This window comes from Terrabacter sp. 2YAF2 (genome assembly GCF_052114705.1).
GTDB lineage: Bacteria > Actinomycetota > Actinomycetes > Actinomycetales > Dermatophilaceae > Terrabacter.
This window is the reverse complement of record NZ_JBFRFG010000010.1, coordinates 56,034-138,338: the sequence shown is the minus strand read 5'-3', so window position 1 is coordinate 138,338 and position 82,305 is coordinate 56,034. Positions and strand designations below refer to the sequence as shown.

The 82,305-nt window shown below is 69.6% G+C and carries 86 protein-coding genes and 1 tRNA gene (1 of these 87 cut by a window edge); 13 read left to right on the top strand and 74 right to left on the bottom strand.

What is annotated here, in order from left to right:
* A partial coding sequence (locus tag AB4030_RS13430; protein ID WP_442279706.1) for an integrase core domain-containing protein occupies positions 1 to 133 on the top strand: 133 nt, incomplete at its 5' end.
* A gap of 10 nt (positions 134 to 143) precedes the next feature.
* On the opposite strand, the gene AB4030_RS13425 is transcribed toward AB4030_RS13430, so the two are convergent.
* From AB4030_RS13425 to AB4030_RS13415, 3 genes are all read right to left on the bottom strand, one after another.
* On the bottom strand, positions 144 to 1,085 hold the full coding sequence (locus AB4030_RS13425) for an aldo/keto reductase (RefSeq protein WP_442279705.1): 942 nt from the start codon (positions 1,083 to 1,085) through the stop codon (positions 144 to 146).
* Between the two features lie 185 nt (positions 1,086 to 1,270).
* A complete protein-coding gene (gene pulA / locus AB4030_RS13420) occupies positions 1,271 to 7,090 on the bottom strand; it encodes a pullulanase-type alpha-1,6-glucosidase (RefSeq protein ID WP_442279703.1) in 5,820 nt (1,939 codons plus the stop codon).
* 153 nt (positions 7,091 to 7,243) lie between these two features.
* Positions 7,244 to 8,230 (bottom strand): MerR family transcriptional regulator, encoded by a 987-nt coding sequence (locus AB4030_RS13415; protein WP_442279702.1) that lies wholly within the window; start codon positions 8,228 to 8,230, stop codon positions 7,244 to 7,246.
* 170 nt (positions 8,231 to 8,400) lie between these two features.
* Between AB4030_RS13415 and AB4030_RS13410 the strand changes: the two genes are divergently transcribed.
* On the top strand, positions 8,401 to 8,682 hold the full coding sequence (locus AB4030_RS13410; protein ID WP_442279701.1) for a WhiB family transcriptional regulator: 282 nt from the start codon (positions 8,401 to 8,403) through the stop codon (positions 8,680 to 8,682).
* 12 nt (positions 8,683 to 8,694) lie between these two features.
* Here the strand turns inward: AB4030_RS13410 and AB4030_RS13405 are convergent, their stop codons facing one another.
* The 4 genes from AB4030_RS13405 to truA all read right to left on the bottom strand — a co-directional run bounded on the left by AB4030_RS13405 (position 8,695) and on the right by truA (position 13,051).
* Complete coding sequence (locus AB4030_RS13405; RefSeq protein WP_442279700.1) at positions 8,695 to 9,225, bottom strand: YbaK/EbsC family protein; 531 nt, start codon at positions 9,223 to 9,225, stop codon at positions 8,695 to 8,697.
* A gap of 67 nt (positions 9,226 to 9,292) precedes the next feature.
* Positions 9,293 to 10,342, bottom strand: coding sequence for a nitronate monooxygenase (locus AB4030_RS13400; RefSeq protein ID WP_442279699.1), 1,050 nt, complete (start codon positions 10,340 to 10,342; stop codon positions 9,293 to 9,295).
* Positions 10,343 to 10,404: 62 nt separating this feature from the next.
* Complete coding sequence (locus tag AB4030_RS13395; protein ID WP_442279698.1) at positions 10,405 to 12,087, bottom strand: ABC-F family ATP-binding cassette domain-containing protein; 1,683 nt, start codon at positions 12,085 to 12,087, stop codon at positions 10,405 to 10,407.
* Between the two features lie 64 nt (positions 12,088 to 12,151).
* Entirely contained in the window at positions 12,152 to 13,051 is a 900-nt protein-coding gene (truA, locus tag AB4030_RS13390; protein WP_442279697.1) for a tRNA pseudouridine(38-40) synthase TruA, read from the bottom strand.
* 139 nt (positions 13,052 to 13,190) lie between these two features.
* Between truA and AB4030_RS13385 the strand changes: the two genes are divergently transcribed.
* Positions 13,191 to 13,745, top strand: coding sequence for an AMIN-like domain-containing (lipo)protein (locus AB4030_RS13385; RefSeq protein WP_442279696.1), 555 nt, complete (start codon positions 13,191 to 13,193; stop codon positions 13,743 to 13,745).
* An 87-nt stretch (positions 13,746 to 13,832) separates the two neighbouring features.
* Here the strand turns inward: AB4030_RS13385 and rplQ are convergent, their stop codons facing one another.
* The 8 genes from rplQ to AB4030_RS13345 form a co-directional block, all read right to left on the bottom strand.
* Entirely contained in the window at positions 13,833 to 14,534 is a 702-nt protein-coding gene (rplQ, locus tag AB4030_RS13380) for a 50S ribosomal protein L17, sunset domain variant (RefSeq protein WP_442279695.1), read from the bottom strand.
* 72 nt (positions 14,535 to 14,606) lie between these two features.
* Positions 14,607 to 15,641, bottom strand: a complete 1,035-nt coding sequence (locus AB4030_RS13375; protein WP_442279694.1) for a DNA-directed RNA polymerase subunit alpha — start codon at positions 15,639 to 15,641, stop codon at positions 14,607 to 14,609.
* Positions 15,642 to 15,884: 243 nt separating this feature from the next.
* Complete coding sequence (gene rpsD, locus AB4030_RS13370) at positions 15,885 to 16,493, bottom strand: 30S ribosomal protein S4 (RefSeq protein ID WP_045191881.1); 609 nt, start codon at positions 16,491 to 16,493, stop codon at positions 15,885 to 15,887.
* 32 nt (positions 16,494 to 16,525) lie between these two features.
* Entirely contained in the window at positions 16,526 to 16,921 is a 396-nt protein-coding gene (gene rpsK, locus AB4030_RS13365) for a 30S ribosomal protein S11 (RefSeq protein WP_020143208.1), read from the bottom strand.
* 57 nt (positions 16,922 to 16,978) lie between these two features.
* On the bottom strand, positions 16,979 to 17,353 hold the full coding sequence (rpsM, locus tag AB4030_RS13360) for a 30S ribosomal protein S13 (protein WP_030194267.1): 375 nt from the start codon (positions 17,351 to 17,353) through the stop codon (positions 16,979 to 16,981).
* A 224-nt stretch (positions 17,354 to 17,577) separates the two neighbouring features.
* Complete coding sequence (gene rpmJ, locus AB4030_RS13355) at positions 17,578 to 17,691, bottom strand: 50S ribosomal protein L36 (protein ID WP_006592630.1); 114 nt, start codon at positions 17,689 to 17,691, stop codon at positions 17,578 to 17,580.
* Between the two features lie 154 nt (positions 17,692 to 17,845).
* The gene (gene infA, locus AB4030_RS13350) at positions 17,846 to 18,067 is read right to left on the bottom strand and encodes a translation initiation factor IF-1 (protein WP_013493543.1); all 222 of its coding nucleotides are present in this window, start codon (positions 18,065 to 18,067) and stop codon (positions 17,846 to 17,848) included.
* Between the two features lie 201 nt (positions 18,068 to 18,268).
* The gene (locus AB4030_RS13345) at positions 18,269 to 18,613 is read right to left on the bottom strand and encodes an iron chaperone (RefSeq protein WP_442279693.1); all 345 of its coding nucleotides are present in this window, start codon (positions 18,611 to 18,613) and stop codon (positions 18,269 to 18,271) included.
* Between the two features lie 117 nt (positions 18,614 to 18,730).
* Here AB4030_RS13345 and AB4030_RS13340 point away from each other — a divergent pair, with 117 nt between their 5' ends.
* The gene (locus tag AB4030_RS13340) at positions 18,731 to 19,441 is read left to right on the top strand and encodes a hypothetical protein (protein ID WP_442279692.1); all 711 of its coding nucleotides are present in this window, start codon (positions 18,731 to 18,733) and stop codon (positions 19,439 to 19,441) included.
* Positions 19,442 to 19,498: 57 nt separating this feature from the next.
* Here AB4030_RS13340 and AB4030_RS13335 read toward each other — a convergent pair whose 3' ends face one another.
* The 29 genes from AB4030_RS13335 to AB4030_RS13195 form a co-directional block, all read right to left on the bottom strand.
* Positions 19,499 to 21,043: a DHA2 family efflux MFS transporter permease subunit gene (locus AB4030_RS13335; RefSeq protein ID WP_442279691.1), complete on the bottom strand. Its 1,545-nt coding sequence runs from the start codon at positions 21,041 to 21,043 to the stop codon at positions 19,499 to 19,501.
* Positions 21,044 to 21,142: 99 nt separating this feature from the next.
* Positions 21,143 to 22,582: a serine hydrolase domain-containing protein gene (locus AB4030_RS13330; RefSeq protein ID WP_442279690.1), complete on the bottom strand. Its 1,440-nt coding sequence runs from the start codon at positions 22,580 to 22,582 to the stop codon at positions 21,143 to 21,145.
* Positions 22,583 to 22,626: 44 nt separating this feature from the next.
* Entirely contained in the window at positions 22,627 to 23,481 is an 855-nt protein-coding gene (gene map, locus AB4030_RS13325; RefSeq protein WP_442279689.1) for a type I methionyl aminopeptidase, read from the bottom strand.
* A gap of 41 nt (positions 23,482 to 23,522) precedes the next feature.
* The gene (locus AB4030_RS13320; protein WP_442279688.1) at positions 23,523 to 24,092 is read right to left on the bottom strand and encodes an adenylate kinase; all 570 of its coding nucleotides are present in this window, start codon (positions 24,090 to 24,092) and stop codon (positions 23,523 to 23,525) included.
* 52 nt (positions 24,093 to 24,144) lie between these two features.
* The gene (secY, locus tag AB4030_RS13315) at positions 24,145 to 25,467 is read right to left on the bottom strand and encodes a preprotein translocase subunit SecY (protein ID WP_442279687.1); all 1,323 of its coding nucleotides are present in this window, start codon (positions 25,465 to 25,467) and stop codon (positions 24,145 to 24,147) included.
* Between the two features lie 191 nt (positions 25,468 to 25,658).
* Positions 25,659 to 26,135, bottom strand: coding sequence for a 50S ribosomal protein L15 (rplO, locus tag AB4030_RS13310; protein ID WP_442279686.1), 477 nt, complete (start codon positions 26,133 to 26,135; stop codon positions 25,659 to 25,661).
* Between the two features lie 2 nt (positions 26,136 to 26,137).
* Entirely contained in the window at positions 26,138 to 26,320 is a 183-nt protein-coding gene (rpmD, locus tag AB4030_RS13305) for a 50S ribosomal protein L30 (RefSeq protein ID WP_020143226.1), read from the bottom strand.
* Positions 26,320 to 26,976 (bottom strand): 30S ribosomal protein S5, encoded by a 657-nt coding sequence (gene rpsE / locus AB4030_RS13300; RefSeq protein WP_442279685.1) that lies wholly within the window; start codon positions 26,974 to 26,976, stop codon positions 26,320 to 26,322. Before rpsE ends, rpmD begins: the two co-directional genes overlap by 1 nt.
* A gap of 40 nt (positions 26,977 to 27,016) precedes the next feature.
* Positions 27,017 to 27,391: a 50S ribosomal protein L18 gene (gene rplR, locus AB4030_RS13295; RefSeq protein WP_142176974.1), complete on the bottom strand. Its 375-nt coding sequence runs from the start codon at positions 27,389 to 27,391 to the stop codon at positions 27,017 to 27,019.
* Positions 27,392 to 27,394: 3 nt separating this feature from the next.
* Positions 27,395 to 27,931, bottom strand: coding sequence for a 50S ribosomal protein L6 (rplF, locus tag AB4030_RS13290; protein ID WP_442279684.1), 537 nt, complete (start codon positions 27,929 to 27,931; stop codon positions 27,395 to 27,397).
* A gap of 12 nt (positions 27,932 to 27,943) precedes the next feature.
* On the bottom strand, positions 27,944 to 28,342 hold the full coding sequence (gene rpsH / locus AB4030_RS13285; protein WP_020143230.1) for a 30S ribosomal protein S8: 399 nt from the start codon (positions 28,340 to 28,342) through the stop codon (positions 27,944 to 27,946).
* A gap of 173 nt (positions 28,343 to 28,515) precedes the next feature.
* The gene (locus AB4030_RS13280) at positions 28,516 to 28,701 is read right to left on the bottom strand and encodes a type Z 30S ribosomal protein S14 (RefSeq protein WP_442279683.1); all 186 of its coding nucleotides are present in this window, start codon (positions 28,699 to 28,701) and stop codon (positions 28,516 to 28,518) included.
* Position 28,702: 1 nt separating this feature from the next.
* Complete coding sequence (gene rplE, locus AB4030_RS13275; RefSeq protein ID WP_056752812.1) at positions 28,703 to 29,263, bottom strand: 50S ribosomal protein L5; 561 nt, start codon at positions 29,261 to 29,263, stop codon at positions 28,703 to 28,705.
* Between the two features lie 2 nt (positions 29,264 to 29,265).
* Positions 29,266 to 29,637, bottom strand: a complete 372-nt coding sequence (gene rplX, locus AB4030_RS13270; protein ID WP_442279682.1) for a 50S ribosomal protein L24 — start codon at positions 29,635 to 29,637, stop codon at positions 29,266 to 29,268.
* Positions 29,638 to 29,639: 2 nt separating this feature from the next.
* Entirely contained in the window at positions 29,640 to 30,008 is a 369-nt protein-coding gene (rplN, locus tag AB4030_RS13265) for a 50S ribosomal protein L14 (RefSeq protein ID WP_020143234.1), read from the bottom strand.
* Positions 30,009 to 30,146: 138 nt separating this feature from the next.
* Entirely contained in the window at positions 30,147 to 30,437 is a 291-nt protein-coding gene (gene rpsQ / locus AB4030_RS13260) for a 30S ribosomal protein S17 (protein ID WP_147066118.1), read from the bottom strand.
* Positions 30,434 to 30,793 (bottom strand): 50S ribosomal protein L29, encoded by a 360-nt coding sequence (rpmC, locus tag AB4030_RS13255; RefSeq protein WP_442279681.1) that lies wholly within the window; start codon positions 30,791 to 30,793, stop codon positions 30,434 to 30,436. Before rpmC ends, rpsQ begins: the two co-directional genes overlap by 4 nt.
* Positions 30,793 to 31,212, bottom strand: a complete 420-nt coding sequence (rplP, locus tag AB4030_RS13250; protein WP_020143237.1) for a 50S ribosomal protein L16 — start codon at positions 31,210 to 31,212, stop codon at positions 30,793 to 30,795. Before rplP ends, rpmC begins: the two co-directional genes overlap by 1 nt.
* A gap of 2 nt (positions 31,213 to 31,214) precedes the next feature.
* The gene (gene rpsC, locus AB4030_RS13245; protein ID WP_020143238.1) at positions 31,215 to 32,039 is read right to left on the bottom strand and encodes a 30S ribosomal protein S3; all 825 of its coding nucleotides are present in this window, start codon (positions 32,037 to 32,039) and stop codon (positions 31,215 to 31,217) included.
* Positions 32,039 to 32,407: a 50S ribosomal protein L22 gene (rplV, locus tag AB4030_RS13240; protein WP_442279680.1), complete on the bottom strand. Its 369-nt coding sequence runs from the start codon at positions 32,405 to 32,407 to the stop codon at positions 32,039 to 32,041. The genes rpsC and rplV overlap by 1 nt, the downstream gene beginning before the upstream one ends.
* Positions 32,408 to 32,433: 26 nt before the next feature.
* A complete protein-coding gene (gene rpsS / locus AB4030_RS13235; protein ID WP_141823434.1) occupies positions 32,434 to 32,715 on the bottom strand; it encodes a 30S ribosomal protein S19 in 282 nt (93 codons plus the stop codon).
* 15 nt (positions 32,716 to 32,730) lie between these two features.
* A complete protein-coding gene (rplB, locus tag AB4030_RS13230) occupies positions 32,731 to 33,567 on the bottom strand; it encodes a 50S ribosomal protein L2 (protein WP_442279679.1) in 837 nt (278 codons plus the stop codon).
* A gap of 28 nt (positions 33,568 to 33,595) precedes the next feature.
* On the bottom strand, positions 33,596 to 33,895 hold the full coding sequence (rplW, locus tag AB4030_RS13225) for a 50S ribosomal protein L23 (protein WP_142176968.1): 300 nt from the start codon (positions 33,893 to 33,895) through the stop codon (positions 33,596 to 33,598).
* Positions 33,892 to 34,527, bottom strand: a complete 636-nt coding sequence (gene rplD / locus AB4030_RS13220) for a 50S ribosomal protein L4 (protein WP_442279678.1) — start codon at positions 34,525 to 34,527, stop codon at positions 33,892 to 33,894. Before rplD ends, rplW begins: the two co-directional genes overlap by 4 nt.
* Positions 34,524 to 35,177, bottom strand: coding sequence for a 50S ribosomal protein L3 (gene rplC / locus AB4030_RS13215; protein WP_026864145.1), 654 nt, complete (start codon positions 35,175 to 35,177; stop codon positions 34,524 to 34,526). The genes rplD and rplC overlap by 4 nt, the downstream gene beginning before the upstream one ends.
* Positions 35,178 to 35,188: 11 nt before the next feature.
* Positions 35,189 to 35,497 (bottom strand): 30S ribosomal protein S10, encoded by a 309-nt coding sequence (rpsJ, locus tag AB4030_RS13210; RefSeq protein WP_009775966.1) that lies wholly within the window; start codon positions 35,495 to 35,497, stop codon positions 35,189 to 35,191.
* A gap of 332 nt (positions 35,498 to 35,829) precedes the next feature.
* Positions 35,830 to 36,228 carry a thiol-disulfide oxidoreductase DCC family protein gene (locus AB4030_RS13205; RefSeq protein WP_442279677.1) on the bottom strand — a complete coding sequence of 133 codons (399 nt, stop codon included), beginning with the start codon at positions 36,226 to 36,228 and terminating at the stop codon, positions 35,830 to 35,832.
* Between the two features lie 70 nt (positions 36,229 to 36,298).
* Positions 36,299 to 37,603, bottom strand: a complete 1,305-nt coding sequence (locus AB4030_RS13200; protein ID WP_442279676.1) for a M18 family aminopeptidase — start codon at positions 37,601 to 37,603, stop codon at positions 36,299 to 36,301.
* 23 nt (positions 37,604 to 37,626) lie between these two features.
* Positions 37,627 to 38,406 (bottom strand): hypothetical protein, encoded by a 780-nt coding sequence (locus AB4030_RS13195; protein ID WP_442279675.1) that lies wholly within the window; start codon positions 38,404 to 38,406, stop codon positions 37,627 to 37,629.
* 63 nt (positions 38,407 to 38,469) lie between these two features.
* Between AB4030_RS13195 and AB4030_RS13190 the strand changes: the two genes are divergently transcribed.
* Positions 38,470 to 39,222, top strand: coding sequence for a DUF2785 domain-containing protein (locus AB4030_RS13190; RefSeq protein WP_442279674.1), 753 nt, complete (start codon positions 38,470 to 38,472; stop codon positions 39,220 to 39,222).
* 259 nt (positions 39,223 to 39,481) lie between these two features.
* Here the strand turns inward: AB4030_RS13190 and tuf are convergent, their stop codons facing one another.
* The 7 genes from tuf to rpoB all read right to left on the bottom strand — a co-directional run bounded on the left by tuf (position 39,482) and on the right by rpoB (position 52,495).
* On the bottom strand, positions 39,482 to 40,678 hold the full coding sequence (gene tuf / locus AB4030_RS13185) for an elongation factor Tu (protein ID WP_020143252.1): 1,197 nt from the start codon (positions 40,676 to 40,678) through the stop codon (positions 39,482 to 39,484).
* A gap of 103 nt (positions 40,679 to 40,781) precedes the next feature.
* The gene (gene fusA, locus AB4030_RS13180; protein WP_442279673.1) at positions 40,782 to 42,899 is read right to left on the bottom strand and encodes an elongation factor G; all 2,118 of its coding nucleotides are present in this window, start codon (positions 42,897 to 42,899) and stop codon (positions 40,782 to 40,784) included.
* A gap of 132 nt (positions 42,900 to 43,031) precedes the next feature.
* Positions 43,032 to 43,502 carry a 30S ribosomal protein S7 gene (gene rpsG / locus AB4030_RS13175; protein WP_030194180.1) on the bottom strand — a complete coding sequence of 157 codons (471 nt, stop codon included), beginning with the start codon at positions 43,500 to 43,502 and terminating at the stop codon, positions 43,032 to 43,034.
* Positions 43,502 to 43,876, bottom strand: coding sequence for a 30S ribosomal protein S12 (rpsL, locus tag AB4030_RS13170; RefSeq protein WP_020143255.1), 375 nt, complete (start codon positions 43,874 to 43,876; stop codon positions 43,502 to 43,504). Before rpsL ends, rpsG begins: the two co-directional genes overlap by 1 nt.
* Positions 43,877 to 44,248: 372 nt before the next feature.
* Positions 44,249 to 44,884 (bottom strand): hypothetical protein, encoded by a 636-nt coding sequence (locus AB4030_RS13165; protein WP_442279672.1) that lies wholly within the window; start codon positions 44,882 to 44,884, stop codon positions 44,249 to 44,251.
* A gap of 95 nt (positions 44,885 to 44,979) precedes the next feature.
* Positions 44,980 to 48,876: a DNA-directed RNA polymerase subunit beta' gene (locus AB4030_RS13160; protein WP_442279671.1), complete on the bottom strand. Its 3,897-nt coding sequence runs from the start codon at positions 48,874 to 48,876 to the stop codon at positions 44,980 to 44,982.
* A 136-nt stretch (positions 48,877 to 49,012) separates the two neighbouring features.
* Positions 49,013 to 52,495 carry a DNA-directed RNA polymerase subunit beta gene (rpoB, locus tag AB4030_RS13155; protein ID WP_442279670.1) on the bottom strand — a complete coding sequence of 1,161 codons (3,483 nt, stop codon included), beginning with the start codon at positions 52,493 to 52,495 and terminating at the stop codon, positions 49,013 to 49,015.
* A 500-nt stretch (positions 52,496 to 52,995) separates the two neighbouring features.
* Between rpoB and AB4030_RS13150 the strand changes: the two genes are divergently transcribed.
* Positions 52,996 to 53,478 (top strand): DUF4282 domain-containing protein, encoded by a 483-nt coding sequence (locus AB4030_RS13150; RefSeq protein ID WP_442279669.1) that lies wholly within the window; start codon positions 52,996 to 52,998, stop codon positions 53,476 to 53,478.
* Positions 53,479 to 53,551: 73 nt separating this feature from the next.
* On the opposite strand, the gene AB4030_RS13145 is transcribed toward AB4030_RS13150, so the two are convergent.
* The 14 genes from AB4030_RS13145 to AB4030_RS13080 form a co-directional block, all read right to left on the bottom strand.
* Positions 53,552 to 54,562 carry an agmatine deiminase family protein gene (locus tag AB4030_RS13145; RefSeq protein ID WP_442279704.1) on the bottom strand — a complete coding sequence of 337 codons (1,011 nt, stop codon included), beginning with the start codon at positions 54,560 to 54,562 and terminating at the stop codon, positions 53,552 to 53,554.
* A 50-nt stretch (positions 54,563 to 54,612) separates the two neighbouring features.
* Positions 54,613 to 55,575, bottom strand: a complete 963-nt coding sequence (locus tag AB4030_RS13140; RefSeq protein ID WP_442279668.1) for a nitrilase-related carbon-nitrogen hydrolase — start codon at positions 55,573 to 55,575, stop codon at positions 54,613 to 54,615.
* A gap of 247 nt (positions 55,576 to 55,822) precedes the next feature.
* Complete coding sequence (locus tag AB4030_RS13135; protein WP_442279667.1) at positions 55,823 to 56,536, bottom strand: hypothetical protein; 714 nt, start codon at positions 56,534 to 56,536, stop codon at positions 55,823 to 55,825.
* Entirely contained in the window at positions 56,520 to 57,125 is a 606-nt protein-coding gene (locus AB4030_RS13130) for a hypothetical protein (protein WP_442279666.1), read from the bottom strand. The genes AB4030_RS13135 and AB4030_RS13130 overlap by 17 nt, the downstream gene beginning before the upstream one ends.
* Positions 57,126 to 57,150: 25 nt before the next feature.
* Positions 57,151 to 58,449, bottom strand: coding sequence for an MCE family protein (locus AB4030_RS13125; protein WP_442279665.1), 1,299 nt, complete (start codon positions 58,447 to 58,449; stop codon positions 57,151 to 57,153).
* Complete coding sequence (locus tag AB4030_RS13120) at positions 58,446 to 59,654, bottom strand: MCE family protein (RefSeq protein ID WP_442279664.1); 1,209 nt, start codon at positions 59,652 to 59,654, stop codon at positions 58,446 to 58,448. The genes AB4030_RS13125 and AB4030_RS13120 overlap by 4 nt, the downstream gene beginning before the upstream one ends.
* A gap of 56 nt (positions 59,655 to 59,710) precedes the next feature.
* Positions 59,711 to 60,925, bottom strand: coding sequence for an MCE family protein (locus AB4030_RS13115; RefSeq protein WP_442279663.1), 1,215 nt, complete (start codon positions 60,923 to 60,925; stop codon positions 59,711 to 59,713).
* Complete coding sequence (locus AB4030_RS13110; protein WP_442279662.1) at positions 60,925 to 61,956, bottom strand: MCE family protein; 1,032 nt, start codon at positions 61,954 to 61,956, stop codon at positions 60,925 to 60,927. The genes AB4030_RS13115 and AB4030_RS13110 overlap by 1 nt, the downstream gene beginning before the upstream one ends.
* Entirely contained in the window at positions 61,953 to 62,984 is a 1,032-nt protein-coding gene (locus tag AB4030_RS13105; RefSeq protein ID WP_442279661.1) for an MCE family protein, read from the bottom strand. Before AB4030_RS13105 ends, AB4030_RS13110 begins: the two co-directional genes overlap by 4 nt.
* On the bottom strand, positions 62,981 to 64,348 hold the full coding sequence (locus tag AB4030_RS13100; RefSeq protein ID WP_442279660.1) for an MCE family protein: 1,368 nt from the start codon (positions 64,346 to 64,348) through the stop codon (positions 62,981 to 62,983). Before AB4030_RS13100 ends, AB4030_RS13105 begins: the two co-directional genes overlap by 4 nt.
* A complete protein-coding gene (locus AB4030_RS13095) occupies positions 64,345 to 65,211 on the bottom strand; it encodes an MlaE family ABC transporter permease (RefSeq protein ID WP_442279659.1) in 867 nt (288 codons plus the stop codon). Before AB4030_RS13095 ends, AB4030_RS13100 begins: the two co-directional genes overlap by 4 nt.
* Positions 65,212 to 65,220: 9 nt before the next feature.
* Positions 65,221 to 65,991, bottom strand: a complete 771-nt coding sequence (locus tag AB4030_RS13090; RefSeq protein WP_442279658.1) for an MlaE family ABC transporter permease — start codon at positions 65,989 to 65,991, stop codon at positions 65,221 to 65,223.
* 1 nt (position 65,992) lies between these two features.
* The gene (locus tag AB4030_RS13085; protein WP_442279657.1) at positions 65,993 to 67,021 is read right to left on the bottom strand and encodes an ABC transporter ATP-binding protein; all 1,029 of its coding nucleotides are present in this window, start codon (positions 67,019 to 67,021) and stop codon (positions 65,993 to 65,995) included.
* 144 nt (positions 67,022 to 67,165) lie between these two features.
* The gene (locus AB4030_RS13080; protein WP_442279656.1) at positions 67,166 to 68,059 is read right to left on the bottom strand and encodes a hypothetical protein; all 894 of its coding nucleotides are present in this window, start codon (positions 68,057 to 68,059) and stop codon (positions 67,166 to 67,168) included.
* Positions 68,060 to 68,207: 148 nt separating this feature from the next.
* On the opposite strand from AB4030_RS13080, the gene AB4030_RS13075 reads away from it, so the two are divergent.
* A complete protein-coding gene (locus AB4030_RS13075) occupies positions 68,208 to 69,599 on the top strand; it encodes an FAD-binding oxidoreductase (RefSeq protein ID WP_442279655.1) in 1,392 nt (463 codons plus the stop codon).
* Positions 69,599 to 70,723, top strand: a complete 1,125-nt coding sequence (locus AB4030_RS13070) for a pyridoxal-phosphate-dependent aminotransferase family protein (protein ID WP_442279654.1) — start codon at positions 69,599 to 69,601, stop codon at positions 70,721 to 70,723. Before AB4030_RS13075 ends, AB4030_RS13070 begins: the two co-directional genes overlap by 1 nt.
* A gap of 241 nt (positions 70,724 to 70,964) precedes the next feature.
* On the opposite strand, the gene rplL is transcribed toward AB4030_RS13070, so the two are convergent.
* Both rplL and rplJ read right to left on the bottom strand, forming a co-directional pair.
* A complete protein-coding gene (gene rplL / locus AB4030_RS13065; RefSeq protein ID WP_442279653.1) occupies positions 70,965 to 71,351 on the bottom strand; it encodes a 50S ribosomal protein L7/L12 in 387 nt (128 codons plus the stop codon).
* A 66-nt stretch (positions 71,352 to 71,417) separates the two neighbouring features.
* On the bottom strand, positions 71,418 to 72,002 hold the full coding sequence (gene rplJ, locus AB4030_RS13060; RefSeq protein WP_442279652.1) for a 50S ribosomal protein L10: 585 nt from the start codon (positions 72,000 to 72,002) through the stop codon (positions 71,418 to 71,420).
* Positions 72,003 to 72,320: 318 nt separating this feature from the next.
* On the opposite strand from rplJ, the gene AB4030_RS13055 reads away from it, so the two are divergent.
* Positions 72,321 to 73,208, top strand: coding sequence for a DUF3152 domain-containing protein (locus AB4030_RS13055; protein WP_442279651.1), 888 nt, complete (start codon positions 72,321 to 72,323; stop codon positions 73,206 to 73,208).
* A gap of 98 nt (positions 73,209 to 73,306) precedes the next feature.
* Here the strand turns inward: AB4030_RS13055 and ggt are convergent, their stop codons facing one another.
* From ggt to AB4030_RS13025, 6 genes are all read right to left on the bottom strand, one after another.
* The gene (gene ggt / locus AB4030_RS13050) at positions 73,307 to 75,187 is read right to left on the bottom strand and encodes a gamma-glutamyltransferase (protein ID WP_442279650.1); all 1,881 of its coding nucleotides are present in this window, start codon (positions 75,185 to 75,187) and stop codon (positions 73,307 to 73,309) included.
* 134 nt (positions 75,188 to 75,321) lie between these two features.
* Entirely contained in the window at positions 75,322 to 76,038 is a 717-nt protein-coding gene (gene rplA, locus AB4030_RS13045; protein ID WP_442279649.1) for a 50S ribosomal protein L1, read from the bottom strand.
* 122 nt (positions 76,039 to 76,160) lie between these two features.
* The gene (gene rplK, locus AB4030_RS13040) at positions 76,161 to 76,592 is read right to left on the bottom strand and encodes a 50S ribosomal protein L11 (RefSeq protein WP_188032349.1); all 432 of its coding nucleotides are present in this window, start codon (positions 76,590 to 76,592) and stop codon (positions 76,161 to 76,163) included.
* A 95-nt stretch (positions 76,593 to 76,687) separates the two neighbouring features.
* Complete coding sequence (gene nusG, locus AB4030_RS13035) at positions 76,688 to 77,539, bottom strand: transcription termination/antitermination protein NusG (RefSeq protein WP_442279648.1); 852 nt, start codon at positions 77,537 to 77,539, stop codon at positions 76,688 to 76,690.
* An 82-nt stretch (positions 77,540 to 77,621) separates the two neighbouring features.
* The gene (gene secE, locus AB4030_RS13030; RefSeq protein WP_442279647.1) at positions 77,622 to 77,891 is read right to left on the bottom strand and encodes a preprotein translocase subunit SecE; all 270 of its coding nucleotides are present in this window, start codon (positions 77,889 to 77,891) and stop codon (positions 77,622 to 77,624) included.
* Between the two features lie 114 nt (positions 77,892 to 78,005).
* A tRNA-Trp gene (locus AB4030_RS13025) sits at positions 78,006 to 78,078 on the bottom strand.
* A 211-nt stretch (positions 78,079 to 78,289) separates the two neighbouring features.
* Between AB4030_RS13025 and AB4030_RS13020 the strand changes: the two genes are divergently transcribed.
* The 4 genes from AB4030_RS13020 to AB4030_RS13005 all read left to right on the top strand — a co-directional run bounded on the left by AB4030_RS13020 (position 78,290) and on the right by AB4030_RS13005 (position 82,088).
* Positions 78,290 to 79,663 carry an aminotransferase gene (locus AB4030_RS13020; protein WP_442279646.1) on the top strand — a complete coding sequence of 458 codons (1,374 nt, stop codon included), beginning with the start codon at positions 78,290 to 78,292 and terminating at the stop codon, positions 79,661 to 79,663.
* Positions 79,660 to 80,181 carry a DUF5709 domain-containing protein gene (locus AB4030_RS13015; RefSeq protein ID WP_442279645.1) on the top strand — a complete coding sequence of 174 codons (522 nt, stop codon included), beginning with the start codon at positions 79,660 to 79,662 and terminating at the stop codon, positions 80,179 to 80,181. Before AB4030_RS13020 ends, AB4030_RS13015 begins: the two co-directional genes overlap by 4 nt.
* Positions 80,182 to 80,227: 46 nt before the next feature.
* The gene (locus tag AB4030_RS13010) at positions 80,228 to 81,256 is read left to right on the top strand and encodes an adenosine deaminase (protein ID WP_442279644.1); all 1,029 of its coding nucleotides are present in this window, start codon (positions 80,228 to 80,230) and stop codon (positions 81,254 to 81,256) included.
* Positions 81,257 to 81,380: 124 nt separating this feature from the next.
* Complete coding sequence (locus AB4030_RS13005; protein ID WP_442279643.1) at positions 81,381 to 82,088, top strand: hypothetical protein; 708 nt, start codon at positions 81,381 to 81,383, stop codon at positions 82,086 to 82,088.
* 52 nt (positions 82,089 to 82,140) lie between these two features.
* On the opposite strand, the gene AB4030_RS13000 is transcribed toward AB4030_RS13005, so the two are convergent.
* Positions 82,141 to 82,305, bottom strand: the 3' portion of a protein-coding gene (locus AB4030_RS13000) for a UDP-N-acetylmuramate dehydrogenase (RefSeq protein ID WP_442279642.1). The gene runs 909 nt beyond the window's last position; only the last 165 of its 1,074 coding nucleotides appear in the window; its start codon lies beyond the right edge, outside the window; its stop codon occupies positions 82,141 to 82,143.

The following is an 82,305-nucleotide window of genomic DNA, read 5'->3' as shown; positions in this document are numbered from 1 at the left end:
CCGCCAGGTCTTCACCAGCAACGACGAGCGAGCCTCCGCCCTTGCACCCTGGCTGCATGAGTACAACACTCGACGACGCCACACCGCCCTGAAAGGCCTCCCCCCGATCAGCCGTCTGTCACCAACGTCGTGACCGGGTACAGCTAGGACGCCGGGATCGTGATCTCGTCGAGGGCGGCGAGGTCGGAGACGGTCGGCTGCCACGACCCGGCCCGCACGTTGTCGTGCACCTGCTCGGGACGGGTCGCCCCGGCGATGACCGAGGCCACCGCAGGCTGGGCAGCGAGGCCGCCGATGGCCACGTCGATGAGCCGCAGACCGCGCTCCGCGGCATACCCCTCGAGACGCTCGATCGTGTCCCAGTCCGCCGAGTCGAGGCGCTCACCCATCGATGCGAGGCGGGTCCCTTGCGGCGCCGCCTCGCCGCGCCGGTACTTACCGGTCAGCAGGCCCGATGCGAGGGGGAAGAACGGCAGCAGCCCGACCCCGACGTGCTCGCAGGCCGGCACCAGCTCCTCCTCGACGTCGCGCTCGAGCAGGGAGTACTCGTTCTGCGCCGAGACGAAGCGTTCGGTGCCGGCCGAACGAGCGGTCCAGTCGGCGTCCACGACCTGCCACCCGGTGAGGTTGCTGCTGCCGATGTAGCGCACCTTCCCCTCACGCACGAGCTCGTCGAGGGCGGCGAGGGTCTCGCCGATCGGCGTGTGCGGGTCGGGACGGTGCAGCTGGTAGAGGTCGATCCAGTCCGTGCCGAGACGTCGGAGGCTGGCCTCCACCGCGGTTCGCACGTAGCGCCGTGAGCCCCGCACCCCCCAGTCGGGTCCGTTGGCACCCTGCATGTCCATGCCGAACTTCGTTGCCACCACGACGTTCTCCCGCTGCTTGCCCAGTGCCGCACCGAGCAGCTCTTCGCTCGCACCGAGGCCGTAGATGTCGGCGGTGTCGAAGAGCGTCACGCCTGCGTCGATCGCGGCGTTCACGACGGCGGTGGTGCCCTCCTGGTCGAGGCGTCGTCCGAAGTTGTTGCAGCCCAGGCCAACCGTCGAGACGGTCAGTCCGCTGTCGCCGAGCTGGCGGTAGGTCATGTCGTTGGTCTCACGTGTCGTCACCGGACCAACGTATGCCGCGGGGCGGGCTCGCAACAGGTGGGGGCTCCGCGCGCAGGACAGAGGTCGGCAGCCTCGCCCACAGGCCTGTGGCACACGGCAGGAGCCCTCGGCGTCCCGGAGACCGGGACACCGAGGGCTCGTGGACAGCCCGCTGCCGGACGTCAGTTCGGCTGGACGAACACCGCGACCGTGCGGGCGGGCACCGAGAAGGAGCCGCTGCCCGAGTCGTAGGCCGCCTGCCGGACGACGCTGTCAGCGCCGTTCGCCTGGACCGGGCTCAGCCGGACCGGGCCGGTGAGGCCGGGCACCTTCTGGCTCACGGCCTCGGGCGTCGCGTTGAAGACGACGACCGCGCCGCGCAGGGCGGGGTCGACGTCCGCACCCTTCGTGTCGTCGATCCGCATGACGATGACGCCCTGCTTCGCGTCGGCCGTGCCGGAGACCGGGAAGGTCACCTTGGCGTTGATGGCGGCAGCGTTGCCGAGCCGGAACAGCTTGGTGCTGAAGCGAAGTCGCAGCAGGTCCTGCGCCATCGCGTCGGCGCTGCGCACGTCGGCCGCCGTCGGTTTGAGCGACGGGTTGGCGAGCAGCGGCTTCATGAAGGGCCACTTCGCGGAGTTCTGCTCCTGCGGGGGCAGGCCGTGACCGAAGCCGTTGTCGGCGCCCGTCCAGTCGAGGCGGTTGAACCAGTCACCACTGTCGTAGGAGTCACGGTTGAGCGACTTGCTGCGCAGCAGGTCGGCTCCGGCGTGCCAGAACGACGGCGTCTGCGCGAGGGCGGTCGTCGCGAGCGACAGGGTGTTCATCCGCACCCGGTCCTGCATCGAGGTGGCCACGGGCAGCTTGTACGTCAGCGAGTCGAAGAGTGTCTCGTTGTCGTGGGCGTCGACGTAGCTGACGACCTCGTCAGGCTGGTCGGCGTAGCCGGCCGGGGCTCCGTTGTAGTCGACCTGCGTGCCGTTGACGACGGCTCCCGTCTTCTGGCTCCGGAACGTGAACGTCTTGAGGTTGCCGGCCAGCCCGAGCTGGACGAGGTCGGTGTCGCTCCCGAGCCGGGTGGCCGCGTCGGCGTTGATCGGCGCCCCGTTGGGGTCGGTGGCCTCGCCGGAACCGAAGCCCTGACGACGCGGGTCCTCGTCGAACGGGCCGCCGCCGCGCACTCCGTCGCGCAGACGGTCGGAGAAGGTGCCGATACCCGTCCCGCCGAGCTGTCCCTGCGTCGCCTGGACGAAGAGCTTGTTGTTCGCCACCTCGCCGAAGTTCCAGCCCTCGCCGTAGAGGTAGATGGACTTGCCGTCCACGCCGTCCTTCTCGAGCGTCAGGGCATCGAGCGCCGAGCGCACCGCGAGCATGTTGGCCCGGCTGTGGTGTCCCATGAGGTCGAAGCGGAAGCCGTCGACGTGGTAGTTCCGGGCCCACGACACGACCGAGTCCACCATGAGCTTCTCGCCCATCGCGTGCTCCGTCGCGACGTTCTGGCAGCACGTCGAGGTCTCGACGGCACCGGTCGCATTGAGCCGCTGGTAGTAGCCGGGCACGATCTTGTCGAGCACGGACTTGTCGCCCTGGCCCGACTGGGCCGTGTGGTTGAAGACCTGGTCGAGCACGACGCGCAGCCCGTCCTGGTGCAGCGCCCCGACCATGGTGCGGAACTCGGCCACGCGCGATCCGCCGTCGGCCGCCTTGGCACTGGAGGCGTACGACCCGTCCGGCACGCTGTAGTGGTAGGGGTCATAGCCCCAGTTGAAGGCGTCCTTGGATGCGACGGCGCCGACGCACTTCTGCTGCTCCTCGCTGTCCGGAGCGTACGAGGCGAGGTCGCACTTCGGCGTCTCCTGCTTCGCCGGGTCCTCCTCGATGGAGGCGATGTCGAAGCTCGGCAGCAGGTGGACGGTGTTGAGTCCGGCCTTGGCCAGCGCCTTGAGGTGCGCCCGGCCGTCGCCGTCTGCCGCGAAGGCGAGGTAGCTCCCGCGCTCGGTCGCGGGGACCTTCGCGTCGGACATCGAGTAGTCGCGGATGTGCAGCTCGTAGATCGTCGAGTCGACGTCCTGCGCCAGCTTCGGCGACGGCGTGCTGCGCCACGTCGACGGCATGAACGCCGGGTCGCGCAGGTCGACCGCGACGGACCGTGTCGAGTTCAGCGTCAGCGCGACCGAGCTCGGGTCGGTGACGACGTTGGTCTCGACCTTCCCGGTCGTGGGCGCCCACACCTTCACCTCGTAGAGGTAGCGGGCGTTGCGGGCCGAGGCGCCGAGGGCTGTGGTCCAGGCCCCCGACCCGTCCCGGGTCATGGCGGTCCGGTGGGCGGTGGCGACCGGCTGGTCGGCGCTGCCCGCGGGCCAGGTCAGCAGGGTGACCTGCTGGGCGGTGGGTGCCCACAGCGAGAAGCCGACCCGGCCCGAGCCCGAGAAGCTGACGCCGTAGGAGCGCGTCCGGGCGGACGCGGCATACAACGCGTCGAGCGCGATGGCCGTCTGGGCGCCCGTGGCGTCGAGGAGCGACCCGTTCGAGTCGTACATCGCCACGGCGACCTGACCCTTGAGGATCTCCGGCAGCTTGCGGGCCGTCGCCTTGTCGAGACGCAGGGCCACGGCCCCGGCGAGCTCGGGGTGGGCGGCGAGCAACGAGGCAGGCAGGCCGGCAGGGTCACGGGTCAGGGTCGCGACCGAACCGCCCGTCACCGCCTCGGCGTCGACGCCGAGGCCACCGTCGGCCGACCAGTGCAGGCGCCAGTTCAGCGTCGCCGGGTCGGTGCCGGCAGGCAGGGCCGAGGCGGGCCAGGCGACGAGGTCGGGACCGACGACGTACGCCTTGGACTTCGTCAGGTCCGGGGCGGCCCCGGGCCGGGACGTCTTGACCGAGATCGCGTGCGTCGACAGGACGTACGTGATGGTCGTCAGGACGCCGTCAGAGGGCACCGAGAAGGCGATGTTGGCGCCGCCCGGCGCACCACCGGCGCCGTAGTTCTCGTCCCAGCCCAGACCGTGGGCGACCTTGAACTCGTAGTTGCCGGCCGGGATCTGGTCGGTGGTGAAGGTGTAGGTGCCGTCACCGTCGGGGTCCTGCAGCCACGAACGCATGCAGTCCGGTGCCCAGTCACCGGGGCAGCCGAGCTTGCTCTGGAAGCTGCCGGCCGCCGTGATGATCGGGTTCTGGGCGTCGCTCGTGACCCAGTGCGTGCGGTGGTCGTAGTAGAAGTTGACGGGCTTGCCGCCGGGCGCGGTGTAGGCGATGTTGCCCGCGCCCTTGACGCCGCCCACGCCGTAGTTCTCGTCCCACGACTTGTTGATGGCGGCCTTGTACTCGTAGTCGCCGGCGGGGATCGAGTCGGACCGGCCCTTCCAGATGTCGTCCTTGGGGTCGAGGGCCAGCTGCGCCTGAGCGCAGTCCGGCTGCCAGTCGCCGGGGCATCCCATCTCGGAGTTGTGGCTGCCCGGGACGCTGACGTTGTCGGGCTGGGTGACCGGGCCGACGCCGCCACTCCCGCTGCTCCCGGCGGTCGTCGGCTCGCCGACGATGCCGTAGGTGGACGTCGCCGACACGTGTCCGGCGAGGTCCTTCGCGACCATTCGGTACTCGACCAACGTCCCCTTGGCGAGTCCGGACACGTCGTGGAAGACGCGGTACGGGGCGTTGTCGTCGGTGCCGATCGGCGTCCAGGCGGACGTGCCGACCGGGCGCTGGAGGAAGGTCACCTCGGCGAACGTGTTGCCGGGCAGGGCCGCGCCGATCTCCGCACGGCCACCCACGACGCCACCCGCGCTCGGCGACGTCGGGTAGATCGCCGGGGCCGACTTCGGCTGTGCCATCGTCCCGTTCGCGCGGTAGACCGCCACCGACAGCGGCGGGACGGTCACGGTCACGCGGCCGTCACGTGCCGCCCGGAGGTCGGCCGTGCCCCCGAGGAGGGGCACGAACTTCGAGCCCGCCGAGTAGGTGGAGAAGGTCGCGGTCTTGGCGGTCGTCGCGTTGTTGGCGACGACGACGTACTCGCGCCTGGCTGCCTTGTCGATACGGCTGACCGCGTAGATGCCGGCCGCGTCCGAGGCGTACCGGTGCACCTGGGCGCCGTCGGCGAGCGCCGGGTTCGCCGCCCGCAGCGCGGAGAGCGCCTTGATCTCGCGGTAGAGCGGGGCGGACGTGTCGTAGTGAGCGGCCGTCCCGGCCGGCTTGCTGCTGCCGACGACGACGTCGTCCTGGTAGATCGGCGTCTTCGTGGCGAACATGTCCTGGCGGGCACGCTTGTCGCCGAAGTCGCTCGTCGGCCCGGTGAAGCCCTGCTCGTCGCCGTAGTAGACGACCGGTTGGCCGCGGGTCAGGAACATCAGCGACGTCGCGAGCCGGTCCCGGGCGAGCAGGTCGTCACCCGTGGCGCCCCCGGCGAGGAGCATCGCACCGACTCGGCCCATGTCGTGGTTGCCGAGGAACGTCGGCAGCTCGTAGGCGTTCGAGTCGGTGTCGGTGTAGTAGTCGTCCCCCGCGAAGAGGTCGCGGATGCCGGTGGTCGCCTTGCCCTGCGCGAAGCCGAGCGCCGCACCCTGGAAGCCGAAGTCGAGCGTCGCAGGCAGCTTGCCCTTCGTCGTGAACTGGCTCGTGTAGGCCGGGTTGCCGTCGTAGACCTCGCCGAACATGAAGAAGTTGTTCTTGCCGGTCGCCTTCGCGTGGTCGAGGATCGCGGGCGAGAAGGACTGCCAGAACGGCATGTCGACGTGCTTGACGGTGTCGATGCGGAAGCCGTCGACCCCGAAGTCGACCCACGACTTGTAGATGTCCTCCATGCCCGAGACGACCTTGGGGTTCTCCGTGAAGAGGTCGTCGAGGCCTGAGAAGTCGCCGTACGTGGCGGACTCGCCGGCATACGTCGAGTCACCGCGGTTGTGGTAGAGAGTCGTGTCGTTGAGCCAGGCGGGGACCTTGACGTCCTTGTCGGCGTCGGCGACCTTCGGCACGTAGGGGAACGACGTGGCCGGGGACATCGCCGGGAAGCAGTCGGGCGCCGTGGCGCCGCCCGTGCAGGCCGGCTTGCCGGCAACCGCGGCGTCGTCGAACGCGTTGCCCTGGACGTCCTTGTACGGCTTGGTGGCCTTGTTGACGTAGGTGTACGAGCCGCCGTCGTAGGAGATGACGTCGGCCGTGTGGTTGGTGATGATGTCGAAGTAGACCTTCATCCCCTTGGCATGGGCGGCGGAGATGAGCGTCTTCATGTCGGCGTTCGTGCCGAGGTGGGGGTCGACCTGCGTGAAGTCGGTGATCCAGTAGCCGTGGTAGCCGGCGCTCGCATCGGAACCACTCCCCTGGACGGCGCGGTTCTTGAACGACGGGGTGAGCCAGATGGCGGTCGTGCCGAGACCCTTGATGTAGTCGAGCTTGCCCGCCAGGCCCTTGAGGTCACCACCGTGGTAGAAGCCCTCGTTGGTCGGGTCGAAGCCCGTCGCGAGAGGGCCGCCCGTCAGACCGCCCTGGTCGTTGGCGGTGTCGCCGTTGGCGAAGCGGTCGGCCATGACGAAGTAGAAGCGTTCCTTCGTCGCGAGATTGCGCAGCGACGGGGTCGCGAGCTTCGAGTCGGCCTTCGTCGCAGCGCCGGGAAGGTCCGTGGGTGCTACGCCGACGGCGTGCGTCGTGTCGTCGTAGGTGAAGCGCAGCGTGGCCGGAGCCGTGAGCACGAGTGGCACGTTGCCGCTGCCCTGGCCGTAGCTCTCACCCCACGAGTGGTTGATCGCGACCTTGAGCTCGTAGCTGCCCGCGGGCACCCGGAACTCGGCGGCATACGAGCTCGTGCCGGGCACGAGCGCGAGGTCGGTCTTGGTGCAGTCGGGCTGCCAGTCGCTGCTGCAGCCGAGCTCGTCCTGCAGGCTGCCGACGAGGGTGGCCGTGCGCGGGGCGTCGGCTCGGGCTGTCGGCGCCCCCGCCAGCGGGACGGCGAGTCCGGCCAGAACGAGGGCCGAGATGCTGGCGACGGACAGGGCCGGGCGACGGCGCATGCGCACTCCTTTGTGGGCGGGGTCGCTCACACGCCCGTGTCTGGACGCTCGACCACCGGGGAGAACCTAGCGCCCATATCGGACATCGCGCCAGACTTGGACTGCAAAATCTTGCATCCGTCTTCAAGAAGTTGCGATTCCTCGCACCCCGCCTCAGGCTGCGGGCGGCGGGGCGAGCGCGTGCACCGCAGAGCCGAAGTCCTCGACGCGCCTGACGACCACGGGCCCCTCGGGCGCCGCGAGCCCACCAGCCCACCCCGGGCCGCCGATGACGACCTCGAGCGGCCAGTCGACGACCTCGAGCTGACGCCAGAACGGTTCGTCCCGTGGGCGCGGCAGCGAGGCCCAGAGGAACACCGCACGCGGCCGGGACTGACGCAGCGCCGAGATGAGGGCGTCCGCCGGCACGCGCGGTCCGAGGAAGAGGCTGGCCACGCCGTTGCGTGCGAGCTCGGCCTCGAGGGCGACGAGGGGCAGGTGGTGCAGCTCGTCGTCTGCACCTGCGAGGACGACCGGCAGACCCGCCACCCGGAGCCGGTGGTCCCGGACGACCGCGCGGAGCTCGGACTGGATCAGCTCACTCGTCAGGTGCTCGGCCTGCACGCCCACCCGCCCCTCCTGCCAGAGGTCACCCACCTTCCGCAGGGCCGGCGCGAAGACCTCGACCCAGGCCTGGCCGGCGTCCCGACGACGAAGGACCCTCCGGAGGAGCAGCGACAGGGTGCCGGCGTCGAGGGCACTCGCAGCGCCGACGAGAGCGTCCACCAGGTCGGTGGCGTCATGCTCGGACGGGCTCGCATCTGCGGGCTCCTGTCCGAGCCCGTCGACACCCATGGCGAGCACCGAGTCGGCGGCGCTCTGCGCCGGCACGCCCTGGGCCGTGAGCCGGGACATCAGCTCGACGCGCCGGATGTCGAGCTCGGTGTAGCGGCGATGGTTCCCGCTGGTGCGAACGCTCGGCCCGACCCCGTGACGCCTGTCCCAGGAGCGCAACGTCGGTGCCGCGATCCCGAGACGCTCGGCCACGACGCCGACCGGCCAGCCCAGCTCGGCCGCACGCTCCCCCAGGTCAGGGTCGACGGGGCCTGGCGCGCCGGACCCCGTCGAGCCTGCCGGGTGCGCGTTCATCTCGATCCTCACCGTCACGTTGGTCGCCCGCCACGGGCGGAGCGGTCCGAGATTCCCGTCATGGTCCGCTCCGATGCCGGTCGGGCCCAGTGATCATAAACTTATGCAAGTCTCTTGTGCAATGCATAAGTTCTGCGTAGGTTCTGCATCAGATCGAAGAACCGGACCCGACGGAGGAAGCCATGACGATCACCCGCCTTCCGCGCCCCACCTACTCCTCGTACGAGTGGCAGGAGCAGGGCCGATGCCGCACCAAGGCCGTCGAGCAGTTCTTCGCCGACGACCAGGAGCTCGACCAGCGTGAGCGCCGCGAGCAGACCGAGGCTGCCCGCAGGGTGTGCGGAGCCTGCCCCGTCCAGCAACGGTGTCTCGACCACGCCCTGAGGGTCCCCGAGACCTTCGGCATCTGGGGTGGCACCACACCGACCGAGCGGGCGCAGATGCTCTGGGACGTCGCCGGCTGACCCTCCGTCGCGTCAGCGCACGGCCAGGGCGATGACCTGAGCCGTGGGCAGGGCAGCGAGGGCGGCACCGTCGAGCAGCAGCTTGGCCCCCCGCACGCCTGCTCCCACGACGACCGGGCCGGCCGCGACGACGGCCTCGTCCACGAGCACCGGCCACTCCAGCGGCAGCCCGACAGGCGTGATCCCACCCTGCTGCATCCCCGTCAGCTCCTGCGCCTTCACCTGGTCGGCGAACGAGATCTTGCGGGCGCCGAGGTGCTTGCGCACGACACGGTTGATGTCGGCCCGGTCGGTGGCGAGCACCATGACGGCGGCCAGCGTCGTCTCCTCGCCCCGGCGGGCCTCGACGACGACGCAGTTGGCCGACGCCTCCGGCGCCACGTCGTAGAACTCGCAGAACGCGGCAGTGTCGGCGAGCGTCGCGTCGATGGGCGCCACGCGCGCCCCCGGCACGTGCCCGAGCGCCGCGGCGACGGCCGGCGCGAGCAGGTCGGGTCGCTCGTCAGCAGCCACCCACGTCAGGTTTCCTTCGGCACTGGGCATGCCCCGAGCGTATGCCGCCCGCCCGGCACCGCGCCCACGAGCCACCCCGCGAGGGCCGCCGGCTCGGTCAGTGCGCGAACTCGGCCACGACCGTGGCGGCCGGGACCGATCGCGCCGATCGCCAGCCCGTTCCGGCCCACAGCGCGAGCAGGTCGGCTCGCTCCGCCCGGGCGGACGCCCGTCGCAGCGGGACCGTGACGTGGTGCACCTCGGGATAGGCGGCGGGGGCGCGGCCGTCGAGCCGCCGCATGAAGTCGGTCTCGAGGCCGCGGGCGAGGCGGCCGGAGTAGACCCGCGTCACCGCAGTGCGCTCGTACGCGGGATCCGCGAGCGCCCGCCGGTAGGCCAGGCCGGTCCCCGCCTCGGGGGTCAGCAACAGGGCGGTCCCGATCTGGACGGCATCGGCCCCGGCCGCGCGCACCTGCGCGGCCCGCTCGGGGGTGGAGATGCCGCCCGCGGCGACGATCGGCACGTCCGTGTGCGACCTGACGACGGTGACGAGGTCGAGCAGGTCGGCGCCCGAGGGCTCCTTGACCGGGTCGAGGGTGCCGCGGTGCCCTCCGCCGTCGGGACCTTGGAGACAGAGGCCGTCGACTCCGGCGGCGAGTGCGGCGGCTGCCTCGTCGACGTCGGTGACCGTCACCACCGTCTCGATGCCGGCCCGGCGGAGCTCGCCCAGGACGGCACCACTCGGAAGCCCGAACGTGAACGACACGAGGGGCACCCGTTCACGAACGACGAGGTCGAGCTTGCGCTCCCAGTCGTCGTCGTCGCCGGGCCTCGCCTCACCCGGCTGCACGCCCAGCCCCTCCGCATCGTCCACCAGCGCCGCGCGGTAGGCCGCGACCGCGTCTGCCCGCTCCGAGCCGGTCAGCTCACCCGACCCCACGGCATACGCGTTCGCCTGGGCCGGCACGAAGAGGTTCACCCCGAACGGGCGGGACGACGCGTCCCACACCTCCGCGATGGCCGCCGCCAGCTGCGGAGCGGTGAGGTAGCCCCCCGCGAGGAGGCCGAGCCCGCCGGCCTCACCGACGGTGGCAACGAGCTCGGGCGTCGTGGGGCCCCCGGCCATCGGGGCTCCGACCACACCCGTGTCGAGCGATCGCAGCAGCATGGCCCGACGCTACTCCGCTCCCCACCGCCCGGCACAGGTGCCGGGCGGCAGCGTGGGGAGGGTCACCGGGGTCGGACGACGCGCCCCTCGTCCCACACCGGCTCGGTCGACTCGTAGACGCGACCGTCGGCGCCGAAGACGAGGAAGCGGTCGAAGCCGCGGGCGAACCACCGGTCGTGGGTCACGGCGACGACGGTGCCCTCGAAGCGGTCGAGCCCCTCCTCGAGCGCCTCGGCCGACTGGAGGTCGAGGTTGTCGGTGGGCTCGTCGAGCAGCAGCATGGTCGCGCCCGACAGCTCGAGCAGCAGGATCTGGAAGCGCGCCTGCTGACCGCCCGACAGCGACTCGAACTTCTGCTCGCCCGACCGGGCCAGCTCGTAGCGGTCGAGCGCGCGGGCCGCCTGCTCGCGGGGCCGACCCTCCCGGTGCTCGTCCCCGCGGTGGAGGATCTCGAGGAGGGTGCGACCCATGAGCGACGGGTGCTCGTGCGTCTGGGCGAACCACCCGGGCCGCACGCGTGACCCGAGCCGCACGACGCCGTCGTGCGGGACGGGCACCGGCCGCACGTCCCCGACGGGTTGGTGCTCGCGTTCGGGGTCGGTCCCGCCACATGCCAGCAGCCGGAGGAAGTGCGACTTGCCCGAGCCGTTGCTGCCGAGGATCGCGACGCGCTCGCCGTACCAGACCTCGAGGTCGAAGGGCTTCATCAGGCCGGTCAGCTCGAGGCCGGTCGCGACGATGGCGCGCTTGGCCGTGCGGCCGCCGGTGAGGCGCATCTTGACCGACTGCGTCATCGGCGTCTCCTCGGGCGGTCCCGCCTGCTCGAACTTCGCCAGACGGGTCTGGGCGGCCTGGTAGCGCGAGGCCATGCCGTCGTTGAACTTGGCCTTGACCTTGAGGGTCTGCACGAGCGTCTTGAGCTTGACGTGCTCCTCGTCCCAGCGCCGACGCAGCTCCTCGAGGCGGTCGTTGCGGTCCGCGCGGGCCTGGGCATACGTCGCGAAGCGGCCCGGGTGCACCCAGAGCGTCGCACCGGCCGCGCCCGGCTCGAGCGTCGCGACGCGCGATGCGACGCGGTCGAGCAGCTCACGGTCGTGGCTGATGAACAGCACCGTCTTGGGAGAGGCGACGAGAGCCTCCTCGAGCCACCGCTTGGTCGGCACGTCGAGGTAGTTGTCCGGCTCGTCGAGGAGTAGCACCTCCTCCGGCCCGCGGAGCAGGGCCTCGAGCACGAGCCGCTTCTGCTCCCCACCCGACAACGTCGTGACCTTGCGCCACTGGGCCTGGTCGTAGGGGATGCCGAGCGCCGCCATCGTGCACTGGTCCCAGAGCGTCTCCTGCTCGTAGCCGCCGGCCTCGCCCCACTCGACGAGGGCGTGGGCGTAGGCCATCTGGTCGGCCTCGGAGTCGCGCTCCATCATGAGCAGCTCGGTGCGGTCGATCTCCTCGGCCGCCGAGCGGATCCGGTCGGGCGCGACCGAGACGAGCAGGTCGCGCACCGTCGTGTCGTCGCGGACCTTGCCGATGAACTGGCGCATGACGCCGAGGCCGCCCGAGCGGGTCACCGCACCCTCGTGCGCGGCGATGTCGCCGGCGATGATCCGCGTCAGCGTCGTCTTGCCCGTCCCGTTGGGGCCGATGAGGGCGACCTTGGCGCCCTCCCCCACCCGCACCGAGACGTCGTTGAGCAACGGCCTGCCGTCCGGCAGGCTGAAGGAGACGGAGTTGACGTCGACGTGGCCCACGAGGGTCAAGCCTGTCGTATGCCGTGTGGCCGCGTCACGCGGTTAACCCCACGCCCGCACAGGCTCATCCGGCCACGGGCGCGCGACGGGCCCGGGTGGCGAGCGCCCGCGCCGCCAGCTCGGAGTCGTCCGGGTAGACGACCTCCTCGAGACTGAGCCCGTGGGGCGGCATGACGTGGATGCCGGCAGCCCGCTCGGCACGGTCCTGCAGCGCCCGTGGCCAGTCCGGCCCCCGCCGCCCCTCCCCCACCGGGACGACGGCCCCGACGAGGGAGCGCACCATGGAGTGGCAGAACGCGTCGGCGCGCACGGTGGCGGCCAGCACACCGTCGGCCAGGCGGATCCACGAGAAGTCGAGCAGGGTGCGCACGGTCGTGGCACCCTCGCGCTGCCTGCAGAACGCCGCGAAGTCACGCAGACCGACAAGTGACCGGGCCGCCTCGTCCATCGCGTCGACGTCGAGCGGCTTGCGCCACCAGACCGTGTCGTGGCGACGCAGGGGGTCACGGACCGCGCCGGTGTCGGCGATGCGGTAGAGGTAGCGCCGCTCGACCGCGGAGAAGCGAGCGTCGAAGCCGTCAGGCGCCAGGCGCGCCTCACGCACCACGACGTCAGCCGGCAGGACGCCGCCCAGACGGCTGACGAGGGCGACACCCGGGTCCCGGTCGGAGCGGCCGGGCAGCGATGCCCAGGCCGCAGGGTCGACGTCGACGTGGGCGACCTGCCCGCGCGCGTGCACGCCGGCGTCCGTGCGTCCGGCCACGGTCACGCGTACGGGGTCGGGGCTGCGCAGGACGGTGGTCAGGGCCGCCGACAGGTCCCCCTGGACCGTCCGCAGGCTCGGCTGGGCGGCCCAGCCCGAGAAGGCCGTCCCGTCATAGGCGAGGTCGAGCCGGACGCGCAGCAGGGGCCGGCTCGCCTCGCCCGACCCGCTCGGCGCACTCGACCCGTTCGACCCACTCATGGCGACCGAGCCTAGTCGTCGCGCCGGGAGGCCCCGGCACCGCATGGTCGGCATCCGGTCAACCGGCGGCCGCTGAGGAGCATCCTAGAAGTGGACGTCGGGCAGCGGGCCCGGCCTCCGGGGAGAGGGGGCTTTTCCTATGCACACCACCACACGACGCCGCCTGGCGGCCGTCGGCATCGTCGCGGCACTGACGACGCCCGTCGCCGCCACCGTCGCCTCCACCTCCGCCGCGGCGGCCACCAGCGCAGCGCCCTTCTGCGGGATCACGTGGGGTTCGCTGCCCAAGGCCACCAGCCCCAGCCAGCTGTGGACCGGCAACGTCATCGGGGCACGCACCGGCCAGCACGAGTGCTACGACCGCCTCGTCTTCGACATCGCCCGGGGAAGCGGCCGGCTCGGCTACGACGTCCGCTACGTGGGCGAGCTGACCGGACCCGGCAGCGGACTCCCGATACCCATCAGCGGCGGGGCGAAGATCCAGATCACCATCAACGCCCCGTCCACTCTCAGCACGGGCACGAGGACCTTCTCCGGGTGGCGCACCTTCCGTCAGCTGAAGAACCTCGGCAGCTTCGAGGGCTACACCGACTACGGGCTCGGGGTGCGGGCCCGCCTGCCGATGCGGGTGTTCGTGCTCACCAACGCCGACGGTGGCCGCCGTCTCGTCATCGACGTCGCCCACCGCTGGTAGATCGACAGAGCAGTTCGTCGGCCCCGGAAAGCGAAAGAGCAGCTCGTCCCCAGCGGGACGAGCTGCTCTCTCGATGGTGTCTGAGGCTCAGGAACCGGAGCCGGCCTTCTTGAAGCCGGCCTTCTCGGCGTCCTCGGCCGTCTTGAACCAGACCTCGGCGACCGTCTGGTCGTACCACTGGCCGTCGGGCTCGTGGTAGAGGTTCGAGTCGGCGTTGCCCTTGACGGTGTAGCCCTCGGGTGCCGAGCCGTCCTCGTTCGCGGCGACAGCGCCCTCGGGCAGCTCGGCCGCAGCGGCCTCGTCCGTCGTGTCGCCTGAGTCGGCGTCCTCGGCGGCCTTCGTCTCGGCAGCAGCGGCCTTGGCCTCCTCCTGCTTGGCGGCGCGACGGGTCGCGCCCTCGGCCTCCTTGACCGTCGCCTTCTTGGCCGACAGCGGCTCGCGGACGAGCTCGATGACGACCATGGGGGCGTTGTCACCCTTGCGGGCGCCGATCTTCGTGATGCGGGTGTAGCCACCCTCGCGAGCCGCCATGTCGGGGGCGATCTCGGCGAAGAGGCGGTGGACGACACCCTTGTCGCGCACGACCGTGAGGACACGGCGGCGAGCGTGGAGGTCGCCGCGCTTGGCGAACGTGATGAGGCGCTCGGCGAGCGGGCGCAGGCGCTTGGCCTTCGCCTCGGTCGTCGTGATCTTGTCGTGCTCGAAGAGCGACGTCGCGAGGTTGGCCAGGATCAGCCGCTCATGGGCGGGGCCGCCACCGACGCGGGGACCCTTGGTGGGGGTGGGCATTTCATTTCTCCTAGAAGTCCGACCAGGCCGTTCTCGAGCAGTGTGCCGAGGGCTCGGTCAAGAAGCGGTTGGTCAGAGACGCTCGTCCTCGACGAAGGACTGGTCGTCGTCCTCGTCGTTGTAGTCGTCATCGCCGTAGCCGTCGACGAGGGCCGACGGGTCGAACCCGGGCGGGCTGTCCTTGAGGGCCAGACCCATGCCGACGAGCTTGGCCTTGACCTCGTCGATCGACTTCGCACCGAAGTTGCGGATGTCGAGCAGGTCGGCCTCGCTGCGGCCCACGAGCTCACCCACGGTGTGGATGCCCTCGCGCTTGAGGCAGTTGTAGGAACGAACGGTGAGGTCCAGGTCCTCGATCGGCAGGGCGAGGTCCGCGGCGAGCGCGGCGTCCGTCGGCGACGGGCCCATGTCGATGCCCTCGGCCTCGACGTTCAGCTCGCGAGCCAGACCGAACAGCTCGACCAGCGTCTTGCCGGCCGAGGCCATCGCGTCACGCGGGGTCATCGAGTTCTTCGTCTCGACATCGACGATGAGCTTGTCGAAGTCGGTGCGCTGCTCGACACGGGTCGCCTCGACCTTGTAGGTCACGGTGAGCACCGGGCTGTAGATCGAGTCGACCGGGATGCGGCCGATCTCCTGGTCACCGGACTTGTTCTGCTGCGCCGAGACGTAGCCACGGCCACGCTCGACGGTCAGCTCCATCTCGAGCTTGCCCTTGTCGTTCAGCGTCGCGATGTGCAGGTCGGGGTTGTGCACCTCGACACCCGCCGGCGGCGTGATGTCGGCGGCGGTGACCGCGCCCGGGCCCTGCTTGCGCAGGTACATGACGACCGGCTCGTCGTGCTCCGAGGAGACGACGAGGCCCTTGATGTTGAGGATCATCTCGGTGACGTCCTCCTTCACGCCCGGCACGGTCGTGAACTCGTGGAGCACGCCGTCGATGCGGATGGAGGTGACCGCCGCGCCCGGGATGCTCGAGAGCAGGGTGCGACGGAGGGAGTTGCCGAGCGTGTAGCCGAAGCCGGGCTCGAGCGGCTCGATGGTGAAGCGGCTGCGGTTCTCGACCACGACCTCTTCGGAGAGCACGGGACGCTGTGCGATGAGCACTGTTCATTTCCTTCCCACGGGCGACCGCCATATGACGCCTCGTGAAACTGCCCGGTCGTGATCCGGGCGGGCCGGCTCGCCTCTGTCTGCGAGCCGACCCCAAGGACAAGGGATCCCGTATGCCGTGAAGCGGGCTTCACGGCATACGGCGGGATCCGGACCCGAAAGACCAACGAAACCACGCGGGTCGTTCGGGGGCACTCGGGGGCGCAGGCCGCCAGCGGCCGTGAGCCCCCGAGGGCGTTAGTTCTTCGAGTAGAGCTCGACGATGAGCTGCTCGGTGAGCTGCGAGTCGATCTGCGCGCGCACCGGGAGCTGGTGGATGAGGATCTGCAGCGAGCCGTCGACGACCTGCATCCAGGCCGGGACGGGACGCTCGCCGAACGTCTGGCGAGCCAGCTCGAACGGGAAGCTCTCGACGGACTGCTTGCGGACCGTGATGATGTCGTACTGCTCGACGCGGTAGCTCGGGACGTCGACGCGCACGCCGTTGACCTCGAAGTGACCGTGCGTGACGAGCTGACGCGCGTGGCGACGCGTGCGGGCCAGGCCCGCGCGGTAGACCACGTTGTCGAGACGCGACTCGAGGATCTGGAGAAGGTTCTCACCGGTCTTGCCGGGGCGCTTCGCCGCTTCCTTGTAGTAGCGGACGAACTGCTTCTCCATGACGCCGTACTGGAAGCGAGCGCGCTGCTTCTCCTGCAGCTGCGTCAGGTACTCCTTCTCCTGGATCCGGCGACGGCCGTGCTGGCCGGGCGGGAACGGGCGGAGCTCGAAGTTCTTGTCGCCGCCGACGAGGTCCATCTTCAGGCGGCGGGACTTCTTGGTGATCGGGCCGGTGTAACGAGCCATGTTCCTAGTTCTCTCTCTCGCTCAGTGCCGGATCAGACGCGACGGCGCTTGGGCGGGCGGACACCGTTGTGCGGCGTGGGCGTGACGTCGCTGATCGCGCCGACCTCCAGGCCGGTGGCGGTGAGCGAACGGATCGCCGTCTCGCGACCCGAGCCCGGGCCCTTCACGAAGACGTCGACCTTGCGCATGCCGTGCTCCATGGCGCGGCGGGCAGCAGCCTCGGCAGCCATCTGGGCAGCGAACGGGGTGGACTTGCGCGAGCCCTTGAAGCCGACCTGGCCGGCAGAGGCCCAGGCGATCACGGCGCCGGTGGGGTCCGTGATCGAGATGATCGTGTTGTTGAACGTGCTCTTGATGTGAGCGTGCCCGTGGGCGACGTTCTTCTTCTCCTTGCGACGAACCTTCGTCACGCGAGCCTTGGGAGGCATTTTTCTCCTACGTCAGAACTGAATGTCGGTGAGACGCGATCGCGGAAGCGATCAGCGTCAGCGGGCCTTCTTCTTGCCGGCCACGGTGCGCTTCGGACCCTTGCGGGTGCGCGCGTTGGTCTTGGTGCGCTGACCGCGCACGGGCAGACCACGACGGTGACGCAGACCTTCGTAGGAACCGATCTCGACCTTGCGGCGGATGTCGGCCTGCACCTCGCGGCGAAGGTCACCCTCGAGGCGGTAGTTGCCCTCGAGGAAGTCACGAAGCGCAACGAGCTCGGTCTCACCGAGGTCCTTGACGCGGGTGTTGGGGTCGACGCCGGTGGCAACCAGCGCCTGCTTGGAACGGGTGCGACCGACACCGAAGATGTAGGTCAGTGCGACCTCGACGCGCTTCTCGCGCGGAAGGTCGACTCCAACAAGACGAGCCATGTTGGGTTGTCTCCTGATTTCTGTTTCGCGGAGGTCTGGAGCAGGTCACCGATCCGGGGTCACGGTCCGCCACTCAGAAGGACGGGCCACCGGTCCCCGGCCTCCGTGCCGGGGGTGACGTCCTGCGCCGACACGACGGTCGGTCATCAGGGGCCGGGTGCTGCTTTCATTCACTTGTCTTGCGTGCTGTCGAAAGTCTGTCGACGGCGAGGTGGTGCTTCTGCTCAGCCCTGGCGCTGCTTGTGGCGCAGGTTCTCGCAGATCACCATGACCCGACCGTTACGGCGGATCACCTTGCACTTGTCGCAGATCTTCTTGACGCTCGGCTGAACCTTCATCTGCCTGCTGTCTTCAGATCGCGCACCTGACATCGCGGGCCCCGGAGGGCACGTGAGGGCCAGGCGCTTGGTTGTGTAATCGGGAGTTGGTGCCTCGCACTCGTCCCGGCCGGACACCCCGCTCGCGCGGCGTGGTCGCGGCCGACCCTGGTGCTCAGCGGTAGCGGAAGACGATCCGACCGCGGGTCAGGTCATAGGGCGAGAGCTCCACCACGACACGGTCCTCAGGGAGGATCCGGATGTAGTGCTGTCGCATCTTGCCCGAGATGTGTGCGAGCACCTTGTGACCGTTGGAGAGCTCCACCCGGAACATCGCGTTCGGGAGAGCCTCGACGATCGTGCCCTCGATCTCGATGACACCGTCCTTCTTGGCCATATCCTCCGTCTATCTGTAGCTGGCCGACTCGGACTGAGGCGGCCTTGGGGCGTGCCTTGGTGCCGCGCTCGAGATCGTTCCCGAAGCACAGGCGTGACTCAGGCGCCGAGACACACGACACCCAACGCACAAGAATACGCCAGACGCCGCCGTTCCTGAAATCGGTCCAGCGGCCTCCGGCCCGTCGGGCCAGGGCCGGCCTCAGGACCCGAGCTCGGCACGGCGCAGTCGCACGACCCGCTCGAGGACGTCGTCCGGTATCGGGCGGTCGACCGTGAAGCGGATCGTGCCCTTGCCGAGCGAGAAGCCCTCGAGGTCCGCGGCGACCGCCTCGACGACGGCCGGGCTGAACGGGAAGACCGACAGGTGCTGGGCCGATGCCGTGACGCCGATGAGCGGGCGTCCGCCAACGCGCAGGGCCGGCATGCCGTAGCTCGTGCCCTCCTCCGCGTCAGGCGCGACCCGCGTCGCGACGTCGACGACCCGCTGCAGGGCCTCGCGCTGATCCGGCGCGAGGCCGGCGAGGTAGTCACCCATCGTCCCCATCACCCCACGGTCCCACGCTCGCCACGTCCGGAGGCGACTGTGGCGTATGCCGTGTGCGCGACCGCCGGAGCACGCTCCGCGCCGCGCCGGGTACTGGCCGCGCGGCATACTGACGGGGTGACCGAGACCGGCGACGACGCCACTCCCCCGCCCGCACCCGACGACGAGACCGACCTCGTGAGCGCTCCCCCGAGCGAGGCGGAGTCCGTCGACGACTACTACGCGCGCATCGTTGCCGCGGCGGGCGAGGACGGCCGGCTGCCGGTCGCGGTCGAGGAGATGCCCGGCTGGGACATCTACCCGTACGAGCTCGACGGCCTGCGCCTCAAGCCGGTGCGGCCACCGGCCGACGAGGAGCCCGCGCGACGAGGCGAGCAGGCGTCGGACTGCCACTGCGCCCACGGCTTCGACGATGCCGACGAGTGCCTGGTCTGGACCAACCCGCGCTGGCGGCTGACGCTCTCGCGTGACACCGGGCTGCCCGTCATGCTCACGCTCATGCCGGTCGAGCACCATGACCTGCCCTCGCTGCCCGGCGACCTCGCAGCCGAGATGGGCCAGCTCATCGTCGCGGTCTCGGACGCGGTCGAGCACGTTCCCTCGGTCGGCCGCGTGCAGCTCGTGAAGTACGGCGACGGCGGGGCGCACCTGCACCTCTTCTTCCTCGGCCGCCCCGCCCGGATGCTCCAGTTCCGCGGGTCCCCCCTCATCGACTGGGAGGAGAACCTCCCCCGCGTGCCGCTGGACGTGCTGCAGGCCAACGCCCGGGTGGTCGCCGAGCGGATGGTCGTCCACCTCGGCGGCCGCCCGGGCGGGCTCGGACGGTAGGACCCCTGCGAGCGACAGATTCGGTTCCATCCGTGGCGGACGACCGCCGGCCGGTCGTCAGTGCGGGTGGCTGGCCGGACGCTCGAAGAAGAGGACCGCGACGACGCCCACGACGAGCACCGCGGCCGGGAGCAGCATGGACTCCGACATCGCCGAGGCGAACCCGTCGGCCACCTGCGCCGGCATGGAGGCGCCCGAGGACTGCATGCCACCGAGGTCTCCCGGGATGCCGGGCAGGTCCGCGCTCAGCCGTGCCTGGATGACGGCGGCGATGGCTGCGCTGCCGAGGACCGCCCCGACCTGGCGGGTGGTGTTGTAGACGCCGGAGCCGGCCCCGGCCGACGACAGCGGCAGGTTGCGGGTGGCGGTGGCCCCGAGCGGGCCCCACATGAAGGCGTTGCCCACCCCCATGAGCGCCATCGGGAGCAGGAGCAGCCACGTCTGCGTCGCCGGATGCATGACGAGGGCGAGCCACAGCAGGGAGGCCGAGGTGAGGCCGATCCCGACGGCGGTGATGCCGCGGGGGTGCACCCGGTCCGACATCCGGCCGGCCACCGGCGCCAGGCCCCCGGAGATGACCGCCATCGGGGCGAGGAGCAGGGCCGAGGAGGTGGGCGAGAGCCCCCGGACAGCCTGGGCGTAGAGCATGAACGGGAACGCCATCGCGGTGATCGAGAAACCGATCGTCGTGATCGCGATGTTGGCCAGCGAGAAGTTGCGGTCGCCGAAGAGCCGCAACGGCAGCAGCGGCTCGCGCGTGTTGTGCGCCTGCCACCACACGAAGGCCCCGAGCACGAGCAGCCCGGTGGCGATGAGCAGCGGCACCGAGATGAACCCGGTGATGGTGCCCCAGTCGTAGGTCTCGCCCTCCTGCACGCCGAAGACGAGCAGGAACATGCCCACCGCCGAGAGCGCGACCCCCACCCAGTCGAAGGTGTGGCTGTGGGTCTCGAGCCGCGGCACGAGCCGGGAGGCGAGCACGAAGGCGACGACGCCCACGGGGACGTTGATGAAGAAGATCCACTCCCACCCGGGACCGTCGACGAGCAGACCGCCGACCACCGGTCCGACGAGGATCGCGACGCCGGCGGTCGCACCCCACAGGGCCATGGCCTGGCCGCGCGAGGCTGCAGGGAACGTCCGCGTGATGACCGCCATCGTCTGCGGGGTCAGCATGGCGGCCCCGAGGCCCTGGACGACCCGGGCGAGGATGAGGCCGGTGATCGTGCCGGTCAGGCCGCACCACAGCGACGCGAGCGTGAAGACCGTCAGGCCGACGAGGTAGAGGTTCTTCGGGCCGTAGCGGTCACCGAGCCGCCCGGTGATGAGCAGGGGCGTGGCATAGGCGAGCAGGTAGGCGCTGGTCACCCAGATGACGCTGTTGACGTCGGTGTGCAGCCCCCGCAGGATCGCGGGTGTCGCGACCGACACGATCGTCGAGTCGACGAGGATCATGAAGAAGCCGATGACCATCGCCCAGAGCGCCGGCCACGGGTTGTGCCCTGCCGGCACCCCTCCAAGGGGTGGGGCGGGCGTGGGCCGAGCGGCGCTCCCCCGCCCTTCCTGCTCGGTCACGCCGGTGGTGCGGTCGTCGCCTGCCATGGTGCTCCCCTCGCGCTGCCTCGCGCAGCACCCACGATTGTCCACCCGACCACCGACAGCCGTCACCGCCCCGTCGGGAGCGAGACCCCCGCGAACCGGTCAGGCGTCCGACCAGCGCGTCGCGAGCCACAGGGGGTCGTGGCCGGTGAGCGGGACCATCCGCCACGTCAGGTCGGCATCCGAGCCGCGCAGGCGCGCCTCGATGCGGAAGCGGTGCGGCGACTCGATGGCGATGACCTCGGCGTGGAAGGTGTCGTCATCGACCCAGCCGCCGCTGGAGACGACCGGCAACGTCGCTCCCCCGGCGACCATCTCGCCCTCGCGCCACAGCCCCCGGCCGACGGGCACCCGCAGCCACTCGCCGCGCCGTTTCAGCCCGAGCATGTGCTCCGGCCCGTCCCGGGTCACCGAGACCGCCGTGTAGTCGGCCGCGAGGTCCGAGGCGTCCGAGCGGGTGAACTCGGCGTGCTCCGGCCCCAGCGCGTCACCCGACAAGGCCGGGATCTCGAGATCGGCGAGTCGCTCGGCCAGCTGGTGGTCGGCCGCCTGCGACCCGCCCCCGCCGAGAGCGGGCACGAGGTGCGCCCAGAGCCCGTCGAGCGTCGACTGCATGCGCCACTGCTCCGCCGTGATCGCCACGACGGTGTCGTGGTCGGGAAGGACGACGAGGAACTGGCCGTAGGCGCCGTCCCCCCGGTAGCCGAAGCGCTGCATCCAGAACGAGTACCCGTAGCCCCGGCGCCAGTCCTCGTCGGCGTTCGGGTCCTCGTTGAGTGGACCGAACGCCCGGGTGGCCTCCTCGACCCAGGCCTCGGACAGCAGCTGCCGTCCATCCCACCGGCCGCCGTCGAGGTAGAGCCGGGCCAGGGACGCGATGGCCTCCGTCGTCAGGTGGGAGCCGGTGAAGCCCAGCTCGCGACCCAGCGGGTCGCGGTGCCACGGGATGTCGGGCAGCCCCATCGGCGCGAGCAGCCGCGATCGCAGCATCTCGGCGACGCCGACCCCGGCGAGCCGCCGCACGATGACGGACAGCAGGTAGGTCGCCACCTGGTTGTAGGCGAAGACCGTGCCCGGCGGCCGGGTGGGCTTCGTCGCGAAGACGCGCGGCACCCAGTCGCTGGGGTCGGCGGCGTCGGCGGCGCTCCCGCTCATCCGGTCGAAGACCTGCGGCCAGGCGTCCTCCTCGTGCCCGACCGTCATGGAGAGGCAGTGCCTGACCTGCACCTCGTCCCAGCCGGCGGCGACGACACTTCGGTCCAGCTCCGGGAAGTGGTCGAGCACGCGGTCGTCGAGCGACAGGCGCCCCTCCTGCACGAGGAAGCCCACGGCCGTGGCCGTCACCGTCTTGGAGAGCGAGTACGCGAGATGGGCGCGGCCGGCGGCATACGGCCTCCACCAGCCCTCGGCCACGACGTGCCCGTGGCGCACGACCATGAGGCTGTGCAGTCCGAGGTCGTCGCGCTCGGCGGCGTCGACGAACGCGAGGATGCCGGTCGCATCGACGCCTTGCGCCGACGGGGTGCTGCGAGGAAGGGTCACGAGCGCGAGGCTACGCGCCCGGAGCCCTCAGGTGCGCGAGCGGGTCAGGCGCTCGCGTCGAGGGGCGCGTATGCCGCCCCGACAGCCTCGAGGGCAGCCTTGCCTCCGTCGACGGCCGTGAGGATCCACAGGCCGTCCTCACGCACGGCGACCGAGTGCTCCCAGTGCGCGGCTCGCGTGCCGTCGAGGGTCACCACGGTCCAGTCGTCGGCCAGGACCTTGGTGTCGGTGGAGCCGAGCGTCACCATCGGCTCGATGGCGCCGGTGAAGCCGTCGACGAGCTTGGGCCCGGTCTCGCGCACGGAGTAGTTCGGGATCTGGGGGTCCATGTGCATCTGCGTGCCGATGCCGTGGCCGACGTACTCGTCGATGACGCCGTAGCCCCGGCCGTCGCGCTCGGCCGCTGCCTCGATGCTGGCCTCGACGGCATCACCGACCGCATACAACCGACCGCCGACCTGCATGGCGGCGATGCCGGCGTAGAGGCTCGCCTCGGTCGCGTCGATGAGCGCGACGTCCTCGGGACGACCGGCCTGGCGGCCACCGACGACCGCCGTGAACGCGGCGTCGCCGTTCCAGCCCTTGACCTCGGCGCCGCAGTCGATCGACACGATGTCGCCGGCCTCGAGCACCCGCGGGCCCGGGATGCCGTGGACGACCTCGTCGTTGACGCTGGTGCACAGGGTGTGGCTGTAGCCCGGCACCAGCTGGAAGTTCGGGATGCCGCCGTTGCTGCGGATGAACTCCTCGGCGAGACGGTCGAGCTCGAGCGTCGTCGTGCCGGGCCGCACCTCCCCGGCGAGAAGCTCGAGGGTGCGCCCGACGAGCAGCCCCGCCTCACGCATGAGGACGAGCTGCTCGTCGGTGCGACCCTGGAGCCGGTTGCGGCGTCCGAACATCGGTGGTCCTTCTCGGTGGCTGCGCTGTGGTGCAGCTGTGCTCAGGCGTGCTGCGGCAGCGCCGCGATGACACGGTCGGTGACCTCGTCGACGGCACCCATGCCGTCGACCTTGACGAGGAGACCGACGAGCTCGTAGTGCTGCGCGAGCGGCGCCGTCTCCTTACGGTAGATCGCCTGGCGCTCGCGGATGACGGCCTCGGTGTCGTCGGCGCGACCCTCGGTCTCGGCGCGCTTCAGGAGGCGCTCGACGATGGCGTCCTCGTCGACCTCGAGCTCCAGCACGGCGTCGAGCGCGTGACCGTGACGCGACAGCATGGCGTCGAGAGCCTCGACCTGCCCGGCGGTGCGCGGGTAGCCGTCGAGGAGGAAGCCGTCTTCGGCGTCGTCCCAGGAGAGACGGTCCTCGACGATCTCGTTGGTGATGTCGTCGGAGACGTAGCCGCCGGACTTGATGATCTCGTCGACCTTGACCCCGAGCGGGGTCTGGTCCTTGATGTTGGCGCGGAAGATGTCGCCGGTCGAGATGGCCGGGATGCCGAGGCGCTCGGCGATCCGGGCCGCCTGGGTGCCCTTACCGGCGCCGGGCGGGCCGAGGATGATCAGTCGCATGTCGGGGCCCCCGGGAAGTCGGGAGCGCAGCGAGTGACTTTCTGGGGTGACATTAACGGAGGAACCCTTCGTAGTGACGCTGCTGCAGCTGCGCCTCGATCTGCTTCACGGTCTCCAGACCCACACCGACGACGATGAGGATCGAGGTGCCACCGAACGGGAAGTTCTGGTTGGCACCGACGAGGACGAGAGCCACGAGCGGGATGAGCGAGACGATGGCGAGGTAGATGGCACCCGGCACGGTGATTCGGGTCAGGACGTAGTTGAGGTACTCGGCCGTGGGTCGCCCGGCCCGGATACCCGGGATGAATCCGCCGTACTTCTTCATGTTGTCCGCGACCTCGGTCGGGTTGAACGTGATCGAGACGTAGAAGAACGTGAAGAAGAGGATGAGGGCGACATACGTCGCCATGTAGAACGGGTGGTCACCCTTGACGAGGTTCTCCTGCACCCACGAGACCCAGGCGGGGTTGTCGCCGTTGGCGTGCGTGTTGAACTGCGCCACGAGGCCCGGGAGGGCGAGCAGCGAGCTCGCGAAGATGACGGGGATGACGCCGGCCATGTTGACCTTGAGCGGGATGTAGGTCGACGTGCCGCCGTACATCCGTCGGCCGACCATCCGCTTGGCGTACTGCACCGGGATGCGGCGCTGGGACTGCTCGACGAAGACGACCGCCGCGATGACGAAGACGCCGAGGATCAGGATGCCGAGGAAGGTGCCCCAGCCCTTGTTCTCCTTGATGCTCCAGAGCGAGGCCGGGAAGCCGGCCGCGATCGAGGTGAAGATCATCAGGGACATGCCGTTGCCGACGCCCTTGTCGGTGATGAGCTCGCCGAACCACATGATGAGGCCGGTGCCGGCCGTCATGGTCAGGACCATGATGAGGATCGTGACCATGGACTGGTCCGTCATGATCGTGTCGCACGAGCCGCCGAAGAGACTGGACGGGTTGCGCGCGAAGGTGACGAGCGTCGCCGACTGGAGGATCGCGAGACCGATCGTCAGGTAGCGGGTGTACTGCGTCAGCTTGCTCTGCCCCGACTGGCCCTCCTCCTTGAGCGCCTCGAAACGCGGGATGACCACCGTGAGCAGCTGGATGATGATGCTCGCCGTGATGTACGGCATGATCCCGAGCGCGAACACCGACAGCTGGAGCAGCGCACCGCCGCTGAAGAGGTTGGCGAGGTTGAGGAACCCGCTCTGGTCGCCGGACTTGCCCTTGCTGGCCTCGAGACAGTTCTGCACCAGGCTGTAGCTGATGCCGGGCGTCGGCACGTGCGATCCGAGCCGGAACAGCACGATGATGCCGAGCGTGAAGAGCAGCTTCTTGCGCAGGTCCGGGGTTCGGAACGCGCGTACGAAAGCGGCGAGCACTGGGTCCTCCTGGGGGGCCGCGCGGGTGGCGCGGCGTCATTCATGCGATCCGTGGAAGGTTAACGCAAAAGCACAGCGCCCCGGTCACCGTCCGCGGTGTCCGACGTCACGTCGGACCGCGGATCGGCGTCCGGGGCGCTGCTCACACGAGTGGTGTGGTGGTCACGCGAGCGAGGCTCGGGACCGGTCGATCAGCCCGCGAGGGCCGTGACCGAGCCGCCGGCGGCCTCGATCTTCTCCTTGGCGGAGGCCGAGAACTTGTGCGCCTCGACCTCGACCTTGACGGAGATCTCGCCCGTGCCGAGCACCTTCACCGGGAAGCCGTCGCGGACGGCACCCTTCGCGACGAGGTCGGCGACGGACACCTGACCACCCTCCGGGAAGAGCAGCTGCAGGCGGTCCAGGTTGACGACCTGGTACTCCGTGCGGAACGGGTTCTTGAAGCCACGGAGCTTCGGAAGGCGCATGTGCATCGGCATCGAGCCGCCCTCGAAACGCTCCGGGACCTGGTAGCGAGCGCTGGTGCCCTTGGTACCACGACCAGCGGTCTTGCCCTTGGAGCCCTCACCACGACCGACGCGGGTCTTGGCGGTCTTGGCTCCGGGGGCCGGACGCAGGTGGTGGACCTTGAGGGCGGACTCGCCCGACTTCTTGGCGTTGTCGGTCATGGTCAGTCAACCTCCTCGACGGACACGAGGTGCGTGACCGTCTTGACCATCCCGCGGATCTCGGGACGGTCCTCCTTGACGACGACGTCGCCAATGCGCTTCAGACCGAGGCTGCGCAGCGTGTCACGCTGGTTCTGCTTGCCACCGATCTCGGAACGGGTCTGGGTCACCTTGAGACGAGCCATCACGCACCAGCCTTCGCGGCCTGCGCCTCGGCCAGGCCGGCGGCACGGGCCCTGAGCATGGCCGCCGGAGCGACCTCCTCGAGGGTCTTGCCACGACGGGCAGCGACCGACTCGGGGCGCTCGAGCTCGCGCAGGGCCTGGGCCGTGGCGTGCACGACGTTGATGGCGTTGTCGGAGCCCAGCGACTTGCTGAGGACGTCGTGGATGCCGGCGCACTCGAGCACCGCACGCACCGCGCCACCGGCGATGACACCGGTACCGGGGGCTGCGGGACGGAGCATGACGACACCGGCAGCCGCCTCACCCTGGACGGGGTGCGGGATGGTGCCCTGGATGCGGGGAACCTTGAAGAAGTTCTTCTTGGCCTCCTCGACACCCTTGGCGATGGCCGCGGGAACTTCCTTGGCCTTGCCGTAGCCGACACCCACCGTGCCGTCACCGTCACCGACGACGACGAGGGCGGTGAAGCTGAAGCGACGACCACCCTTGACGACCTTGGCGACACGGTTGATGGTCACGACGCGCTCGACGTACTGGTTCTTGTCGTCACGGCTGTCGCGGTTGTCGCGGCCGCCGCGGTTGTCACGGCGGTCTCCGCGCTCGGTGCGCTCGCCGCCACCGGCGGGGCCGGTGCCTCGACGCTGCTGTCCGGGCATCAGATGTTCCTCATCTCAACAATTGCGTTCACGAAGTTGCTCACAGGGACAGACCGCCTTCGCGGGCGCCCTCGGCGATCGCCGCGACCCGGCCGTGGTACTTGTTGCCACCACGGTCGAACACGACGGCCTCGATACCGGCGTCCTTGGCACGGGCGGCCACGAGCTCGCCGACCTTCTTGGCCTTAGCCGTCTTGTCACCGTCGAAGGAGCGCAGGTCGGCCTCCATCGTCGAGGCCGAGGCCACGGTCTTGCCGACGGTGTCGTCGACGACCTGGACGAAGAGGTGACGGGTGGAGCGCGACACGACGAGGCGGGGACGGACCGCGGTGCCGGCGATCTTCTTGCGACCGCGCACCTGGCGACGGATGCGGGCGGCAGCCTTGGACTTGCCGCGCTTGATGATCATTGCCATGGCTTACTTACCGGCCTTTCCAACCTTGCGACGGATCTGCTCGCCCGCGTAGCGAACACCCTTGCCCTTGTACGGGTCGGGCTTGCGCAGCTTGCGGATGTTCGCCGCGACCTCGCCGACGAGCTGCTTGTCGATGCCCTGCACCGAGAAGCGGGTCGGGTTCTCGACGGCGAAGTTGATGCCGGCGGGAGCCTGGATGAGGATCGGGTGCGAGTATCCGAGCGAGAACTCGAGGTCCGAGCCCTTCGCGGCGACACGGTAACCCGTGCCGTGGATCTCCATCTTCTTCTCGTAGCCCTCGGTGACACCGAGGACCATGTTGTTGATGAGCGAGCGGGTCAGGCCGTGGCGCGAGCGCGAGTCGCGCTCGTCGTCGGGGCGCTTGACCTCGAGGTTGCCCTCGCCCAGCTCGACCGTGATCGGCTGGACGACGGTCAGGGAGAGCTCACCCTTGGGGCCCTTGACGAAGACGTCCTGGCCCTGGACCTTGACGTCCACACCCGAGGGGATGGAGACCGGAAGTCGTCCGATTCGCGACATGTCAGTGTCTCCTTACCAGACGTAGGCGAGGACTTCCCCACCCACGCCCTTCTCGTGTGCCTGGCGGTCGGTCAGCAGACCGTTCGACGTCGACAGGATCGCGACGCCGAGGCCACCGAGAACCTTGGGCAGGTTCGTCGACTTGGCGTAGACGCGCAGGCCGGGCTTGCTCACGCGACGCACGCCGGCGATGGAGCGCTCGCGGTTCGGGCCGTACTTGAGGTCGATGGTCAGCGTCTGGCCGACCTCCGCCTCCTCGATCTTCCACGAGGCGATGTAGCCCTCGCTCTGGAGGATCTCGGCGATGTTCTTCTTCAGCTTCGAGTACGGCATGGAGACGACGTCGTGGTGCGCCGAGTTGGCGTTCCGGACGCGGGTCAGCATGTCCGCAATCGGGTCAGTCATGGTCATGTGGGCTCTCCGCCCTTCCTCACCGGGGTTTCGACCTTTGGCAGTGATGCCGTTCGGCGTATGCCGTGGGGCCGACCTACGGTGTCAGAGGTTTTTGGTTGGTCTGAGTGTGCGTCCCCCGCCACGCGGGCGTTTCGGGGGCACTCGGGGGGCGGAGCCCCCCGAGCGTGTGGTTACCAGGAGCTCTTGGTCACGCCCGGCAGCTCGCCCGCGTGCGCCATCTCGCGAAGGCAGATGCGGCAGAGGCCGAACTTGCGGTACACCGAGTGCGGGCGACCGCACTTCTGGCAGCGGGTGTACGCGCGGACCTTGAACTTCGGCTTCCGGTTCGCCTTGTTAACGAGCGCGATCTTGGCCATGTCAGTTCTCCTTGAAGGGGAAGCCGAGCTGCTTGAGCAGCGCGCGACCCTCGTCATCGTTGGTCGCCGTGGTGACCACGGTGATGTCCATGCCCCGCACGCGGTCGATCCGGTCCTGGTCGATCTCGTGGAACATCGACTGCTCGGTCAGACCGAACGTGTAGTTGCCGTTGCCGTCGAACTGCTTCGGCGACAGGCCACGGAAGTCACGGATACGCGGGAGGGCGATCGTCACGAGACGGTCGAGGAACTCCCACATCCGGTCGCCGCGCAGCGTCGTGTGGGCGCCGATCGGCATACCCTCACGCAGCTTGAACTGGGCGATCGACTTGCGAGCCTTGGTCACGACCGGCTTCTGGCCGGTGATGGCGGTGAGGTCGCGGACGGCACCCTCGATGAGCTTGCTGTCCTTGGCTGCGTCGCCCACACCCATGTTGACGACGACCTTGACGACGCCGGGAACCTGCATGACGTTCGCGTAGCCGAACTGCTCGAGCATCGAGCTCTTGATCTCGTCCTGGTAGCGCTGCTGAAGGCGCGGCTTGGTGCTGGTGTCAGTCATTCTCAGAGGTCCTTGTCCGACGTGACCGCGACACGGACGCGGGACGCCTTCTGACGGCCGTTGCGCTCGACGGTCTCGACACGCGTCTTCACACGGGTCGGCTTCTTCGACTCGGGGTCGACGATCGCGACGTTGCTCACGTGGATCGCGGCCTCGGTGTGCGTCAGGCCACCGGTGCGGGTGCCACGGGCGGTCGCGCCGGCCTTGACGTGCTTGGTGACGCGGTTGATGCCCTCGACGAGCACGCGCGAGGTCTCCGGGTAGACCGCGATGACCTTGCCCTGCTTGCCCCGGTCGCCGCCGTTCTTCTGGCTGCGGCCGGAGATGACCTGGACGAGGTCACCCTTCTTGATCTTCATCTTCGCCTTGGCCATGTTCACAGCACCTCCGGCGCGAGAGAAATGATCTTCATGAACTTCTTCTCGCGCAGCTCACGACCCACCGGGCCGAAGATGCGGGTACCACGAGGGTCACCGTCGGCCTTGAGGATCACCGCAGCGTTCTCGTCGAACTTGATGTAGGAACCGTCGGCGCGGCGACGCTCCTTGACGGTGCGGACGATGACGGCCTTGACGACGTCACCCTTCTTCACGTTGCCGCCAGGGATCGCGTCCTTGACGGTGGCGACGATGGTGTCGCCGATGCCGGCGTACCGACGGCCCGAGCCACCGAGAACACGGATGCAAAGGATTTCCTTGGCACCGGTGTTGTCGGCGACGCGAAGCCGCGACTCCTGCTGAATCACTGTCTAACTCCTGTCGTCGTGCTGGTTCTTCGCACGTGGCGAAGCCTTGCCGAACTGGACTGTGGTCTGTGTCCTCCGGGGCCCGCGGCTGGCGGGCCTCCGGAGGGCAGCCGGGGGGCGACAGCCCCCCGGCGGTGCTTACTTGGCCTTCTCGAGGATCTCGACGATGCGCCAGTGCTTCGTCGCGGAGAGCGGACGCGTCTCCATGATGAGCACGCGGTCACCGACGCCGGCGGCGTTCTGCTCGTCGTGCACCTTGACCTTGCTGGTGCGACGGATGACCTTGCTGTAGAGCGCGTGCTTGACGCGGTCCTCGACCTCGACGACGACGGTCTTGTCCATCTTGTCGCTCACCACGTAACCCTGGCGGGTCTTGCGGTAGTTGCGCTCACTCGCCTGGTCGCTCACGACCTTCTCCTGCTCGCTCATGCGTCAGCCTCCTGCGCCTTGTCAGCCTTCTTGGCCTTCTTCTCGGCCTTGTCAGCCTTCTCGGCCTTGTCGGCCTTCTTGTCGGCCTTGGCCGACTTCTTCTCGGCCTTCTCCTCCACCTGCGGGGCGGCGGGGGCCGAGCCGATGCCGAGCTCGCGCTCACGCATCTCGGTGTAGATCCGCGCGATGTCCTTCTTGACGGCGCGCAGACGGCCGTGGTTGTCCAGCTGGCCGGTGGCCGACTGGAAACGCAGGTTGAACAGTTCTTCCTTGGCCTTCTTCAGCTCGTCCGCCAGCTTGGTGTCATCGAGACCACGCAGCTGCTCGGGAGCCAGGTCCTTGGTTCCGACTGCCATCAGATGTCACCACCCTCACGCTGGACGAAGCGGCACTTCATGGGGAGCTTGTGCATCGCGAGACGCATGGCCTCACGTGCCACCGGCTCGGCCACGCCCGAGATCTCGAACATGACGCGACCCGGCTTGACGTTGGCGATCCACCACTCCGGCGAACCCTTACCGGAACCCATGCGGGTCTCGGCGGGCTTCTTGGTGAGCGGACGGTCGGGGTAGATGTTGATCCACACCTTTCCGCCACGCTTCATGTAGCGGGTCATCGCGATACGAGCGGACTCGATCTGACGGTTGGTCACGTAGGCCGGCTCGAGAGCCTGGATGCCGTAGTCACCGAAGGCGATCGTCGTGCCACCCTTGGCCGCACCGTGGCGGTTCGGGTGGTGCTGCTTGCGGTGCTTGACTCGACGGGGAATCAACATGGTCAGGCCTGCTCATTCTCGGTGCTGGCCGCGGCGGGGGCCTCGGCAGCAGCGGTCTCGTTCACTGCCGGAGCAGCGGCGGTCTCGTTGCGGTCACCACGACGGGCGCGGTTCGGACGGTCACCGCCGTCACGGCGCGGACCACGCGACGGGCGCGGGGCGGCGGCCTGCTGGGCCGCGAGCTCCTTGGCCGTCATGTCGCCCTTGTAGATCCACACCTTGACGCCGATGCGACCGAACGTGGTGCGGGCCTCGTAGAAGCCGTAGTCGATCTGCGCACGCAGGGTGTGCAGCGGGACGCGACCCTCGCGGTAGAACTCCGTGCGGCTCATCTCGGCGCCGTTGAGACGGCCGGAGACCTGCACGCGGATGCCCTTGGCGCCGGCGCGCTGGGCGGACTGCATGCCCTTGCGCATGGCGCGGCGGAACGCCACGCGGGCCGAGAGCTGCTCGGCGATGCCCTGGGCGACCAGCTGGGAGACGATCTCGGGGTTCTTGACCTCGAGGATGTTCAGCTGGACCTGCTTGCCCGTGAGCTTCTCGAGCTCGCCACGGATGCGGTCGGCCTCGGCGCCGCGGCGACCGATGACGATGCCGGGGCGGGCCGTGTGGATGTCGACGCGGACGCGGTCACGGGTGCGCTCGATCTCGACCGAGGCGATGCCGGCGCGCTCCATGCCCTTCTCCATCAGGCGACGGATCGAGACATCTTCCTTGACGTAGTCGCGGTAACGCTGACCCGACTTGGTCGAGTCGGCGAACCAGCGGCTCTTGTGGTCCGTCGTGATGCCCAGACGGAAGCCATGGGGGTTGACCTTCTGACCCATCAGCGGGCTCCCTTCGTGTTCTCGGGCTGGGCGACGACCACCGTGATGTGGCTCGTGCGCTTGTTGATGCGGCCGGCGCGGCCCTGGGCGCGCGGACGGAACCGCTTCATCGTCGGGCCCTCGTCCACGAACGCGGCCGTGATGACCAGGTTGCGCTCGTCGAAGGCGACCGACTCACGGTCGGCCTTGACGCGGGCGTTGGCGATGGCGCTCTCGAGCACCTTCTGCACCGGCTCCGAGGCAGCCTGCGGCGCGAACTGCAGCGTCGTGACGGCGTCGGTGGCGACCTTGCCGCGGATCAGGTCCACGACACGGCGAGCCTTCTGCGGGCTGACACGGACGTGCCGCGCCGAAGCCTTGGCTTCCATGACTTCTTCCTTGGATTCGATGGCCATCAGCGACGACGACCCTTCTTGTCGTCCTTCACGTGACCCTTGAACGTGCGGGTCGGCGCGAACTCGCCGAGCTTGTGGCCGACCATCGACTCGGTGACGAACACCGGGACGTGCTTGCGGCCATCGTGGACGGCGAAGGTGTGGCCGAGCATGTCCGGGCTGATGACCGAACGGCGCGACCAGGTCTTGATGACGGTCTTGGTGCCCGCTTCGTTCTGGGCGTCCACCTTCTTCTGAAGGTGGTCGTCGATGAAGGGGCCCTTCTTCAGGCTACGAGGCATTCCAAAGGCTCCTTATCAGCGCTTCTTGCCAGTACGGCGGCGACGCACAATGAGCTTGTCGCTTTCCTTGTGTCCCTTGCGGGTCCGGCCCTCGGCCTGACCCCACGGGCTGACGGGGTGACGTCCACCGGACGTCTTGCCCTCACCACCACCGTGCGGGTGGTCCACCGGGTTCATGGCGACACCACGGACGGTCGGGCGCTTGCCCTTCCACCGCATGCGGCCGGCCTTGCCCCAGTTGATGTTGCTCTGCTCGGCGTTGCCCACCTCGCCGACGGTCGCGCGGCAGCGCGCGTCGACGTTGCGGATCTCACCGGACGGCATACGCAGCTGGGCGTAGGGGCCGTCCTTGGCGACGAGCTGCACGCGAGCACCCGCGGAGCGGGCGATCTTGGCGCCACCACCGGGCTTGAGCTCGATCGCGTGAACGACCGTACCCACGGGGATGTTGCGCAGCGGAAGCGAGTTGCCCGGCTTGATGTCGGCCGCGGGGCCGTTCTCGATCGGGTCGCCCTGCTTCATCTTGTTCGGGGCCAGGATGTAGCGCTTCTCGCCGTCGGCGTACTGGACGAGCGCGATGCGCGCGGTGCGGTTCGGGTCGTACTCGATGTGAGCGACCTTGGCCGGCACGCCGTCCTTGTCATGGCGACGGAAGTCGATGACGCGGTAGGCGCGCTTGTGACCGCCACCGATGTGGCGCGTCGTGATGCGACCGGCGTTGTTGCGGCCACCCGTCTTCGACAGGGGGCGCACCAGCGACTTCTCGGGGGTGGAACGCGTGATCTCGACGAAGTCGGCGACCGACGAGCCACGACGGCCCGGCGTGGTCGGCTTGTACTTACGGATACCCATGTTCGTGTGTCCTTATCCTTCGTCGATCTCAGGCGCCCGCACCGAAGATGTCGATCGAGCCCTCGCGGAGGGAGACGATCGCACGCTTGGTGTCCTTGCGCTTGCCGAGGCCGAATCGCGTGCGACGGGTCTTGCCCTGGCGGTTCAGGGTGTGGACCTTGTCGACCTTGACGTTGAAGATCGCCTCGATGGCGATCTTGATCTCCGTCTTGTTCGCACGGGGGTCGACGATGAAGGTGTACTTACCCTCGTCGAGCAGACCGTAGGACTTCTCGGAGACGACCGGCGCGATGAGGATGTCGCGGGGGTCCTTGGTGTGGATGCTCACTTGGTGGCCTCCTTGTCGGCCTTGTCGGCCTTCACGGGACCGGCGACGAACGCGTCGAGGGCGGCCTGGGTGAAGACGATGTCGTCGGCGCACAGGACGTCGTACGTGTTGAGCTGGTCGGCGACCAGCACGTGGACGTTCTGCAGGTTGCGGACCGACTTGAACGCCACCTCGTCGCCGCGCTCGAGCACGACGAGCAGGTTGGGACGCTCGGTCAGACCGGCGAGCAGCGCGGCGGCGTCCTTCGCCGAGGGCAGGTCGCCCGAGACGATGGAGTCGACGACGTGGATGCGGTCGAAGCGGGCCCGGTCGGAGAGGGCACCGCGCAGGGCGGCCGCCTTCATCTTCTTGGGGGTGCGCTGCGAGTAGTCACGCGGCTGCGGGCCGTGGACGACGCCACCGCCGGCGAACTGCGGTGCGCGGGTCGAGCCCTGACGGGCGCGGCCGGTGCCCTTCTGGCGGTACGGCTTGCGCCCACCGCCGCGGACCTCGCCGCGGGTCTTGGTCGAGTGCGTGCCCTGACGAGCAGCCGCGAGCTGGGCCACCACGACCTGGTGGATCAGCGGGACGTTGGTCTGGACGTCGAAGATCTCGGCGGGGAGGTTCTGCGTCTTGGTTGCCATGTCGTTCATGCACCCTTCGCAGCCGTGCGGATCAGGACGATGCCACCGCGGGGGCCGGGAACGGCACCCTTGATGAGCAGCAGGCCCTTCTCGGCGTCAACGGCGTGGATCTGGAGGTTCTGGGTCGTCTGGCGAACGCCACCCATGCGACCAGCCATGCGCATGCCCTTGAAGACACGGCCCGGGGTCGAGCAGCCGCCGATGGAGCCCGGCTTGCGGTGGTTGCGGTGGGCGCCGTGCGAGGAGCTGACACCGTGGAAGCCGTGACGCTTCATGACACCGGCGAAGCCCTTGCCCTTGGTCGTGCCCGTCGCGTCGACGCGCTGGCCGGCCTCGAAGGACTCGGCCGTGATCTCCTGGCCGAGCTCGTAGTCGGCGGCGTCGGCCGTGCGGAGCTCGACGAGGTGACGGCGCGGCGTGACGCCGGCCTTCTCGAAGTGGCCGCTCATGGGCTTGTTCACCTTGCGGGGGTCGATCGCACCGAAGGCGATCTGGACCGCGGAGTAGCCGTCGGTCGCGTCGGCGCGCACCTGCGTCACGACGCAGGGGCCGGCCTTGACCACGGTCACGGGGACGAGCTTGTTGTCTGCGTCCCACACCTGGGTCATGCCGAGCTTCTCGCCGAGCACGCCCTTCACGTTCTTCTGAGCAACAGTCATCGCGGGCCGCCTCAGAGCTTGATCTCGATGTTGACGTCCGCCGGCAGGTCGAGACGCATCAGCGAGTCGACGGCCTTGGGCGTCGGGTCGATGATGTCGATGAGGCGCTTGTGCGTGCGCATCTCGAAGTGCTCGCGGCTGTCCTTGTACTTGTGCGGCGACCGGATGACGACGAAGACGTTCTTCTCCGTCGGCAGCGGGACGGGGCCCACCACGGTCGCGCCGGCGCGCGTCACTGTGTCAACGATCTTCCGCGCCGAGTTGTCGATGACCTCGTGGTCGTACGACTTCAGCCGGATGCGGATCTTCTGTCCCGCCATCTGATGAACGTCTCTCTCTCGCTTCTGACTACCGGTTCCCTTGGCCATCCGACCCCCGAGGTCGGGCGTGTCGCGCCCGCTTCGCGGTGAAAGGTGCGCACCTGAGTGCCACTTCTCGTGTGGATTGCCCGGCCGAACCGGGTAACTTGCGCTTCCCTCGGGCCTCCGAGAGGAGTCCGGGCGAGTCCCCGTCAGGAGGCTCTCAAGGGGCGGCGCCACCGACATGGGTCAGCGACGCGCGTCAAGCAACCTGAACAGTGTGCCAGAGCGCGCACCGCACTATCAAATCGAGGCGAGGTGGACGCGCAGGGTCGGCGAGGTGGCGCGTCGCGTCAGGCGAGTGGGCGGGCGCAGGCCGCGGTGCCGCCCGGCAGCTGGTGGCGGTGGGCGGCGATCCAGCGGTACGCGCGCCCCGCCAGCCACGAGATCCCGGGCGCCTCGAGGAGGCGGCCGAGCGGCCGCCAGGCCGGGGCCCCGTGCGTCACGGCACTGGCGATGGCCCGGTGGCCAGCCCGGATCGAGCCGTCCGCGGTGATGAACTGGGCCGCCTCGTCGCAGTCCTGCTCCGTCAGCCCCACGGCCGCGAGGTCGAGCTCCTGCCACGGCCGCACGTCGTAGCGGCCGCGCCGGTCGACCCAGCGCCCGATCAGCTGGACGCTGCGCGTGCAGAAGCCGCAGTCGGCGTCGTAGACGAGAGTGGGCCGGGTCGGGACGAAGAGCGTGGTCTCCACGACCCCATCCTCGCACCCGTCGTGCGCCCGGCTGCGTCGACCTGCTGGCGTATGCCGTGGGGCGGGCCCCTCAGGCCGGGGCGAGGAACGCGCTCAGCGCGCCGGCATACATCGCGGGGTCCTCGGCGCCCATGAGCTCGCGCGTGCTGTGCATCGACAGCATGGCCGCCCCGAAGTCGACGGTGGTGGCGCCCGTGAGGGAGGACGTGACCGGGCCGACGGTCGAGCCGCACGGCAGGTCGCTGCGGGTCACGAAGGTCTGCATCGGGACACCGGCCTGCTCGCAGGCCAGCCGGAACGCCGCGGCGCCGACGGAGTCCGTGGCATAGCGCAGGTTGGTGTTGACCTTGAGCACCGGGCCGCCGTTGACGAAGATCTGGTGCAGCGGCTCGTGGCGATCGGCGTAGTTGGGGTGCGTCGCGTGGCCCATGTCACCGGAGGCGATGACGGTCCCCGCGAGGGCGCGCCAGTAGTCGTCGCGGCTGCCCCCGCCCGCGGCGACGATGCGCTCGAGGACCGACGGCAGCAGCGTCGAGGTGGCACCGCGCTCGGACGTGCTGCCGATCTCCTCGTGGTCGAAGAGGACGAGGACGGGGACGTGTGCGGGCTCGGTGGCCACGGCGTCCAGGAGGGCCCGGACACCCGCATACGACGTGGCGAGGTTGTCGAGGCGCGGCGCGGCGATGAGCTCGCGTGCCCGCCCCAGCCTCGTCGACGGCTGGATCGGGTGCGTCATGGCGTCCCAGGACAGGACATCCTCGCGGGCGACGCCGACCTGCTCGGCGAGGTAGCCGACGAAGTCGCCGGGCTCGTCGCCGACGCCCCACAGCGGCTCCATGTGGGCCTGCTTGTTGAGCGTGAGCGCCTCGTTCTGGGTGCGGTCGAGGTGGATCGCGAGCTGGGCGACCCGCAGCAGCGCGTCGTGGCCGTGGAAGGTGCGCGACTCGACGCCGTCCCTCCCCCGAACGGCCACCCGACCGGCGAGGCCGAGGTCACGGTCGAGCCAGGAGCTGAGGATGAGGCCGCCGTAGGGCTCGATCCCGAGCAGCTGCCAGCCGGCCCGCGAGTGGTCGGGATTCGGCTTGACCCGCAGGTTCGGGCTGTCGGTGTGCGCCCCCACGACGCGGAACCCCGCGGCCGGTCCGGCCCCGGCGCCGTGCGCGCCGGTCGTGTCCCAGGCGATGAGCGAGCCGCCGCGCACGAGGTAGCGCCGCCCCGGCTCTGTCGGCCACGGCTCGGTCTCGACGACCTCGGTGAAGCCCTCCGCGGCGAGGCGGGCTGCAGCCTGCTCGCACGCGTGGAACGGGGTGGGAGAGGCGTCGACGTAGTCGATCAGGCCCTGGGCTTCGGTGTCGGTGTCGAACGAGTGCGCCATGGCCCCCGACCCTATCCGTCCGGTCAGACCGGTCTCAGACTGGCCAGCATCTCGCGCAGGAGCGAGTCGGCGGAGGCCTCCGTCGTCGCCGTCACCGTGATGAAGCTGACGTGGCCGGCGTGCTCCACGGCGAGAGAGCGGGTGTGGGTGACGAACGAGCCCATCGGCAGGCGCGACTCTGCGACGATCGCGGGACCGAGCGGCGTCGTCACCCGGTCCACCCGCACGACGTTCGCGCCGACGGACTCGAGCTGCGCGCGCAGCTCGTCTGGGCTCAGCAGCTGCGACACGGGCGTCGGGATGACGGAGATGTTGTCCGCCGTCCCCCGCGGCCCCATGACCATGACCTCCATCGCGCTGCCGACCCGCTGGAGGTACTCGTCGACGGACAGGCCGGACCGCGCCGCCAGGTCCTTGGCCTGGTCGGGCAGGGCCGCGCCTCCCGCGCGCAGCGCCCGGGAGGGGTCGAAGGCCTGCCATCCGGCAGGCACCTCGAACGACAGTCCGGCCTGCACCGCAGTGACCCTGCGCCCGACGAGGAGCGGGACCCCCGCGGTCGCGGGGGTGGTGGGGGCGGTCGACATCCCATCCGCCGACGGTGAGGCCGTCGGCTGGACCGACACGGGACCCGACGAGATCACGCGGGAGGGCGCCGGCGGGCTCGGCGCCGTCCCGGCCAGGGCCGACCCTCCGGCCTTCGAGCACGCCGCGGTCGACAGGAGCAGCAGGACCGAGCAGACGCCGACGGCCAGGCGCAGCGCCCGCCCTCGCGAAGATCCGGCCGGCTCCCCTGTCGACGTCATGCGCAAGTCATACGGCATCGGCCCTGCCAGGGCAACGTCCGCACCGGTGGCAGGATCCCCCCCATGCCCGACACCAGCCTCCGCACTCTCGTCGACGACCTCGCCTCCCCCGATCCCGCGGTCCGGGATGACGGGGCGTATGCCACCCTGACGCGCCTCGTGCGCGACGGTGACCTCCCCCTGGACGACCGGTCCTGGCTCGGGGACGCGATGGTCCAGCGGCTGCGCCACGAACGGGCGGAAGCCCGCTCCTTCGCGCCCCTGGTCCTCGCTTCGCTCGTGGCGGTCGGCGATCTCGACGAGGCGTGGATCCCGGCCGTGACCCGCTGGTTCTGCAACGAGCAGGACCTGCGCGGGCACGATCCTGAGCTGGGGTGGGTCCACACCGTCGCGCACGGCGCCGACTTCTTCGGCGCGTGCGGGGCCGCCGGCGTCGGGGACCCGGCAGCACTGCTGGATGCCCTCGCTCGGCGGATCGTCGTGCCGACCACGTTCGTGTGGCGGGACCAGGAGGACGACCGGGTCGCCCACGCCCTGGCCCTGGTCCTCGCCCGCCCGGACGTCGACGAGCCGACCGCCGTCGACTGGCTCGAGCGCGTCCGCAGCCTCTTCGCGTCGGGCTCCCCCGGGCCCGTCCCACCCGAGGCGAGCAACACGATGCGGACGCTGCGCTCGTTGCACGTCGCCCTCGGCGAGCAGCCGCTCCAACGCGGCGAGCCCGTCACCGTCCAGCACTGCGAGCTCGTGCGCACGCAGGTCGCGGCCGTCCTCCACGAGGTCACCCCGTGGTCCTGGCGCACCCGCGCAGGAAGGTGAGCACTCGACAGGAAGGGAGCGCGCGGCATACGACAGGGGCCGGGGCGCCCGAGGTGGGGAGCGGCATCGGAGGCGGCCGACGGCATACACAAGCAGGGACGCTGGAAGCGGCCGCCGACGCTCTCGCCGCGAGCCGCCTCGGGCGTTCCGCGACGACGCGGAGCGGGACCGCGGCCGCGGGGTGCACGCGGAAGGGCCCGCCCCGCCGAAGCGGAACGGGCCCTACCGATGAAGCTGGTGCTGCAGGTGCAGCGTCAGATCACTTGATGATCTTCGTGACGCGACCGGCGCCGACCGTGCGGCCACCCTCACGGATGGCGAACTTGAGGCCGTCCTCCATGGCGATCGGCTGGATGAGCTCGACCGTCATGTCGGTGTTGTCGCCGGGCATGACCATCTCGGTGCCCTCGGGCAGGTGCACGACACCCGTCACGTCCGTCGTACGGAAGTAGAACTGCGGACGGTAGTTGTCGTAGAACGGCGTGTGACGGCCGCCCTCGTCCTTCGAGAGGATGTAGACCTGAGCCTCGAAGTCCGTGTGCGGGGTGATCGAGCCCGGCTTGCAGATGACCTGCCCGCGCTCGACGTCCTCGCGCTTGGTGCCACGAAGCAGCAGACCGACGTTCTCACCAGCGCGACCCTCGTCGAGGAGCTTGCGGAACATCTCGACGCCCGTGACGGTCGTCTTGGCCGGCGGGCCGGTGTGGATGCCGACGATCTCGATCTCCTCGTTGACCTTGAGGATGCCGCGCTCGATACGACCGGTGACGACGGTGCCACGACCCGTGATCGTGAAGACGTCCTCGACGGGCATGAGGAACGGCTTGTCGACGTCGCGCTCGGGCTCCGGGATGGAGTTGTCGACGGCGTCCATGAGGTCGAGGACCGACTGGCCCCACTTCTCGTCGCCCTCGAGCGCCTTGAGCGCCGAGACCTGCACGACGGGAAGGTCGTCACCCGGGAACTCGTACTGCGACAGGAGCTCACGGACCTCCATCTCGACGAGCTCGAGGATCTCCTCGTCGTCGACCATGTCGGCCTTGTTGAGCGCCACGACGATGTAGGGGACGCCGACCTGGCGGGCCAGGAGGACGTGCTCCTTCGTCTGCGGCATGGGGCCGTCGGTGGCGGCGACCACGAGGATCGCGCCGTCCATCTGAGCCGCACCCGTGATCATGTTCTTCACGTAGTCAGCGTGGCCCGGGCAGTCGACGTGGGCGTAGTGACGACCCTCCGTCTGGTACTCGATGTGCGCGATCGAGATGGTGATACCGCGCTGGCGCTCCTCGGGAGCCTTGTCGATGTCCTCGAACGCGAACTGGGGGTTCAGGTCGGGGTACTTGTCGTGCAGAACCTTGGAAATCGCAGCCGTCAGCGTCGTCTTGCCGTGGTCGATGTGACCGATGGTGCCGATGTTGACGTGCGGCTTGGTCCGCTCGAACTTTGCCTTCGCCACTGTGGTCCTCCTCAGGACTTTCTCGTGTTACGCCGTACGACCAGGGCAGGACGTGGCGCGATGGGGTGGTTTCCGATGGAAGAGACTACGGGATGTCCCGCAGTCACTCCCCGCGGGTCTTCTTGATGATCTCCTCGGCAACGGCCTTGGGGACCTCTGCGTAGGAGTCGAACTCCATGGAGAAGCTCGCGCGACCCTGCGTCTTGGAGCGCAGGTCGCCGACGTAGCCGAACATCTCGGACAGCGGGACGAGGCCCTTGACGACCTTGGCACCGCTGATGTCCTCCATGCCCTGGATCTGGCCACGGCGGGAGTTGATGTCACCGATGACCTCGCCCATGTAGTCCTCGGGCGTACGGACCTCGACGGCCATCATCGGCTCGAGCAGGACCGGGTCCGCCTTCTTGATGGCCTCCTTGAGCACCATCGAGCCGGCGATCTTGAACGCCATCTCCGAGGAGTCGACGTCGTGGTAGGCGCCGTCGTTGAGCGTCGCACGGATACCCACGAGCGGGTAGCCGGCGAGCACGCCGTACTGCATGGCGTCCTGGATACCAGCGTCCACCGACGGGATGTACTCACGCGGGACACGGCCACCGGTGACGCCGTTGACGAACTCGTACATCGAGCCGTCCTCGGTCTCGCCCAGCGGCTCGAAGCTGACCTGGACCTTGGCGAACTGGCCAGAGCCACCGGTCTGCTTCTTGTGCGTGTAGTCGTACTTGAGGACGGGACGACGGATCGTCTCGCGGTAGGCCACCTGCGGCTTGCCGACGTTGGCCTCGACCTTGAACTCGCGCTTCATGCGGTCGACGAGGATGTCGAGGTGCAGCTCGCCCATGCCGGCGATGATCGTCTGGCCGGTGTCCTCGTCGTGGTGGACCTGGAAGGTCGGGTCCTCGGCCGAGAGCTTCTGGATGGCCGTGCCGAGCTTCTCCTGGTCACCCTTGGTCTTGGGCTCGATGGCGACCTGGATCACCGGGTCGGGGAAGGTCATCGACTCGAGCACGATCTGCTCGTTGATGTCCGACAGGGTGTCGCCGGTCGTCGTGTCCTTGAGGCCGATGGCCGCGTAGATGTGGCCGGCCATGGCCTCCTCGACGGGGTTCTCCTTGTTGGCGTGCATCTGGAAGAGCTTCCCGATGCGCTCCTTGCGGCCCTTGGTCGAGTTGATGACGCTCGTGCCCGAGCTGATGTGGCCCGAGTAGACGCGGATGAAGGTCAGCGTGCCGAAGAACGGGTGCGTGGCGACCTTGAAGGCGAGAGCCGAGAACGGCTCGTCCTTGCTGGGTGCACGCGTCAACTCGACGGTCTCGTCGCCGGGCTTGTGGCCGATCATCGGGGGCACGTCGAGCGGCGACGGGAGGTAGTCGACGACGGCGTCGAGCATGGGCTGCACGCCGCGGTTCTTGAAGGCGGAGCCACAGAACACCGGGTAGAGCTCGGAGTTGACCGTGAGCTTGCGGATGCCGCCCTTGATCTCCTCCGGGGTCAGCTCCTCGCCACCGAGGTACTTCTCCATGAGCTCGTCGTCGGACTCGGCGACGCGCTCGACGAGTGCCATGCGGTACTCCTCGGCCTTGGCCTGCAGGTCCGCCGGGATCTCGGCGATCTCGTACTTGGCACCCATGGTCACGTCGCCCTTGGCGTCGCCGGGCCACACGAGGGCACGCATGTAGACGAGGTCGATGACACCGAGGAAGTCGTTCTCGGCACCGATCGGGAGCTGCATGACGAGCGGCTCCGCGCCGAGGCGGTCCTTGATCGTCTGCACGGTGAAGTAGAAGTCCGCGCCGAGCTTGTCCATCTTGTTGACGAAGCAGATGCGCGGCACGTCGTACTTGTCGGCCTGACGCCACACCGTCTCGGACTGGGGCTCGACGCCCTCCTTGCCATCGAACACGGCAACGGCACCGTCGAGGACGCGCAGCGAGCGCTCCACCTCGACCGTGAAGTCGACGTGCCCGGGGGTGTCGATGATGTTGACCTGGGTGCCTTCCCAGAAGGAGGTCACGGCGGCAGACGTGATCGTGATGCCGCGCTCCTTCTCCTGCTCCATCCAGTCGGTCGTCGACGCACCGTCGTGGGTCTCACCGATCTTGTGGTTGACACCGGTGTAGAAGAGGATGCGCTCCGTCACCGTGGTCTTGCCAGCGTCGATGTGCGCCATGATGCCGATGTTGCGGACCTTCTTGAGGTCCGTCAGGACGTCGAGTGCCACGTCAGGTTTCTCGTCTCATTCGTCGTGTAGTGAATCTAGGGGCGCCGGGGGCCGCGTCTCGTGACGGGCGGGCGCGTGCCCGGTCGGTATGCCGTGGAGCGAGCTCCCCGGCATACCGACCGGACCGCTGGGTCACCAGCGGTAGTGCGCGAAGGCCTTGTTGGACTCGGCCATCTTGTGGGTGTCCTCGCGGCGCTTGACAGCGGCACCGAGGCCGTTGCTCGCGTCGAGGATCTCGTTCATGAGGCGCTCGGTCATCGTCTTCTCGCGACGCTGCCGCGAGTAGCCGACGAGCCAGCGCAGGGCGAGCGTGGTCGAGCGGTTGGGCTTGACCTCGATCGGCACCTGGTAGGTCGCGCCACCGACGCGACGGCTCTTGACCTCCATGGCCGGCTTGACGTTGTCGAGCGCACGCTTGAGCGTGGCGACGGGGTCGGTGCCGGTCTTCTGGCGGCAGCCCTCGAGGGCGCCGTAGACGATCGTCTCGGCGATCGACTTCTTGCCGTCGAGGAGGATCTTGTTGACGAGCTGCGTGACGAGCGGGCTGGAGTAGACCGGGTCGACGACGAGCGGGCGCTTCGGAGCGGGTCCCTTACGAGGCATCAGCTCTTCTCCTTCTTCGCGCCGTAACGGCTACGAGCCTGCTTGCGGTTCTTGACACCCTGGGTGTCGAGCGTGCCGCGGACGATCTTGTAACGCACACCCGGGAGGTCCTTCACACGACCACCGCGCACGAGCACGATCGAGTGCTCCTGCAGGTTGTGGCCGACGCCGGGGATGTAGGCCGTGACCTCGATGCCGCTGGAGAGGCGCACGCGGGCGACCTTCCGAAGGGCAGAGTTCGGCTTCTTGGGGGTGGTGGTGTACACGCGGGTGCACACACCGCGGCGCTGGGGCGAACCCTTGAGCGCCGGGGTCTTGGCCTTGCTGGCCTTGTCCTGGCGGCCCTTGCGGACCAGCTGGTTGATGGTAGGCAACCTGGTTACTCCATAACGTTGCTCGTGGTCAGGCGTCCGGCAGGACGCTCCTTGGCTGTTCGGCTCCTCGACCCCCGAGGTCGGGCGTGTCGGAACCGGTTCTTTCCCCTGCACTCCCCTGCTGTGCCGGCTGCCGGAAGGCGGTCGGTCGACAAGGTTGCCCGGCGAAAGGTGTGCTCTGGACCGCAGTGATGTCTCGTCCGCGAGGAGCGGGCGGACAGGGCACCGAGGCCGTCATCGCGCATGCCTGAATGCGTGTCTCAGACACAGTGTTCAAGCGTACCGGGGCGCGGCACGCCGACCAAATCGGTGAGACCGGCCCTGACGGGGCTGATGAGGTATGCCGGGGGCCGTGACCCGCGGCCGGCCCCCTCAGCCGAGCCGCCAGTCCCCGGCATACATGTGCAGCACCGGCACGCCGAGCGTCTCGCGCGCCTTGGAGGCCCAGTCCGTGTGGAAGGTGTCCTCGACCGCGTGGGGCTCGGTGACGACGACGACCTCGGAGGCGCCGAGGCGCGTGACCTCCTCGCGGAGGGTCGGCAGGGGGTCGTCGCCGGTGATCTCCCCCGTTGCCACCACCGCGTGCGCCTCGAGCTCGGCCAGGGTCGTCGCGAGGGCGGTGTGCGCGTCGGCGTGCGCCTCCGTGCGGTCGACCGGCTTCAGCGCGTCGAGCGCCTCGCGCATCTCGAAGAGGCTGAGGTGGTCGAGGAACTCGGAGAGCATGTTGCGGTCGGTGTCGGCGGGGACGAGCACCCGGTACGTCGGGGCCTCGTCCTGGTGCAGGGCGATGATCTTGTCGACGTCGACCGGCTTGAGCGCCTCCTCGGTGAGCACGATGATCGCCGGCGCGGGCCCGCCGTCGACCTGCTCGCCCTGGCCGGACGTGCCGCTCTGGCCGGACGTGCCGCTCTGGCCGCTCTGGTGGGTCGGCTCGCTCGACTCCCTCGGCGCGGCGGTCAGGTCGTCGCGCTCGGGCGCGGTGGGCACGTCGGCCGTGGGCTCGGTCATGTCCCCCACCCTATCGAGGCGCGCAGACGTCCCGGAACGCCGCTGGGCCGGCTCCCCCGAAGGGAAGCCGGCCCAGCGGCATACGGCAGAACCGGTCAGAACTGGTCGAGACCGAGGGCCTCGTCGTCCAGACGGATGGCCTCGCCGGTGCCCGAGCCGAAGCCTGCGTAGTCGTAGGCGTCGTAGCTCGGCAGCGAGTACATCGCGGCCTTGGCCTCCTCGGTGGGCTCGACCTTGACGTTCCGGTAGCGGGGCAGGCCCGTGCCGGCAGGGATGAGCTTTCCGAGGATGACGTTCTCCTTGAGGCCGAGCAGCGGGTCGGACTTGGCCTCCATGGCGGCCTGCGTGAGCACGCGGGTCGTCTCCTGGAAGGACGCGGCCGACAGCCACGACTCGGTCGCGAGCGAGGCCTTGGTGATGCCCATGAGCTCGGGACGACCGGCAGCCGGACGGCCACCCTCGGCCATGACGCGACGGTTCTCGTCCTCGAAGCGACCACGCTCGGCGAGCTCGCCGGGCAGCAGGTCGGCGTCGCCGGCCTCGATGATCGTCACGCGACGCAGCATCTGGCGCACGATGACCTCGATGTGCTTGTCGTGGATCGACACACCCTGCTGGCGGTAGACCCGCTGCACCTCGTCGACGAGGTGCTTCTGGGCCGCGCGCGGGCCGAGGATGCGAAGGACCTGCTTGGGGTCGATCGCGCCCTGGACCAGCTTGGTGCCGACCTCGACGTGGTCACCGTCGGCGACGACGAGGCGCGAGCGCTTGCTCACCGGGTAGGCGTGCTGCTCGGAGCCGTCGTCCGGCGTGAGCAGGATGCGACGCGCCTTGTCGGTGTCCTCGATCTCGACGCGACCGGTGGCCTCGGCGATCGGGGCGACACCCTTGGGGGTGCGCGCCTCGAACAGCTCGACGACACGCGGCAGACCCTGGGTGATGTCGTCGGCCGCAGCCGCACCACCCGTGTGGAAGGTACGCATCGTCAGCTGCGTGCCGGGCTCACCGATCGACTGGGCCGCGATGATGCCGACGGCCTCGCCGATGTCGACGAGCTTGCCCGTGGCGAGCGAACGGCCGTAGCAGGCGGCACAGGTGCCGACCTTGCTGTCGCAGGTGAGGACCGAACGGATCCGCACCTCGTCGACACCGGCCGCGTAGAGCGCGTCGATGACGACGTCACCGAGGTCGATGCCGGCGACGGCGAGGGTCTCGCCGTCGACGACGACGTCCTCGGCCAGCGTGCGGGCGTAGACCGAGGCCTCGACGACCTCGCTCGGCGCACGCGTGCCCGTGGTCTCGTTGACCTGGGCGATCGGCAGCTTGAGGCCACGCTCGGTGCCGCAGTCGTCCTCACGGATGATGACGTCCTGCGACACGTCGACGAGACGACGCGTCAGGTAGCCCGAGTCGGCGGTACGAAGCGCCGTGTCGGCCAGACCCTTACGGGCACCGTGCGTCGAGATGAAGAACTCGAGCACCGTGAGGCCCTCACGGAAGTTCGCCTTGATCGGGCGCGGGATGATCTCGCCCTTCGGGTTGGCCATCAGGCCTCGCATGCCGGCGATCTGACGGATCTGGAACCAGTTACCACCAGCACCCGAGGACACCATCCGGTAGATGGGGTTCGTGCGCGGGAAGTTGGTCTCCATCTCCTTGGCGACCTGGTTGGACGCCTGGGTCCAGATCTCGACGAGCTCCTGACGACGCTCGTCGTCGGTGATGAGACCGCGCTCGTACTGCGTCTGGACCTTGGCGGCCTTGGTCTCGTAGCCCTCGAGGATGTTCGTCTTGTTGTCCGGCGTCGTGACGTCGGAGATCGCGACGGTGCAGCCCGAGCGGGTGGACCAGTGGAAACCGGCCTCCTTCAGGGCGTCGAGGGAGGCAGCGACCTGGACCTTGGAGTAGCGCTCCGCGAGGTCGTTGACGATCGCCGAGAGGCGCTTGCGGTCGACCGGGCGGTTCTCGAACGGGTAGTCGAGCGGCAGCGTGTCGTTGAAGATCGCGCGGCCGAGCGTCGTCTCGAGCGTGATGCTCTTGACGATGCCGTCCTCGGCGGCCTCGACACCCTCGGGCAGCTCGAAGCCGGCCGGGGGCACCGCGTCCGTCAGGCGCAGCTTGATCGCCGAGCCGAGCAGGATCTCGCCACGGTCGAAGGCCATGCGGGCCTCGGACGGGGACGAGAACGCGCGACCTGCACCCGGGCCGCCACCGTCGACGGCGTCGGTCAGGTGGTAGATGCCGGTGATCATGTCCTGGGTCGGCATGGTCACGGGGCGACCGTCCGCCGGCTTGAGGATGTTGTTGCTCGACAGCATGAGGATGCGGGCCTCGGCCTGCGCCTCCGCCGACAGCGGCACGTGGACGGCCATCTGGTCACCGTCGAAGTCGGCGTTGAAGGCCGAGCAGACGAGCGGGTGGATCTGGATGGCCTTGCCCTCGACGAGCTGCGGCTCGAACGCCTGGATGCCGAGACGGTGCAGCGTGGGCGCACGGTTGAGCAGCACCGGGTGCTCCGTGATGACCTCTTCGAGGACGTCCCACACGACCGGGCGGGCACGCTCGACCATGCGCTTGGCCGACTTGATGTTCTGCGCGTGGTCGAGGTCGACCAGGCGCTTCATCACGAACGGCTTGAACAGCTCGAGCGCCATCTGCTTGGGCAGACCGCACTGGTGCAGCTTCAGCTGCGGGCCGACGACGATGACCGAACGGCCGGAGTAGTCGACGCGCTTGCCGAGCAGGTTCTGGCGGAAACGACCCTGCTTGCCCTTGAGCATGTCGGACAGCGACTTGAGCGGACGGTTGCCGGGGCCCGTGACCGGGCGACCGCGACGGCCGTTGTCGAAGAGGCTGTCGACGGCCTCCTGGAGCATGCGCTTCTCGTTGTTGACGATGATCTCGGGGGCACCGAGGTCGAGGAGGCGCTTCAGGCGGTTGTTGCGGTTGATGACGCGACGGTAGAGGTCGTTGAGGTCCGACGTCGCGAAGCGGCCACCGTCGAGCTGCACCATGGGGCGCAGGTCCGGCGGGATGACCGGGATCGCGTCGAGGACCATGCCCGACGGGTGGTTCGTCGTCATCTGGAAGGCGTTGACGACCTTGAGGCGCTTGATGGCGCGGGTCTTCTTCTGGCCCTTGCCGGTGGCGATGATCTCCTGGAGGAGGTCCGCCTCGGCGTCGAGGTCGAAGGACTCGAGGCGCTTCTGGATCGCCGCGGCGCCCATGCCGCCCTCGAAGTACAGACCGAAGCGGTCACGCATCTCGCGGTAGAGGATCTCGTCGCCCTCGAGGTCCTGGACCTTGAGGTTCTTGAACCGGTCCCAGACCTGCTCGAGGCGCTCGACCTGCTGGTCGGCACGCTTGCGGATGTTGTTCATCTCGCGCTCGGCCTGGTCGCGGACCTTGCGCTTCGCGTCGGCCTTGGCACCCTCGGCCTCGAGCTCGGCGACGTTGCGCTCGAGCAGCTGCGCGCGGGACTCGACGTCGGCGTCGCGGCGGTTCTCGATCTCCTTCTTCTCGACCTGGATCTGCGCCTCGAGCGACGGCAGGTCAGCGTGACGCTGGTCCTCGTCGACGGACGTGATCATGTAGGCCGCGAAGTAGATGACCTTCTCGAGGTCCTTCGGGGCAAGGTCGAGCAGGTAGCCGAGGCGGCTCGGCACACCCTTGAAGTACCAGATGTGGGTGACGGGGGCGGCGAGCTCGATGTGGCCCATCCGCTCACGGCGCACCTTGGCGCGCGTGACCTCGACGCCACAGCGCTCACAGATGATGCCCTTGAAGCGGACACGCTTGTACTTGCCGCAGTTGCACTCCCAGTCCCGGGTGGGGCCGAAGATGCGCTCGCAGAACAGGCCCTCCTTCTCGGGCTTGAGCGTGCGGTAGTTGATGGTCTCGGGCTTCTTGACCTCGCCGTGGCTCCACTGGCGGATGGATTCCGCGGTGGCGAGGCCGATGCGCAGCTCGTCGAAGAAGTTGACGTCGAGCACGTGGTTCCTTCTCTCGTAACTCTCGTTAAGTCTTTGGTCTGAGTGGTCTGGGTCCGTATGCCGTGTGCCCGTTACCGGGCAACGCGGGCTTTCCGGGGGGGACCCGGGGGGCGAAGCCCCCCGGGCGTTGGCCTTCTCAGACCTCTTCGACGCTGGACGGCTCACGCCGGCTCAGGTCGATGCCGAGCTCCTCCGCTGCGCGGAAGACCTCTTCGTCGGACTCCTTCATCTCGATCGTCGTGCCGTCGCTGCTCAGGACCTCGACGTTGAGACACAGGGACTGCATCTCCTTGAGGAGGACCTTGAACGACTCCGGGATGCCCGAGTCGGGGATGTTCTCGCCCTTGACGATGGCCTCGTAGACCTTCACGCGGCCGGGAACGTCGTCCGACTTGATCGTCAGCAGCTCCTGGAGCGTGTAGGCGGCGCCGTACGCCTCGAGGGCCCAGACCTCCATCTCACCGAAGCGCTGGCCACCGAACTGGGCCTTACCGCCGAGCGGCTGCTGGGTGATCATCGAGTAGGGGCCCGTCGAGCGAGCGTGGATCTTGTCGTCGACGAGGTGGTGGAGCTTGAGGATGTACATGTAGCCGACCGCGACGGGCTCCGGGAACGGCTCGCCGGAGCGGCCGTCGAAGAGGCGCGTCTTGCCCGAGGCGTCGATGAGGCGAACCCCGTCGCGCGTCTTGAGCGTCGAGTCGAGCAGACCCGTGACGACGTCCTCGGAGGCACCGTCGAAGACCGGCGTCGCCACGCGCGTGCCCGCAGGGGCCTCGTGCGCGTCGGGCGCGATCTCCTTGGCCCACTCCGGGCTGCCCTCGATCTTCCAGCCGCGCGAGGCGGCCCAGCCGAGGTGCAGCTCGAGGATCTGGCCGAGGTTCATACGACGCGGCACACCGTGCGGGTTGAGCACGACGTCGACCGGCGTGCCGTCCTCGAGGAAGGGCATGTCCTCGACCGGGAGGATCTTGGAGATGACGCCCTTGTTGCCGTGGCGGCCGGCGAGCTTGTCACCGTCGGTGATCTTGCGCTTGTTGGCCACGTAGACGCGGACGAGCTGGTTGACACCGGGCGGCAGGTCGTCGCCCATGTCGGCCCGGAACTCCTTGACACCGATGACCGTGCCGGTCTCGCCGTGGGGCACCTTGAGGCTCGTGTCACGGACCTCGCGCGCCTTCTCACCGAAGATGGCGCGCAGCAGGCGCTCCTCCGGCGTCAGCTCGGTCTCACCCTTGGGCGTGACCTTGCCGACGAGCAGGTCGCCGTCGCGGACCTCGGCGCCGACGCGGATGATGCCGCGCTCGTCGAGGTCGGCCAGGACCTCCTCGGAGACGTTCGGGATGTCCCGGGTGATCTCCTCGGGGCCGAGCTTGGTGTCACGGGCGTCGACCTCGTGCTCCTCGATGTGGATCGAGGAGAGGACGTCGTCCTGGACCAGGCGCTGGCTGAGGATGATCGCGTCCTCGTAGTTGTGGCCCTCCCACGACATGAACGCGACGAGCAGGTTGCGTCCGAGCGCCATCTCGCCACCCTCGGTCGCGGGACCGTCGGCGATGACGCCGCCGGCCTCGAGACGGTCGCCCTCGTTGACGACGACGACCTGGTTGTAGCTCGTGCCCTGGTTGGAGCGCGCGAACTTGGCGATGCGGTACGTCTGGTAGGTGCCGTCGTCGTTGGCGACGGTGACGAGGTCAGCCGACACCTCCTGCACGACACCGGCCTTCTCGGCGCGGACGACGTCGCCCGAGTCGAGGGCGGCGCGGAACTCCATGCCGGTGCCGACGATGGGCGCCTCGCTCTTGACGAGCGGGACGGCCTGACGCTGCATGTTCGCGCCCATGAGGGCACGGTTGGCGTCGTCGTGCTCGAGGAACGGGATCATCGCGGTCGCGGCGGACACCATCTGGCGCGGCGAGACGTCCATGTAGTCGACCTCGTCGCCGGGGACGAGCTCGACCTCTCCACCCTTGGTGCGCACGAGCACGCGGTCCTCGGTGAAGTTGTTCTGCTTGTCGAGCGGCGCGTTGGCCTGGGCGACGACGTAGCGGTCCTCCTCGTCGGCGGACAGGTAGTCGATCTCGTCGGTGACGTGACCGTCACGCACCTTGCGGTACGGCGTCTCGATGAAGCCGAACGCGTTGATGCGACCGTAGGACGCGAGCGAGCCGATGAGGCCGATGTTCGGGCCTTCCGGGGTCTCGATCGGGCACATGCGGCCGTAGTGCGACGGGTGGACGTCACGGACCTCCATCTGGGCGCGGTCACGGGAGATACCACCCGGGCCGAGCGCGGACAGACGACGCTTGTGCGTCAGACCCGCGAGCGGGTTGTTCTGGTCCATGAACTGCGAGAGCTGCGACGTGCCGAAGAACTCCTTGATCGAGGCCACCACGGGGCGGATGTTGATCAGGGTCTGCGGCGTGATCGCCTCGACGTCCTGCGTGGTCATGCGCTCGCGGACGACGCGCTCCATGCGGGACAGGCCGGTGCGGACCTGGTTCTGGATGAGCTCGCCGACGGAGCGCAGGCGACGGTTGCCGAAGTGGTCGATGTCGTCGACCTCGACGCGCACGTCGATCTCGTCGCCGTTCTTGACGCCCTTCATCGAGTCCTGGCCGTCGTGCAGCGTGACGATGAACTTGATCGTCTTGACGATGTCGTCGATCGACAGGGTCGAGTCGTTGATCGAGGCGTCGAGACCGAGCTTCTTGTTCACCTTGTAGCGGCCGACCTTGGCGAGGTCGTAGCGCTTGCCGTTGAAGTAGAGGTTGTCGAGCAGCGTCTGCGCGGCCTCCTTGGTCGGCGGCTCGCCCGGGCGCAGCTTGCGGTAGATGTCGAGCAGGGCGTCGTCCTGGCCCTGGGTGTGGTCCTTCTCCAGGGTGAGGCGCATCGACTCGAACTCGCCGAACTCCTCGAGGATCTGGGCCTCGGTCCAGCCGAGGGCCTTGAGGAGCACGGTGACCGACTGCTTGCGCTTGCGGTCGACGCGGACGCCGACCATGTCGCGCTTGTCGATCTCGAACTCGAGCCAGGCACCGCGGCTCGGGATGATCTTGGCGGTGTAGATGTCCTTGTCGGACGTCTTGTCGGGCGTGCGCTCGAAGTACACGCCCGGGCTGCGGACGAGCTGCGAGACGACGACACGCTCGGTGCCGTTGATGATGAAGGTGCCGCGCTCGGTCATGAGCGGGAAGTCGCCCATGAAGACCGTCTGGCTCTTGATCTCGCCCGTCTGGGCGTTCATGAACTCGGCGGTCACGAAGAGCGGCGCGTCGTACGTCTGGTCGCGCTCCTTGCACGACTCGATCGTCTTGCGGGTCTCCTCGAAGCGGTGGTCGCGGAACGACAGCGACATCGAGCCGCTGAAGTCCTCGATCGGGGAGATCTCCTCGAAGATCTCCTCGAGCCCGGACCGGTCCGGGACGTCGGTGCGTCCCTCGGCCTTGGCCGCGGCGACGCGAGCCTGCCAGCGCTCGTTGCCGAGCAGCCAGTCAAAGCTCTCCGTCTGAAGCGCCAGGAGGTCGGGGACCTCGAGTGGTTCGCGAATCTTCGCGAAGGACAGACGCCCCGAAGGGGTCTGTGCGGTGGACATGTTCGTCGCAGTACGCGAGGCAGCCAAGGAGGGTCCTTCCACGGGCCTTTTTCGAATCTTCAGATCCGCGTTGCCGCATGGCTCCGCTCGCGGGTCCCGAGGTCATGCCGAATGCCGTGAGGCAATGGGGAGTGGCCTGACCGAGGTCGCGAAGGATGGGCATGGGCAGCGCAAAGGCCTAGCCTACCCACAAAGGGCAGGAGTGTCCAGCCGGGTCAAGGAGCGGAGGTCGTCCGACGAGGGGCCACCCGGTCTCGAAACGACCGACTGCCCTCGACGTGACCTGCCACGCCCCCTGGACCGGGAGCTCGCGATGCGAACGCGACGAATATGGCCCTCCGCGGGGCTGGCGTCAAGACCCACCCCTGTGCAGGCGCGTCGCCGCGCCCCGGCGCGGCCGGGGTCGGAGCCCGCTGACCTGCAGGAACACGCCCGGTGGACGCGCTGTTCCGGGGGCAGCGGCACGGCGCCGTCCTAGCATGAGGCACGCCAGCGATCCGTTGACGACTCCTTCCGAGAGGGAAGCCATGTCCGATCCCAACCCGCCCGAGCAACCGTCCTTCAACCGCCCGGTCGGTGGCGACCCGACCACCCCGCTGCCGAGCAACCAGCCAATGGCACCCGCTCCCGGTGCAGGCAGCACCCCTCCCCCACCGCCGCGGGTCCCGGTGGCCCCGCCCGCCGGGTCCGGCGGCATGTCGAGCCTGCCCGACCCCGCGAGGGAGGGGGCCGGCTTCTTCGCCGCACTCTTCGACTTCAGCTTCACCAACTTCGTCACGCCGATCCTCGTGCGCTTCGTCTACGTGCTCGCGACGGTCGCCCTCGCTGTGACCTGGCTCATCTTCGTCATCGCCGGCTTCGCGAACAGTCTCGGCGCGGGCCTCGGCGCCCTCATCCTCGGGCCGGTCTTCGTCGTGATCTACCTCGCCGTCATCCGGATGACCCTCGAGTTCTACCTCTCGGTGGTGCGCATGAGCGAGGACATCCACAAGCGCCTCCCCCAGGCCTGACCGGCCACCCCCGTCCCGATCGAAGGAGCAGTTCGTCCGGGCCTTGACGGCTTCGGACGAACTGCTCCTTCGATCAGAGGGCGGGCTGCTGCTGGGTGATGCAGTGGATGCCTCCGCCGCGGTCGAAGAGCGGACGCGCATCGACACCGACCACGCGGCGCCCCGGGTATGCCTCGCCGAGAATGCCCAGGGACGCGTCGTCCTGCTCGTCACCGAACGAGCACGCGATGACGCCGTCGTTGACGACGAGGTGGTTGATGTAGGACCAGTCGACCGGACCCTCTGCGTCGGCGAGGGTCCGCGGCGCCGGGACGCCGACGACCTCGAAGCGCTCGCCCCGAGCGTCGCGGGCGTTCTCGAGGAGCTCACGCAGCTCGCGAGAGACGGCATGGTCGGGGTGCGACGGGTCCCGCTGCTCGTGGAGCAGCACGACGCCGGGGCTCGCGATCGTCGCCACGATGTCGACGTGACCGCGGGTGCCGAACTCGTCGTAGTCGCGGGTCAGACCCCGTGGCAGCCACACGCACGACGTGACGCCGATGGTGCGGGCGAGCTCTGCCTCGACGTCCGCTCGGGTCAGTCCCGGGTTGCGACCCGGGTCGAGCTGCACCGTCTCGGTGAGCAGCACGGTGCCCAGCCCGTCGACGTGGATGCCGCCCCCCTCGTTCACGAGCGACGAGCCGATGACCTCGGCGCCGCTCAGGCCGCCGACGAGGGCGCCGATGCGCGCGTCGTGCTCCCAGGCGGCCCACGACTGGGCGCCCCAACCGTTGAACACCCAGTCGACCGCTCCCAGGCGCGTGCCGTCCGCCGACCGGACGAAGGTCGGGCCGATGTCACGCATCCACGCGTCGTCCAGGGCGGCCGGCACGAGCTCGACGTCCGGGTGCAGGTGCTCCTGGGCGACGGCGACGTCTCCGGGGACGACGACCATGCGGACCGGCTCGAACTGCACGACCGCGTTCGCGACAGCGGCCCAGGTGCGACGAGCGGTGGCCACCTCGTCCGGGGTGTCACCGAGCGTGTAGCCCTGGCTGGGCCACGCCATCCACGTGCACTCGTGGCGATCGGTCTCCGACGGCATACGCCAGCCGGCCGGGCCGGCCGCGTCCCCCGGTGCCGAGACGGCGTCAGTCACTGCCCCGCCTCGTGACGGTGCTCGTCACGCACCGGGGCCGTCAGGGCTGCATACGAGTCCGGCCGGCGGGTCGAGAGGAACGGGAAGAGCTCGAGCCAGTCACGGCGCTGCGCGAGGTCGAGGTCCGCGACGAGGACGGCCGCCTCGTCGCGTGGTGCCTGGACGAGGATCCGGCCGTAGGGGTCGGAGATGAACGAGCTGCCGTAGAAGGTGATGAGGCCCTCGGTGCCGAAGCGGTTGGGCACGACCATGAACAGGCCGTTGGCGATGCCGTTGCCGACGATGACCTGCTGCCACAGCGGCTGGGTGTCGAAGGCGGGATGGTCGGGCTCCGAGCCGATGGCGGTCGGGTAGCAGAGCACCTGGGCGCCGGCCAGGGAGTAGAGCCGGGCCACCTCGGGGAACCACTCGTCCCAGCACGTCGGGAGCCCGAGCCTGAGGGACGGGTCGCCAAGCGCGACAACGGGATACGCGTCATCCGGGGGTCCGGGACGGAAGTACTTGTCCTCGTAGTAGCCGGCGGTGACAGGGATGTGGGTCTTGCGGGTCCGCGCCACGACCTCACCGCTGGGGGCCACGACGACGGCGGTGTTGAAGCCCAGCCCGTCGCCCTGGTCGGCACGTTCGTAGAGGGAGGCATGGACATGGACCCCGAAGTCGCGAGCAGCGGCTCGGGCGAAGCTCACCGTCGGGCCGGTGTCCAGGTCCTCGGCAGTGGCCGACGGGGTGCCCTCGGGCAACGTGTCGGCCGGGTAGCGGGACAGCGTCAGCTCGGGCAGGAAGACGATCGAGGCGCCGGCCTCGGCCGCCGTGCGGATGCCGTCCCGGAGCGTCTCGACGAGGGCGTCGGGATCGTCGACCCACTCGTGCTGGACGAGGCCGACCCGCACGGGGGCCGTGTCGGGCTGCTGGACTCGGGCGAGGGACTCTGGGACGCCATTGGCCTGGAGAAGCTTCACAGCAGGAAGTATGCACCCACGGGAGCTCACGGCCCTGGCGGGCCTGCGCCCCCGTGAACCCCCGAAAACCACCCCACGGGAGCTCACGGCCCTGGCGGGCCTGCGCCCCCGTGAACCCCCGAAAACCACCCCACGGGAGCTCACGGCCCTGGCGGGCCTGCGCCCCCGTGAACCCCCGAAAACCACCCGGGGTCGCGGCTCCGTGGGCCGTGGAACCGCGGCCGACCGAGGGTGGGTCTGGGCCGACTCAGTAGGCGGACAGCTCGCTGACCAGCCAGCGGTCGCCGACCTTGCGCATGGTCGCGATGACCCGGTTCTGGTCGATGGCGGGAGCCTGCTGCGCCTTGGTGGTCGTCGCCTGGTTGACGAATGCCATGACGCGCACCGTCGTGCCCTCGCCGCCGTCACCCGTCGAGTCCATCACGCCGGCGTCGTAGACCTTCGCCTGCACCGTGGCGTCGTTCTTGACGGCCATGGGCTTGATGTCGGTGGCCGCGACCTTGGTGAACTGGTCCTTGAACGGCGAGGCCAGCTGGGGGGTGACCTCCCCGATGTGCTTGTCGAAGGCGGCACCGCTGTAGCTGAGCAGGCTCTCGAGCGTCGTGCGCGCCGAGCCGACGGCGGCGGCGCGGTCGGTGTCGGAGACCGAGGGGCGAAGGGCGTAGACGAGGGATGCCGCGAGCAGGGCGAGCGCGAGGCTGGCACCGATCGCCGGAGCCCACAGGCGCCGTGAGCCGCCGGCACCCACAGTGCGTCGACGGTTCCCGGCGTGCTCGCTCGGCTCGTCGAACTCGCTCGTCGAGGGTTCCGCGTCGACCGGGCGCTCGGGGACCAAGCGGGGCGGCAGCACGAGCGTCGAGGCGGCGGACGCGTCGGCGGAAGGTCGGCGGCGGGCGCCGGCCACCCGCTTGCGAGGGCTGGCTGCGCCGACTGGACGGCGGGGTTCAGCTGACGAAGTCAAGGGTGCTCACCTTCCACGCGTCGCCGATCTTGACGAGGTCGAGCCGGAGCCGATAGGTCTTCTTCTCGGCCTGAGGGGTCGAGGCGTTGGAGGTCGGGGCGACGATCCCGACGATGACCTTCGCCGAGTCGTCGTCACTGGACACGAGCGAGGCCTCGGCCCGCTCCACGGTGGAGACCGTCTTGTTGGCGGTGACGACCGGCTTCAGCTGGGCCAGCGTGGACGCATACTCCTTCTGGAACGCGCCGGTGGACTCATCGAGGACGCGCTTGGTGTCGGCGTCGAAGGACGCGGCGTTCATCGTCACGAAGTTCACCGCGATCTGACGCCCGGCGGCCAGGGCCGCAGCGCGGTTGTCGGCGTCGCGCTGCTGCTGCCAGACCGAGCGGCCGAGGGTCGCCGTGACCGCGACGGCAGCGAGCAGGAGCACGGCAGCCAGGATCCACAGCAGGCGTGGGGTGGGGCGCCACGTGCCTGCGGCGTCCGTCGCATCCGGGGCGGTGGCGGCCGAGCGGTTCGGCTCGCGGTCCGGGGAGCTCTCGGGCGGCTGCGGCCGCTCGGTCTCCGGGTGGGTGTTGACCATCGTCATTGAGGGGGTTTCCTTCCGTCACCGGCTAGCGGAGCGCCTCCTGCATCATCCAGAGCCAGCTCGTGCCGTTGTCGGTCCGTCCGTCGCCACCGGCCGGTGCGACCGGCGACTGCACTGTCAACGAGGAGGGGCTGCCGGAGGTCACGGCCCGGTTTCCCAGTGCCACGGGGGTGGCCCCGAAGGCCATCGGGTAGCTCTGGCCGCTCTGCCCTCCCCGGGTGGGTTTCGGGGCGTTCTGCGCACCGCGGACGTTGACGCCCGAGCCGCGCGAGGCGGCGCAGTGGGCGTCGAGGTTGACCGGCGGCAGCCCCGTCGTGCGGTGCGGGTCGACCTTCGTCGTGCCCTCGTAGCCGGCCTCGCAGGCCTTCGGGTCGTCCACGTTGAGGACGAGACCGAAGTGGGCGGTCCCGTCCCCGGGCACGACCGTGAAGCCACCGGTGACGACGTCGGGGTAGGTGACGAGGAGCTGTTCGATGCCGTCGAGACGGGCGGTCGTCACGTTGCCGATGGTGATGAAGTTGGCGAGGAGCGCGGAGAGGCTCTGCTTGTTCTCCGAGATCAGGGCATCGAGCTGCTGCACCGCCACGGTCCCGCGGTCGAGGACGACGCGCAGGTCGGGGTCGGCCTCGCGCAGGGCATCGGCGACGTTCGCGAAGCCGGACACGCTCGTGCGGATGTCGGCGCCGCTCCGGACCTGGGTGTCGAGGACGATCCGGCCGTCGTCGATGAGGCGCGTGGTCTGCGGAAGCGCCTCGGACGCGGCGGCCGTCAGGGCGTCGCCCGAGTCGATGAGCCGCTGCAGGTCCGTGCCGCCGCCCTTGAACGCCTGGGCCAGCTCGTCCACCGTGGTGACGAGGGCGTCGCGCGGCACCGACGCGACGGTGTCGTCGACGTGCTGGAGCAGCTGGTCGATGCGGATCGGGAAGGCGGTGCGGTCGCGGGGGATGACGTCACCGGAGGCGAGGTAGGGCGCCCGGGAGCTGCGCGGTTGCAGGTCGAGGTACTGCTCCCCCACCGCCGAGCGGTTCTCGACGACGGCCTTGGTGTCCTTCGGGATCTCGGTACCGCGATCGAGCCTGGCGTCGACCGCGACGCCGTCACCTGACAGGCGCAGCGCCTCGACCTTGCCCACCGTGACGCCACGGTAGGTCACCTCGGCGCCCACGAAGATGCCGCCCGACTGCGCGAGGTCGGCTGACACGACGTAGCTGCCGCCGGCGATCTTGTCGGTCAGCCCGACGTAGCTGGCCGAGAGGATGGCGACGAGTGTGACGGACAGCAGGGCGAAGGCGGCGAGCTGGAGCCGCACGGTCCTGGTGATCATCGGGAACCTCCCGTGGGGAAGAGCGTGGACCAGGAGGCGGCATCGGCCGAGCCCGACCCGGACGGACCCGACCCAAGGAGCCCGCCTGGCAAGGTCGGGGCCGGCACGCCGGTGACCGTCGGCAGCGGGACCGTCGGCAGGGGCAGCTTCGGCACCTGCCCCGGAGGCAGGGGGACGGAGGGCAGTTGCACCGAGGGCAGTGCCGCACCCGGTACGTTCGGCAGCTTGCCGACGCCGAGGTTGTCGGCGATGGTGCCGAGGTTGGTGTCGAGGGTCGCCCAGAGGTTGGTGAAGTCACCCTTGATGGTGTTCTGCGCGTTGTTCGGGAAGGGGTAGGTCAGCAGCAGCTGGTAGCTCTTCGGCAGGTCGTCACCTGCCTTGTTGAGCTCGCGCAGGATCGGGCTGATCGCCCGGAGGTTGGCCTCGAGGTCGGCCCGCGACCCGCGGATGACGCGCGTTCCGACCTCGCCGAGGTTCTGCAGGGCGGTGAGCATCGCGGTGAGCTGGCGGCGCTGGTCGGCGAGGATCGTCAGGCCCTTCGGCAGCTCGTCCAGCGCTGCGGCGATCTTGGCCTGGTTCTTCGCGAGCGTCGACGACAGCCGGTCGATGCTGTCGATGGCGCGGACGATCTCGCCCTTCTGTGCGTCGAGTCCGCCGACGAACGTGTTCAGCTGCGTGACGAGGTCCTTGACGTCGCCGGTGCGGCCACGGAGCGCGTTGTCGAGCTCGACCTCGATGGTCTTCAGCTGGGCGACGCCACCACCGTTGAGCAGCAGCGACATCGCCCCGAGGACCTCCTCGACCTCGGGGTTGCGGCTGGTCCGCGTCAGCGGGATGCGGTCCCCCTGCCCGAGACGGCCCTGGGGCGGCGCGTCGGTCGGAGCTGCGAGCGCGACGTACTTCTCGCCGAGCAGCGAGGTCTGCTTGAGCTCGGCGGTGGCGTTGTCCGGCAGCACGACGTTGCCGGGCAGCCGCATCCGCACCGTCGCGGTCCAGCCCGTCACCTGGATGTCCTCGACCGAGCCCACGGTGACCTGGTTGACCTTGACCGACGACTGGGGCACGAGGTCGAGGACGTCGGCGAACTCGGCCGTGACGGTGTAGGAGTTGTCGCCCGTGCCGGCACCGCCGGGGAGTGGCAGGTCGTAGGCGCTGCAGCCGGAGACCCCTACGAGGGTCAGCAGGCTGAGCGCGATGGTCACCACGCGGGTCTTCCTCGGGGGGGTCACGGGGGGCGTGGCCCCCCGTGGGTCGGCATACGTCATCGGGAGCCTCCGAGCAGTCCGCCGAGGGTGGGGTCGGCACCGCGCAGGTTGACCAGGCCGCTCGGCTGCGGGGTGCCTTGCAGCGCAGCGCCGCTCGGCAGCGAGGGGAGGGTGGGCAGCTTCGGCAGGAGTGCGCTCTTGAGCGAGTCGCACAGCTTGGTGTTCCCGGTCTGCGTCGGCCCGGTCAGGATCGAGCACACGAGCAGCAACGGGTCGTCGAGTCCCTTGGCGTTGTTGCGGGTGTCGAGCGTGCCGGTCTGGGGGTGGTAGGCGTTCTGGAGGTTCGACAGCGCGACGGGCGCGTTCTCGAGGACCTGCGCCAGCGCCTGGCGGCTCTTGACGACCGCGTTGGTCACGCTGACCGTCCGGTCGAGGTCGCTCTTGAGCAGGGCCCGGTTGTCGGCGACGAAGCCCGAGACCTCGTCGACGGCGACACCGAGGCTCTCGAGCGTCGCCTTGAGGTTCTCGCGCTCCTCGCTGAGCTGGGTCGCGACCGTGGCGAGGTCGGAGTTGAGCCGACGCACCTGCGTGTTGTTCGTGGCCAGCATCGAGGTGAAGGACTGGAGGTTCTTGACCGTGCCGAAGAGGTCGTCACGACTCCCGGACAAGGTCGACAGCGCGGTCGACAGGTCGTGGACCGTGCCGTTGATCTTGTCGCCGTTGCCGTCCAGGTTGGCCGCGGACGTGCGCAGCAGCTCGTTGAGCGCGCCGTTCTTGTTGGCGCCGTCGGGTCCGAGCGCCACCATGAGGTCGTCGAGGCTCTGGGACACGCGGTCGAGCTCGACGGGAACCGCGGTGCGCTCGAGCGGGATCCTGGTCCCGGCGGCCATCGCGGGCCCGGACTGGTAGACGGGGAGCAGCTGGACGTAACGGTCCGAGACGAGCGACGGTGCGACGATGGCGGCCTTCGCCGAGGCCGGCACGCGGTACTTGTCGTCGTAGCTGAAGGTCACGTGCACGTGGTCACCCTCGGGGGTCACGGTGTCGACCTTGCCGACCTTGACCCCGAGGATGCGCACGTCGGAGCCCGGGTAGAGACCGACCGCCCGGGTGAAGTCGGCACTGACCGCCGTCTGGCCCTGGTGCGGCCAGAAGACGACGGCCGCCGCGACGAGCGCGACGACGACGAGGCCGGTCACCACCTTGCCGAGCACGGTGGCGGGACCGTGGAGGCGGCCGAACGGCATACGTGACACGCGGGACGCGGGCATCAGCGACCACCTCCGGAGGTGCCGGGAAGGAGCAGGTCGGGCAGCTTCGTCCCGGGCAGGGCCAGCCCGGGCGTGCCGACGGGGACGACGAGGTTGGAGACCCACGTGTCGAACCAGCGACCGGTGCCGAGCGTGTTGGCGTAGACGCGCGTGAACGGCGCCATGGCGTCGATCGTCTTCTGCAGGTCGGTCTCGTGCTTCTGGAGCAGGGCCAGGGTCTTGTCGAGCTCGGCGAGGGCCGGCTTCAGCTGGGCCCGGTTGTCCCGGGCCAGCCCGGTGAGCTGCGTCGCGAGCGCCGAGGTGTTGCGGAAGAGCGTGCGGATGTCGTCGCGGCGCTTGACCAGCTCGACCATGAGCAGGTCGGCGTCCTTGATGAGGGTGCTCACCTGGTCGTTGCGGCTGCGCACGAGACCACTGACGCTGTTGGCCCGCTGGAGCAGCGAGCCCAGCTCCGCGTCGCGGCTCGCGACGGTGCGCGAGAGGCGGGACAGGCCGTCGAGGGTGGCCTTGACGTACTTCGGGCTGTCCTTGAACTCCGTGGCGATGACACCGAGGGACGTCGCCAGCTGGCCGGTGTCGATGCGTTCGGTGGTCGTCGTCAGGTCCTGGAAGGCGTTGACGATGTCGTAGGAGCTGACCGTGCGCGCCAGGGGGATCTGCGCGTCCGGGTCGAGCTGGCCCTGGCCCTTGGGGTCGAGCGCGACGTACTTCTCGCCGAGGATCGTCTTCATCCGGATCGAGGCGCCGGTCTGCGGGCCGAAGCTCGCGTCCTCGGTGATCGTGAAGTCGACACGGACGTGGCCGTTCTCGAGGTCGACGCCCGTCACCTTGCCGACCTTGACGCCGGCGATGCGCACGTCGTCGTCGGGCTTGATGCCGCCGGCCTCCGAGAAGGCTGCGCTGTAGGCCGTCCCGCCGCCGATGATCGGCAGGTTGGACGCGTTGAAGGCCAGGTAGAGCAGCACGGCGATGACGAGCAGTCCGACCGCGCCGATGGGGACCGGGTTGCGCTCTCGGAAGGGGATGCTCACGACTTGCACCTCGCAGACGCGACGTCGTAGGTGGGGCTGACGCCGGGCAGGATCGGGCTCCGCGTGTCGAACTTGCAGAGGTAGAAGTTGAACCACGAGCCGTAGGTCGCCGTGCGGGTCAGGGTGGTGATGCGGCCCGGGGCGCCGGTGATGAAGTCCTCGAACTCCTTGACGTTCCCCGGCTTGTTGAGGGTCGTGGCGAGAGTACGCAGCTGGGCGACGTCGTCCTTGATGAGCGGTCGCGTCGAGACGAGCAGGTCGGCGGTCTCTGCCGAGAGCGTGTTGATGCCGGACAGCGAACGTCCGATCGTCTCGCGGTCGGCGGCGAGCCCGCTCGTGAACCGCTGGAGCTGGTCGATGAGTGAGAGCAGCTGCTGGTCATGGGCGTCGACCGTGCCGAGCACGGTGTTGAGGTTGTCGATGGTGCGACCGATGACGGCGTCGCGGTCGGCGATGGCGGACGTGAGGCTGGCCGTCTTGGCGAGCAGGGAGTTCACGTCGCCGCCCTCCCCCTGCAGGGTCTGGATGAGCAGACCCGAGAGCTCGTTGACGTCGCTCGGGGACAGCGCCGCGAAGAGCGGCTTGAAGCCGTTGAAGAGCACGGTGAGGTCGAGCGCCGGGTGGGTGCGCGACAGCGGGATCGTCGAGCCGTCCGCCAGCGGCGCCGGCGCGCCCGCGCCCTGGGACAGCGCGAGGTAGCGCTGGCCGACGAGGTTGCGGTACTTGACGGTCACCTCGGTGCCCTGGGTGAGGACCGAGCTCTTGAGCACCGAGAAGTCGATGTCGGCCGTGGCGCCGTCGGACCTCGCGTCACGGGCGACGCGCACGTCGGTCACCTCGCCGACCCGGACACCGGCGATGCGGACGTCCTGACCGGGGATCACGCCCGTGGCGTCGCTGACGACGGCCGTGTAGGTCGCCTTGGACCCGAACTGGATGTTCGCGATGGTCAGCGCGAGGATGCTCGTCGCGAAGAGCGTGACCGCCGCGAAGATGATGAGCTTGACGAGTGAGCCCTTGACCTTCATCGCGTGCTCACCACCGTGCCGCGCATCATCGGACCGGCGAGCAGGGTCTGGATGCTGCTCGTGTCCTGGTCGACGGGGTGGCCGTCGCGGGCGAGGAGGGCGCCGACGACGCGCTGCTCATCGGCAGTGCCGGAGCTCCCGGAGTCCGCGGCGGACGCGTTGCCGAGCAGCGCCTGCGGCACGGCGGAGAAGGGCTGGGCGTTGCTCGCGGGCTGGGTGCCGTCGTCGAAGTGGTTGCCGGCGAAGGGGTTGGACTGGGAACCGCCCGGTGTCGGCAGGCCGTAGCAGTGGGGCCCGCGCTTGTCGTCCCAGCGCGGCTCCTCCCCCGGCCGGTACGGCTGGCGGGGTGGCACGACCTCCAGGGTGATGTGGAAGGTGCCGCCGGAGAAGGCCGCGTTGGCGCGCGGGAGCCAGTTGACCAGGCCGGAGGCCACGCACGGGTAGATGGGCGAGTACTCCGCGAGCAGCTGCAGGGTCGGCTTGCTCACCTGCCCGACCTGGATGATGCGCTGCTCGTTGTCGTGCAGGAACCCCGCTGCGTCGTTGGCGAAGCCGGCCGTGCCGACGAGGAAGGCCGCGAGCTGCTGGTTCTTCTCGACGATGGTCTTGTTGGTGACCCGGAGCGACTCGGTGAGGCGGAAGAAGTCGGGGGCGACCCCGGCGTAGAGGTCAGCGGTGTCGGCGACCAGCGAGATGTCCTTCTGGATCGTCGGCATGCTGGGGTTGAGCGCCTTGAGGTAGCGGTCGACGAGCACGAGGTTGCGACCGATCTGGTCGCCGCGGCCGTCGAGGGTCGTCGACAGCGCGTTGAGGGTGGTGGCCAGCTTGGCCGGCTGGACCGTGCGCAGCAGCGGGTAGAGGTTGTCGAGGACGGTCTCGAGCTCGATGGACACCCGGCTGCGGTCCTGCGGGATGACGTCGCCGGCCCGGATCGGTCGCGCCGGCTGGGCCGCCGTGACCAGGTCGACGTAGCGCTCGCCGAAGAGGGTCTTGGGCAGCAGGCGCGCGGTGACGTTCGACGGGATCTTCGCGACCTCGTCGGGCTGGAGCGCCAGCTCCAGCCGCGCCCCCGTCGGCGTGGCCTCGACGTGGCGCACCTCGCCGACGAGCAGGCCGCGCAGCTTGACGTCCGAGCTCTCCTGCAGCTGGCTGCCCAGGCGGTCCGTCTCGAGCGTAACCATGACGACGGGCGTGAAGCGCTTCTGGAACGACGCGATCGCGAGGCCGAGGAGCAGCGCCAGCACGAGGAGGAAGACGATTCCGTATGCCTTCTGCCCCAGGCGTTTCCGCGTGTGCTGGGTGATCGGGCCCGGTGTCGCGTCGGTGCTGACGTCCGTGGCGGCATCGGTCGGCGTGACGGTCATCCGGCGATCCTCACGCTCGTCGTGGCACCCCAGATGGCGAGGGAGAGGAAGAAGTCGACGATGTTGATGGCGACGATCGAGGTGCGCACCGCCGTGCCGACCGCGACGCCGACACCGGCCGGACCACCCGAGGCGGTGTAGCCGTAGTAGCAGTGGATGAGGATGATGACGACGGCGAAGACCATGACTTTCGCGAACGACCAGAACACGTCACCGGGCGGCAGGAACAGGTGGAAGTAGTGGTCGTAGGTGCCCTCGGACTGACCGAAGTACGCCGTGGCGATGAACCGCGTGGCGGCATACGAGCTGAGCAGCCCCAGGACGTAGAGCGGGATGACGGCGATGAAGCCCGCGATCATGCGGGTCGTGACGAGGAACGGCAGCGAGGGGATGCCCATGACCTCGAGGGCGTCGACCTCCTCGGAGATGCGCATGGCGCCGAGCTGCGCCGTGAAGCCGCAGCCGACGGTCGCGGCGAGCGCCAGGCCCGCGACGAGCGGGGCGATCTCACGGGTGTTGAGGTAGGCCGAGAAGAAGCCGGTGAAGGCGCCGGTCCCGAGCTGCTCGAGGGACGAGTAACCCTGCAGACCGACCTCGGTCCCGGTGAAGAAGGCGAGGAAGGCGATGACGCCGACCGTGCCGCCGATGACCGAGAGCGCACCGGTGCCGAGCGACACCTCGGCGAGCAGTCGGACGACCTCCTTCTTGTAGCGGCGAAGCGTGCGACCGCTCCACGCGAGCGAGCGCACGTAGAAGCGCATCTGCTCGCCGAGTGAGTCGAGCGCCCGCGAGGGCCTGGACGCGAGGTCGAGCAGCCGCTCCGCGCTCGCGCCACGGGTCGTCTTGTCCGTCTTGGTTGCCATCGTCGCCTCTCAGATCTTCTGCGGGACGACTTGGAAGTACACGGCCGTGATGACGAAGTTGACGACGAAGAGCAGCATGAAGGTGATGACGACGCTCTGGTTCACGGCGTCACCCACGCCCTTCGGACCGCCGCCGGCGTTCAGCCCCTTGAAGGCGGCCACCACCGCGGAGATGGCGCCGAAGATCAGCGCCTTGATCTCGGCGGTCCACAGGTCGGGCAGCTGCGCCAGTGCGGTGAAGCTGGCGATGTAGGCGCCCGGCGTGCCGCCCTGGACGATGACGTTGAAGACGTAGCCACCGACGACCCCGACGACCGAGACGAGGCCGTTGAGCAGGACGGCGACGAGCATCGAGGCGAGGACGCGGGGCACGACGAGGCGCTGGATCGGACTGATGCCGAGCACCTCCATGGCGTCGATCTCCTCGCGGATCTTGCGGGAACCGATGTCGGCGCAGATCGCCGAGCCGCCGGCGCCCGCGATGAGCAGGGCGGTCACGATGGGGCTCGCCTCGCGGAGCACCGCGAGCACGCTCGCCGCTCCGGTGTAGGACTGAGCCCCGAGCTGGCGGGTCAGCGTGCCGAGCTGGAGGGCGATGACGGCGCCGAACGGGATGGACACGAGGGCCGTCGGCAGGATGGTCACGCTGGCGATGAACCACGCCTGCTGGATGAACTCCTTGACCTGGAACGGACGTTTCGGCAGGGCCCTCATGACGTCGAGGGCGAGGGCGAAGAGGGAGCCCGACTGCCTCAGGGCACCGGTGAGGGGCGCGGCCACGTCAGCTCACCTCGCCGACGAGCTCGGGAGACTCCGCCGTGGTGGGCTGGACGGCCGTCGGCGTGGCCGGCGCGGAGCGGACGCCGGGGACGCCCGCCTTGTCGGACAGGAAGGAGCCGGGCGGAGGGGTCACGCCGTTGGCGCGACACCAGTCCCCTGCCGGGCGCTCCGCGCGACGCGGCGACCCGTCGCTCGTGCGCAGCTGGAGGGCGATGGGTGGCAGCGGGGGCAGCTCCTGGCCCTCCTCGGCCGCCAGCTCGTCGGCGTCCTTCTCCTCCGACATGCCGATCGGGCCCACGGTCTGGGCGTTGAGGAACTGGCGCACGACCGGCTCCTCCGAGCTCAGCAGCATCTCGCGCGGGCCGAACATCGCCAAGTGCTTGTGGTAGAGCAGCCCGATGTTGTCGGGCACGGTGCGAGCCGTGTTGATGTCGTGCGTGACGATGAGGAAGGTCGCGTCGATCTGGGCGTTGAGGTCGATGAAGAGCTGGTTGATGTAGGAGGTGCGCACCGGGTCGAGGCCCGAGTCGGGCTCGTCGATGAGGAGGATCTCGGGGTCGAGCACCAGCGCGCGGGCCAGGCCGGCGCGCTTGCGCATGCCGCCGGAGATCTCACCCGGGAGCTTGCTCTCGGCGCCCGAGAGACCGACGAGCTCCATCTTCTCGTTGACGATGCGCTTGATCTCGGCCTCGGACTTCTTCGTGTGCTCGCGCAGCGGGAAGGCGACGTTGTCGTAGAGGGTCATGGACCCGAAGAGGGCGCCGTCCTGGAAGAGGACACCGAACAGCTTGCGCACCTCGTAGAGGTCGGCCTCGCGCAGGCGCGTCAGGTCGCGCCCGTTGATGACGATCGAGCCGGCGTCCGGCTTGAGCAGCCCGACGAGCGTCTTGAGGAAGACGGACTTGCCCGTGCCCGAAGGCCCGAGCATGACCGAGATCTCCCCCGCGGGAAGCGTGAGGGTCACGTCCCGCCAGATCGTCTGCGAACCGAAGGTCTTGGTCAGACCCGTGACCGCGATCTCCACACCCATGTGGCACCTACCTGTGTCTCTCTGGCCGTCTCGACTCGGCTACGGGGGAAACGACAGGACTCAGGGGAAGTTACGGGTGAGTTCTGTGCCGTGGACTCGTGGCGCTCGGCGCCACGAATCACCGACGCCGGCGGCGTGACGACGTCAGCCGTGGGTGCCGGTGACCTCGTGGCCGACCCCGCCGTCGTCGACGCGCAGCGTGACTGACGCGATGCGCTCGCCGCCGTCGAGCTCGGCGAGGCGCCCGAGCACCTCGGCCATGCGGCCGAACGTGTCCGGGGTGGGCACGGGGGCCTGCCCGTCGGCATTGCCCGACAGCCCGGTCAGGCGGTGGTCACCATCGACGGTGATGGCCGCGGTCATCCGGTGGAGGGGCGCACCGCGCAGCTCCTCGATCCCGTGCCGCAGCGTCCAGGCCAGCTCGTCGAGAACGTCCGAGGTCGTATGCCGCGTGGTGGCCGCGGTCTCCGTGTCGTGACCGGGTGCGTGCCCTTCGCTGAGGAAGCCGGTCCCGGCGAACTCGATCTTGGCGAAGTCGACCTCGGCGTCGCGGGCCAGGGAGTTGTCGATGACGTAGGCGAGGTTGACGGCGAGGTCGGTCATGCCCGGGTGCAGCTGCTGGCCGACGAAGCGTGCGCACAGCAGCAGCGCGTGCACCCGGACCATGGTGCGGCCCTTGCGGTCCTGCACCTGCTGCTCCGGCTCGACCCGGTCCAGGTCGAAGCCGTCGCGGGGGTAGAAGTGGACGGGCCGCTCGAGGACGAAGAGTGAGTAGTCCGGACGGTCGGAGCCCGGCACGACCCGGTAGAGCTCACCGTTGAGGGGCAGCTGCCACTCGAGCTCCGGGGGCGCGGTGTCGAAACGGGTCACCGAGACGAGGGGCCCGTAGCGGCCCTGGGGGCTCGACGCTCCTGTCGTCCGTCCGGCTGCAGCAGGCACCGGGACGGACGGCGCCGGCGGTGCGCCGCCGGCGGCGGGCGCCGTTGCCTCGGCAACGTCGCCGGCATCGGGCCTGAAGGTGCGCGACAGCCATCCCATGCGGAAAACCTACCGGGCGGGGTCGACGGATCGACGTGGCGTGCCGGGGTGTCCGCTGGAGCGGGTCGGCCGGTCCCGACCGGGCGGAACGGCATACGCCATCGCGTCGCCGAGCGCACGACCCGACGGTCGTGGTTACGGTGGTCCGGTGACGACAGTGAGCAAGGACGCTCCCGACCTGAGGGCCCTCGAGGGGCTTGCCGAGTCCCTGACGCCGGGCGCCCTGGTGACCGAGCCCGACAGCGTGGCGGCCTACCGCTTCGACTACACCGCTGACGCCGGCGCCGGTGTGCCGCTCGCCGTGGTCCGCGCGTCGAGCGCGGCCGACGTGCAGGCCACCGTGCGCTGGGCCGGCGAGCACGGCATACCCGTCGTGCCTCGAGGAGCGGGCAGCGGGTTGTCGGGCGGCGCGAACGCCATCGACGGCTGCCTCGTGCTGAGTCTCGAGCGGATGCGGGCCGTGGGGATCGACCCGGCGACGCGCACCGCCGTCGTCGAGGCCGGCGCCCTCAACGTCGAGGTCAAGCAGGCCGCGGCCGAGCACGGGCTCTGGTACCCGCCCGACCCGTCGTCGTTCGAGATCTGCTCCATCGGCGGCAACGTCGCGACCAACGCCGGCGGGCTGTGCTGCGTCAAGTACGGCGTGACGACCGACTACGTGCTGGGTCTCGACGTCGTCCTCGCCGACGGCACGCTGGTGCACCTCGGCGGACAGCGGGTCAAGGACACTGCGGGGCTCTCGCTCGTCAAGCTCTTCGTCGGCAGCGAGGGCACCCTCGGCATCGTGACGCGGGCGACCCTGCGGCTCGTTCCGGCCCAGGCGCCGCCTGCGACGCTCGTCGCCACCTTCGACACCGTCGAGGACGCGGCCCGAGTGGTCGTCGCGGTCGGCAACACCCTCCGCGCGTCGATGATGGAGCTGATGGACCAGACCTCCGTCAACGCCGTCGAGGACCACCGCAGCATGGGCCTCGACCGTGACGCCGGGGCGATGCTGCTCGCGCAGTCGGACGCGCCCGGCGCAGCTCGCGGCGAGGAGATCGCCGTCATGCAGCAGCTGTGCGAGGCCGGGGGCGCTCGCGAGTGCTTCACGACGACGGACGCGGTCGAGGGAGAGATGTTCGTGGCAGCTCGCCGCGCCGCCATCCTCGCCATCGAACGGCGTGGCGCGATCATGCTGGAGGACGTCGGGGTGCCGGTGCCGCGCCTGCCGGACCTCCTGGCCGGCATCGCCGAGATCTCTCGTCGCCACGAGGTGGAGATCCCGGTCGTCGCGCACGCCGGAGACGGCAACACCCACCCCGTCATCGTCTACCCCGCCGGTGACGCCGGCGCGAAGGAGCGCGCGACCCTGGCCTTCTCGGAGGTCATGAGCCTCGCGATCGGTCTCGGCGGCACCATCACGGGCGAGCACGGCATCGGCCGCCTCAAGCGCGACGCCCTCCCCGAACAGCTCGGGCCGGACGTCATGGCCCTCACCCATCGCATCAAGAACGCCCTCGACCCGCAGGGCATCCTCAACCCCGGAGCAGGATTCTGATGACCACTCCCCCCGCCACCACCCGCCGCCCGATCGCCGACCGGCACCTCTTCGGCCCTGGCCCGTGCAACCCCTACCCCGAGGCGACCCTCGCCCTGGCGGCGCCGCTGCTCGGCCACCTGGACCCCGACTTCCTGGCGATCATGGACGAGACGTGCGACCTGCTCCGCTACGTCTGGGGCACCGACAACCGCAGGACCCTGCCCCTGTCGGCCACCGGGTCGGCCGGGATGGAGGCGGCGTTCGTCAACACCGTCTCCCCCGGCGACGTCGTCGTCGTCGCGGTCAACGGCCTCTTCGGCGAGCGCATGGTCGACGTCGCGGGACGCCACGGTGCCGAGGTCGTCCGCGTCGAGCACGAGTGGGGCACCCCCGTCGACGCCGAGCGGGTCGCCGCTGCCCACCCGTCACCGAAGATCATCGCCGCCGTCCACGCCGAGACCTCCACGGGTGTCCGCTCCGACATCGCCGCCCTCGGCGCCGTCAAGGGCGACGCGCTGCTCCTCGTCGACGCCGTGACGAGCATCGGCGGCATCGAGCTGCGCGCCGACGACTGGGGCATCGACATCGGCTATGCCGGCACCCAGAAGTGCCTCGGCGTCGCCCCCGGACTCGCCCCCTTCACCATCAGTGACCGCGCCTTCGAGCGTCGCGTCCTCAAGCCCTCGTCGTGGTACCTCGACCTCGGCCTGCTCGGCGGCTACGTCGGCGAGGCCTCCGGGTCCGGCAAGCGCACCTACCACCACACCGCCCCGACGGCGATGGTCGTCAGCCTGCACGCCGGTCTGCAACGCATCGCCGACGAGGGCCTCGAGAAGGTCTGGGACCGCCACGCCGAGGCCGGACGCCTGCTCCAGGACGGTCTCGAGGAGATGGGCCTGACGCTCTTCGCGCAGGAAGGCGCGCGCCTCCCGGAGCTGACGACGGTCCGCGTCCCCGAGGGCGTCGACTCCGCCGCGGTCCGCGCCTACCTGCTCGAGCGGCACGACCTCGAGATCGGCGCCGGGGTGGGCGAGTTCGCCTCGACCGTGTGGCGCATCGGCCTGATGGGCCACAACGCCCGACCCGACCGTGTCGCCCTCGTCCTCGCCGCCCTCAAGGACGCCCTGGCCCACGCCGCCTGACCCCCGTCCCTGACCGGTCGAGGTATTGCGCGACCGTATGCCGTCGCGGATCACCTCGACCCACGCGGGGCGCGGCGGTGGGAGCGGCATCGGAGGCGGGCACGTGCGCTGGGACGGCCGCCGACGCTCCACGCCGCGAGCGCCGCTGCCCCCCGCGACCGGGGGCAGCAGAAGGCGGGTCCGACCAGTGGTCGGACCCGCCTTCGCGGTAGAGCAGTGATCCCGGCTCAGCCGGGTCAGATCACTTGAGCTCGACGGTGGCGCCGGCGCCCTCGAGCTGGTCCTTGGCCTTCTCGGCCGCAGCCTTGTCGACACCCTCGAGAACGGGCTTGGGAGCGCCGTCGACGAGGTCCTTGGCCTCCTTGAGGCCGAGGCTCGTGAGCGCGCGGACCTCCTTGATGACCTGGATCTTCTTCTCACCGGCGGCGACGAGAACGACGTCGAACGAGTCCTTCTCCTCCTCCTCGGCGGGGGCAGCGCCGCCAGCGCCGGCCGCGGGGGCGGCGGCGACGGGGGCAGCAGCGGTGACCTCGAAGGTCTCCTCGAACTGCTTCACGAACTCGGAGAGCTCGATGAGGGTCATTTCCTTGAAAGCGTCAAGGAGCTCGTCGGTGCTGAGCTTCGCCATGGTGGCTTCCTTCCTGTTACTTGCCGTGAGTGGCTGATTGATGAATCGAGCGGACGCCGGTGGGCGTCAGCTCTCGTCGCCACCCTCGGCGACGTCGGTGGTTGCCTCGGCGGCCGGAGCCTCCGTGGCGGTGCCCTCCTCCTCGCGCTTCTGACGCAGAGCCTCGACCACACGGGCCGTCTGCGACAGAGGAGCAACGAAGAGGTAGGCGGCCTTGGTGAGGGAGCCCTTCATGGCGCCCGCAAGCTTGGCCAGCAGAACCTCGCGGGACTCGAGGTCCGCGAGCTTCGTGATCTCCTCGGGGGACAAGGTCTTGCCGTCGAGGACGCCAGCCTTGATCACGAGGAGGGGGTGTGCCTTGGCGAAGTCACGCAGACCCTTGGCCGCCTCGACCGGGTCACCGGTGATGAAGGCGATGGCCGAGGGGCCCTGGAGGTGGCCGTCGAAGGCCGTGATACCGGCCTCCTTGGCGGCGCGCTCCGTGAGCGTGTTCTTGACCACGGCGTAGGTGGCGTGTTCCCGGATCGAGCTGCGCAGCTGCGAGAGCTGGGCCACGGTCAGACCGCGGTACTCGGTGAGAACGGCCGCACCGGACTCACGGAACTTGTCCGTGATCTCGGCAATGGCTGCGCTCTTCTCGGCGTTTGCCATCTGGGCCTCCTTCCCTTGCGTGGTGCCGCCCGTCGAAAGGGCCCGGAGGGCCTGCACGAAAAGAGCCCCGGCGCAGGGCGCTCGGGGCTCGCAGCGACATACACGAGGTATGCCGTGAGGCTGAGTGTCCTGCGCTGGCTGCCCGCATCGTGCGGGGCCTTCGGGAGATCGTGGTTGCCCACGCCCTCCAACCGGCGGTCATTGGTCGTGGACCAGAGTACGGGCTCGATCCGTCCCGACCAAATCGGGTTCGGCGCTCCCCGGCGGGTCCTGTGCCGGTCCCCCGGCCGCAGCGGGTAGGAATTTACCGTGACATCGATGGTGAGTGACAGTCCTGTGCGCCGGCCGACCCCCGCCGAGCGGCGGGCGGTCCGCCGCCGTCGATGGTTGGCGCTGCTGGCCGTCGTGCTCTGCCTCGCGGCCGACGTGTGGACCGTGTCCCGGGCCGGCGCCCGCGAACCGATGTCCGACCGTCCCACTCCGCAGACCTCACCCGCTCCCTCGGCGAGTGGGTCACCCCTTTCGCCGGCGGACCAGGCCGAGCAGGTTCCTGACGCGTCGACCGACTCGCAGGTCGGTGGCAGCTCGCCCACCCCCCGGAGCAGCGCGGCCGGGAAGGCCGCCGGCTCGACCGCCGGGGCCGTCATCGAGGCCGGGTCCGGCAGGTTCACGGTCGTGTCGATGCCGGCCGCGGCGCTTCGCCCGACGCCTGCGGGCGGACGCACGGTCCGCTACACCGTCGAGGTCGAGGACGGCACGGGCATCTCGGGCGTGGACTTCGCCACCACGGTCGGGACGGTCCTGACCGACCCCCGCGGCTGGCAGACCAAGGACGGCGTCCGGTTCGTCGACGTGCCGCCGGCAGAGGCGGCCAAGGGTGCGAAGGTCGACCTTCGCATCACCCTGGCCAGCCCCGACACGACCGACCGGCTGTGCGCGCCGCTGGAGACGCGCGGCCAGGTCAGCTGCCACAACTCCGGACGGGTCGTGCTCAATCTTCGTCGCTGGGTGCTCGGAGCCGCGGCGTACGGCAAGGACGTCGCCACGTACCGCGTCTACCTCGTCAACCACGAGGTCGGCCACGGGATCGGCCACCCGCACGAGTACTGCGGCGGCACGGGCCAGGTGGCTCCGGTGATGATGCAGCAGACGTACGGCCTGCAAGGATGCACCGCTTGGCCGTGGCCCACGCCCAAGCCTGCCTGACGTCGCGTCGCGACGGGCACGGCGCCCGCCCCCCGGGAACGCGTCAGGCCGACCCCGTGCGGGGCCGGCCTGACGCGTCACGTGGTGGGAGGGAGCGGTCAGCGGGGGTGGACCACCATTGCCGAGCCGCCGCCACGACGAGTCGGCTCTGCTGCCGCCTCGAAGATGCCCCGACCCAGGCTGCGGATCGCGGTCACCGCCCCGATCTCGTTGGGTGTGCCCGCGGAGGCGAGCGTGTGGCCCATGGCCGTGAGCGCAGCACCCGTCGGTCCGTCGAGGATGGCCGGCTCGGCCCCTTCGCTCGCTCCGTTGCGCGAGCTGAGGCGCGGAGCCGCGATCGCGTCGACGAGCGAGAGGTGTCGGTCGAGGTAGCCGAGGATCGTCTGGGACACCGACGTGATGATCGTGGCGCCGCCGGGCGACCCGACCGCGAGGAAGGGCTTGCCATCGTCGAGCAGGATGGTCGGGCTCATCGAGGACCGCGGGCGCTTGCCCGAACCAGGCAGGTTCGGGTCCGGGACACCGGGCGTCAGCGGAGTGAAGTTGAAGTCGGTGAGCTCGTTGTTGAGCAGGAAGCCGTAGCCGGGCACCGTGATGCCCGAGCCGCCGGTCTGCTCGATGGTCAGGGTGTAGGAGGCGACGTTGCCCCAGCGGTCGGTCGCCGTCAGGTGTGACGTCGACTGGCCCTCGTACGGCTGGCCCTGTGCGACCGCGCCGGGGGCGCAGGAGGTGTACGAGCCGTCCGGCGAGCCGAACGGGATCGGACGCGGGTGGGCCTTCATGGGGTCGAAGAGGCACGCCCGCTCGGCCGCGAAGGCCGGATCGGTCAGCTCCTTGACCGGAACGCCCCGGACGTCACCGACCCAGCGGTTGCGGTCGGCGAAGGCCGTGGCGGACGCCTCGGAGAACCGGTGCAGGTACTGCACGTCGGAGACCTGCGACGTCGGCGTGCCGGTGCGCCGCTCGTAGGCCTTCATCAGGTTGAGGATCTCGGCGACGGCGATGCCACCGGAGCTCGGCACCGGCATGCCGAACACGTCGAGCCCCTTGTACTGCGAGTGGATCGGCGCCTTGGTCAGCGCCCGGTAGGCGGCGAGGTCGCGCAGGGTCATCTGGCCGCCCATGACGCTGACGCCGGGGGCGGTGTGCGGGGCGTTGGACTCGCGCACGATGGCCTCACCGAGGCGTCCGCGGTAGAGGACGTCGACGCCCTGGGTGCGCAGGGTGCGGTAGGCCTTGGCCATGTCGGGGTTGGTGAAGACCGAGCCCACCGCCGGCGCCTTGCCGTCGCGCAGGAAGACCTTGGCCGTGGCGGGGAAGGCCGAGAACCGCGCGGCATTGGCCACCGTCTGGTCGTGGAAGGTCTGGTCGACGACGAACCCCTGGTCGGCGAGGCGTTCGGCGGGCTTCAGGGCCTCGCCCCACGAGAGCGTGCCGTAGTCGCGCAGGGCCTTGGCCCAGAGCGCCGGGGTGCCCGGGATGCCCACCGACAGACCCGAGTTCACGACGGTGTTGAAGTCCATCGCCTTGCCCGTGGCCGGGTCGGTGAAGGTCTTGTCCGTGAACGACGCCGGCGCCGTCTCGCGGCCGTCGATGGTCGTGACCTTCTTGCTCTTTGCGTCGTAGTAGACGAGGAACCCGCCACCGCCGATGCCGGCGCTGTAGGGCTCGGTGACCCCGAGCGCCGCCGCCGTCGCGACCGCGGCGTCCGCCGCGTTGCCGCCGCGGGCCAGCACGTCGATGCCGACCTGCGAGGCGTCGCGGTCGACGGAGCTGACGGCGCCGCCCGACCCGGTCATCACCGGGACCTTCGGCAACGGCGTCGGACGGCCGTGCCAGCCTCGATCGGTCTGGGGTGCGGGTGCCGTGGTGGGCTGCGCGCCCGCCGTGGCCGGGAGGAGGGAGAGTGGGAGTCCGACGACGAGGGCGCCGAGGACCCATCTGGACCGTGTCGTGGTGCGTGCACTGTGACGAGTCATCCATCGACCGTACTCGCGCACTCCCCCGCGGTCGCGCCGGAGCATCCCGCGGATCCGGGGAGCGAGACACGTGTGACGACGAGAGCCCGCCACCCCAGTGGGGTGACGGGCTCTCGGACTGCTGGGTCAGGCGGTCAGGCCTGGTCGTCCTCGGCGAGGAGGTTGCGCGTCTTGGAGAAGTCGAGCGGGATGCCCGGGCCCATCGTCGTGGAGACGGTGGCCTTCTCGATGTAGCGGCCCTTGGAGCTGGCCGGCTTCAGACGCAGGATCTCCTCGAGCGCCGCGGCGTAGTTCTCGACGAGCTTGGCCTCGTCGAAGGAGACCTTGCCGATGATGAAGTGGAGGTTCGCGTGCTTGTCGACGCGGAACTCGATCTTGCCGCCCTTGATGTCGGCGACGGCCTTGGCGACGTCCATCGTCACGGTGCCGGTCTTCGGGTTGGGCATGAGGCCACGCGGGCCGAGCACCTTGCCGAGACGACCGACCTTGCCCATGAGGTCAGGGGTCGCGACGACGGCGTCGAAGTCGAGCCAGCCACCCTGGACCTTCTCGAGCAGGTCGTCGGAGCCGACGTGGTCGGCGCCGGCCTCGCGCGCGGCCTCGGCCTTGTCGCCGTTGGCGAAGACGAGGACGCGGGCGGTCTTGCCCGTGCCGTGCGGCAGGTTGACCGTGCCGCGGACGGCCTGGTCGGCCTTGCGGGGGTCGACGCCGAGGCGCATGGCGACCTCGACGGTCTCGTCGTACTTGGCCTTGGCGGTCTGCTTGGCAACGCGGACGGCCTCGAGCGGGGCGTAGACCTTGCCGGGCGTGACGAGCTCGGCGGCTGCGCGGTAGTTCTTGCTGCGCTTCATGGAACTGCTCCTTGCGTGGTGGTGGAGTCGTGGTGCGGACCAGCGCTGGTCCTCCCACGTGGCCGACGGCATACGGTCCGTATGCCGTGCGGCCGGGGTGACGCCCGAGTCGTGAGCTGGGCTCAGAGCTCGGTGTCGATGCCCATCGAGCGAGCGGTGCCGGCGATGATGCGTGCCGCCATCTCCTCGTCGTTGGCGTTGAGGTCTTCCATCTTCTGACGGGCGATCTCGAGGACCTGGTCGCGCGAGAGCTTGGCGACCTTGGTCTTGTGCGGCTCGCCGGAACCCTTGGCGACGCCAGCGGCCTTCTTGATGAGCTCGGCGGCCGGCGGGGTCTTCGTCACGAAGGTGAACGAGCGGTCCTCGTAGACCGTGATCTCGACCGGGATGACGTTGCCGCGCTGGGCCTCCGTCGCGGCGTTGTACGCCTTGACGAACTCCATGATGTTGACGCCGTGCTGACCGAGGGCCGGGCCGACGGGCGGGGCGGGGGTGGCCTGACCGGCCTGGATCTGCAGCTTGATGAAGCCGGAGACCTTCTTCTTGGGGGGCATGAGTGCCTACCTTCTTCGTTGTGGACCGACGCCATGGGCGATGACCCGGTTGCATGCCGGTGCGGGATGCCGCACCGAACGTGGTGGGACCTTGCTCAGATCTTGGCGACCTGGGCGAAGGACAGCTCGACCGGGGTCTCCCGGCCGAAGATCGAGACGAGCACCTTGAGCTTCTGGGTGTCGGGGTTGATCTCGGAGATCGTCGCGGGGAGGGTCTCGAAGGGCCCTTCCATCACGGTGACGGACTCGCCGACCTCGAAGTCGACGACGCGGACGTCCTTGGGAGCGCCGGTGCCCGACGCGGCCGCACCCTCGGCGCCGGCAGCGGCCTCGAAGGTCGGCGCGAGCATCGTGAAGACCTCGTCGATCGACAGCGGCACGGGCTGGTGCGCGTTGCCGACGAACCCGGTGACGCCGGGCGTGTGGCGCACGGCGCCCCAGCTCTCGTCGGTGAGGTCCATGCGGACGAGGACGTATCCGGGCATCCGGACGCGGCGGACCTGCTTCTTCTGGCCGTTCTTGATCTCGGTGACCTCCTCCATGGGGACCTCGATCTCGAAGATGAAGTCCTCCATGTTGAGGGTCTGGATGCGGGTCTCGAGGTTCGCCTTCACGCGGTTCTCGTAACCGGCGTAGGAGTGGATGACGAACCAGTCGCCGAAGCGGCTGCGCAGGTCGGCCTTGAAGTCCGCGACCGGGTCACCGCTGCCCTGGGCAACCGGCTCCGCGTCGTCTGACGGCTCGGACTCGTCGGACTGCTCGGACTCGTCGGACTCGGCGCTGACCGCGCCGGCCTCGAGGTCGTCGCTCACGTCGGAGTCGGTGTCCCCAGCACCCGACTCGACGTCGGACGCCGAGAGGTCGTCGGTCTCGACCGCGGGGTCGACGACGTCGCTCTCGGTGCTCTCGCCGTTCGGGGCGCCCTCGTGGGCGAACTGCTCGGACACGCTCTGACCTACTTCCATGTTCGTGGACCAACCGGTGCGGGCTGGCGGTGACATCCGTGACGCGGGCCGCAGGGCTGGTGCGTCAGGTCGGCGAACCCGTGAAGGCCCAGGAGATCAGCCGGCTCAGCACGAAGTCGAGCCCTGAGACGAGCGCCATCATGATCACGACGAACACGACCACGACGGTCGTGTAGCGCACGAGCTCAGGTCCCGTGGGACGCACGACCTTGCGCAGCTCGTCGAGGATCTGGCGCACGAAGAGGCTGATCGCGCCGAAGAGACGCGACACCGGGTTGCCGCCGCGAGCCTTGTCGGCACGGCCGGACCCGCGCTTGGCGCTCGTCTCCGTCACGATTCCTTCTTTCTGCCTGGGTGTCGACCCGCGACAGGAGCCCGGACGCGTGGTGTCCCGCGTCGGGCAGAAGCCGCGTGCCGCCTTGCACGACGACCACATCACTGGGATGCGCAGGGCAAGAGGGACTCGAACCCCCAACCGCTGGTTTTGGAGACCAGTGCTCTACCAATTGAGCTATTGCCCTTCACCGTGGACGTTGGGTGTCCTCGGTGGGACGGCATGCGTCAGCATGGCCAGCGAAGCCGTCCGAGGGACGATCATACGGGACGGACACGTCCCAGCGCGAACCGGCCCGGAACACCCCCGCGACGCCCTGGGCGGACCCTGTCGAGACGGGCCACCCGGCATACGGACTCGGCCGCCCGAGGCGCCTGAGGCAGTGGCAGGATCGAGACGTGACGAACCCGCGCACCCCCCTTGCGTCCCTGTCCGACGACGACCTGGCCGGCTTCCTCGCCGAGCAGAGGTCAGAGTACGCGTCGCTGAAGTCGCGCGGCCTCAAGCTCGACCTGACGCGGGGCAAACCGTCGGCAGCGCAGCTGGACCTCGCCAACGACCTGCTCCACCTGCCGACGTCGACCAAGGACCGCAACGGCGTCGACGTGCGCAACTACGGCGGCCTCGAAGGGCTGGCGGAGCTGCGCGAGATCTTCGCCGAGCTGCTCTGGGTCGAGCCGGCCCAGGTGGTCGCCGGCGGCAACTCGAGCCTGACGATGATGTACAGCACCATCGTCGACTTCCTCCTCTTCGGCGGGGTCGACTCCCCGCGCCCCTGGAGCCAGGAGGAGAAGGTCCGTTTCATCTGCCCGGTCCCCGGCTACGACCGCCACTTCTCGATGCTGGCGTCGTTCGGGATCGAGATGGTCACCGTCGACATGCACCAGGACGGACCGGACATGGCGGCCGTCGAGTCGCTCGTCAGGGACGACCCGAGCATCAAGGGCATCTGGATCGTCCCCACCTATGCCAACCCCTCGGGCGCCGTGGTGTCGCACGAGGTCGCCGCGCGCCTGGCCGCCATGCCGGCCGCGGCCCCCGACTTCACGATCTTCTGGGACAACGCCTACGCCTTCCACCACCTCACCGAGGACGAGGCGAAGAGCGCCGACATCCTCAGCCTCTGCGCCGCCTCGGGACACCCCAACCGACCGATCATGTATGCGTCGACCTCCAAGATCACCTTCGCCGGCGCCGGCGTGGCCGTCCTCGCCGCCAGCGAGGCCAACGTGAAGTGGTACCTCGGGCACCTCGCGATGGGCTCGATCGGACCGGACAAGGTCAACCACCTGCGTCACGTCGAGTTCTTCCGCGACGCCGACGGAGTCCGGGCGCACATGCGGCGGCACCGGGAGATCATCGCGCCGAAGTTCGCTGCCGTCGACGAGGCGCTGACCACCGGCCTCGACGGTCTCGACGTCGCCGAGTGGAGCCACCCGACCGGCGGCTACTTCGTCAACCTCGACGTGCTGGACGGCACCGCCTCACGGGTCGTCGCCCTCGCCAAGGAGGCCGGCATCGCGCTCACGCCCGCCGGCGCCTCCTTCCCGCTGGGCAACGACCCGCGCGACCGCAACATCCGCCTCGCGCCGACCTTCCCGGTGCTCGACGAGGTGCGCACGGCCATGGCCGGTGTGGCCACCTGCGTCGCCCTCGCCGCCGCCGAGAAGCTGACGCACGAGCGCGCTACGCGGGTAGGGGCAGGAGGCGACGGCGCGACAGCGTCGGACCCCGACGCCACGAACCCTGCCACCGAAGGAGTCTCGCGATGAGCGACACCGGTCCCAACGAGAACATCTCCGACGACCTGACGACCTACAGCGTCGACGACGAGGACCAGCTCCAGCCCGAGGACACCCTCGAGGACGGCGACCTCGACGACGTGCTCGACCGTGGATACTCCCCCAACGATCGCCCGCAGGGGGTCAACGCCCACGGCACGACCGCCTACGAGGAGTCCGTCGACGAGACGATCGACGAGCGCATCCGCCAGGAGGTGCCCGACCCCAACTCGGCCTACGGCGCTCCCGACAACGAGAGCGGCCTCGACGACGACCGCGTCGGCGGCGACGACCCCGACTCGATCGACGCCGAGGACGACTGGCTCGGTGACAACGAGGTGGGCGACGCCCGCGCCGGCCGCCTCGTCGCGGACGACGAGGGTGCCCACGAGGACGACGAGAAGCAGGTGTGGGCCAGCGACGTGGGTGTCGACGGTGCCGGGGCGTCGGCCGAGGAGGCCGCGATGCACGTCGTCGACGAGATCGCCTCAGAGCCCGACGACGCCTGACAGAGCCTGAGGACGACTCCGTTGGGCGGGTGACACACTGACGCGCATGACACGCTCGGTGCGGGATCTCCCCAAGGCCCACCTGCACCTGCACTTCACGGGGTCGATGCGGGTCGACACGGTGCGTGACCTCGCGGCGACGCATGGCATCCGGCTGCCCGACGCCCTCGTCAAGGACTGGCCGCCGCGTCTGGCCAAGGCCACCGACGAGCGCGGCTGGTTCCGCTTCCAACGGCTCTACGACGCCGCCCGGGCATGTGTGCGCAGCGAGGCCGACATGCGCCGCATCGTGCGTGAGGCCGCCGCGGACGACGTGGCCGAGGGGTCTCGCTGGCTCGAGCTCCAGGTCGACCCCACGTCGTACGCCCCGTTCGTCGGGGGCATCACGCCAGCCCTCGAGATCGTGCTCGACGAGGCCCGGAAGGTGACGGCGGAGGGTGAGATCGGCGTGGCCGTCGTCGTCGCGGCGAGTCGGATGCGCCACCCCCTCGAGGCCCGGACGCTCGCCCGGCTCGCTGCCCACCACGCTGGTGACGACGCAGGGTCCGTCGTCGGCTTCGGGCTGTCCAATGACGAACGGCGCGGGCTCGTCGCCGACTTCGCGCCGGCCTTCGCCATCGCCCGGCGCGCCGGGCTCGCGCTCGTGCCCCACGGCGGCGAGCTGCTCGGCGCGCAGTCGGTCATGGAGACGCTCGAGCACCTCGAGCCCGACCGGATCGGCCACGGCGTGCGCAGCGTCGAGGACCCCCAGGTGCTCGACGCCGTCGCCGAAGCCGGGGTGACCCTGGAGGTCTGTCCCGGCAGCAACGTCGCCCTCGGGGTCTATGCCGAGCCCGGCGACGTGCCGCTGCGTCGCATCGTCGACGCGGGCATCCACGTGGCACTCGGTGCGGACGATCCGCTGCTCTTCGGCTCGCGCCTCGTCGCGCAGTACTCCGCGGCCCGCGACCTGGGTCTCGACGACGCGGAGCTCGCGCGGCTCGCTCGCGGCTCGCTCGAGGGGAGCCGGATGCCGCCCTCCCGGCGACAGGCCGCGCTCGCCGACGTGGACGCGTGGCTCGCCGCTCCGGCGTGACGGCGAGCCCCTCCACGATCGCGTCGTATCCGGACGGGACGGGCGGTGGCCGAGGGGTCAGTGCGGTCGCCGCGGTCCATCGAGTTTGCTCAGGATCGGTGCGCCCGGTCATGCTGGAGGGAAGATGAAGACTTCTCCCCCTGCCCCCGCACGCCCATCGACCGCCTCCCGCGCCCAGCTGCGACGTCTCGCCGTCGTCGGTCTCGTCGCCCCTGTCGTCGCGCTCGCGGCGTGCAGCGGCGGGTCCGGCGCCACCGCGGACGCGACCGCGCAGGCCGCCACCACCCCCGCCTCGACGAGCACGTCGAGCACGACGGCGTCGCCCTCGACCGCCACGCCGAGCACGACGAGCACGACGAGCACGACCGCCACGGACGGCTCCATCGTCGACCGGCCGGTGCCCACGAAGATCGCGGCGTCCATCACGGACCCCGACCTCGGGCACACCATCAAGGCCGCCAGCGTGGTCCGGCACTTCCCGTGGCCGGCCGGACAGCCAGTCGGGGCGAAGCAGTTCGAGATCGTGGGCGTCTGGGTGTCGGTTGCCGCCGGTTCTCGCTACTCGGCCTCGGTCGAGYCGTCGATGCTCTCGCTCGTGGCAGCGAGCCCGGCCCAGACGGTCATGCCCACCGCCGAGTTCGCCAAGCAGTGGGGCGCCACGCCGCTGAAGGCTGCGACGCGCTCGCAGAAGACGGCCGGCTGGGTCTTCTTCAAGGTCAACCGGGGCACGACGAGCGCACTGAGCCTGGCCTTCAACCGCCCGCCCTACACCGTCAGCACGACTGGCAAGACGATCCCCCAGAAGACCTTTTCCGTCGTCCTGACGAAGTAGCCTTCACCGCTTTCGCCTGCCGCGAGCCCCAACAGACGCGACTCCCGTCGGCTCAGAGCTGCTCGCCGACGATGACGGGCTCGTTCACCAGCGTGACCCCGAACGCGTCATGCACTCCGTCGCGCACCTGCCGCGCCAAAGCGAGCACGTCGGCGGTGGTCGCGCCACCCCGGTTGGTGACCGCCAGGGTGTGCTTCGTCGACAGGGCCGCCGGCGC

Excerpts from the sequence above, each read along its gene's own strand:
- AB4030_RS13425 (WP_442279705.1), bottom strand. The coding sequence starts at position 1,085 with ATGACCTACCGCCAGCTCGGCGACAGCGGACTGACCGTCTCGACGGTT.
- pulA (WP_442279703.1), bottom strand. The coding sequence starts at position 7,090 with ATGCGCCGTCGCCCGGCCCTGTCCGTCGCCAGCATCTCGGCCCTCGTT.
- AB4030_RS13410 (WP_442279701.1), top strand. The coding sequence starts at position 8,401 with ATGACGATCACCCGCCTTCCGCGCCCCACCTACTCCTCGTACGAGTGG.
- AB4030_RS13405 (WP_442279700.1), bottom strand. The coding sequence starts at position 9,225 with ATGCCCAGTGCCGAAGGAAACCTGACGTGGGTGGCTGCTGACGAGCGA.
- AB4030_RS13400 (WP_442279699.1), bottom strand. The coding sequence starts at position 10,342 with ATGCTGCTGCGATCGCTCGACACGGGTGTGGTCGGAGCCCCGATGGCC.
- truA (WP_442279697.1), bottom strand. The coding sequence starts at position 13,051 with ATGAGTGGGTCGAACGGGTCGAGTGCGCCGAGCGGGTCGGGCGAGGCG.
- AB4030_RS13385 (WP_442279696.1), top strand. The coding sequence starts at position 13,191 with ATGCACACCACCACACGACGCCGCCTGGCGGCCGTCGGCATCGTCGCG.
- rplQ (WP_442279695.1), bottom strand. The coding sequence starts at position 14,534 with ATGCCCACCCCCACCAAGGGTCCCCGCGTCGGTGGCGGCCCCGCCCAT.
- rpsD (WP_045191881.1), bottom strand. The coding sequence starts at position 16,493 with ATGGCTCGTTACACCGGCCCGATCACCAAGAAGTCCCGCCGCCTGAAG.
- rpsK (WP_020143208.1), bottom strand. The coding sequence starts at position 16,921 with ATGCCTCCCAAGGCTCGCGTGACGAAGGTTCGTCGCAAGGAGAAGAAG.
- rpsM (WP_030194267.1), bottom strand. The coding sequence starts at position 17,353 with ATGGCTCGTCTTGTTGGAGTCGACCTTCCGCGCGAGAAGCGCGTCGAG.
- rpmJ (WP_006592630.1), bottom strand. The coding sequence starts at position 17,691 with ATGAAGGTTCAGCCGAGCGTCAAGAAGATCTGCGACAAGTGCAAGGTG.
- infA (WP_013493543.1), bottom strand. The coding sequence starts at position 18,067 with ATGGCCAAGAAGGACGGTGTCATCGAGATCGAGGGCACGATCGTCGAG.
- AB4030_RS13345 (WP_442279693.1), bottom strand. The coding sequence starts at position 18,613 with ATGGGGACGATGGGTGACTACCTCGCCGGCCTCGCGCCGGATCAGCGC.
- AB4030_RS13335 (WP_442279691.1), bottom strand. The coding sequence starts at position 21,043 with ATGGCAGGCGACGACCGCACCACCGGCGTGACCGAGCAGGAAGGGCGG.
- map (WP_442279689.1), bottom strand. The coding sequence starts at position 23,481 with ATGTTCGGACGCCGCAACCGGCTCCAGGGTCGCACCGACGAGCAGCTC.
- AB4030_RS13320 (WP_442279688.1), bottom strand. The coding sequence starts at position 24,092 with ATGCGACTGATCATCCTCGGCCCGCCCGGCGCCGGTAAGGGCACCCAG.
- rplO (WP_442279686.1), bottom strand. The coding sequence starts at position 26,135 with ATGACCGACAACGCCAAGAAGTCGGGCGAGTCCGCCCTCAAGGTCCAC.
- rpmD (WP_020143226.1), bottom strand. The coding sequence starts at position 26,320 with ATGGCTCGTCTCAAGGTGACCCAGACCCGTTCCGAGATCGGTGGCAAG.
- rpsE (WP_442279685.1), bottom strand. The coding sequence starts at position 26,976 with ATGCCCGGACAGCAGCGTCGAGGCACCGGCCCCGCCGGTGGCGGCGAG.
- rplR (WP_142176974.1), bottom strand. The coding sequence starts at position 27,391 with ATGGCAATGATCATCAAGCGCGGCAAGTCCAAGGCTGCCGCCCGCATC.
- rplF (WP_442279684.1), bottom strand. The coding sequence starts at position 27,931 with ATGTCGCGAATCGGACGACTTCCGGTCTCCATCCCCTCGGGTGTGGAC.
- rpsH (WP_020143230.1), bottom strand. The coding sequence starts at position 28,342 with ATGACCATGACTGACCCGATTGCGGACATGCTGACCCGCGTCCGGAAC.
- AB4030_RS13280 (WP_442279683.1), bottom strand. The coding sequence starts at position 28,701 with ATGGCCAAGATCGCGCTCGTTAACAAGGCGAACCGGAAGCCGAAGTTC.
- rplE (WP_056752812.1), bottom strand. The coding sequence starts at position 29,263 with ATGACTGACACCAGCACCAAGCCGCGCCTTCAGCAGCGCTACCAGGAC.
- rplX (WP_442279682.1), bottom strand. The coding sequence starts at position 29,637 with ATGGCCAAGGCGAAGATGAAGATCAAGAAGGGTGACCTCGTCCAGGTC.
- rpsQ (WP_147066118.1), bottom strand. The coding sequence starts at position 30,437 with ATGAGCGAGCAGGAGAAGGTCGTGAGCGACCAGGCGAGTGAGCGCAAC.
- rpmC (WP_442279681.1), bottom strand. The coding sequence starts at position 30,793 with ATGGCAGTCGGAACCAAGGACCTGGCTCCCGAGCAGCTGCGTGGTCTC.
- rplP (WP_020143237.1), bottom strand. The coding sequence starts at position 31,212 with ATGTTGATTCCCCGTCGAGTCAAGCACCGCAAGCAGCACCACCCGAAC.
- rpsC (WP_020143238.1), bottom strand. The coding sequence starts at position 32,039 with ATGGGTCAGAAGGTCAACCCCCATGGCTTCCGTCTGGGCATCACGACG.
- rplV (WP_442279680.1), bottom strand. The coding sequence starts at position 32,407 with ATGGAAGCCAAGGCTTCGGCGCGGCACGTCCGTGTCAGCCCGCAGAAG.
- rpsS (WP_141823434.1), bottom strand. The coding sequence starts at position 32,715 with ATGCCTCGTAGCCTGAAGAAGGGCCCCTTCATCGACGACCACCTTCAG.
- rplB (WP_442279679.1), bottom strand. The coding sequence starts at position 33,567 with ATGGGTATCCGTAAGTACAAGCCGACCACGCCGGGCCGTCGTGGCTCG.
- rplD (WP_442279678.1), bottom strand. The coding sequence starts at position 34,527 with ATGAACGACATGGCAACCAAGACGCAGAACCTCCCCGCCGAGATCTTC.
- rplC (WP_026864145.1), bottom strand. The coding sequence starts at position 35,177 with ATGACTGTTGCTCAGAAGAACGTGAAGGGCGTGCTCGGCGAGAAGCTC.
- rpsJ (WP_009775966.1), bottom strand. The coding sequence starts at position 35,497 with ATGGCGGGACAGAAGATCCGCATCCGGCTGAAGTCGTACGACCACGAG.
- AB4030_RS13200 (WP_442279676.1), bottom strand. The coding sequence starts at position 37,603 with ATGGCGCACTCGTTCGACACCGACACCGAAGCCCAGGGCCTGATCGAC.
- AB4030_RS13195 (WP_442279675.1), bottom strand. The coding sequence starts at position 38,406 with ATGACGTCGACAGGGGAGCCGGCCGGATCTTCGCGAGGGCGGGCGCTG.
- AB4030_RS13190 (WP_442279674.1), top strand. The coding sequence starts at position 38,470 with ATGCCCGACACCAGCCTCCGCACTCTCGTCGACGACCTCGCCTCCCCC.
- rpsG (WP_030194180.1), bottom strand. The coding sequence starts at position 43,502 with ATGCCTCGTAAGGGACCCGCTCCGAAGCGCCCGCTCGTCGTCGACCCG.
- AB4030_RS13165 (WP_442279672.1), bottom strand. The coding sequence starts at position 44,884 with ATGACCGAGCCCACGGCCGACGTGCCCACCGCGCCCGAGCGCGACGAC.
- AB4030_RS13150 (WP_442279669.1), top strand. The coding sequence starts at position 52,996 with ATGTCCGATCCCAACCCGCCCGAGCAACCGTCCTTCAACCGCCCGGTC.
- AB4030_RS13145 (WP_442279704.1), bottom strand. The coding sequence starts at position 54,562 with ATGCCGTCGGAGACCGATCGCCACGAGTGCACGTGGATGGCGTGGCCC.
- AB4030_RS13130 (WP_442279666.1), bottom strand. The coding sequence starts at position 57,125 with ATGACGATGGTCAACACCCACCCGGAGACCGAGCGGCCGCAGCCGCCC.
- AB4030_RS13125 (WP_442279665.1), bottom strand. The coding sequence starts at position 58,449 with ATGATCACCAGGACCGTGCGGCTCCAGCTCGCCGCCTTCGCCCTGCTG.
- AB4030_RS13115 (WP_442279663.1), bottom strand. The coding sequence starts at position 60,925 with ATGCCCGCGTCCCGCGTGTCACGTATGCCGTTCGGCCGCCTCCACGGT.
- AB4030_RS13105 (WP_442279661.1), bottom strand. The coding sequence starts at position 62,984 with ATGAAGGTCAAGGGCTCACTCGTCAAGCTCATCATCTTCGCGGCGGTC.
- AB4030_RS13100 (WP_442279660.1), bottom strand. The coding sequence starts at position 64,348 with ATGACCGTCACGCCGACCGATGCCGCCACGGACGTCAGCACCGACGCG.
- AB4030_RS13095 (WP_442279659.1), bottom strand. The coding sequence starts at position 65,211 with ATGGCAACCAAGACGGACAAGACGACCCGTGGCGCGAGCGCGGAGCGG.
- AB4030_RS13085 (WP_442279657.1), bottom strand. The coding sequence starts at position 67,021 with ATGGGTGTGGAGATCGCGGTCACGGGTCTGACCAAGACCTTCGGTTCG.
- AB4030_RS13080 (WP_442279656.1), bottom strand. The coding sequence starts at position 68,059 with ATGGGATGGCTGTCGCGCACCTTCAGGCCCGATGCCGGCGACGTTGCC.
- AB4030_RS13070 (WP_442279654.1), top strand. The coding sequence starts at position 69,599 with ATGACCACTCCCCCCGCCACCACCCGCCGCCCGATCGCCGACCGGCAC.
- rplL (WP_442279653.1), bottom strand. The coding sequence starts at position 71,351 with ATGGCGAAGCTCAGCACCGACGAGCTCCTTGACGCTTTCAAGGAAATG.
- rplJ (WP_442279652.1), bottom strand. The coding sequence starts at position 72,002 with ATGGCAAACGCCGAGAAGAGCGCAGCCATTGCCGAGATCACGGACAAG.
- AB4030_RS13055 (WP_442279651.1), top strand. The coding sequence starts at position 72,321 with ATGGTGAGTGACAGTCCTGTGCGCCGGCCGACCCCCGCCGAGCGGCGG.
- ggt (WP_442279650.1), bottom strand. The coding sequence starts at position 75,187 with ATGACTCGTCACAGTGCACGCACCACGACACGGTCCAGATGGGTCCTC.
- rplA (WP_442279649.1), bottom strand. The coding sequence starts at position 76,038 with ATGAAGCGCAGCAAGAACTACCGCGCAGCCGCCGAGCTCGTCACGCCC.
- rplK (WP_188032349.1), bottom strand. The coding sequence starts at position 76,592 with ATGCCCCCCAAGAAGAAGGTCTCCGGCTTCATCAAGCTGCAGATCCAG.
- AB4030_RS13015 (WP_442279645.1), top strand. The coding sequence starts at position 79,660 with ATGAGCGACACCGGTCCCAACGAGAACATCTCCGACGACCTGACGACC.
- AB4030_RS13010 (WP_442279644.1), top strand. The coding sequence starts at position 80,228 with ATGACACGCTCGGTGCGGGATCTCCCCAAGGCCCACCTGCACCTGCAC.